Genomic DNA, 112,973 nt, shown 5'->3' on the forward strand with positions numbered 1-112,973 from the left:
GTTCCCTCCGCCGGCGGGCCGCACATCGCGCCCGACGGCACTTCAAGGCCCCGATCCGATGGACCGGGGCCTTTTTTATGCGCAAGGGTGGGACGGCCAGCCGTCAGCCAGCGATGCAGGCCGAGCGGCGCGCGGCCATCATCTGCTTGATGTCGAAATATTCCTCGGCCGCGAATTCGCGCGACAGCCGGAACTTCTGGATCTTGGTGGTGGACATCGGCCATTCGGTCACGAAGCGCACATAGCGCGGCACCTTGTAGCTGGCGATGCGGCCCAGGCAGTAATCCACCACCTCCGCCGCCGTCAGCCGCGCGCCGGGCCGCAGCTCGACATAGGCCGCCGCGACCTCGAACAGATGGCCGTCGGGCACGGCGATGACCTGGGCCAGCTCGATGTCCGGATGGGTGCAGAGATAGCTTTCGATCTCCAGCGCGGCGACGTTCTCGCCGCCGATCTTCAGCATGTCCTTGAGCCGGCCGTCATAGGTGACGATCCCCCCGGCATCGACATAGCCAAGATCGCCGGTGCAAAGCCAGCCGTCCGCGCGCAGCACCTGCGCCGTCGCCGCCTCGTCCTTGAGATAGCCGCTGAACCGGCAAAAGCCGCGCAGCCGCAATTCGCCGCGGGTGTCGGGCGGCAGGCGCCGGTCGGTCTCGGGGTCGAAGGCGGCGATCTCGAGCCCGTCGAAGGCCTTGCCGGAATGGGTGAAGGGATCGTCCGCCGGATCCCAGGGATCGGACCAGACCGGAACGCCGCTGCCCTCGGTCAGCCCGTAGGCATTGACGAAGCGCACCCCCGGCAGGCTGTCGGCATAGCGCCGCAACAGGTCCGCCGGCCCCACGCAATGCAACAGCCGGACCGAGGACAGGTCGGCCTCGGCAAAGCCCGGATCGTTCAGGATGCCGCCGACGATGGTGGGGAAGGACACATAGGCGAATGTCGCCCGCTCGTCCTGCATCTGGCGCAGCGCCTCGTGCGGCTTGAAATGGCCGGTGCAGATCTGCATCGCGCCCGCGGCCCGGCAGGCGGCCATCGGCAGCATCGAGGACATGTGGAAGAACGGCATCGGGTTGTAGACCACGTCCTCGGGGCCCAGCCGGAAGCGCCGGGCAAAGGACATGCCGATCTGCGACAGGTTGCGGTGGCTCAGGATGCAGGCCTTGGGATGCGCCGTCGTGCCCGAGGAATAGATGATCAGCGCATCGCTTTGCGACGGGATCTCGTCGCGCAGCCGCCGGGCCTGGTCCAGATGCGCGGGCGTCGCGGCAGCCAGGAAGGCGGCCTCGTCTGGCCAGGCCGTCTCGTCGGGGTCGCCGAAGTTGAACAGGCGGCGCAGATGCGGCGCGGCCGCAAGCGACAGCGGCGCCTTGCCGTCCCAGCCCTGCAATTCGGGATAGATCCGCACCAGCATGGCGCGGAAGTCCATGAAGGACTTGGCCTGGCCGCCGATGAACAGGAAACCGGCCTCGGCATGGTCCAGCGCATAGACCAGGTCCGCCTCCTTGAAGCGGGCGTTCAGCGTGATGGCGCAGGCCCCGATCATGCCCGCCGCGTAAAGCAGCTTGACGTATTCCACCGAGTTCGGCCCCAGGATGCCGATACGCGTGCCCGGCCCCGCCCCCTGCGCCAGAAGCGCCGCGGCATAGCGTTCGGCCTCGGCCAGCATCTGCGCATAGCTCAGCCGCTCGCCGTCCAGCAGCAGCAGCGGCCGGTCGGGCCAGCGGCTTGCGGATTGCGCCAGCACCCGCGCATTGGTGTGCTGCCCCGCGGCTTCGACTTCGGCCGGGGGCGTCAGGGTGTTTTCGCTTTGCGACATGGTCTTTCCTTAAACTTGGGCCGGCGCGCCCGCCGCCCATTCGCGCGCGGCAGGGCTCAGCAGCCAGTCGAGGGCGTTTCTCAGCAGCTTGCGGAAGGCTGGATTCGCGAAGGTCGCGCCGTCGTTGCCGCATTGCAACGTGACCGTGGGCGACCGGCCGGAAACCTTGGCCCAGCCGATCAGGTCGGTGCCCCGCGGCGGCGTCCAGCCGTCCGAGGTCCACATCCGCGCCGCAAGCGCATTCCTGGCGGAATGGAACCGCGCGGGGTCGAAATCGGCCTTGGCGCGCAAAAGCGGCACCACCTCTTCCAGCAGCTCGAAAAGGTAAAGCTCGTCGGTCAGCTCGAAACCGTCCTCGAGCCCCTGCGTCACGGGATGCGCGCCCACCGGCTCGGCCCGGTAGGTGACGGGGAACAGATAGCCGGAATCGGGATGCGCCCGGCCCTTGTAGCGGCCCGGCTGATAGAAGAACCGCGCGCCGATCGCCTCGGCATATTCGTCCCACAGCGGCCAGCCCGCGATGGCATGGTGCAGAAACAGCAACGGCTTGCCGCTGGCCAGCAGCGCGCGGAACCCGGCCTTGAAGCCCTCGTCCGGCTCGATCAGGTCGGGCGGGTTCGGGGTGCGGAACTGGATGCCCGGCACGTCGTAGAACAGGATCAAGTCATGGTCCTGCCCGCCGCCGCAGGCGATCAGCTGCGCGGCGGCGGGCTGTTCCACATGCGTCCAGCTGATGCCCTTGAGCGAATCGAAAAGCGCGCAAAAGGCCGTCCGATCATAGGGATGCCCCTTGGTCACGACCAAAAGCCTCACCTTGGCATCGTAGCGGATCAGCATGGGCGCGGCCGTCAGAACTGGACGCGCTTGGTGAAGCCGCCGTCCACGACCAGGTTGACGCCGTTGATCCAGCTTGCCGCGTCCGAGGCCAGGAAGGCGATGGCGCGGGCCACCTCTTCCGCCTCGCCCATGCGGCCGTCGGGCTGCTGGGCCAGGATCGAACGGAAGAACGCCTCGTCCTGCTGGCGCACCTGGTCCCACGAGCCGCCCTCGATCATGATCGGGCCGGGCGAGACCGTGTTCACCCGCAGCCCGCGCTTGGCATGGGCCTGGGACAGCTGCTTGCCATAGGTGATCAGCGCGGCCTTGAGCGCGTTATAGGCCATCGGGCCGATGAAGGTCTCGACCGCGGCCGTGGTCGAGATGAAGACGACATTGCCCGAGCCCTGCGCCTTGAAGGTCGGGAACAGCGCATCAAAGCCGCGCACGCAGCCCATCAGGTCGATCTCGAAGGCCTTGTACCAGCTTTTCTCGCCATCCATGCCGCCGCCGGCCGAAACGCCGGGCACGAAGATGTCGACGCCGCCCAGCTCCTCGGCGGCCTGTTGCAGCCATGCCTTGTAGCCCTCGGCATCCTTGACGTTGGCGGTCCCGCCGATGATCCGCGTGCCATAGGGCTTCAGCGCCTCGACGGTGGCATCGACCTCGTCCTGCTTGCGGGCGCAAAAGGCGACATCGGCGCCTTCCTGCGCCAGGATTTCGACCAGACTGCGGCAGATGCCGCGCGTCGCCCCCGTGACGATGGCTCGTTTGCCCTTCAGTCCCAGATCCATGCATTCCTCCTTGGTTTCGCGCGCGCCGCGGGCATACGCGCCAATGGGGCAGGCCGGCGCGATTCCGGCCGGCCGCCGCAGATCGAGCCAAAACTGCACCGGATCGGAAGGAATTGCAATATACAATTACTGCGTTCTTTGTATAACTAACCGCAGAATCGCCTGAAACAGAGGAAGCCATGCAGGATTATGATGTCATCGTCGTTGGCGCCGGACCGGGCGGCTATGTCGCGGCGATCCGCGCAGCGCAGCTGGGCCTGAAAACCGCCATCGTGGAGCGCGAGCATCTGGGCGGCATCTGCTCGAACTGGGGCTGCATCCCGACCAAGGCGCTGCTGAAATCGGCCGAGGCGCTGGAAACCGCCCGCCGCGCGGCGGATTACGGCGTCCGGGTCGAGGGGCGGATCACCGCCGATCTGGCGGCGATGGTCGAACGCTCGCGCGGGGTCGCGGGCCGCATGGCCGGGGGCGTCGCCATGCTGATGCGCAAGAACCGCATCGCCGTGATCTGGGGCAAGGCCCGGCTGGACGGGCCGGGCGCCGTGACGGTCGAGCCCGCCCAGCCGCATCCCCGCAACGCGGCGGCCAAGCCGCCCAAGGGTGCGCTGGGGGCCGGCCGCTATACCGCGCGGCATGTCATCCTGGCCACGGGCGCGCGCCCGCGCGTGCTGCCGGGGCTGGAGCCCGACGGCCGGCGCGTCTGGACCTATTTCGAGGCGCTGGCCGCGCCCGAACTGCCCGGCCACCTGCTTGTGGTCGGCTCGGGCGCCATCGGCATCGAGTTCGCATCCTTCTTTGCCGCGCTTGGCGCGCAGGTGACGGTGGTCGAGGCGGCGGGGCGCATCCTGCCGGCCGAGGATGCCGAGATCGCGGATTTCGCCCGCCAGCAATTCGCCCGGCGCGGCATCGCCTTTCATACCGGCTGCACGGTGACGCAGCTTGACCGGGGCGCAGAAGGCGTGACCGCCACGCTCCGGGACGGCAAGGGCGAGACGCACAGCATCGAGGCCAGCCATGTCCTGGTCGCCGCGGGGGTCGAGCCCAACAGCGAGGACCTGGGCCTGGTCGAGGCCGGCGTGGCGCTGGAGCACGGCTTCGTGCGCACCGACGCCCTGGGCCGCAGCAATGTTGCGGGCATCCATGCCATCGGCGACCTGGCCGGCGGGCCGATGCTGGCGCACAAGGCCGAGCACGAGGCGGTGATCTGCGTCGAGGCCATCGCCGGCCAGAACCCCCATGCGCTGAACCGCGGCCGCATTCCCGGCTGCACCTATTGCGACCCGCAGATCGCCTCGGTCGGGCTGACCGAGGAACGGGCGCGGGCCGAGGGCCGGGGCATCGCGGTCGGCAAGTTCCCCTTTCTCGCCAATGGCAAGGCCATCGCGCTTGGCGCCGAGCAGGGGCTGGTCAAGGTCATCCACGACCGCAGGACCGGCGAGCTTCTGGGCGCGCATATGGTCGGGGCCGAAGTGACCGAGATGATCCAGGGCTTCGTCCTGGCCATGGAGCTTGAGACGACGGATCGCGAACTGGCCGAGGCGGTCTTTCCGCACCCGACCCTTTCCGAGACGATGAAAGAGGCGGTTCTCGCCGCCATGGGCAGGGCGATCAACATCTGACCGGCCGCCGCCGGCCGGGGCGCGGATCGTCCCGGCCCCGGCGGCTTCGTCAGGCGCCGCCGGGCACCTCGAGCCCCGCCTGCCGGGCGATGTCGCGCGCGGCGATCCAGCCGAAGGTCACGGCCGGGCCGATGGTCGCACCCGCACCGGGATAAGAGCCGCCGAACACGTTGGACTGGTCGTTGCCCGCCGCGTAAAGCCCGGCGATGGGTCGGCCGCCCTGCCCGATTACCCGCGAATGTTCGTCGGTCTTCAGGCCCTTGTAGGTGCCGATCTCGCCGGGATAGATGCGCACCGCGTAATAGGGGCCCTTGTCCAGCGGCCCCAGCGCCGGGTTGGGGCGATGGTTCTCGTCGCCCTGATAGCGGTCATAGGCGGATTCGCCCCGGTGGAACTCGGGGTCGCGCCCCTCGGCGGCATGGCGCGAGAAATCGCGGATGGTCCGGGCCAGCGCCTCGGGGTCGATGCCCAGCTTGCGCGCCAGCGCCTCGGGCGTGGCGGCGCGCGTCAGGTAGCCGTTGCGCAAGTAACGCCCCTTGGGGATCGGGAAGGGACGGACGAAGCCCATGCCCCAGCGCCGGATCGCCCGGTCGTCGCCGATCAGGAAGGCGCGGTCGGCGCCGCGGCTTTCGAAGGCGTCCAGCATGGCGGGCACCAGGTCGTGATAGGGCGCGCTTTCATTGGCAAAGCGCCGGCCGTCCGGCAGCACCATGATGAAGCCCGGCTTGTTGCGGTCGGTCAGGTGCGGCCAGACGCCGTTCTGGTCCACCGCCCCCGGCAGGCGCGAGGTCGGCAGCCAGGCGGCGGGCTGCAGCAGCTCGGCATTGAACTGCGCGCCGACCTCCTCGGCCATGCGGATGCCGTCGCCGACATTGGTGACGGGCGCGGGCGTCACCGGCTCCATCGTCCGGGCATGGCCGGGATATTGCCGGGCGCGGCGGTTCTTGTCGCGCGGAAAGCCCCCCGCCCCCAGCACGACGGCATGGCGCGCCAGCACCCGCACCGGCTTGCCGTCGCGCAGGATCTCGGCCCCGACGACGCGGTCGCCCTCGCGGATCAGCCGCTCTGCCGGGGCGTTCAGCCAGAACGGCACGCCCAGGTCATGCGCCGTCCGCGCCAGCCGCGCGATCAGCGCCCGGCCGCGCACGATGCGCTGCGACGATCCTTTCACCGCCAGGTCCATGAAATGCCGCGCCATGCGGCGGATCACATAGGCCATGGCCCTGGGCGAGCGTCCCGCCGCCAGGAACTGCTTCATCTCCAGCGTCGAGCCGATGGCCAGCCCCAGGAACAGCGTCTGCGGCAGCTCGCCCTTGAGCGTCTTCATCAGCTCGCCCATCTTGGCCGCGTCGTAATCCATCGTCCCGACCGAGCGGATGCGCGAGCCGCCCTGGGCCTCGGGATGATAGTCGGGAAACTCCATCGGATAGAATTTCACCTCGGTATGGTCTTCCAGATACTCGACCATGCGCGGGGCATGTTCCAGATAGGCCTCGATCCGGGCCTCGTCATAGCAATTGCCGGTTTCGTGCCGCAGATAGGTCCGCACCAGGTCGCCGTCGTCCTCGACCCCCAGCCGGGCGCCCAGCGCCTTGGCATGGCGGCTGCCCGGCACCCACAGCACGCCGCCCGAGGTCGCGGTGGTGCCGCCGAACTGCCCGGCCTTTTCGGTGACAAGCACCTTGAGCCCGGCCTTGGCGCAGGTCACTGCCGAGGTCAGCGCCCCCGCCCCCGAGCCGATGACCAGGACGTCGCAGGTTTCTGTCTGGGTCATCCTTGCCTCCTTCATGGATTGTCCGCCCGCTGCACGCGCCTCGCGCAGCGGCCAAGGGAAAGAAAACCGGCAGGTTCATATCTGCGCGAAGGCGTCGCGGCAGACGATCACGCGGCCCTCGGAATCGAGATAGCCCATGTCTCCGGTCTTGAAGAAACCGCTGCGGTCCAGCACCTTGCGGCTGGCGCGCAGGTCGTCGTGATAGCGCAGCATCAGCGGCGCGCCGCGAATCCAGATCTCGCCGATCTCGTAAAGCAGCATGTCCATCGAGGTGCGGGGATCGACGATCATCACCTCGACCCCGCGCAGGGGCCGGCCGGCGGTGGCATGCGCGGTATGGGGCGGGTCGCGCGGGTCCGAGCAGATGGCGATCCCCGCCAGCTCGGCGCGCTGGTAGCTGTTGAAGATGCGGCTGTGCGGCAAGGCGCGCCGCCAGCCGCGGACCAGCCTTGCATCGCCGCCGAGCAGGACCATGCCCGGCTGCATCTGCACCGCGGGCGGGGCTTGCGGCGGCACCGGCGCCGCGTCCGCCAGGATCAGGTGGCTTGCGGGCGCAGAAAAGGCCGGCAGGTCGCAAAGCGCCGCGCCCGCCAGCAGCGCGGCCAGCTCGGCGGTCAGCCGGACGGCGTGGTTCAGGGGCAAGGGCACCGCCAGCCGCGACCCCGGCCCCATGCCATAGCGCGCGGCCAGGCCCCGCGCGGCGCAAAGCAGCGCCCGGTGGCTCAGCACCACGCCGCGCGCCGTGTCCTGCTGGCCCTCGCCGTAAAGGACGACGGCGGGATGGTCGGGCAGGACGCGCCCGGCGCGTTCGGCCAGTTGCCCAAGGTCAGGCGCATCGCCCTGGGCCAGCAGCTCGTCGCAGGCGAGATGGCGCACTGCCGCAAGGCTCGTGCCGCGGCCCGCGCCTTGCGAATGATGCACCAGCAACCGCAGGCCCGAGCCCTGGAGCGCCATGGTCAGCCGGGCTTGCGGCAGGCTGGGCTCCAGCGGCACCACCACGCCGCCCAGCCACCAGATCGCCGCGCAAAGCGCCGTGCGGTCGGCCGAGGGCGGCATCGAGACGCCGACCCGCTGGCCGCGGCGAAGCTCGGCCGACAGCAGCCCGGCGGCCAGGCGCAGGATGCGGTCGCCCATCGCCGCATGGCTGGTCGCGCCCTGTTGCGCGACATGCGCGGGCAGGTCGCCCCAGGATGCACCCGCCAGGGCGGCGCCGATCACCGGGTCGCCCAACCGAAAGCCCGTGCCTATCGCCCTGTCCTCGCCCATGCCCCGCCTGCCGTCATACCACGTTGAAATGCTCGGGCACGCCGGCGGGCCAGACCGTGCCCCACATCTGCATGCCGCCGTCGATGGTCAGCACCTCGCCGGTGATGAAATTGCCCGCATCCGAGGACAGGTAGGCCACGCCTTCCGCGATGTCCCAGCCGTTGCCCATGCGCCGCTGCGGGTTGACGTTGCGAAAGCGCGCGGTGGCCTCTGCGGGATATTTCGACAGCCCTTCCGAGGCGATGGCGCCCGGCGCGATGCAGTTCACCCGGATGTTCAGCGGCGCCCATTCCGTCGCCACCGTCCGGCTGAGATAGATCACCCCCGCCCGCGCCGCGCAGGTATGCGCAGCCTGCGGCATGCCGCGCCCGACATGGGCCACGATCGAGATGACGTTGCCGGCCTCGTCCCGGTCGCGCCAGCGTTGGGCGGCGCCCTGCATCATCCACCACGTCCCGTTCAGGTTCAGGTCGATGACCGAGTTCCAGCCCTTGCGCGAAAAGCCGATGGCGTCCTGCGGGAACTGGCCGCCGGCATTGTTCACCAGCGTGTCGAGCCCGCCCCAGTCGCCGAAGACCCGGTCCAGCAGCGCATCGACCTGGTCGGGGTCGCGGATCGACATCGGCATGTAGTCAACATGCTGGCCGGTCAGGCGCCCGACCGCCTCTTGCGCATCGGCCAGCACCTCCTCGCGCCGGCCAGCGATCATGACCTTCGCGCCCAGCCGGGCCAGCAGGAAGGTCATCGCCCGGCCCATGCCGGTCCCGCCGCCGGTGATCAGGAAGCGCTTGCCCGCGAAAAGATCGGGGGCGTAGATCGTCGGCCGGCTTGCCAGTTCCTCATCGGTCAGGAACCATTGAAACCCGTGCGGGCCTGCCGCCGAGGGCTGTGCCATTTCGTTCATATCCGTGTCCCATTGGCGAAATTTGCGTCCCGGCCCTGGTTGAAGGCCGCGATCCCCTCGCGGCTGTCGGCCGAGTTCATCAGCGCGGGGCCGTGCCGGTGGCCCCAGTCGATCGCGGCTTGCAGCGTCTCGTCCCGCGCCACCTCGTAAAGCTGCTTGGCAAGGCGCAGGCAGTGCCAGGAATTGGCCAGCACCTCCTCGGCCAGGGCGACGGCCTCGTCCAGCACCCGGTCGCCCGGCACGACGCGATTGACCAGCCCCAGCGCGGCGAAAGCCTGCGCCGGGTAATGGGCGCCCGAAAAGATCACCTCGAAGGCCTTCTGCCGCGGCAGGATCTGCGCCAGCCGCTGCACGCCGCCGGCAAAGGCGACCATGCCGCGGCGGATCTCGGGCAGGCCGAAGACCGCGTGGTCCGCCGCGACGACCAGGTCGCAGGCCAGCGCCGCCTCGCAGCCGCCGGCGACGGCCGCGCCGTTGACGGCCGCGATCAGCGGCTTGGGGCAGCGCCGCTCGGTCACGCCCAGAAAGCCCGCGCCCGGCACCAGCCCGGTGCCCGAGCCCATGCGGCCGGCCTCCTTCAGGTCCATGCCGGCGCAGAAGGCGCGCTCGCCGGTGCCGGTCAGGACGATGGCGCCGACGCTCTCGTCGGCCTCGGCATGGCACAGCGCCTCGTGGACGCCGTAGGAGGTGGCGCGGTCGGCCGCGTTGCGCAGTTCGGGCCGGTCGATGCGGATGATCGCCACCGCGCCGCGCCGTTCATAGCGAACGGTCGGAGGAAGGACGGGCAGGTCCGGCATGGCTCAGGCCCGCTCGGTTTCCGAGGGTGCCTCGGCCGGTTTCCAGTTGCTGTCCCAATAAGGCTGCAACAACGGCTTGATGCGCAGCGCCGGGGGCACGCGGTCGGCACCGATGCGGCGGTCGAGTTCCTCGTGCCAGTGATAGATCCGCCGTTCCTGGTAGTTCAGCGGAAAGTCCCGCAGCCCGCTGGACATGGCGGCGATCTGGATCTTGTCGGCGAATTGCAGGTCTTCTTCCAGGATCGCGGCGAAATTGCGGATGCGCATGTCCCAGACTTCGGGGCGCGGCCCCTCGCCCCAATGCGGCGCGAACCAGTAGACGTCGATCGACATGGTGTCGATGGTTTCGGGCCAGAAGGCCAGGACCGGGATCCCCCAGGGCGAAACCGGCGTGACCAGGTTCGGATAGGCCATCAGCGACAGGTTGGTGTCGCCGAACCAGGGATCGACGCCGTCGATCTCGGGCAGGCCGCGCACGCCGGGGTCTTTCCAGCCCTCGCGCTTGAAGGGCGTGACCATGCGGGAATGCCCGTGTTCGTATAGCGTGATGGCCGAGCCGCGGTGGTCCAGGAAACGGTCCACGGTGTTCTGGTGGATCGACTTGAGGTGATAGACCTCGAGGAAGGCGTCGATCAGGATCTTGACGTTGCATTTCACCTGGATCGTGGACTTGTCGATCAGCGCCAGCGTGTCGGGCTTCATCTCGTCCAGCGCCTGCGCCACCGGGCCCAGATAGTCGCGCAGGGCCATGGCGTCGGAATCGAGGTTCACGAAATACAGGTTGCCGATATTCTCGCAGCGCACCTCGACCAGCGAACGGCAGCTGAGATCCAGCCCGACGAAATCGCGCCGGTCGCGCAGGTTGATCAGCTCGCCGCGCGTGTTGTAGGTCCAGCCGTGATACTTGCAGGACACGCCGCGGGACTTGCCGGACGGCTCGGTCACGACGGGCGCACCGCGATGGCGGCAGGTGTTGTAAAAGCAGCGGACCTTCCGGTCCTCGCCGCGGATGAAGAACAGCGGCTCGCCCAGGCGCGACCACTGGATGTAGGAGCCGACCTCGGGCAATTCGTCGGCATGGACGGCATAGAGCCAGGTCTTGCGCCAAAGATGCTCCATCTCCAGCGCGAAGAAGGCGGGATCGGTATAGCGCAGGCCCGGCAGGTCGGGGAATTGCGGGAACCCCTCGGGCGGACCCCCGCGCGCGCTTTCGTAAGCCTGCTGATCCAAGATACGCTGCTTTTCTTGCGGATTCATCGCCATTCCTCCCCAGAAGACGCTGATGCGATCAGGCCATGGGGCGGAAAGCATCCGACCCGGCCGATTAGTATGTATTTTTATAGATCATTACTGCATACGCAAGAACAAAATTTGTGGATTGAAATCGGAGGGGAGATCAGCTGGCCCGGACGCGCTCCTCGTTCATGGCGATGTAATCGGCCAGGATGTCGCCCTGGACCTTGGTATGCTTGCGGAATTGTTCGGCCGCACGCTCGACGTCCTGGGCCAGGATCGCCTCCAGAATCGCGCGGTGATCCTCCAGGTTCGACTGCGACTGGCCCGGATAGCCCAGCTGGAAGCGGCGATAGGGCACCAGCTTGCTGCCGAGCTTGTTGGTCATGTCGATCAGTTCCTTGTTATGCGTGCCGTCGATCACCAGCAGGTGGAACTTGCGGCTCAGCGCATAATAGTTGTCCTGGTCGCCGGCGGCGAAGGCGCGCTCGGACTGTTCATGCACCTCCTTCAGCGTCGCGCGCTCTTCCGGGGTCATCCGCCGGGCCGAGTATTTGGCGCAGATGGATTCCAGTTCGGACATCACCTCGAACTGCCGGATCAGGTCGGTGACATCGGTCATGGTGACGACTGCGCCCTGCCGGGGCCGCTTTTCCACGATGCCGGACTCGATCAGTTGCAGGATGGCCTCGCGCACGGGGGTGCGGGAAACCTCGAAGCGGCGGGCAAGCTCCTCTTCGTCCAGCGAGCTTCCCGGCGCGATGGCGCCCGAGAAGATGTCCTGTTCGAGCGCAAGCCGAACCTTCTCCGAATGCGTCATTCCGGCAGATCGTGCCATTTTTCTTCTCCTTCTCTGCCCATGAGCTTGACCCGGTCGAAACAGGCTTCCCATATACGCCAGGTGGCAGCAGATTGTATGCTTACACTTCACGCCCAGCGTATTCCAAGCCCGAGTCGCTCTGCAATACTGTTGCCGATGGCAAGGCGGCCACACCGGCTGGAAGCAGCCCGTTTTTCGCGTCCGGGCGGGCCTTCGGGATGAAAATCTCGCATTGGCAAGAATTGTATATTGAAATGCGGTAAAAAATACACAATGATGCCACCACGGAGGGGAGGATCAATGCCGGACAGCTTCGATCCCGTGGGAACCAAGGCCAGGTCGCGCCAGGGCGCCATCGTCCAGATGGGCTATGTCGTGCCCGACCTGGAGTGCGCGCTGGCACATTGGACGCAGACGCTGGGCGTGGGCCCGTTCCTCGTCACCCCGCGAATCGACTATGCCGAGCTGCATTATCGCGGCCGGCCGATCCAGGTCGAGAACGCGGTGGCATTGGCTTCCTGGGGCGGCATGCAGATCGAGATCATCCAGCAGACCGGCGGCGACGATTCGATGTTCACCGATTTCATCGCGCGGCGCGGCGGCGGCCTGCATCACGTCTGCCTGCTGTCCAGGGATCTGGACGCCGACCTTGCCGCCTGGCAGGCCGAGGGCATCGGGGTGCTGATGGGCGGGCGCACCGCGGCCGGCATTCCCTTTGCCTATCTGGACAGCGACCCGCTGGACCAGGGCCGGGTGGTCGAGATCGTGCAGCCCTCTGCCGGGCTCGTGAAATTCTTTGCCCGGCTGGAGTCGCTGGCGGCCGATTGGGACGGCTCGCAGCCCATCCGCCATCTCTAGCCCCAGATCGACAGACAAGGACGCCAGATGCCACGAATCACAGCCACGGACCGCGACGGAAGCGTGAAGGAGTTCGACGCAGCACCCGGAACCAGCCTGATGGAGGCCCTGCGCGACGTGGCCGGCCTTGACGTCGCCGCGATCTGCGGCGGTTCCTGCTCTTGCGCGACCTGCCACATCTATGTCGCGCCCGGTTGGCTCGACCGCCTGCCGGAACAACAGCCCGACGAACGGGAACTGCTTGAATTCATGGAAACCTATCGCGACACATCGCGGCTGAGCTGCCAGATCCCCGTGACCGACGACCTTGCCGGGCTCGAGGTGACGCTGGCACCCGAGGAATAGCCGCAATCGTCGCAGCAATGAGGGGCCCGGCGCGAACGGGCCGGGGGGAAAGATGTCAGCTACGCTCAACTACACGGCCACCACCACGGTCGGCGATCTTCTGGTCCGGGCAACGGCACGGACGCCGGACAAGGACGCGATCCGGTTTCCCGACCAGAACCGCAGCTTTCGCCAGCTGCACCAGGCCGCCATGCTGCGGGCCCGCGAACTTTACGGCCTGGGCGTGCGGCCCGGCGACCATGTCGGGATCTTCCTGCCCAGCTGCATCGAATACCTGGAATACTACTTCGGGCTGGCCTATCTGGGCGCGGTCTCGGTGCCGATGAATGCCCGCTATCGCGAACACGAGCTGCGCTACCAGACCGTCAACGCCGACCTGGTGCATATCATCTCGACAACGCAGGTGGCCGAGGGGCTGGACTTCCGGGCGCGGCTGCACCAGGCCTTTCCGGCCCTGCGCGACGCGCCCCCGGACCAGCCGATCCGCCTGCCCGAGGCCCCGCGCCTGCGCGGCATCACCCTGCTGACCGACGAACCCTCGGCCGGATGCCTGCGCCAGTCCGTGTCCCAGCGCTTCGCCGCCGATGTCGAGGACGCGCTGATCGACCGGCTGCGCCGTGCGGTCACGCTGCGGCAGACGGCGCTGATACTGTATACTTCGGGGACGACCTCGAATCCGAAAGGCTGCATGATCAGCCACGAGGCGCTGGTCCGCACCGGCATGGGCCTGGCCGAGCGCTACGGGATGACCGATCGGGACGCGTTCTGGTCGCCCCTGCCCATGTTCCATGTCGGCGCGCTTTTCCCGCTATGCGCGGCCTATCATGCCGGCGCCACCTATATCGGCATGCAGCATTTCGACGCCGCCGCTGCGCTGCGGCTGGTGCGCGAGGCGCGGCCGACCATCGGCTATCCCAGCTTTGCCCTGTTCCTGTCGGACATGGTCTATCACCCGGATTTCCGCGCCGAGGACATGGCATCGCTGCGGCTCATCAACTGCTCGATGGCGCTGAGCCCGGAGCCGTTCCGCGAGTTGATGCGCAAGAGCTTTCCCAACGCGGTCTTCGTCGGCACCTATGGCATGACCGAAACCGCCGGCACCGTCACCACCAGCGACCCCGCCGACAGCGAGGCCGAGCGCTTCAACCGCCTTGGCCGTCCCTTCGACGGGCTGTCCGTGCGCATCGCGCGCGAGGACGGCACCGGGGCCGCGCCGGGCGAGATCGGCGAGATCTGCGTCAAGGGCTTCTCGATCTTCACCGAATATTACGGCGATCCCGAAAAGACCGCCGAGGCCAAGCGCGACGGCTGGTTCCATACCGGCGACCTCGGCTCGCTCGACGCTGCCGGCACGCTGATGTTCCACGGCCGGGCCAAGGACATGCTGAAGGTCGGCGGCGAAAACGTCGCCGCGCTGGAGATCGAGATGGTCGTGGCCCAGCATCCCGCGGTCAAGACCTGCCAGGTCGTCGGCAAGCCCGATCCGCGGCTGCAAGAGGTGCCGGTGGCCTTCGTGGAACTGGTGCCGGGCCAAAGCGTGGACCCAGCCGCGCTGATCGCCTATTGCAAGACGCGCATCGCCAGCTTCAAGGTGCCGCGCGACGTCCATTTCATCGCCGAATGGCCGATGTCCGCCAGCAAGATCCAGAAATTCAAGCTGCGCGACATGGTGCAAGAGATGGCGGCGGATAGCTGCGCCGCCCAATAATCCATCACAAGTATTTTTACTTCGTTCTACAATATTTTTATATCCATCTGTGATATACATAGTATTGTGGAGGAAGCCGAGAATCCGTCACGGATCGCGAAGGATCGCGATCCGATACCGGGCGACCGCCAGGTCAACCCGCCGTTCACATTCCTGGGGAGGAAACCGTCGTGAAACTGTCCAATCTGTTCGCCACCTGCACCGCAATGGCGTTGCTGCCCGCCATGGCCGCCCAATCCGACGAGTATCACGTCGTCGTCCTGCAAGCCCTGACCGGCCCCGCAGCCTTCATCGGCACCGCCGTCGCCGACGGCATGCGCCTGGCCGAGCAGCAGATCAACGAACAGGGCCTTCTGGGCGAGGGCAACACGCTCAAGGTCACCTATGCCGACGACGCCACGGATCGCACGCAGACCATGTCGCTGATCGCGCGCTATGCCAACGATCCCTCGATCCTGGGGATCCTGGGTCCGACCAGCGGCGCGGTCGCCATCGCCGGCGCGTCCTCGGGCAACCAATACAAGGTGCCGGTCGTCACCACGACGAACACGCCCGAGGTGCTGGATCAGGGGCCCTGGTCGTTCATCCTGACCCAGCCGCCGGAAATCACCATCCCCTATCTGGTGGATTACGCGGCCGATGTGAAAGGCGTGAAGGAATGCGCCGTCATCGGCATCCGCGACATCGAGGCCTATGTCGCGCTGCAAAAGCAGTTCGAGAAGCTGATGACCGACAAGGGCGTCAGGATCACCACCGTCGAACAGGTCGGCGGCACCGATTCCGACTTCTCGTCGGTGGCGACCAAGATCGCCACCTCGCAGCAGGATTGCGTCTTCGTCTCGGCCTCGGCCTCGCAGGGGGCGAACATCATCGTCCAGCTGCGCCAGGCCGGACTGGACCCGGCGACGCCGGTCTTCGGCCACAATGCCTTCGCCTCGCCCGAATTCCTGAACCGCGGCGGCGCCGGCGTCGAGGGCGTCACCTTCATCGCCGACTGGGTGCCGGGCGGCTATGACGATTTCACCAAGGCCTTCGCCACCGAGTTCAGCGAGACGTTCGGCCACGAGGCCGACAACTGGAACGCCGTCGGCTACGGCGGGATGCTGGTGATGGCCAATGCGCTGAAGTCCATGCCCGAACCCACGCGCGAGGCGCTGCGCGACCAGCTGGGCAAGACCAGCGAGGTCCGCGTGGCCGCCGGCCAGGGCAGCTATTCGGTGGACGAGAAACGCTATCCGCATGTGGGCATGAACGTGCTGACGGTGCAGGACGGCGCCTTCGTCCAGGCTCCGCGCTGATCGCCCGCGCGCCATGGGCCGGGGCGCCGGGCGCCCTGGCCGCAACCCTTTTGGACGGACCACCGGGATGCTACTGCAACAGATACTCAATGGAACGGTGTCCGGCGCGATCTATGCCCTGTTCGCGCTTGGCTTCACGCTGATCTTCGGCGTGCAGAAACTGCTGAACCTCGCCCATGGCGCGATCTTCATGGCCGGTGCCTTCATCGCCTATTACGCGACGGCGCAGGGGCTGCCCTTCTGGTTCGCGCTGCTGCTGGCGACCATCGCGACCGGGGCGATCTCGGTCGTGGTGGATTTCGTGGCCTTCCGGCAATTGCGCAAGTCGGGCCATGCCGAATTCGCCGCCATCGTCACCTCGATCGGGGTGGACCTGATCCTGATGAACATCGCCCAGCAGGTCTCGAACACCAAGGTGCTGAGCTTTCCCTTCGGCACCTTCCCGGTCAAGTTCTTCAGCTTCTGGGGGATGCGCATCTCGCTGTTGCAGCTGACCATCCTGGGGCTGGTGCTGGTCCTGGTGCTGGCCCTGGCCTATTACATCAACCGCACCAGCTTCGGCCGCCAGGTCCGGGCGGTGTCCAGCAACGAACATGCCTCGGCCCTGCTGGGCATCTCGGCCGCGGCGGTCTATCGCCAGACCTTCTTCATCGCCGGCGCGCTGGCGGGGCTGGCGGGGGTGCTGATCGGCCTGTCCTTCAACTCGATCCACTTCATGATGGGCGAGCCCTTCCTGCTGCAAGCCTTCGTCGTGGTGGTGATCGGCGGGCTGGGCTCGCTTCAGGGCGCGGTGGTCGCGGCGATCCTGATCGGGATCGTGCAGTCGCTGACCATCGCCTATCTGTCCAGCGAACTGTCCACCGCGATCATCTTCGCGCTGCTGTTCGTCACGCTGCTGTTCTTTCCGAACGGCCTGTTCGGACGCGCCGGCAACTATGCAGGAGGAAGCCGCAGATGATGTCCTTTTACTATTCCTATCAGCCGCTCATCGACTTCTTCCTGATCGCGGTCGGGCTGGGCTACAGCCAGCAGCTGGCGCTGCGCGCGGGCGTGTTCTCGATCGCGACGGCGGGCTTCTCGGCGCTTGGCGCCTATGCCACGGCGATCCTGGTGACGCGATACGGCGTCCCGGTGCCGGCGGCCATCCTGGTCTCGGCCGTGGTGGGGATGGCGGTCAGCTATGTGCTGTCGGTGCCGCTGGCGCGGCTGCGCGGCGCCTTCCAGGCCATCGCCACGCTGGCCTTCGTGCAGGTGGTGATCGCGCTGCTCTTGTATTTCGAAAGCTTTACCGGCGGCGCCATCGGCATCTCGGGCATCCCGCGGGTGATGAATACCGGCTGGCTGCTGCTGGCGGTGCTGGTCACGATCTACGTGATCTGGTCGATCAACCGCACCTCGGTCGGCCGGGTGTTCAACGCGCTGCGCCAGGACGATTCCGTCGCCGCCTCGCTCGGCGTGCCGATCAAGTCCTATTACGCGTTGGCCTTCGTGCTGTCGGGGCTGATCGGCGCGGTCTTCGGGGCGCTGCGTTCGCTTTACGTCTTCAACATCGAGCCGGTGGATTTCGGCTTTCACGCCATGGTCGCCAGCCTGACCGTGGTGGTGCTGGGCGGGCGCAACACGCTCCTGGGCCCCATCGCCGGGGCGCTGATCATGGCGATCCTGCCCGAACTGGCGCGCCCGCTGGCCGAGAACCGCGGCATCCTGAACGGGGTGATCCTGATCCTGGTCATCACCTTCCTGCCGAACGGCGTGGGCGATGAGCTGGTCTACTGGCTGCGCCGCCGCCTGCGCCGCGCGCCCAAAACCATGTCCAAGCGGAAGGAGGGGGCCGATGTCGTCGCTGCGGATTGAGGACGCCTGCAAGTATTTCGGCGGGCTGAAGGCCGTCGACGGCATCAACATGACCGTCCCCGCCGGCCGGATCACCGGGCTGATCGGCCCGAACGGCGCCGGCAAAAGCACCGTCGTCAACATGATCTCGGGCGTCTACAGCCTGACCAGGGGCGAGGTCTACCTGGACGAGCAGCAGCTTACCCGGCTGCATGTGGACGAGGTCGCCCGCTGCGGCATCGCCCGCACCTTCCAGAACATCCGCCTGCTGCCCGAGGAAAGCGTCCTCGACAATGTCGTCATCGGCTATTTCCGCAAGCAGCGCAGCGGGGTCATGTCCAGCCTGATGGGCCTGCCCGCCGCCCTGGCCGAGACCCGCCGCCTGCGCGAGCAGGCCTGGGAGCTGCTGGGCCGCTTCGGCATCCAGAAATATGCCGATTACGAGGCGGGCAGCCTGCCCTATGGCCACCAGCGCCGGGTCGAGATGGCCCGTTCGATCGCCGCGGCGCCGCGCATCGTCATGCTGGACGAGCCCGTGGCCGGCATGAACGAGGTCGAATCCGCCGAAATGGCCGAGATCTTCGAGGATCTGGCGCGTTCGGGCATGGGGCTTTTGCTGATCGAGCATAACGTGGCCTTCGTCTCGCGCCTGTGCAGCCAGGTCTATGTGCTGGATTCCGGCCGCATGATCGCCGAGGGGCCGCCCGAGGCCGTCACCCGCGATCCAAAGGTCATCGAAGCCTATATCGGAGGCAAGGCCGATGCTGCTTGAAGTCAGGAATCTGAGCGTCTCCTACAAGGGCATCCAAGCGCTGCGCGATGTCAGCCTGCATGTGAACCGCGGCGAGATGGTGGCGCTGGTCGGCTCGAACGGGGCGGGGAAATCGACGCTTCTGAACGCGCTGAGCCGGACCGTGGTGCCGCAAAGGGGGCAGGTCGTCTTCGACGGCAAGGATCTGGGCCGCATGGCCGCCTTCCAGGTCTCGCGCCAGGGCCTGCTGCATGTCCCCGAGGGGCGGCAGGTGCTGGCCGACATGTCGGTCTGGGAAAACCTGCAGCTGGGCATGCTGGCCCTGGGCCAGCGGCCGGCGCGATACAGCCTGGAACAGGTCTACGGCATCTTCCCGATCCTGGAGGAGCGCGCCGACCAGATCGCCGGCACGCTCTCGGGCGGCCAGCAGCAGATGCTGGCCATCGGCCGGGCGCTGATGGGCGCGCCCGAGATCCTGCTGCTGGACGAGCCGTCGCTGGGCCTGTCGCCGCTGATGGGCGACCAGGTCTTCGACGCGCTGACCCGGCTCAACCGCGAGGGGCTGACCATCCTGCTGGTCGAGCAGAACGCCTATCGCGCGCTGGAATGCACGCAGCGGGCCTATGTTCTGGATCGCGGCCGGATCGTGATGGAGGGCGCCTCGGACGTGCTGATGCGCGACCAGCGGGTGATCGAAAGCTATCTGGGCGCCTGAGCGGACATGGCCGAGCGCATCCTGACCCTGCACCAGCTCAGCCTGCGCGACACCGATCCGGTGGCGCTGGTCCGGGCCGCCGCCGCGGCGGGCTTTCCCTTCGTCACGGTCTTTCTGCACCCGCCGGCGCCGCAGCTCGACATCTTTCCGCGGCTGCTGCCCGGCGCGCCCACGCGGGCCTTCGTGCAGGCGCTGGGGGCAGAGGGCGTGCAGGTCCACAATGTCGAGGCCCTGCCCTTTTCCGGCCGCACCGATCCCGCCGACTACCTGCCGGTGCTGGACCATGCCGCCGAGATCGGGGCGCGGCGCGCCACCGTGCTGGTCTACGACCGCGACCTGCCCCGCGCCTCGGACCGGCTGTCGCAGACCTGCGACGCGGCAGCCGCGCGCGGCATCGCCCTTTCCATCGAGTTCATGGCGTTTTCCTCGCTGCGCACGGTGGGCGAGGCGGCGGATTTCGTGCGCCAGAGCGGCCACGCGAACCTGAGCCTGCTGGTCGATCCGCTGCACCTGGCGCGCACCGGCGGCAGCCCGGCCCAGCTTGGCGCCCTGGCCGACACCATCGGCGCGCTGCAATTCTGCGACGCGATGCTGGCCCCGCCCGAGGACGCCTTTCGCGAGGCGGTCGAGGATCGCGAGATACCGGGCGAGGGCGAACTGCCGCTGCAAGCCCTGCTGGACGCCACCGATCCCGGCCTGCCGCTGGATGTCGAGGTGCCGATGCTGCGGCTTGAGAAACAGGGGCTGGACCCCATCGCCCGCGCGCAACTGCTGAAACGGGCGCTGCTGCGCTATCGGCTGTGAAGGGCCGGGCCTTCAGCTGCGCCGCACCAGCACGCGGCGGCCGGAAATCCTGACCTCGACCCTGGGCAGGTCGCTGCAAAGCGAGGACATGGCCTTGCCGGTCGAGCAGTCGAAGCGGGCGCCGTGCTTGGGACAGATGACCACGTTGCCTTCCACCTCGCCCTCGGACAGGCGGGCGAAGTTATGCGTGCAATTGCCCGAAAAGGCGACGATCTCGCCGTCGCGGCGGCACAGGATCACCTCGCGCCCGCCCGCGGTGACGAACCAGGGCCCCATGCTCGGCACCTGCATGACCGCGCCGACATCGACGAATTCCTCGGCATCGGCGCCCAATCCTCTGGGGATCATTCTCTGCCCTTCCCTTCTTGCGGCAGGTTTCAAGGGAAACGCCGGGCCGGTCAACCGGCCCGGCGCATGGCTCAGGCGCGGCGCTGGTCGAAGCGGCGGCCGATCATGGCGGCGGTGATGTTCACCTTCTGGATGTCCACCGCGCCGCCGGCGATGCCCCAGCCCCAGGAATCCCGCAGCCGGCGTTCCATCGGATATTCCTTGGAATAGCCGTAGCCGCCCATCAGCTGCACGGCATTGCCGGTCACTTCGCGCGAGATCTCGTTGGCAAAGCATTTCGCCAGCGAACTGTCCAGGATCGAGGGCATCCCGTCCTGGGCGTTCTGCGCCGCGCGATGGATCAGAAGCCGCGCCGCATCGACGCGCAGCCGCATCTCGGCCAGCTTGATCTGCACCGCCTGGAAATCGACCAGCGGCCGGCCGAACTGGTGGCGTTCCTGGACATAGCCCAGCACATCCTCGAGCGCGCCGGAAGCCTGGCCCAGCGACATGGTGGCATTGCCGCAGCGCTCCAGGTCGAAGGCTTCCATCAGCCGCTTGAAGCCGCCGCCGGGCACGACGACATTCTCCAGCGGCAGCTCGACATTGTCGAAGAACAGGTCGCTCGACGGCACGCCGCGGAACCCCATCAGCCGCTCTTGCGGGCCGAAGCTGAAGCCGGGCGTGCCCTTTTCCACATAGACCGCACCGATCGAGCCCGCGCCCGGCCTGTCGTCGAAGCGGGCATAGACCAGGTAGCCCTGGGCATGGCCGCCGCCAGAGCACCAGCGCTTCGCGCCGTTCAGCACCACCTTATCCGATTCGACGCGGGCGCGGGTCTTCAGGTCGGTCAGGGCCGAGCCGGCATCGGGTTCGGACATGCCGATGGCGACGACCTTCTCGCCGCGGCAGACGGCGGGGATCACCCGCGCCTTCAGGCTTTCGGGCGCGAAACGCTCGATGGCGCGCACCGGGCCGACGCAGGATTCGAAGACCGGAAACGCCACGGCCGAGCTGATCTTGGCGAACTCCTCGACGACGAGCAGCGCCTCCAGGTTGCCAAGCCCCATGCCGCCGTATTCCTCGGCCACGTTGATGCCAAGAAAGCCCAGCTCGGCATAGCGCCTGACCCATTCAGGCGGGACGGGCTCTGCCTTCTCTTCAAGGTCGCGGGCAAGATCCACCAGCTCGGTGCGGGCGAACTTGCGCGCCGCCTCTTGCAGGTCACGCTGGATCTCGGTCAGCCGGAAATCCATCCTCTCCTCCAAAAATACAGTTTATGCTTTCTTAGTATACGTAAAGGCCATCGTTTGAACATATATAAATTGACACGCCCGCAAGAATCGACCAGTTTCCGGGTGCAAGACGAGCGGGAGAGGGCCATGCAACAAAGCCGCACCGACATCCTGAAGGCCTATCGGCAGATGCGGATGATCCGGGAATTCGAGGAAAGACTGCATATCGAGAATCGCAGCGGCGAGATCGCCGGCTTCACGCATCTGTATGCGGGGCAAGAGGCGATCGCCGTCGGCATCTGCGAGCATCTGACCGACCGCGACTATATCAGTTCGACCCATCGCGGGCATGGCCATTGCATCGCCAAGGGCTGCGACCCGCGGCTGATGATGCACGAGATCTATGGCCGCGCCGACGGGCTGTGCAAGGGCCGCGGCGGCTCGATGCACATCGCCGACATCGACAAGGGGATGCTGGGCGCGAACGGCATCGTCGGCGGCGGCCCGCCCATCGCGGTGGGGGCGGCGCTGGCCTGCCAGGCGCGCGGCGACGGCAGCGTGGCGGTGTCCTTCGGCGGCGGCGGCTCGTCGAACCAGGGCACGGTCTTCGAGGCGATGAACATGGCCGTCGTGCTGAAGCTGCCCAAGATCTTCGTCTTCGAACTGAACGGCTATTCCGAACATACCGGCGAAGGTTATGGCATCGGCTCGGACCTGGCCGGGCGGACGCGAGGCTTCGGCCTGCCGGTCTTCGAGGCGGATGGCTTCGACTATTTCTCGGTCCACCAGGCGATGGCGGATGCGCTGGAGCATGTGCGCGCAGGCAAGGGCCCCTGCGCCCTGATCGCCGAGGCGACGCGCTATTTCGGTCATTTCGAGGGCGACCCGCAGAACTACCGCGCCAAGGACGAGGTCAAGACCCTGCGCGAGACCCAGGACGCCCTGCTGCGTTTCCGCCGGAAAGTCACCGAGGCCAAGCTGATCGAGGCGGCCGAGCTGGATGCCATCGACGCCGAGATCGCGGCCTTCATCGAGGATTGCGTGGCCTCGGCCCGCAAGGCGCCGGCGCCGGGGGTCGAGATCATGCTCTCTGACGTCTATGCCGATTACTAGGACCGCATCATGACCGTGAAGACTATGCGAGAGGCGCTGAACGAGGCGCTGTTTCAGGAGATGCGCCGCGATCCCGGCGTCATCGTCATCGGCGAGGACGTGTCGGGCGGCGCCGGCGGGTCGTCGGGCAGCCGCGATGCGGCCGGCGGCATCTTCGGCGTGACCAAGGGTCTGATGGGCGAGTTCGGCGACAAGCGCGTCATCGACACGCCGATTTCGGAAAGCGCCATCATCGGCCTGGCCAATGGCGCGGCGCTGGCCGGCATGCGCCCGGTGGCCGAGCTGATGTTCGCCGATTTCGTCGGCGTCGCCATGGACCAGATCTATAACCAGATGGCCAAGTTCCGCTATATGTTCGGCGGCAAGGCCAAGGCGCCCATCGTCGTGCGCATGTCCATGGGCGCCGGCATGAACGCCGCCGCCCAGCACAGCCAGACCATCTATTCCATGCTTTCGGCCGTGCCGGGGCTGAAGGTGGTGGTGCCGTCGAACCCGGCCGATGCCAAGGGCATGCTGGCCGCGGCGATCCGCGACGACGACCCGGTGATCTTCCTGGAACACAAGGCGCTTTATTCCAGCAAGGGCGAGGTGCCGGACGACGAATACGTGGCGCCGCTGCATGGCGCGAGCCTGGTGCAATCGGGCAAGGATGCGACCGTGGTCACGCTGGGCCGCATGGTCTCCTTTGCCGCAAAGGCGGCGGCGAAGCTGGCCGGGGACGGGATCACCGTCGATCTGATCGACCTGCGTTCCACCTCGCCCATCGACGAAGAGATGATCCTGGAAAGCCTGTCGCTGACCGGGCGGCTGGTGGTCGTGGACGAATCCAACCCGGTCTGCTCGATCGCCTCGGAAATCGCCGCCATCGCGGCCGAAAAGGGCTTTGCCTCGCTGCGTACGCCGGTGGTGCGGGTCACGGCGCCGCATACGCCGGTGCCATTCGCCCGCGAATTGGAGCGCATGTATGTTCCCGGTCCCGACCGGATCGAAGCGGCCATCCGCAAAGCCGTGAAAGGAGAGTGAGCATGGCCCGGATCCATCCCGTCACCCTGCCGAAATGGGGCCTTGAAATGTCCGAGGGCCAGATCTCGCGCTGGATCGTCGCCGAGGGCGACAGCGTCGAGCCGGGCACCGAGCTGGTCGACATCGAGACCGACAAGATCGTCAATACGCTGGACACCGACAGGGGCGGCACCCTGCGCCGCATCCTGGTGCCCGAGGGCGAGACCGCCCCGGTCGGCGCGCTGATCGCCGTGCTGGCCGAAACGGACGCCACCGAGGCCGAACTGGCCGAATTCATCGCCTCCTATGTGCCCGTCGATGCCTCGTTCGAACCCAAGGACGAGGGACGGGCGGAATCCGCAGGGCCCGAACCCTCCCCCGCCGCCGATGCTCCTGCGGATGCCGGCGCCGCACCGAAGGCCTCCCCCTTGGCGCGCCGCATCGCCGAGCAGGACGGCATCGACCTGGCCGGGGTCGAGGGTTCGGGCTGGGGTGGCAAGATCAGGAAGGCCGACCTGCCGCCGCGCCCCGCCGCGCTTGCCCCCGACGAGGCGGCAAGGCGGAATACGGGCGCCCATGCCAGCCCGGTCGCGGTGAATTTCGCCAATGCGCTTGGCTTCGACCTGACCGGGCTGAAGCCCAGCGGCTACCGCGGGCGCATCTCGCTGGCCGATGTGCAGGCGGCGGTCCAGGCGGCCGGCCTGTGGTCGCCGCCAGCGGCCGCGATTCCCGCCGCGCCTGGGGCAGCGCCGGCAACGGCTGCGGCGCAGGGGGTCGAGCAGCCCTTTACCGGGATGCGCAAATCCATCGCCAACGCGCTGCGCCATTCCAAGCAGACCGTGCCGCATTTCTACACCGCCATGGATGTCGAGATGGACGCGCTGATGGCGCTGCGCAGCCAGTTCAACAGCGGGCGCGAGGGCGCGAGAATTTCGGTCAACGACTTCCTGCTGCGCGCCGCCGCCCTGGCCCTGGCGGCCCATCCCGAGGTGAACATCCAGGTCTCGGACAGCGGCATCACCCGCTTCGACCAGGTCGATCTGTGCGTCGCGGTCGCCATCGACGCCGGGCTGGTCACGCCGGTGATCCGCAATGCCGCCCAGCGGCCCCTGACCGAGATCTCGGCCGAAGCGGGCCGGCTGATCGCCGCCGCCCGCGACCGCAGCCTGACCGCCGAGGATCTGCGCGGCGGCACCTTCACCCTGTCCAACCTGGGCATGTATGGCGTGCGCAGTTTCGATGCGATCATCAACCCGCCCCAGGGCGCGATCCTGGCGGTGGGCGGCCCCCGGCGCGAGGCGCGCGAGACCGCCGATGGCGGCCTGCGTTTCGCCAGCGTCGCGACGCTGACGCTGTCGGCCGATCACCGCGGCATCGACGGCGCGGTCGCCGCGCAGTTCCTGTCCACCCTGAAGGCCCGGATCGAAGCGCCGATGTCGCTGGTGATGTGACGCCGCATCCCGGCGCGGCAAAGGCCCCCTTTCGGGGGCCTTTCCCTATTCGGGGACCGGCCAATGCACCGCGAAGGGATGCGAGGCGTCGTAAAGCTCCAGCAGTTCCACGACATTGCCGTCCGGGTCATGGCCATAGACCGCGTTGAAGGTCGGCCGCGGCAGGGGCGAGGAATGGAACACCACGCCCTTCTGCCGCAGCCGTTCGTATTCGGCGTCCAGATCCTGCACCGCCAGGCAAAGATGCGTCAGCCCGGCCCCGAACAGGCGCTGATGCGGGCTGCGCCGTTCCGGGGCCGGCGCCTCGAACTGGAACAGTTCCAGATAGCAGTTCCGGTGCCACAGCATCGCCAGCTGGGCGGCCGAACCGCTGGCGCCCAGCAGCGCGTTCTGGACCTCGGCATCGGCGGTCCAGGACTGGCGGTGGACCAGCTCGAACCCCAGCACCTCGGTATAGAAGCCGATCAGCCTTTCGATGTCATGGGTCGAGATCGCCGCGTGATGAACCCCCAGGATCACGCCCGCTGTTCCTCGGGCTGGTAATGCCGCAGCCAGCCGGTCCAGCTGGGCAGCGATTCGGGATAGTCGCCGGGCATCGGCGCCTCGTATCCGCGCTGGCGCAGCGGCGAGGCCAGCGCCTCGGCATAGCTTTGCACCGGGACGTAATACAGGAACTTCAGCAGCCGCGAGGCGAAATACCATTTCCCGTCGCGGCGGTATTCGTCCTCGTAGCGCAGCGAGCCGACCAGCACCTGCTGGTTGCGCACCGCCTCGGCATGGCAGAACACCTCGCCGGTGGCGCGGTCCGGGTCGGCGGGATCGAAGGTGACGACCGTGTCATGGGTCCAGTGGACCGACAGGCCCAGCACCTCGAACCGCTTGCGATACATCTGCATGATGCCCCCGAGCCCCTCGCCCTTCATGCGTCCGTCGGCGGAGCGCACCCAGGAATCCTCGCGAAACAGCGACCGCAACAGGGGCACGTCGCGGTCGTCGCAGGCTTTGCAGTAATGCGAAATCAGCGCCAGGATCTCGGCGCGCGATTCCAGGCGGTCCAGCCGGGTTTCCAGATCGGTCAACTTGTCTCTCCCTTACAGCAGTAAAACTGTTATTGCACACATTGACTCGGTTTTCATTATATAGTTTTATCATTTGTGTATAAATATGCCGCGCAGCCAGTTCGGGATCCGCTGATGACCCTTGACGCGTTCCACCCTTTCAAGGCCTCGGAAAGCACCCTGCCCGCACCGGAGGGCTGGATCGAGCTGCCCTCGCCCGGCGGGTTCTGCGACACCTTCGGCCCCGTGCATGCGACGCGCGACGGGGCGGGGCAATTCGCGGTAGGCTTTCGCTGCGCGGAACGCCACCTGAACCCATCGCGCTATTGCCACGGCGCGGCTCTGGCGGCCTTTACCGACATGCAGGCTTACGGCGTGCAGCATCTGGTCGGCTATGCGGCGGCGGTGGTGCCCACGATCTCGATGAACATCGACTTCCTGTCCATCGTCCACCTCGGCGACTGGGTGCGCGGCGACATCGAGGTGACGCGCAAGACCCGCAACCTGGTCTTTGCCCAGATGCGATGCAGCGTCGGCGACCGGCCGGTGATGAACGCCCGCGCGCTCTTCAAGGTCATGGCGATGGACGCGCTGGCCGACACCACCTATTTCGACCGCATCGGCCCCGAGATCGAGCGCCGCTTCGCGCGCATCGGCCGCTGATGGCAAGCCAGCCCCCCATCCCCGGCAGGCGATACGACCTGACCGCCGCGCTGGACGACCGGGTGCGCGCGCTTTGCGCCGCCCCGCCGCGGCAGGGCGACCTGGCGCATCCGATCCACGCCTATCTGGGCGCGCTGGCGGCAATGCCGGCGCCCATCGGCGATTTCAGCCGCAACCTGGGGCTGGCCTTCGATGCCGGTCCGGTGCTGGGCGAATGCCGGCTGTCCTTTCCCGGCCGGCTGCGGGTCGGCCAAGCCTATGACGCCACGGTCGAGGTTCTGGACCTGACGCGCAAGCCCAGCCGCCGCTTTGGCCAGGCCGACCATCTGGCGCTGGCCATCACGCTGTCGGACCAGGCCGGCCCGGCCAGCGTGCTGCAATTCAGGATGATTACCCCGGTGGTGGCCGATGACTGACAGGCAGGACGAAACCGGCTGGAGCTTCGGCCCGGTCAGCGGCCCCGACATGGCGGAATGGTGCGCGCTTCTGCGCGACGACAACGCCATCCACCTGCGGCGCGAGGCCGCCGAGGCGGCGGGCTTCGGCCCCCGGCGCGTCAATCCCGGCCCGGCCAACCTGGCCTATGTCATCAGCGCCGCCATGGCCGCCCATCCGCAGGCCGAGTTCGCCGAGATCGCCGCCTTCTTCGCCGACAACGTCTTCGAGGGCGACCGGCTTGCCGCCCGGCTGACCCCCGAGCCCGGCGGCACACTTTACGCCGAGGGGCGCGGGGCGCCGGTCCTGCGGGTCCAATTCAGCTTCAAGGAGCATGACTGATGTCCGATATCCCGACGGCAAGCGGCACGACGGTCTGGCGCCTGATCGCCGGGCGCGCCCATGACCGGCCCGAGGCGCCGGCGCTGATCGAGGGCGACCGGGTGCTGAGCTATGCCGGGATGATCGCCGCCGCCGACCGCATCGCCGCCGACCTGGCGGCACGGGGCGTGACGCGGGGCGACCGCGTGGCCGTCCTGTCCGAGAACTGCATCGAATACGGCCTGACGCAGCTGGCCTGCGCCAAGCTGGGGGCGATGGTCGCCTGCCTGAACTGGCGGCTGGTGGCGCCGGAACTGGCCTGGTGCATCGACCTGGTCCAGCCGCGGCTTATGCTTTGCTCGGCCCGCCACCGCGACCTGGCCCGCGCCGCCTGCCCCGACCGCGAGGCCCTGGACCTGCGCAGCCTGGGATGCGAGGGCGAGGCCCCCGACCAGGCCCGGCCCGAGGACGGGTTCATCATCATCTATACCTCGGGCACCACCGGCCGTCCCAAGGCCGCCGTCATCAGCCAGCGGGCGCAGATCGCGCGCATGTGCGCCTTTCGGCTGGACCTGGGGCTCGCGCGCGAGGACGGCTATATCTCATGGGCGCCGATGTTCCACATGGGGGGCACCGAGCATCTGTTCTCGACCCTGCTGATCGGCGGCGCCGTCACCGTGATGGACGGGTTCGACGCCGACCGGATCATCGACACGCTGGAGCAGCAGCGCATCGGCTGGCTGATGACCGTGCCCGCCACCACCGAGCTTCTGCTGGCCCGCCTGCGGACGCGCCGGCCCCGGATCAAGGGCGTGCGGGTGGTCGGAGCCATGGCGGACATGACGCCGGCCGCGGTCATCGACGAGGTGACGCGGCGTCTCGACGCGCCCTATCTCAATTCCTTCGGCGCGACCGAGACCGGGATGCCGCCGCTCTCCGGCGACCTGATCCGGCCCGGAGAGATGCCGCGCAGCCTTGCCAAGAAGCTCAGCGTGCTGACCGAGCTGCGCCTTGTCGGCCCCGACGGCCGCGACGTGGCCCAGGGCGAGACCGGCGAAGCCTGGGTCAGGGGGCCGACGCTTTTCAGCGGCTACTGGAACGCCGACGAGGTCAACCGCGACAGTTTCAGCGGCGGCTGGTTCCACATGGGCGACCTGTTCCGCCGCACGCCCGCGGGCTATGAATTCGCCGGGCGCTCGAAATATCTCATCAAGTCCGGGGGCGAGAACATCTATCCGGCCGAGATCGAGCGGGTGATCCTGGCCGATCCGCGCGTCGCCGACGCCATCGTCGTGCGCCGCCCCGATCCGCATTGGGGCGAGGTGCCGGTGGCGGTGGTGGCGCGCTGCGACGACAGCCTGGACGAGGCCGGGGTGATCGCGCTGTGCCGCGCCAGCCTGGCCGGCTACAAGCGCCCCAAGGACGTGGTCTTCGTCCCGGTCGAGCGCTTTCCGCGCAGCACCAGCGGCAAGATCATCCGCGAAGAGGTCGAAACCATGGTGCTGGACGCCACGGCCTGAACGGCCGCGGCGCCCTGCTTCATTCGACGAAACGGCCCGGCGCCTGGTGATAGGCGGGCGGGACCACGGCGACGTCGAGCCCGCTGTCGATCACCAGAACCTGCCCGGTGATGCCGCGGGCCGAGGGACCGGCCAGATAGGCGAAGGCATCGGCGATGTCCGCGGCCGTGCAGACATAGGGGATGGGATTGCGCGCCAAGGCCCGGTCATAGGCCGCCTGCTCGCCACCGCTGAGGCTGCTGGTCATGCCCGTCACCACATTGCCCGGCGCCAGCGCATTCACCCGGATCGCGCGCGGCGCCAGCTCCACCGCGCTCGAGCGCGTCAGCCCCACCACCGCGTGCTTGGCGGTGGTATAGGAATGGTTGGCCCAGGCCCCGACCCCCGCCAGGCTGGCGGTGTTCAGGATCACGCCGCCCTGGTCGCCCATGGCGTTCGCGGCGTGCTTGGTGCCATGGAAAACACCGCTGACCATGACCTCCAGCACGCGGTTGAAATCCCGTGCCGCGGTCGTTCCGATCGGGCCGATGGCGCCCAGGATGCCGGCATTGTTGATCATGCAATCCAGCCGGCCGTGACGGTCCAGCGCCGCCTGCACCAGCGCCTCGACCTGGCGCTCGTCGGCCACGTCGCAGGCCAGGGCGGTCGCGCCAAGCTCCTGCGCCAGGGCCTGCACGCCCTCGGGCCGCAGGTCGCCCAGGACCAGCCTCCAGCCGTCGCGGTGAAAGCGGCGGGCGGTCGCCGCGCCCAGGCCCGAGCCCGCGCCGGTGACGACGGCGACCTTGTCCAGCGTGTCATTCATCTTGCAGCAGCGCCTCCAGCTCGCCGATCTGTGCCTCGCTCAACCGCAATTCGGCGGCCTTCGCATTCGCAATCACCTGTTCGGGCTTGGTCGCCCCGGCCATGACCGAGGCCACAACGGGCCTGGACAGCAGCCAGGCAAAGGCGACCTCGGTCATGGCAAGCCCGTTCTGGTCGCACCAATCGGCGATGCGGTCCACGCGGGCCAGGTTCTCGGGCGTCAGATAGCGGTCGGCCAGCCGCGCGATCTTGCCGAAACGCCCCTCGCCCGTGTCGCCGCCGCGGTATTTGCCGGTCAAGAGCCCCGAGGCCAGCGGGAAATAGGGCAGCAGCCCCAGCCCCAGCGCGTTCAGGCAGGGGATCGTCGTCGCCTCGGCCCCGCGCCGGATCAGCGAATATTCCGCCTGGAGCGAGATGAAATGCTGCACGCCCAGTTCCCGCGCCAGGTGATGGGCATGGGCGATTTCCCAATCCGCCATGTTCGAGGTGCCGATATAGCGGACCTTGCCCTGGGCGATCAGCCGGTCCAGCGCATCCAGCGTCTCCTCGATCGGGGTGGTCGGGTCCGATTCGTGCAGCTGGTAAAGGTCGATCCAGTCGGTGCCCAGCCGGCGCAGGCTGTCCTCGACGCAGCGGATGATATAGGAGCGGTCGGCGCCGCGGCTGCCGTCGGCCATCTGCATGCCGAACTTGGTCGCCACCACGGCCCTGCCGCGCCGCGGGCCCAGCGCGCGGCCCAGGAACTCTTCCGAACCGCCGGAACGGCCATAGATGTTGGCGGTGTCGAAAAAGGTGATCCCGGCATCCAGCGCCGCATCGACCACGCGGCACGATTGCGCCTCGTCCGTGGTCCAGTTGAAATTGTTGCAGCCCAGCCCGACCGCCGAGACGGTCAGGCCCGAGCGGCCCAGCTTGCGATAGTCCATGCTTGCACCTTTCTAGAGTTCGCGGATCACGTCGCGCCCGTCCCATCCCACCGAAGGCAGGCGCATGCGGTCGAACATCTGCCGCCGCTCGGGCTTCAGATCGACCAGTTCGATCATCGGCGCATCGGGATCGGCGGGGTCGCAAAGATAGCACATGCGCGACAGGGCCTGGCGGCCCTCGATGGCGCGGACCATGCCGCGCGCCTCGGCCGCCGCCAGCTGCGCGTCGAAATCGTCGCAGAGAAAGCCGAAATGCTGAAGCCCGGCGCCGCGCCTTTCCAGGAAATCGCGATAGGGCGAGGCTGCGTCGGCCGGCTCGATCAGTTCGATCTGCACCGGGCCGGTATAGCCCATCAGCACCCGCCTGTGGATCTGGACCGAGACCGGCTCGTCCCAAATCTTCAGCACCTGGAACGGGATCGGCACCGGATAGACGAAGAAGGGCCCGACCCCCATGCGCCCGGCCCAGTCATGGGCGGCGGCATCGGCATCGGGGACCACATATCCGTGCTGGAACAGGGTTCCGTAATGGCGGCTCATGCTTTTCCTCCTTGGTGGCGGGTGGTTGCCGCGATCCGCGCCGCGGCGGCGCTATGGCCGGCCATCCCGGCCCGGCCCCAGCGTGGCGAAGGAAAAGGGGTGGCTGTCATCCGTCACCTCCAGCAGTTCCAGCACATTGCCGTCGGGATCGTGGCCGTAGACCGAGGCATGGCTGGCCCGGCGCTGCGGGGCCGAGCGAAAGCGGATGCCCGCCGCCTCGAGCCGGGCGACCTCGGCCGCCAGCTCGCGGACATGCAGGCAAAGATGGGTGATGCCATGATCCTGGATGCCGCGCTCCGGCCGGCTGGGGGCGGGGCTCGAGAACTCGAAAAGCTCCAGAAAGCAGTTGCCGGCGCGCAGCTTGGCCTGCCGCGCCGCCGATCCCCTGAGGCCCATGATCGTGTCGGGCAGCGCCGCGCCCTGCGCCCAGTCCATGCGCGAGGCGACGGTGAAGCCCAGCACGTTGCAATAGAAATCCAGCGCCCGGTCCAGGTCCGGGGTCGAGATGGCGGCGTGGTGGATGCCCAGGATCACGGCCGCGCCTCGGCCGCCGCATTGCTGCCCGCCACCCGGCCGAAGACGATGGCATTGCCGATCGAGGCGCCGCCGCCGGCATAGCAGGGGCCGAACATGCCGCCCGTCGTCTCGCCCGCGGCATAGAGGCCCGCAATCGGCCGGTCGGCCTGGTCCAGCACCCGCGCCTCGGTGTCGATCCTCAGCCCGGTGCCGGTCCAGCACACGATGGCCGGCCGGATGCGCGCGCCGTAGAAGGGCGGGGTCGAAATCGGCTTCAGATGCTCGGCCGGCTTGAAGAAATGCGCATCCCGCCCGGTTTCGGCGGCGCGGTTGGCGGCGGCGACGGTGGTGGCCAGCGTCGCCGCGTCGATGCCGAGCTGCGCCGCCAGCCCCTCCAGCGTATCGGCCTGCGCGACCTGCCCGCGGGCGGCGAAATGCGCCAGCCGGTCCGCCGACCAGTTCGGCGCGGTGGCCGAGCGTGCCTCGCGCCGCGCCGCCTCGTCGAAGATCGCGAAGCATTCGCGCGCGGTCTGTTCGTTCAGCAGTTCGGACAGGATGGAATACTCGCAGGATTCGTCGACGAAGCGGCGCCCCTCATGCGTGACATGGATCAGCCAGGGCGGCAGATAGGTCTCCAGCTCCTTTTCCCAGCCCGGCGTCATCAGCAGAAGGCCGCGATCCGGCCGGGTGATGCCGGCGCCAAGGCGACGGCCGATGCGAATGCCGTCCCCCTGGGAATGGGGCGAGCCGATATACCAGGACAGCTCGCCCTGCGCCGCGGCCGTGGGGTAAAGCTCGGCCAGCAATTGCCGGTTGGCGCCGAAGCCGCCGGTGGCCAGCACCACCGCCCCCGCCGTCACCCGGTCGCCCTCGACCAGGATGCCGGCGACGCGGCCATCCTCGACCAGCAGCTCCTGCACCCGGCTGCGCAGCGCCATGTCCACGGCAAGGCCGCTCAGCGAGCCCTCCAGCACCTCGGCGATCTCGGCGCCATGGCCGCGGGCGCGATGGCCGCGCCGGATCTTGTCCACGCCCGAGCAATAAAGGTTCTCCTCGGGGAAATCGACGCCCAGCCCGACCAGCCAGTCGAAGGCCGGCGTCGCGTCGTGGCACAGCCGCCTGACCAGCGCCGGGTCGAGCTTGTATTGGTTGATATGCAGGTAATAGCGGTAAAGCGCCTCGGGCGTGTCCTCGATCCCCGCCCGGCGCTGGAGCGAGGTGCCCGCCGCATAGAACACGCCCCCCGACAGGGCGGTCGAGCCGCCGGCCTTGTCGCCCGCCTCGACCATCAGCACGCGGGCGCCGGCCTGGGCGGCCATATGCGCCGCCGCAAGCCCGGCCCCGCCGGCGCCCACCACGATGACGTCGTAATCCCTGTCCATCACGCTGCTCCCTTCATCCCCGGTGCGGCGCCCTGGGCCATGTCCTCCAGGACCATGGCGGCGCATCTCTCGCCGATCATGATCGACGGCGCGTTGGTGTTCCCGGCCGGCAGCCGCGGCATGATCGAGGCATCCGCCACGTAAAGCCCGCCGATGCCATGCACGCGCAGCCGGTGATCGACCACGCCGCCCGCGGCCAAGGGCAGCATGGCGCAGGAGCCCACGGGATGCAGGTTCGCGATGCCGTTGCCACGCAGCCAGTCGACGATCTCGGCCTGGGTCCGCACCGCGGGGCCGGGGCGGATCTCTTCGGCCATATAGCGGGCCAGCGCCGGCTGGCCGGCGATATGGCGCGTGATGCGGACGGCATCGGCCATGGCCATCCGGTCCACCTCGTCGCGAAAGAAATTGTGCCGGATCACCGGATCGGCAAAGGGGTCGGGCGCGCGCAGCCGCACCTCGCCGGTCGCCACCGGGTCCAGATGCACCGGGCTCATGGTGAAGCCGGGAAAGTCGTGGACCCGCATCCCCCGCCTGTCGCGCGAGGCGACCGACCAGATGTTGGTGTTGATCTGCAGGTTGGGCCGGTCCCTCGTCTCGTCCGTGCGGGTGAAGATGCCGACAAAGATGCCGTTCGCGGCCAGCGGCCCGCGCCGGGCCAGCACATATTGCGCCCCGGCGATGGCCTTGCGCAGCGGGCTGCGCGCCAGTTCGTTGATCGTCACCGGCTCGCGGCAGCGAAAGATCAGCGAGCAATAGAAATGGTCGCGCAGGTTGGCGCCGACGCCGGGCAAGTCGTGCAGCACCTCGATGCCGTGGGCGCGCAGATGATCGGCCGGGCCGATCCCCGAAAGCTGCAAGAGCTGGGGCGAGCCGAAGGCCCCGCCGCAGACCACGACCCCGTGCCGCGCCCGCGCCCGCAGGATGCGCCCGCCTTGGCGGTATTCGATGCCGACGGCCTTGCGGCCCTCGAACAGCAGCCGCGTGGCATGGGCGCCGGTGTCGATGCGCAGGTTGCGGCCCGCCGCCGACAGGTAGGCGCGGGCCGAGTTGCAGCGCCGCCGGTTGCGGGTGGTGGTCTGGAACAGGCCCGCCCCCTCTTGCCGGGCACCGTTGAAATCGGGGTTTGCGGGGATGCCGGCCTGTTTCCCGGCCTCGATGATCGCCAGCGCCACCGGCGACGGGTCGGGCTGGTCCGAGACGGCCAGCGGCCCGCCGGTGCCGTGATAATCGTCGGGGCCGCGCGCCTGGTCCTCGGCCTTCTTGAACCAGGGCAGCACGTCCTGCCAGCTCCAGCCGGGATTTCCCAGCTGCGCCCAGTTGTCGTAATCGGTCGGATGGCCGCGGATGTACAGCATGCCGTTGATCGAGCTGGTGCCGCCCAGAACCTTGCCGCGCGGGTTGTACATCGGCCGCCCGTTCAGTTCCGGCTCTGGCTCGGATTCGAACATCCAGTTCACCTTGGGATTGGTGAACAGCATGGGATAGCCCATCGGCACCTTGATCCAGAAGGCGCTGTCGCGCGGGCCCGCCTCGAGCAGCAGGACACGGTATTTCCCCGATTCCGCCAGCCGTCCGGCCACCGCGCAGCCCGCGGAACCGGCGCCCGAGACGATGAAGTCGAACTCGCTGTCGAAACGCATTGCGTCCTCCTTGCGCAACGGGCGCGCCCCTGCCGGCGCGCGCGCATGCGATGCCTTACAGATCCTCGGGGCGCGCGAAGCTGCCGTCCTTGACGGTCAGGATGCCCATGCCGAAGGTCGCGGCGCGTTCCGGGGTGAAGTTGTAGACGCCCTCGCCCACGATCACCGGCACGTCCTTGATGCCGGCCAGGGCGTCGCGCATCTCCTCGCGCGTGGCATCCGGCCCGGCACGGCGCAGCGCGTCGGCAAAGACCATCATCGTCGAATAGCCCTGCGGCGCCCAATTGTCGGCCTCGACCCCGTGCCTGGCCTTGTAGGCTTCGGCAAAGGCGCGCGAGGGCTCGTCGAAGCCGCCGGGCGTCCATTCGCCGATCACGGTCACGCCCTCGACCGCGCTGCCGCCGGTGTTGAGGAACTCGGGCGAGGCCAGCGATTGCAGCCCGAAGATCTGCACCTCCGGGTCAAGGCCCGCCTGCTTGAACTGCATGATGACATTGGCGCCAAGCGCGGCCGGCGTGGCGATGAACAGGCAGTCGGCATCGCTTTGCGCCACCTTCACCGCCAGGGCCGAGAAGTCGATGTCGGACAGCTTGACGCCGTCGAGCTGCGCCTTCACTCCGTGTTCCTTCACCCGCTCCATGAACACATTCGCCATGGCGACATAGGCTTCGTTGTCCAGGACGGTGATGACCGCGCAGTCCTGCACGCCGCGCTTTTCGGCGGCATAATCGGCGATCGGCGGCGTCGCGATCGAGGCCGGCTGCGAAAACGGGAAGGACCAGGGCCCGGCCTGCGGCACGGCGTCGTTGTTTGACTGCATATAGGCCAGGATGCCCAGATCGTTGGCCGCGGCCGCAGCCGCCGGGGCGATGGCGCCGGTGGTCGGGCCGATGATGGCGATGTTTTCCGAATCCGCGGCGCGCCGGCCGATCAGGCCCAGCGCCTGGCCGCGGTCGCCCGCATCGTCGTCCAGCGTATACTGGATGGTGACGCCCTCGCCCGCCAGGCCCTTGGCATTGATGTCCTCGATGGCCATGACCGCGCCGTCGGCGATGCCGCGGCCGATGAAGGCCGGGCTGCCGGTCAGCGACTGGATGATCGCCACCTTGACCTCCTTGGCCATGGCCATCGGCGCAAAGGCGGCAGAGGCGGCAAGCGCGGTGCCCATCAGGATTCTCAGTGACATTCGTTCCTCCCGTCCTTGGGCGCGCTGCCGCCGCGCCCTGGCGCGGCAATCCGGCTGCCCCTGTTGAAACCTGCGCCCGACACGGCCGCGCCGGAAAAGCGGCGGGCGGTCGTCGATTCGTGCATGTCGGTAAATGAACACAAATTCACAGTTGTTGTATACAAAAATATGTGCCTATGAATTATTGAACGGAAGAATCCGAAGAACCCCGGCCGGGAAGGGAGAGGCTCGTGTTCCTGCAACAAATCGTCAACGGATTGGTGATCGGCGGGGTCTATGCGCTGTTCGCGCTTGGCTTCACGCTGATCTTCGGCATCCACAAGATCATGAACCTCGCCCATGGCGGGATCTTCATGACCGGGGCCTTCATCGGCCTTTACTCGGTCCAGGCGGGATTGCCGCTTTGGCTGGCCTTCATCCTGGCGATGATCGGCGCCGGCCTCGTCTCGGTCATCATCGAGGTCACGGCCTTTCGCCGCCTGCGCCAAAGCGGCGAGGTCGAGTTCAGCGCCCTGATCTCCTCCATCGGGGCGAACCTGGTGCTGGTGTCCATCGCGCAGATGCTGTCCAAGACCCAGGTGCTGCGCTTTCCCTTCGACACCTTCCCGGTGGTGATCTTCAAGGTCTGGGGGCTGCGGGTCTCGGCGTTGCAGCTGGCGATGGCGGTGCTGGCGATCCTGCTGGTGGCGGGGCTTTCCTGGTATCTCTACCGGACCGGCTTTGGCCGCCAGGTCCGCGCCGTGGCGCAGAACGAGCGCGCGGCGCTGCTGGCGGGCATCCGGCCCAGCGTCATCTATTTCCAGACCTTCATGCTGTCGGGCATGCTGGCAGGGGCGGCGGGGGTGCTGGTCGGGCTGGCCTTCAACTCGATCCACTTCATGATGGGCGACCCCTTCCTGCTGCGCGGCTTCGTCGTGGTGATCCTGGGCGGGCTGGGCTCGGTCGCGGGGGCGCTGGTCGCCTCGCTGGGCTTCGGCGTGCTGCAGACGCTGAGCGTCGCCTACCTGTCCTCGCGGCTGTCCGACATCATCATCTTCGGCCTGCTCTTTGCTGTGCTGCTGCTGCGCCCCAACGGCCTTTTCGGGCAGGACGAGGCCGGCGTGCTGAGGGGGCGCCGCTGATGGACACGCTGCTGAGCTTTCGCCCGCTTTTCGACCTGTTCCTGATCCACCTGGGCTTTGCCTATTCGCAATATATCGTGCTGCGCGCCGGCGCCTTTTCCATCGGCAATGTCGGCCTGTCGGCCATCGGCGCCTATACCGCGGCCATCCTGACGGTGAACTACGGCCTGCCGCTGCCGGTGACGCTGCTGGCCGGGGCCTTTGCCGGGCTGGCCTTCGGCGCGCTGCTGGCGATCCCGCTGGCGCGGCTGCGCGGGGTCTACCAGGCCATCGCCTCGCTGGCCTTCGTGCAGATCGTGCTGTCGGCCAATCTTTATGCCGAGAACGTCACCGGCGGCGCCATGGGCTTTTCCGGCATCCCCAAGCTGGTCGGCACCGGGACGCTGCTGGTCTTTGCCCTGGCGACGATCCATGTGATGCTGGCGATCTCGCGCTCGCGGCTGGGCCGGGCCTTCGACGCCGTGCGCGAGGACGAGGGCATGGCCGTGTCGCTGGGCATCAACGCCGCGCGCACGCAGGCCATCGCCTATATGATCTCGGGCCTGCTGGCCGGGCTTTTCGGCAGTCTCGAGGCGCTGCATTCCTATGCGGTCGAGCCGAACCAGTTCGGCTTTCACCTGATCATCGTGATCCTGTCCTATGTCGTGCTGGGCGGGCGGCGCAGCGTCTGGGGGCCGCTGGTGGGCGTCGCCCTGCTGATCGCGCTGCCCGAGATCTCGCGTCCGCTCGCCGATGCGCGGATCATGATCTATGGCCTGATCCTGATGGCGGTGATGAACTTCATGCCGCGCGGCATCGTCGACACGCTGGTCGCCCGCCGCACCCGCGCCGCCAACCCCGAGGTCCGCCAGGCAGAGGTGAAGGGATGACCGATCTTGTCCTTGAGCATGTCCACAAGAATTTCGGCGGCGTCATCGCCTCGAACGATGTCAGCATGCGGGTGCCGGCGGGCCGGATCACCGGCCTGATCGGGCCGAACGGTGCCGGAAAGACCACGCTGATCAACCTGATCACCGGCATGCTGTCGCTCAGTTCGGGCAGGGTGCTGTTCGGGGGGCGCGACATCTCGGCCGAGCCGGCCGACAAGGTGGCGCGCGCCGGCATGGGCCGCACCTTCCAGAACATCCGCCTGCAGAAGGAGGCGAGCGTGCTGGCCAATGTCATGGTCGGCTTTCACCGGCACGAGACCTGTTCGCTGGTCGCGGCGATCCTGGGCCTGCCCTCGTCGCGGCGCGAGGATGCGCTGCTGCGGCAAAAGGCGATGGCGCTGCTCGGGCGGTTCGGGATGGCCGGGCATGCCGACAACCCGGCGGGCAGCCTGGCCTATGGCCACCAGCGCAAGGTCGAGATGATGCGGGCGCTCGCCACCGATCCCGACCTGATCCTGCTGGACGAGCCGGTCGCCGGCATGAACGACGTCGAGGCGCTGCAACTGGGCCGGATCTTTCGCGAGCTTGCCGACGAGGGCAAGGCGATCCTGCTGATCGAACACAACATGCGCTTCGTGCAGGAGCTTTGCGACCACGTCTATGTGCTGGACGGCGGCCGGCTGATCGCCGAGGGCAAGCCCCGCGACGTGGTCGCCGATCCCGCCGTCATCACCGCCTATCTGGGAGAGGAATGATGCTGCTGACGGTGACGGACCTCCATGCCTCCTACAGCGGCATCCGCGCGCTGGCCGGGGTTTCGCTGAACGTCGCGCAGGGCGAGATGGTGGCGCTGATCGGGCCGAACGGCGCCGGGAAATCGACGCTGCTGAACTGCATCAGCGGCATCGTCCGGCCCGGTGCCGGCCAGATCCGGGTCGAGGGGGCCGAGCTGGTGCGAAAGCCCGCCTGGGCCATCGCGCGCATGGGCATCCTGCAATCGCCCGAGGGACGGCAGGTGCTGCCCGACATGTCGGTGATCGAGAACCTGCGGGTCGGCGCCAACGCCCTGCACGGCCGCCGGCCCACCCATGACATCCAGGCGGTGTTCCGCCTGTTCCCGATCCTGCGGGAGCGGCAGGAACAGCTGGCCGGCTCGCTTTCCGGGGGCCAGCAGCAGATGCTGGCCATCGGTCGCGCGCTGATGGGCGGGCCGCGCCTGCTGCTTCTGGACGAGCCCAGCCTGGGGCTTGCCCCGGTCATCGTGCAGCAGGTCTTCGACGCGCTGGCGCAGCTGCGCCGCGACGGCATGACGATCCTGCTGGTGGAACAGAACGCGCGCAAGGCCTTGCAGGTCTCGGACCGCGCCTATGTCATCGAACACGGCCATGTCGTGGCCGAGGGGCCCAGCCGCAGGCTGGCGCAGGACGACGGCGTGATCGCGCATTACCTGGGCACCGGCGGGCATTAGCCCGCCCTGCCCTTGTCCCCGCGCCGCTATGCGGCCGCGGCTTCGGTTTCCAGCGCCCGGCGCGCGCGCATATGTTCGGCCGGCAGGTTCACCGTCTCGACGCAGACCAGCCTTTCGCCGCGATAGCTGCGCACCAGAAGCCGCGCCGGGTCGGGCGAGGGCTCGATCTCGGTCCGGTCGGCGCCATCGCGCAATCCGGCGATTTGCAGCTTGTGCGGGCCCTGGTCGCTCCAGAACCAGGGCGTCCTGGCAAAGGGCACGGGCTGGCCCGCCAGCCGCTCGGCCAGGCATTTCGCCTGATCCACGGCGGCCTGCACGGATTCCAGCCGCAGATGCGGCCCGCCCGGCCCCTGCGCCACGGCGGCGCAATCGCCGATCGCCGAAATGGCCGAGTCCGAGGTCGCCAGGAAGCAATCGGCAAGGATGCCGTTGTCCACCGCAAGCCCGGCCTCGCGCGCCAGTTCCGCATTGGGCACCACCCCGGTCGCCATCAGCACCGCATCCGCGGCAATCGTCCGGCCATCCGCCAGCTCCACCGCGCCGGCGGCACCGTCCGGCCGCGCCAGGATACGCCGGACCGTAACGCCCAGGTGGATCTCGGCCCCTGCGTCGCGATGCGCGCGCAGGAAATGGTCCGACACCGCCGGCGAAACCGCCCGCGCCATCAGCCGCCCGGCCGCCTCGAGCAGCGTGACCCGCAGGCCGGCGGCACGGAACACCGCCGCCGCCTCGAGCCCGATGAAGCCGCCGCCGACGATCACCACATGTCGCGCGGCCGCGGCCAGGCTGCGCATCCGGTCGGCGTCGTCCAGGCCGCGCAGCGCCATCACCCCCGGCAGGTCCGCGCCCTCGACGGGGGGAAGCCGGTTGCGGGCGCCGGTGGCCAGGACCAACTGCCCATAACCCAGCCGCCGGCCGTCCGACAGCACGACGGCGCGGCCTGCACGCTCGATCCTTTCCACGCGGCTGGAGGTCAGCACGGTGATGCCGTTCATTTCATAGAACTCGGCCTTGCGCAGCAGCAGGCGCTGGGGCTCGCCCTCGTTGAAATAGGTCTTGGACAACGGCGGGCGGCTGTAGGGCAGGAACGGCTCGTCCCCCACCAGGACGATGGGGCCGGGATAGTCCTTCTGCCGCAGGCTGATCGCCAGCTGGCAGGCGGCCTGCCCCGCCCCGACGATGACGACTGCATGATGATGGCTTCGCTGCATGGGGCCTCCGCTGGAAAAGGCGATCCCGGCGGGCCGCGCCGGGAAAGCATCTTCGCCGACAAGAACCGATCCGCACAGGCATCTCAAGATAAAAATACTAAATAGCAGGTTTATGTATGCAATACTGCACCAAGATTCCAGGCTGATGCCTGACAAACACGGGAAATCTAACCGCACGGTGTAGCCCGCGCGGGGAAAAGCCCCGTATGCCCTCAGGTGTGCCTAAATTAAAAATATATTTGACTGGTGAAATAAATATCATGAATGTGCCAAAAAATACAAGGGAGGAATCGATGAAACGAATGATCGCCGCCACCGGCGCGGCCCTGATTGCGCTTGCGACGCCGGCAATTGCCGAGCAGCCGACCGTGGTCATCATGCAGTCCCTGACCGGCCCGGCCGCCTTCATGGGCGCCGGCGTGTCCGAGGGCATGGCCATGGCCTTTGCCGAGGCGAACGAAAAGGCCGAGTTCGGCGCCGGCAAGTCCGTCCGCGTCCTGGTCGAGGACGATGCCTCGGACCGCACCCAGGCGCTGACCCTGATCACCCGCCACGCCAACGCCCCGGAGGTCAGGATGATCCTGGGCCCGACCAGCGGCGCCGTCGCCATCGCCGGGGCCGAGCTGGGCAACCGGCTGGAACTGCCCATCGTCACCCTGACCAACAACCTGGACATCCCCGCCGCCGGACCCTGGGGCTTCATCAGTACGCAGCCACCGCGGCAGATGATGTCCTACCTGGCCGATTTCGCCGCCGACACCCGCAAGGTTGAAAGATGCTCGACCGTCTCGATCAAGGAGATCGAGGTCTATGTCGCCCTGCGCGCGGCCTTCGAGGATCTGGTCCGCGAAAAGGGCGTCGCCGTCGTGTCCAGCGAATCGGTGTCCTCCTCGGACATCGACTTCTCGACCCTGGCGACCAAGATCGCCGGGCAGGACATCGACTGCCTGTTCATCTCGGCCATGGCGGCGCAGGGCGGCAATATCGTGCGCCAGCTTCGCGAAGCCGGTCTGGACGAGAAGGTCGAGATCTTTGGCATGAACACCTTTTCCTCGCCCGAGTTCACCCAGACCGGCGGCGGCGCGACCGAGGGCGTCTACATGCTGTCCGACTGGGTGCCGGGCGGGTTCAACGACTTCTCGGTCGCCTTCGCGCAGAACTTCCAGGCCCATGCCGGCCGGGCGCCGGACAATTGGGCGGCGCTTGGCTATACCATCGGCCGCGTGGCCATCGAGGCGATGAAGGCCGCCGGACCCGAAAGCGGACGCGACGCCATCCGCGATGCGCTGAGCGCGACCAGGGACGTGGCCTCGGTGATCGGCAGCGGCTCCTACAGCTATGTCGACGACCGCTCGCCGGTCAGCGGCAGCAACGTGGTGCAGATCAGGAACGGCACCGCCGTGCTTTATACCGAATGACCCCCCGGCAGGGCGCGGCAAGACAGCCGCGCCCCACCCAGATGGAGTGATCGCGATGGTGGCCGAGCCCCAGCATTTCCCGCATATCTTCCGCCCCCTTCGCATCGGGGACATGCAGCTTTCCAACCGGATCATGGCGCCGCCGCATGGCCGCATCATCGCCGATCCGCTGGCCTCGCCGAAAGAGGCCGAGCGCTTTTCCGGCTATTGGCTCGAACGGGTCCGCAACGGCCTTTGCTGGGTCGACGGCGTCAATACCTTCATCGACAACCGCATGGTGCCGCGCGGCTATGCGCCCTCGGGGCTGGGCGCGATCCTGCGCGGCAGCGTCCACAACCCGCAGTATCGCGATCGCATGGCGCGCCTGGCCCAGGACATCCACGCCCATGGCGCCGTGGTGACGGCGCAGGTCATCAACCAGGGCGCCATGCCGCATTCCGCCTCGGGCGTGCTGGCCAATTACACCAACAATGCCGGCACCCACACCCTGACCGGCCCCGAGATCGCCCGCATGATCGAGGATTACGTCCTGGTCGCCCGCACCGTGCGCGATTGCGGGCTGGACGGGATCGAACTGCACGCCAATCACGAGGACGTGCTGCAACTGTTCCTGTCGCCCGCGACCAACCACCGGCAGGACGAATACGGCGGCAGCGCCGAAGGCCGGCTGAAGCTGCTGACCGACGTGCTTTCCGCCATCCGCGCCGAGGTGGGGCGGGATCTGACCCTCGGCATCCGCTTCAACATGCACGAGCTTTTCGAAGGCGGCTACGATCTGGACGAGGGCATCGCCATCGCCCGCGCCGTCGAGGCCACCGGGCATATCGACTTCTTCCATGGCGTCATCGGCAACAACTGGGGCGCGCCCAGCTATATCCAGCCGCATCTCTACGGCGTCGCGCAATGGTCCGAGATGGCCGGCCGCTATCGCGCCGCCCTGTCCGTGCCCGTGGTCTATAGCGGCCGCGTCGATTCCCCCGAGGCGGCCGAGGCCGTGCTGGCCCGCGGCCATGCCGACGTGGTGGGCGTCGCGCGCGGCTTTTTCGCCGACCCCGCCTTCGTCGCCAAGGCGCGCCAGGGCCGCAGCGCGCAGATCGTGCCCTGCATCGGCTGCAACGACTGCCTGCACGCGGTCTCGGTCGAGAAGCTGCCCTTCGGCTGCGCGGTCAATCCCCGCGCGGGTCGCGAGGCCGACCCGCCCCCCGCCCGCGCCGCCCAGCCGCGCCGGATCATCGTCGTCGGCGCCGGCCCGGCCGGGATGGAGGCCGCCGCGGTTGCCGCCGAACGCGGTCACGCGGTGGTGCTGCTGGAGCGGGAGGAAGCGCCTGGCGGGCAGATGCGGCTGGCCGCTGCCGTGCCCGAGAACCGGCAATTCCTGGCCTATATCGACCGCCAGCACGACCGGCTGCGCGCCGCCGGCGTGGACATCCGCCTGGGAACCGAGGCCGACCCGCAGGCGATCACGGCGCTTTCGCCCGACGTGCTGCTGCTGGCCACCGGCTCGCGCCCGCGCCGCCATGCCATTCCGGGCGCCGAACTGCCTTTCGTGATCGAGGGTCGCGACCTGCTGGCGGGGCGGGCGCAGGTCGGCCGCCGCGCGCTGGTCGTCGCCCGCGAGGATCACATGCAGCCCCTGACCGTGGCCTCGGCGCTGGTCGAGCGCGGCGTGCATGTCCGGCTGCTGTATCAGACGCCGGCGGTCGCGCCGCTGGTGGGGAAATATTCCATCGGCGCGATCATGGCCCGGCTGACCGCCGCCGGCGCCGAGTTGCGCGTCATGGAGCGCGTCACCGCCATCGCGCCCGGCCGGGTGGCGACGCGCAACGTCTATTCCGGCGCCGAGGCGCTGCATGAAGGTTTCGACAGCGTGGTGCTTGCCTGCGGGGCCGAGCCCGAGACCGCGCTGGCCGAGGCCTTGCAGGCGCGGGGGATCATCGCGCCCCTGCTTCTGGGCGACGCCTATGTGCCGGGTCGCATCCTTGCGGCGACGCGGGAAGCCTATGAGATCGCCGCGCGGCTGTAAGGAACGCGGCGGCCGCGAGGGGTTCGCGGCCGCCCGGCATGTCTGCCGGACCTAGGGCTGGTAGCCGAAGGTTTCGAAATCGCGGGCGTAATGGTCGCGCACGCGGATGCGGTCGGCGAGGCTCCATTCGATCTCCAGCGGGTCCGAGCGCAATTCATGCGGGTTCTGCTGGGGCGGGGTCACGCCCAGCCGCTCGGCCACGGCCGCCAGGGGGCCGGAGAGCCCGTCCTCGAGCTTGAAGACCTCGACATCCTTGCCGAGGAATTCCCATTGCGGGCGCAGGTGGTTGTCGAGGTGGAACTTGGCGCGGCGCTGCTGGTCCAGGTTTTCCTCGATCCAGGGCGAAAAGGCGGGCAGGCCCTTCCAGAAACTGTCCTTGGCCAGCTGCGCCCGCATCCGGTATTCGCTTTCGATCCGGTGATAGGGGTTGCGCACGATGGTAAAGGCGTAGTCGAAGAAGCCCTCGCCCAGCAGCGCCTCGATATCCTGCGCGCGATAATGCTGCGGCGTGCAGCGGCTGGCATGGGGAATGCCCATGGAAAACAGCCGCAGGGGAGCGATGCCCTTCATCCAGCTCTCGACCGAGGTGCCCCCCGCCTTCGGGATATGGATGAAGAGGATACGCTTGCCGTTATGCTGGATGAAGGGCATATGGAATATGCTAAAAAAGCCAATAGTGAATGGAATTCACTTTTGATAACTGCATGCAGTCAACCTTTCTTTTGAAGATGAGTCAGTTTTTCATTTATGATATTGTGCGCAGTCTGAGAGCAAAAATCCTCCCCCAAAAATTCTGCAACCTTTCGGAGAGCATCGTCCCCCTGCACAATATCTTCATATCTGACGAGCATGCTCGCATCACTCGTTTTTAGATAGCTAAGAAATGCATTGTCAGAATTCTTCACGAATCGCCGCACGTCTTCTGCCGGTCTCTCTTTCCACCATCCAGATTTTGATACAGATTCAGCGTCTCTGGTTTGAAAGATAAATTTGGTATTAGGGAAATACTGGGCCACCATATCCAGATGATTATTTAGCATCCCGAGATAGTTAGCCCATCTGATTTCCTTAAACCCGGCAACGCGTGTCCCAGGAGGAGGGGCCAATATTTCCTTAACGAAATTATCGAATACAGTCTTTGCAAATCGGCTCGGGTTAACCAACTCCGCTCCATACCATGGATCCTTTGGCGTCTCCATAATACGTTGCATCTCCACCCGGCGCTTGCTAAAGGGTTTGGCCTTGTCCTCTCGACGGAAGGTAAAATTTACGTTCTCCAGGCTTCGCACAGCCGAACATAGATGATGCAATACGTTATTATTTTCTCCCCTAATACAATAGCCAGGAAAACTATTCAAGTAATTCGACATGAGCGTAGAGCCAGATCGACCGTATGTTACCAAAAATACGTATCCGTCCTTAGGCCCGTAAAGATGCTGGAAATCGCTTCCGTTTACCATCATCCCCTCGGCCAAATCGTTCATCTTGCTCATCATATACTCGCTGCCCCGTCCAAAATCCGCCCGAGACGTTCAATGAATGGCTTGACCGCCGCGGCCCAATCTCGCCCCTTCATATCGTTGCAAGCCTGCACCGATAACCTCTGAACCAAATCGGGATCTTTGGCCAATGGCGTCAGCGCCGAAATCGCTTCGGCAATGGTTTCGGTCTGCGACAAGATAACACCGTTTTCCCATTGGCGCACGACCTCCGACACTGCCCCCGTATCCGTCGCAATTGGAACCACCCCCGAACGCATTGCTTCAAGAATGGTGAGCGGCAGCCCTTCGTAATAGGACGGCAGGATGAAGACATCTGCCCATTCGAAGGCTTCCGCAAGCCCCTCCGGCGTAGTCAGCGGCGGCTCCAGCATATTGGCGATGTCTAGCGGGATCTCGACGGACATGTCTGCCATGACGGACTTACCGATCAACCGCCATTCTATCGGCAGTCGCATGACTTTCGCCATCTCCACAATGGAAACCAGACGCTCCACCCCTTTTTGATGATCAAGCCGACCAAGGTATATGGCACGGAGCGGTGCATGGGCTGCCCTATTCACGCGCCGAGCCACAATCCGCTCTTCTGCGCCTTCCGGAAGGTCAAAGCTCGGGGCATTTGGAAGCGGTATGATCTTGTCCGCTGGCATCCCCATGGCATGACACCAGTCGGCAAGTTGGTGGGAGCATGGAAGAATCAGATCATAAGCGTGCTCAAAGGCCAATCCCAGATAGGTACTTCCATTATGGCGCCGGAACGGGCTAAGATCGCTCAGATGAAGTGAAACGGCTGTTTTCACACCCAAACGCTTCAACGGGCCCATTACGCCGGAGATTGCGCCCCCGTGGAAGTTGATCAGCAGGTCCAGCCAAGCGAACATTGCCGTTGCGTCGCCTTGGTTTCCGAAACGAGACCAGTCTGGCACACCAGTTCCGATATAGGACGACGAGGCGGGTTCCCAGATCTTGAAATCGGGATCCGCCAAGAAGGTCACGCTTTCAAAAGTTTCACGCCATTCTTGGCTGAAATTGCAGCTACTGGAATCAAGGACGAACAGGTGGGGAATCCATCCTTCCGCCTTCATCGCCTTGGCGACATTCAACGCTACGCGTTCAACGCCGCCGAACTCAACCAACGGCAAGGCAAAGCCTACATGACGACCATCAGTCGCCACACGCGGATAAGCCGCTGTTGATCTGGTCGGTGCGCGGGGGATCTCATGAGTCCTGGAGCGCCACGAAATTCCCGGAACGCGCCAGTCCCATTGCTGCGACAGCGCATCCCGGAAGGGCGAAGCCTGGTAACGTGCGGCCAGCGCCACCAGATCATGTGCGGCTGCGGTGTAAAAATCATCCCGCTCGTCAAGCAAGGCGTCCGGCAGTTGTAAGCGCAGCACCGTACTTGGAACATTGCATGGACGCGCAGCCAAGCCAGCGACCCAAGCAATCGAGCTGTCACGAACGACTTCGTTGAACAGGCCGGGGCGGACCATCACCATTGCAGCATGAAGTTCCGTCGACCCCTGCGCTTCTTGTTCGCTCCAGCCAATGCGGTCGGCTTCACGCGGCTCGATCTCCAGCGCGGCGAAGCAATGCTGGGTCAGGCGGCGCTCCATCGTCCACAACACGCCATGCAGCAGGCGGCCGCGGCGCAGCTGCTCCAGCACCGACGAATGCGTCATCACCAGGATCGGCGGCATGTGATGCTGGCTGTTGTCGGTCTGCGTGCGCCACCATTGCTGCTCGAACTCGGCCACGGTCAGGACGCGGCCGTCGGGGGCGTCGGGATCGACCGTCAGCAGCACCTCGTGGCGGTCTGCCAGGAAGATGGCATAGCGCGGCGCCTCTTTCTGCTCCAGTTCCAGCAGCCCGCGCGGGCTGAACAGGCGCTTGTGCTTCTTGCGCATCTCGCTGCGGATCGCTTCGGCATCGCGTTCGGAATCGGCCAGCATGCTCTCGGCGCGCTTGCGATAGAGGAAGCCGAAATTGTCGATGTTGCGGCCACGGAAGCCCGCCTCAGCCGCGGTCAGGAAGAAATCCCAATCCTCGAAGCCGGATTTGAACGAGGTGTCGAAATAGACCCCGGCGTCGAAGACCTCGCGCCGAATCAGGCTGCCGGCCTCGCAGATGTTTATCATCGTGTGGATCAGCAGCGAATAGTCCCCTCCGTAGTCACTGTTCCACGACAGGCCGAACATGTCGATATTGGGATAGATCCAGCCGGCGTCGGGATGCTGCGCCAGCGCCGCCATGGCATTGGCCATGGCGTCGGGACGCAGCCGGTTGTCGGCGTCCAGCATGTAGATCGCCTCGACCGAAGCCCATGTCGCCAGCGCATGACGAATGCCATGGTTGCGCGCATCGCTGAGCCCGCCATTGGGCTTGCGCAGATAGGTGATCCGGTCGGGATAGCTCAGCGCATATTCCCGGCAGACCAGGTCGGTCTCGCGATGCGGGCAGCCGTCGTTGACCAGGACCAGCTGGATCGGGAAGTCCGCCCGCTGGGCCAGGACGCTTTCGATCGCCTCGGCCAGCAGCACCGAATGGCGAAAGATCGGCACGACCACCGCCAGCCGCGGCATCTGAACCGGCACCGTGTCCGCGTCCTGGGGGCGCAGGAGAATCTGTTGCATCCTCTTCCCCCTCAGAACTGCAGGCAGATGTTCGAGAAGGTAGACCAGCCGTAGTGGTTGCTGGAATGCCCGCGCGGCAGGCGCGTCATCAGATAGAGGTCATGCGGCCTGTCCAGCGATTCGGGCAGCAGGACATGCGCCTGGCCCTCTTCCTCGGGCTGCAGCCTGATCCAGCCGGAACTCAGGGCCGGGTCGAAGACCGGCAGGCGGCCGGGCTGGTGCGGGCGCTGGTCCTGCGGCAGCAGCGCCAGTTGGTATTCGACCGGCGGCGCCTCGGCATGGCGGGTCAGGAGCGAGGCGAACACCTGCCGCACGCCCGGCAGGGCCAGCCCCGCCAGGATACCGCATGCGGTCTGGTCGGGCAGCACATGGACCAGCAGCGCCTCGCCGGACTGGAACAGCGGCACGGTATCGTGCAGCGTTTCCAGGTTGATCGCGGTCGCCAGCGTGTCCCGCTCGACCCGGCGCAGGCGGTTCTTGCCGCCGACCTGGATAAAGGCGTTCGCCGGAACCGGCGCCCTTGCCCCGGCGATCCAGCGCCAGATCTGCAAGGCCGGCAGGGTCTCGACCGGCTGGCCGTCGACCTCGGGATGGAAACGCGGCTCGGGATGCTGCACCGCGCTGGCCAGCCGGATGGTATCCCTGCCTTGATAGGCGACGTTCAGCATCAGGCTGATCGTGTCCGGCCCCAGCGCGCGGTCCAGCGAAAAGCGCAGCCAGCCCTGGGTCAGCCGCGCGGCCGGCACTTCCCAGATCGCCAGGGTTTCGTTGGTGTCGGGGCTCAGCAGGCTGACGTTCAGCACCCCTTCCGACGGGGGCGTCTCGTTGCTGATCTGGACCGCGATGTCGCTCAGCCCGACGCTGGAACCCGGCAGCCGCTGCACCAGCCGCGAGCCGTTGCGCAGGGTGATCGGCAATTGCCCCGAGACCGGCGACAGTGTGGTCTCCAGCTTGCGATGCTGCGGTCCGTGCCGATAGACGAACTGCTCGAGGTTCTGGAAGCTGGCCTGGATCTCCTCGTGCTGCTGGCGCAGCAGGCCCAGTTCGCGCATGAACCGGGTCGAGCGCTGCGCGCCTTGCTGCTGGGCCTTGGTCATCTGCACGACCAGCCATTCCAGCACCTTGGCGCGCGCATCCGCGGTATCGGCCATCTCCAGCGGGATTTCCGCCGGAGCATCGACATCCAGCTTGCTGCGCCACAGGCTGGCCAGCTTTGCCAGATGGCCCTTGCCGCTGTCCGACAGGGGCAGGCGGCCGATGACCCGCAGGGCCACCTGGTCGAGCGGCAGGACTTGCCCGCCGTCGTCGTTGAATTCGACATTGTCCGGCGTCCCGGAGGCGACGATCAGGGAGACCGGAAGCGAGAGCGCGCTGACTTCGGCATAGTCTTCGGGCGCCACGAGAATGGAGGCAAATTGTTTGGACATGGGAATGGCGATCACAGTGGGATGAGGAGGGGGGAGGCGGCAAAAGGCCAACTTAGTAAACTAAACTCATCGGTTTTTGCGACATTTGAGCCCGGATGGCAACCGGGCACGAACTATCGCTAGGGCGGTATGCTTTCCGGTTGTATTAAGGCCGCTTTGTGACGGGCTTGCAAAGCGTTTTGCCATCTTGCTGCGCCGCCGGGGCAGGCAAAGCGCAAAGAACCGCTCATTCGGGCGGCGGGCTGCCGCCGGATTGGCCTGCACCCGGCCCGCCCATCGCGCTTCCCCCGGCGAATCACCGCCGGCAGGCATGTTTGCGCCGGCTTTTGCCCTCGCCCCGACACATGCTATAGACCTCGGGCGGCGTTGCTGACATGAGCCGTGGCGCGTGGCGATCTGCCGCGCAACCCAGAAACGGGCCGGTCCCTCCGCAACCGCGGCGGGGCAACGGGGATGAGGGAAGATGAAGATACTGCTTGTGGGCGCAGGACTGTCGGGCGCGGTGATCGGGCGCCAGCTGGCCGAAGCCGGCCATGACTGCCGCATCATCGACAGCCGCCCGCATATCGGCGGCAATTGCCATACCGAGCGCGACCCCGAGACCGGCGTCCTGCTGCACCTTTACGGCCCACATATCTTCCATACCGACGACGAGGGGGTCTGGGACTATGTCAACCGCTTCGCCGAATTCGTGCCGTTCCAGAACCGGGTCAAGACCACCTCGCAGGGCGCGGTCTATTCGCTGCCGGTGAACCTGCACACGATCAACCAGTTCTTCGGCAAGACCCTGCGGCCGGACGAGGCGCGCGCCTTCATCGAAAGCCGCGCCGACCGCTCGATCGCCGAGCCGCAAAGCTTCGAGGAACAGGCGCTGCGCTTCGTCGGCCCCGAGCTCTACGAGGCGTTCTTCAAGGGCTATACCGAAAAGCAATGGGGCTGCTCGCCGCGCGAATTGCCGGCCTCGATCCTCAAGCGCCTGCCGCTGCGCTTCAACTATGACGACAATTACTTCTTCCACCGGTTCCAGGGCATGCCGCGCGCCGGCTATACGGCGATGGTGGCGGCGATCCTGGACCATCCGCGCATCTCGGTCGAGCTGGAGACCCCCTATCGCCCCGAGATGGCGGCCCAGGCCGATCACCTGTTCTGGTCGGGGCCGCTGGACGGTTTCTTCGACTACAGCCTGGGCCGGCTGGGCTATCGCACCCTGGATTTCGAGCGTTTCACCTATCAGGGCGATTACCAGGGCTGCGCGGTGATGAACTATGGCGACCGCGATGTGCCCTGGACGCGCATCACCGAGCACAAGCATTTCTCGCCTTGGGAAAGCCACGAGGGCAGCACCTGCTATCGCGAATATTCGCGCGCCGCCGGTCCGGGCGACATCCCCTATTACCCGATCCGCCTGGTCGAGGAGAAATCGCTTCTGGCGCAATATGTCGAACTGGCGCAGGCGCAAAAGGCCGTCACCTTCGTCGGCCGCCTGGGAACCTATCGCTATCTCGACATGGACGTAACCATCCGCGAGGCACTGGATACGGCAGGGGTGTTTCTGGGGGCGGAAAAGGCCGGAGAGGCAATACCGGCCTTTGTGAAAAGTCCACTTTGATACAGCCCTGCGCTACCAGCCGCGGCTAGGAAGCTTCTCAGGCCGAGGTCAGCACCCTTATATCGTGTTTCGCCATTTCTGCCTTAAAGTTCGCAAACCGCTTGGCGTAGGTTTCCTTGACGCGGGCGATAGCATCAGGCGTCAATCGGGTTTTTATCGCTTTCGCAACCCCTTCGGAAATTAGCTCGTCCGTGGTCATTCGGGGCAAGTCGAAGAAATCTGTCAACTCAGCGACTCTGTTGTCATGGCTAAGAAAGATGCCGGGCCTGCCCACCTGCAAGGCCGCCACACCACCATGGAAGCGATCTCCGATGTAAACGTCATGCGTCAGCGCGACCTGACGCCAGGCCGATGTTTCAGAGAAATAGTAATAATTTGAGAAGTTAACCGGAATCTTCGTATGCTTGGTCAAAAAGGCATTCAAGCGCTCACGGTCACCGGTACAAGTCGCGTCATTGAAAGAGCCGCGCGCATCGATCAGATCGCCATATGCAAAAAATTCATCCTGAAAGACATAGGAGCTGCGAATGTTCTGCAGTGCCTTGGCCAACTTTACGCCGCGCTCGTAATTGCGCCCTCCTTTGAAAGTCAGATAGCCGGCCGCCATCACATTGGCCCGCTCGCCCGCTTCTATGGCCGCCTCCGCGCTTATCGACAGGATTGAGGACGGAAATACGAACATGCTGGGACACCCCAGAGCACGCGCGTTGGTAAAGCCATTCTTGTGCAACCAAGCTTCCGTCTGATGTCCCCGAACACCAAAAACTCGCGCCCGGCGGTTATAGATGTCCAGGATCTCCTGGACGGATGGGTGCATTTTCGACAGTTCAGGCTCACCCTGCATGCCGGCGCCCAACACCATCATCGGAACCGCGTCGCCGATCACATTCAAAGCATCGCGCAGCCGGACCAATTCCTTCTTTTCGGAAATGAAATTTGCGGCCGAAAGGACAAGCAGATCAAAACGATTCGACAGCACCTCCCCAAGGCGAGGGCCAAAAAGACGATGCAAGGTGCCGAGATTGGCGAAAGCGGACCTCCGTCGCCTGCATGCGAAAATACGCGAAGGAGCTTCACCGTGAATGAGATTGCCTCGATTGCTCGTCAGGGAATGCGTATCGCGCAGCCCGGCCAGCTTCTCTGTCGCGGGATGGGACAAGCCGGACGTATTCGGAAGATGGATCTCCGGCAGATAGGATGACGTTCCTGGGCCGTGGAAAAGTATTCTCATGATCGCTCTACTCGCTCCGTTTCCGTTTGGCGTGCTTTCAAGGCCGAAATCGGCCACTCCGCTTCATATCGCGCACGATAACTAGTTCTGCATCCGCAGAGGTGCCGCATGCGACCAGGAAGGTCTAGTTTTTCCAGTTGTTCAGCCAACTCAAGACATCTTCCGGCAGATCACGCTGGCCTGCGTCACGGAGAAGCTTCGGCAGCGCTTCATTCACCGCATCCATTTCCGGGATGGGGCGGCAGCGACCGAAATCATCCAGGTCCGCATAAAATCGCCCTCCGGTCATCTCATCCAGCCGTTCTGCAATCGGTCGGAAGCGGTTCAGCAGAATTTCGCGGTTTCTTGAACCGAACACCTCGATCTGATTATCGGCAGGATGGGCCACTCGCCCACCAACAGATGACAGCCAGCCGACCACCCTGTTCGCTGCATCGCGTGGAAGTTCGTGCAGGGCCCGGCGCCCGACTTCCGCAAAGGCGCTCGGCACCGAGGGGTTCTGATCTTCCGGCAGTTCCAGGTCGCTCGGAAAGGCAATTTCCGCGTTCTTGATGAAGTCTTTTACAGAACCTCCAGCCGCTCTTACAGCGTCAAAGTTTCTGATGACCAGCTTTGCATTGGGAAAATGATCCTCGACCCAGCCCTCGACAAGTCGGGCCTGCTGAAAATGAGCACTGTCCAGATATTCGTCCAGCGCATCCTCGGAAAGCTTGCCGAGCCTAGCGCCGAACTTCAGCCTTTGCCGGTGCCAGGATGACAGATACTCATCCGGCCTCCGCAAGTTGCAATATATCGTAACGTCGTAATGCGCGTATCGCTTTGCCAGCCGCTCGATACTTTTTCGCTCGCGGGTCAAGCCGAAAAGCGCAAAAACCTCAGAACAAAGGATAACGGAATGAGGATCGAGAGCCGCGATCTGGTTATCAATCATTTCGAACATCTGAAACCCGCTTGGCAGGTTTGGATAATAGGGCGGAACTCCGTGACGGTCCTCTTCGGTCTTCAGCTTAAGCGCCAGCGCGTTATGCGGCTCTATAATGTTCAGGCTTTCCCCCAACGTGGGGATATCCCGCCCGGACAACGTGACCAACAGATTGCGCGCCACACCCAGAGATTCCACCGACGGATAAAGGATACCGGCTCGCAGCATACGCAGGAAATTGCTGGACAGGAAGCTTTGTATGGACGTCGAGCCAGTTTTGAAATGGCCGATAAAGATGACAACCTTCAAAGCAATCTCCTTACGTATTCATTCATTGGTATGGCTATCTTAGGTGATTCAGACTGGCACTATCTTCGGCCGGAAGGTCATTCCCCGTGCAATCGCCCGGAAAATCTCCTGCCGCAGCTTCCAGGGCACATTACCGCCCTTCATCTGCAAATGCACGCCATAGGCATAGGCCAGGACGCCCATCAGGCCCGCCTCGCGCCGGCGCCAGGAGGCCTCGTTGCGGGCGCCGTATTTGAACTTCCACAGGCTCTTTTCGTCCACGAGGGCGAAATTCACCCCGCGGTTGTCGGGCGTGTCGTGGATCACCCGGCTTTCGGGACAGAAGATGCCCGGATAGGAACGCGACAGCCGCCGGGTATATTCCGCATCGTCGAACCAGATGAAGTAATCCGCGATCGGCAGCCCATGCTTTTCCACCGCCCAGCGCGGGATCAGGATCGACACGAAAGAGGCGGAATCGACCAGCGCCCAGGCCGCCTCGGGATGCAGGAAACGCGGCCAGTCCCAGACCGGGCGCGGCGTGTTCATCTCGCACAGGGTGCCGTCGATCCATTCCACCCGCGAACAGGCAAAGCTGGGACGCCATTCATGCCGCGCCTCGAAGGCGGTGATGGCATCGACCAGCCGCTCGATCGCGTCCGGCAGCGGATAGGCATCGTCGTCCGAAACCCAGAAATAATGCGCCCCCAGCCCATAGGCGGCCTTGAGCCCCTCGTGAAAGCCGCCGGCGCCGCCGATGTTTTGCGGCAGGCGCAGATAGCGGATGCTCAGGTCGTCCCGCGCGCGCGCCTCGACCAGGGCCTGGGTGTCGTCGGTCGAGGCATTGTCCACCACCAGGATGACATCGGGCCGCCGCGTCTGGCCGTCCAGCGCATCCAGCACCTTCATCAGCTTGGCCGAACGGTTGAACGTCACGATCACCGCGGCGGTCTTGCTCAATGCGCTCATCTGGTAGGCTACTCCTGAAGGCCCGCCGCGGCCTGTTGGTAAAGGGGCATCAGGATTTCCTCGGCGGTGGGATCGCGCGTCAGGTCGGTCCAGGACCGGACCAGCGCCTCGCGCTGCCGGGACAGGAAGGCGGCGTCGCGCCACAGCCGGTCCACCGCCGCGACGATGCCCTTCACGCAGGCCTGCGGCTCCAGCGGCACCAGCAGATCCGGGGGCACGATCTCGGCCTGCGAGCCGACGTCGGTCGAGATGGGGATGCAGCCCTGCTCCACCGCCTCATAGCAGACCAGCGCCAGCCCCTCGTTGTTCGAGGGCAACAGCAGGATGTCCGATTGCCGCAGGATCTCGGGCACCGGCGCATTGGCGGGCAGCAGCGCGACGCGATCCGCAAGCCCGTATCGGCGCAGCAATCCGCGGACCGTGTCCAGGAACGGCCCCTCGCCGACGATCTTGCCGGTCAGCTCGACATCGTTGCGCCCGGCCCAGGCGGACAGCGCGCGGAACGCCTCGGCCACCACGATCGGGCGCTTCTGGTAATAGAGCCGGCCCACGAAGGCCACCTGCAGGCGCTTCTTGCCCGGCTGCATGTTCAGCTCGGGCAGGCCCTTCGGATGCTCGGCCCGATCCAGCATCCGGCCCAGCCGGACCTTGCCGATGACATGGAAATGCTCGCGATAGTAATCCACCAGCTCCTTGCTGATCACATGGTGGATGTCGATGAAGTTCGACCAGACGCCCGAGCTGCGCGGAAAGCCGCCATCGGCATATTCCACGATATGCGTGCTGTCGATCACCTGGACCCAGGGCAGGTTGGCGCGGATCTGCGGCAGCGATTCGTAGAGCGGCCGGCAGTGATGGATATGGATCAGCCGGATGTTCTCGGCCAGGGCCAGCTGTTCGACGTAGCGCGGCCACAGGTCGGGGGGCAGGTAGCGGTCGAGGCGCAGGAAGGTGACGTCCGCGCTGTCGGGCAGCTTCCCGGCCAGGCGCTGGATCGAGGGCACGCCGGCCGCGACAAAGACCCGCAGCCCCGCCTGCTGCGCCCAGCGGATGGTGTCGAAGCCCAGCTTCTCGGCGCCGCCGACCTCGAGCCAATGCATGCCGATCAGGATCGCCGGGCGCTTGTCGCTTTCCGGCGGCCGCGGCGGGGCAAGCAGGGACGACCCGTCCCCCCGCAAGAGCGAGACGCGCGGATGGCGCTTGACCGAGCGGCGCTTGCGCAGCATTTCCGCCTGGTAGCGGATCTTTTCATAGACGAGCGGCGCGAGCCGATGCACCGCCCGCAGCCGCCTGATCGGCGCCCATGGCGCGTCCATCTGCTTGATCTCGCCGGGCAGCGGCTTGCGGGGGATGGACAGCCGGATCGTCACGCCGGGCGCGCCTGGATGGGCGCCGGGACGCTCGAACTGGCCCAGGAACTGCGCATTCATGTGCTGCGGCTGGAAGGTAAAGGGGCCTTCGGTGACGCTGGGCTCGCCCCAGACCGGATCCTTGCCCTCGTAGAGGATGAAATTCAGCCTCTGCGTGGGATAAAGACGGGAATAGATGGAAACGATCTCGGATATCTCGCGCTGGATATGCTCGGCTATATCCTCGCCGACAGGGGCGAGTGCGGTCGTGCTGGTCATGCTGCTGCGCGTCTCATCTGCCTGTGCTCCTTGAGCTTGCGGTGTAATCGAGAACGGCAACAAGGGAAAGCCACTAGCGGGCCCGGCGGCCGTTCTGCGCGCAGTGCGCAGATTGTCGCCACAGCCGCCCGGCAAAAGGCCCGTTCACCCCGTGGTTGCGTGTGACCCGACGACGCAAGGCGTTTTCATCAAGGAAACCGAAGGCCATGGCGGCTATGGTGGCCTCGCGCGGTGATTCGCGCCGCGGGCCTTGGCCCGGCGTCTTCTGATCGCGGAGGTCATGCATGGCGGGCAAGGCAAGATCCTGGTGGGGCGGCGCGGCAGGCGTCGCGGTTCTGGTCATCGTGGGCTGGCTGGCCTGGCAGAACAGGGCCCAGGACGGGCAGCTTGCCGGCATCGCCTCGGGCAATGGCCGGATCGAGGCGACCGAGATCGACATCTCGGCCCTGTCCGCCGGGCGCATCGCCCGCATCCAGGCGGCCGAGGGCCAGTTCGTGCGCAAGGGCGAGGTGCTGGTGCAGATGGACACCCTGCAGCTCGATGCCCAGAAACGCCAGGCCGAGGCGCAGCTGCGCCGCGCCCGCATCGGGGTCGAGACCGCGCAAAGCCTGGTGACGCAGGCCGAGGCGCAGCACAAGGCCGCCGGCGCCGCGGTCGAGCAGGCGCAGGCCGCGGCCGATGCGGCGGCGGCGCGGCTGGCGCGCACCGAAAGCCTGGCGCGCAGCAACGTCGCCTCGCAGCAGGCGCTGGACGACGTGCGCGCCTCGGGGCGCGAGACGCAGGCGGCGCTGGCCTCGGCCGAGGCGAACCTGGCCGCGGCCGAGGCGGGGATCGGCGCTGCCCGCGCCCAGGTGGTCGATGCCGAGGCGGCGGTGGACGCGGCCCAGGCCGCGATCGAAGCCATCGAGGTGCAGATCGGCGACGCCACGCTGGCATCGCCGCGCGACGGCCGGGTGCAATACCGCATCGCGCAAGAGGGCGAGATCGTCGCGGCGGGCGGGCGCATCCTGAACCTGGTCGATCTGGAGGATGTCTACATGACCTTCTTCCTGCCCACCTCGCAGGCCGGCCGGGTCGAGGTCGGGGCCGAGGCGCGGCTGGTCATGGACGCCGTCCCGCAATACGTCATCCCGGCGCGGATTTCCTATGTCGCGGACGTGGCGCAGTTCACGCCCAAGACCGTCGAGACCGCCGAGGAACGCGAAAAGCTGATGTTCCGCGTCCGCGCCCAGGTCGATCCCGAATTGCTGCGCAAATACAGCAACTACGTCAAGACCGGCCTGCCCGGCATGGCCCATGTCCGCATCGACTCCCAGGCCGGCTGGCCCGACACCCTGTCCAACCTGGTCGAATGACCGCGCAGCCCGACATCCCGCCCGTGGCCGAGGTCGCCGGCGTCTCGCTGCGCTATCGCAGCGCGGTGGCGCTCGAGGAGGTGTCGCTGGCGATCCCCGCCGGGCGCATGGTCGGGCTGATCGGGCCCGACGGCGTCGGCAAGTCCAGCCTGCTGTCGCTGATCGCCGGGGCGCGGGTGATCCAGCAAGGCAAGGTCCGCGTGCTTGGCGGCGACATGGGCAACGCGCACCAGCGCGCCCGCCTGTGCCCGCGCATCGCCTATATGCCGCAGGGGCTGGGCCGGAACCTTTATCCCACGCTGTCGGTGGCCGAGAACCTGGATTTCTTCGGCCGGCTTTTCGGCCATGGCACGGCCGAGCGCGCGCGCCGCATCGACACGCTGCTGGCCGCGACCGGCATGTCGCCGTTCCGCGACCGCCCCGCCGCCAAGCTTTCGGGCGGGATGAAGCAGAAGCTGGGCCTGTGCTGCGCGCTGATCCACGACCCGGACCTGCTGATCCTGGACGAGCCGACCACCGGCGTCGATCCGCTGTCCCGCCGCCAGTTCTGGGAACTGATCGGCCGCATCCGCCGCGACCGCCCCGGCATGAGCGTCATCACCGCCACCGCCTATATGGAGGAAGCCGCGGGCTTCGACTGGCTGGTGGCGATGGACGCGGGCCGGGTGCTGGCCACCGGCAGCCCGGCCGAACTGCTCGACCGCACCGGGGCCGAGGACCTGGACCGCGCCTTCATCGCGCTGTTGCCCGACAGCGAAAGGCGCGGGCACGAGCCGGTCGCGATCCCGCCGCGCAAGGCCCATGACGGCGAGCCCGCCATCGAGGCCCGGCACCTGACCATGCGGTTCGGCGATTTCACCGCCGTCGACAACGTCAGCTTCCGCATCGACAAGGGCGAGATCTTCGGCTTCCTCGGCTCGAACGGCTGCGGCAAGACCACGACGATGAAGATGCTGACCGGCCTCTTGCAGCCCAGCGAGGGCACGGCGCAGCTGTTCGGCGCCGAACTCGACCCCTCGGACATGGCGGTGCGCCGCCGGGTCGGCTTCATGAGCCAGTCCTTCTCGCTCTATTCCGAGCTGACGGTGCGGCAGAACCTGGACCTGCACGCGCGGCTGTTCGGCCTGGAGGCGGGCAAGGTCGCGGATCGCGTCCGACAGATGATCGAGCGCTTCGGGCTGGCGGGCGTCGCGGACGATTTGCCCGACGCCCTGCCCCTGGGCATCCGCCAGCGCCTGTCTTTGGCCGTGGCGATGATCCACGGCCCCGAGATCCTGATCCTGGACGAGCCGACCTCGGGCGTCGATCCGGTGGCGCGGGACGCCTTCTGGCGGATGCTGGGCGAGCTTTCGCGCCATGACGGTGTGACGATCTTCGTCTCGACCCATTTCATGAACGAGGCCGAGTGGTGCGACCGCATCTCGCTGATGCATGCCGGCCGGGTGCTGGTCAGCGACACGGCCGAGGCGATCAAGCGATCCAAGGGCGCCGCGACCCTGGACGACGCCTTCGTCGCCTATCTGCAAGAGGCGATCGGCGACGAGCCCGCCCCCGAGCCGCTTGCCGATGCGCCCCAGGCCCCGGCGCCGGCCGGCGGCTGGTTCAGCCTGCGGCGGATGCTCAGCTATTCCCGGCTGGAATCGCTGCAACTCCGGCGCGATCCGATCCGGCTGACCCTGGCGCTGCTGGGCAGCCTGATCCTGATGTTCGTCATCGGCTACGGCATCAACATGGATGTCGAGGATCTCAGCTTTGCCGTGCTGGACCGCGACCAGACCGCAACCTCGCGCGATTACGTGCTGGACATCGCCGGCTCGCGCTATTTCACCGAAACCGAGCCGCTTGCGGGCTACGAGGACATGGACGCCCGCATGCGCACCGGCAACCTTGCCCTGGCCATCGAGATCCCGCCCGGCTTTGCCCGCGACGTGGCACGCGGCGGCGCGGTGCAGGTCGGCGCCTGGATCGACGGCGCCAACCCGACGCGGGCCGAAACCGTGCAGGGCTATGTCCAGGGCATGCATGCCGACTGGATCATGCGCAAAACGCGCGAGGCCCAGGGCGATCAGGCGGTGCAGGGCGCCTTCGATCTGGTGACGCGCTTTCGCTACAATCCCGACGTGAAAAGCATCGTCGCCATGGTGCCGGCGGTGATCCCGCTGCTTCTGCTGCTGATCCCGGCGGTGCTGACCACGCTCAGCGTGGTGCGCGAAAAGGAACTGGGCTCGATCATCAATTTCTACGTCACCCCCGTCACCCGGCTGGAGTTCCTGATCGGCAAGCAATTGCCCTATGTGGCGCTGGCGATGCTGAACTTCGCGCTGATGACAGCTTTCGCGGTCTTCGCCTTCCGCGTGCCCTTCACCGGCAGCCTGGCGGCCTTTTCGCTGGCCGCGCTGCTTTACGTCGCCGCCACCACGGCCATGGGGCTCTTGATCTCGTCCTTCATGCGCAGCCAGGTGGCGGCGCTGTTCGCCACCGTGCTGCTGACCATGATCCCCGGCGCGCAATATTCCGGGCTCCTGGACCCGGTTTCCTCGCTGCAGGGCGTGGGCCGCGCCATCGGCGAGGTCTATCCGACCACGCATTTCATCATCGCCTCGCGCGGGGCGTTCTCGAAGGGGCTGGGCTTCGACGATCTAGGCATGGCCTTCGCCGCGCTGGCGGCGGCGGGGCCGCTGATCCTGGGGCTCAGTGCCCTGCTGCTGAGGAAACAGGCGAAATGAAGCTGCGCAACGTCTGGCACCTGGGCATCAAGGAGTTGCGCGGGCTGTGGCGCGACCCGGCCATGCTGCTCCTGATCGTCTATGCCTTCTCGCTGTCGATCTATACCGAATCCAAGGCGATGCCGGAAAGCCTGTCCAACGCCGCCATCGCCGTGGTGGACGAGGACCGCTCGGCGCTGTCCGAGCGCATCGTCGGCGCCTTCACCCCGCCCTATTTCGGCACGCCGCGGCTGATCACCACCACCGAGATGGACCGCCGCATGGACGAGGGGCTGGACACTTTCGCGCTGGACATCCCGCCCGATTTCCAGCGCGACCTGCTGGCCGGCCGCCACCCGGCGATCCAGCTGAACGTGGACGCCACCCGGATGAGCCAGGCGTTCACCGGCAGCGGCTATGTCCAGCAGATCGTCGGCGCCGAGGTGTCGGAATTCCTTGCCGGCCACCGCGAGGACACCGCCCTGCCGGTCGAGCTGGCGCTGCGGGCGCGCTACAACCCGGCGCTGGACGCCGGCTGGTTCGGGGCGATCAACAGCGTGATCGACGCCGTGACCATGCTGTCCATCATCCTGACCGGCGCCGCGCTGATCCGCGAAAAGGAACATGGCACGGTCGAGCACCTGCTGGTCATGCCGGTGACGGCGGCCGAGATCATGCTGTCCAAGATCTGGACCATGGGGCTGGTCGTGCTGCTGGCCTCGGGCTTTGCGATCACCGTGGTGGTGCAGATGGCCCTGCAGGTGCCGGTGGCGGGATCGGTGCCGCTGTTCATCGCGGCGGCGGCCTTGATGCTGTTCGCGACCACCTCGATGGGCATCTTCCTGGCCACCGTGGCGGGGTCGATGCCGCAATTCGGCTTGCTCCTGATGCTGGTGCTGTTCCCGCTGCAGGTGCTTTCGGGCGGCATGACCCCGCGCGAAAGCATGCCCGACGTCATCCAGGCGCTGATGTCGCTGGCGCCGAACACGCATTTCGTGATCCTGTCGCAGGGGGTGCTGTTCCGGGGCGCGGGGCTGGGTGTGGTCTGGCCGCAGCTCCTGGCGCTGGCGCTGATCGGCGCGGTGCTGTTCTGGCTGGCGCTGCGCCAGTTCCGCCGCTTCCTGGCCTGACCCCGGACCGAGAGAAGCCGGACCCGAAGGCCCGGCAGTCGATACCACGTCAAACCACCACAACTTGACTGATTAATCAATTAACATACGGGCCGATTCGTTTAAATGCTTTTCTGGCGGATTCCCGCCCTGGCGCCCTGCCCTGCCGCCGAAAATCCTTGGCCGAGGCCCGTGCAGGGCGGCAAGCAGGGCCATTGCTCCACCCTGCCGCGCTGGCCTATTGCTTTCGCGGCAAAGACCGGCACAAGCGGGGCCATCGGGCTTGCACCCGCCTGCACCCCCGCCGGGAAAGGCGGCCAGAAAAAGGAGACTGCGCTTGCACGGCTGCGAGACGGCCCCATTCACCATCCGGCTCGACGACCTGGGCTATGAGGTCGCGGGGCGCCCGGTGCTGGCCGGCATCACGCTGCAATCCTCGGCCCGGCGCATCGGCGTGGTGGGCCGGAACGGCTCGGGCAAAAGCACCCTGGCGCGGCTGCTGGCCGGGCTGATCGCGCCGACCAGCGGCCAGGTCCGCATCGGCGGCCACGACGTGTTCCGCGACCGCCGCGCGGCGCTGGAAACCGTGGGCATCCTGTTCCAGAACCCCGAGCACCAGATCATCTTCCCCCGCGTCGCCGAGGAAATCGCTTTCGGCCTGCGCCAGCAGGGGCTGGACAAGGCGCAGGCCGCCGCGCGGGTCGAGGCGGTGCTGCGCTCCTTCGACAAGCCGCATTGGAAGGACGCGCCGATCTCGGCCCTGTCGCAGGGCCAGAAGCACCTGGTCTGCATGATGGCGGTCCTGGCCATGCGGCCGCAGCTGCTGATCCTGGACGAACCCTATGCCGGGCTCGACATCCCCACCCGGCGGCAGTTGGCCCGCTATCTGCACCGGGCAGGGACGCGGCTGCTGCACATCTCGCACGAGCCCTCCGACCTCGAAACCTGCGACGAGCTGTTCTGGCTGGACCGCGGCCGCATCGTGGCGCAAGGCGCGCCGGCCCTGCTGCTGCCCGATTTCACCGCCGAGATGATCCGGCTGGGAGAGCTTGATGATATCGCTGACCTCGCCGGTTGAGACCCGCGCCCATCGCTGGCCGGCGGGGCTGAAGCTGGGCGGGCTGTGCCTGGTCTCAACCGCGCTGTTCCTGGTCGGCGACATCGCCATCCATGCGGCGGCGCTGGGTGCGGTGCTGGCGCTTTACGCCGCGCCGGGGCCGGTCTTCCTGCGCGCGGGGCTGCGCAGCCTGCGGGTGGTGCTGCCCTTCGTCGCCGTCCTGCTGGGCTGGCACGCGATCGCCGGCGACATGCGCATGGGCCTGCTCGTCACCCTGCGCATGGTCACGCTGGTGGCGCTGGCCAACCTGGTGACGATGACCACGGGGCTCGAGGATCTGGTCGACCTGATCCGCCGCCTGACCGCGCCGCTGCGCCGGCTGGGCCTGCCCACGCAGCTGCTGGAGATCGCCATCCCGCTGGTCATCCGCTTCACCCCGGTCCTGGTCGCCCGCGCCGAGACCCTGGCCGAGGCATGGCGCGCCCGGTCCCGCCGCCCCGGCTGGCGGCTGATCCTGCCGCTGACCCTGCAGGCACTGGACGACGCCGATCATGTCGGCGAAGCTTTGCGCGCGCGAGGCGGCCCCCTTGGACCGCATGGACAGGAGTAGACCATGGAACGCAATATCGCCCAGATCGCCCTTTTCGCCGCGATGATCGCGGCGCTGGGGCTGGTGCCGCAGATCACCCTTGGCTTCGGCGTGCCGATCACGGCGCAGACGCTGGGCGTCATGCTGGCCGGCGCGGTGCTTGGCGCGCGGCGGGGCGCCGCGGCGGCGGGGCTGTTCCTGCTGCTGGTGGCGCTTGGCCTGCCGCTGCTGGCGGGCGGCCGCGGCGGGCTTGGCGCCTTCGTCGCGCCGACGGCGGGCTTCGCGCTCGGCTTTCCGGTCGCGGCCTTCGCCACCGGGCTTTTCGTCGAGCATGTGCGGCTGCGCTCGGCCGGGCTGGCGGCCGGGCTGGGTGCGGTCTTCGGCGGGATCGTGGTCCTTTACGTCTTCGGCGCGACGGGGCTTGCCATCGTGGCAAGGAAAAGCCTGCTCGAGGCCTTCACCCTGGTCGCGGTCTTCATCCCCGGCGATTTGCTGAAGGCGGCGATCACCGGCATGCTGGTGCAGGCGCTGGCACGTCTGCGGCCGCAGACGCTGGCCTGGCACCGCCAGGCGGCCGGCACCGGCGACCTGCGCTTGTAGCCCGCCCCTGCCCGGTCAGGGCGCGGGAAAGGGACACGGCCCTGCTGCGAAAGGATGAAAATCCCGCGCCGATTGCTGTTCTCGCAACTCGGGCGCCATCTCGAACGAGGTCGCGCCTTTCGGCGGGGTGCAGGCCTCGGGGCTGGGGCGCGAAGGCGCGAAATACGGGCTCGAGGAATATCTGGATCAAATCCCTCAACCTCGGCCCTCTAGCAGGCTGCTGAAAAAGGATTTTGAGAGGGCGACGCAGCGGAAATCGTTCTCGATCCAGCTGATATCGGCCCGAAAATGGGGTGTTTTCGGCAAATTTTAGGCGGATTTCCCGGTTCCCCGCCCGCGCTGTCCTGTCGCAAGGACTTTAGCCTGCTAGGCTTGCCCGCCGCGGCCCGCGGATCGGTTCCAGCGGGTCGAGACTCGGAACACATCCACCGGGCAGGCGTCGATGCAGCCGCCGCAGTTCTGGCAATCGCCCGACAGGATGACCGGGCTCTCATTGCCCTTCAGCGCGGGGACGATGACATGCGGCTCGGGGCAGATGGTGAAGCAGGCGCCGCAATCGGTGCAGGCATCGCGGTTCGCGGCGGACACCCGGACCACCGCGCCCTTGCCGACCAGGCCATAGAAGGCGCCGACCGGGCACAGGTGGCTGCACCAGGCGCGGCGCGACACGAACAGGTCCAGCAGGAACACCGCCAGGATGATGGCCCAGCCGAAACCGATGCCGCTGATGAAGGCGCGTTGCAGCAGGCTGACCGGGTTCACGAACTCCCAGGCGATGGTGCCGGTCAGGACGGATGCGACCAGCGTCGAGCCCAGGATCGCCAGCCGCGTGCGCCGGTCCAGCTTGCGGTCGCGGGTCAGGCCGGTCTTTTCGCGCAGCCAATGCGCGGCATCGGTCACGACGTTCACCGGGCACACCCAGCCGCAATAGACCCGGCCGCCGACGACCAGGTAGAACAGCAGCACGATCAGCGCGCCGCCCGCCACCGGCAGCGCCGGAACGCTGCCGCCGACCAGCGATTGCACCACGATATAGGGATCGCCCAGCGTGACGACCCCGCCGATCTCGCTGGCGGCGAAATTGCCGCGCGCGATCCAGATCCCCGCCATCGGCCCCAGCACGAACAGCCCCAGCACCGACAGCTGGCTGATCCGCCGCAAGAACCACCATTTATGCGCCCGCAGCAGGCCATGGGCCTGCACCCCCGGCCTGCGGCTGTCCGAGATCCACCAGCCGATCATGTCGCCCGCCCCGCCCGGTTGCGCCCCTGCCCGCCCAGGCCCAGGTCGCGCGGCAGCACCCGGATCGAGGCATGGCCGGTCACGCAATGCTTCTCGCAGGTGCCGCAGCCGGTGCAATGGTCGGAATGGACGGTGGGGATCATGATGGCGCGGCCGTTCGCCTCGCCCGGCTCGAGCGTGATCGCGTCGCCGCGGATCGGGCAGACGCGGACGCAGATGCTGCAATTCATGCCCTTGTAGTTCAGGCAGTCCTCGTGCCCGACCAGCACGGCCACGCCCATCTCGGCGTCGCGGATGGCGATGGTGCTGTCCAGCGCCCCGGTCGGGCAGGCCCGCGCGCAGGGCACGTCGCGGCACATGTAGCAGGGCACCTCGCGCGGGGTGAAGAAGGGCGTGCCGACGGGCGGCTCCTGCCCCCATTCCGCCAGCGACAGCGTGCCGTAGGGACAGGCCTGGACGCACAGCCCGCAGCGCACGCAGGCGGACAGGAAATCGGCCTCGGGCTGGGCGCCGGGCGGGCGCATGGCGCGCGCATCGGCCTTGGCCGTGGACTGGATCAGCGCCGCCAGGGAAAACCCGCCCAGGCAGACCGCTCCGGTCATGCGGGCCGCCTCGGCCAGGGCGGTGCGACGATTCATCTTGCGTTTGCTGGATGCCATCTGCGTCCCCCCTCCTTCGGGAGCGTGGTCGTCACCGGGCTGCGACGGCCTCCTGTGCTGCGCGTTTGCGTTCGGCCAGAAGCGGCTCGTATCGGCGGTCGGTCAGGGTCTCGAGGAAAGCCACCAGCGCATCGACGCGCTCGTCGTCCAGCATCAGCCCCGATTGCAATTCGGCCAGCGACAGGTTCTCGGCCACCTCGGGATCGCCCCAGTCCTGGCCGGTCTCGGGGTTGATCCGCGACGCCGGGCGCCGGCTGGTGTATTTATTGTAGAACAGGATGGCGGTGCGCAGGTCCTCGAACACGCCATTATGCATGTAGGGCCCGGTCACGGCCACGTTGCGCAGGGTCGGCACCTTGATGCGGCCCGCCTGCGCCGGATCGTCGATGCCCGGCCGCTGCAGCAGCCCCAGGTCCACATGGTCGGGCCCCAGCCCGTTGATCGCCCGGACGGCATGGTTCACCGGCACGCCGATATTGTGGTATTCGAAGCTGGTGAAGGTCTCGCGCTCGGTGATGCCCTGCTGGCGCAGCTGGTGGCACAGCCGGCAGTTCCAGGTGATGAAGACGGTATGGCCGAACTGCTCCTGCGCGGTCAGCTCGGCCTCGCCGCGCAGGTAGCGGTCATAGCGCGAATCGAAGGGCGCGAACTCCTCGGTCGACTGATAGGCGGCCAGGGCCTCGGCGGCATGGTCGAAGGCGCGTTCGACATCGTCGAGCGCGCCCTTCCCGAACAGCGTCGCAAAGCCCTGCGCATAATCGGCATTCCCGCGCAGCCGCTCGACCACGGTGGCGCGGTCGGGCATCGCCATCTCGACCGGGTTCAGCATCGGCTGGCCGGCCTGGTCGCGCAGGTTGTCGGCCCGCCCGTCCCAGAACTGCCCGCCCTTGTAATTGCCCTTGGCGTCGCGGTGGAAATCCGGGCTGAGAGAGGCATAGGACAGCGTCGGCGTGTTCCGGTCGCCATGCGAGGCGCCGTCGTCGCCGATCGACACCGCCCGGCCCGCCAGGCTTTCGCGCGGATCGGTAAAAGCGTGGTCGGGATCGTGGCAGGTCGCGCAGGATTGCGTGCCGTCGCGCGACAGGGCGGGGTCGTGAAACAGCGCCCGCCCCAGATCGGCCAGCCGCCGGTCATGACGCTGCGCATCACCGCCTTGCTCGGCCGCGGTGCCCAGCATCCCCCCCGTCACCACCATGAAGGCCGAGGACAGCAGCAGCAGGATCCGCGACGGTCCCCGCATCGCCCTAGGCCCCCGCCGCCATTGCCGGGGCCGGCGCATCCCGGTGTCGCGCGGCAAGCTCGGCCTGGATCAGGCGATGCGCGACCAGGTCGGCCAGGTTCGCCAGCAGCGACAGCCGCTTCTGCCCGGCCAGGTCGTCCAGCACCGGCAGCAGCACCCCGTCGCGGCCGACCAGCCGGTCATGCTCGGGACGCAAGAGCGCGATCAGATCGGCCAGCGCAATGCCCATCAGCGGGTCCGGCAGCACGATGGCGCCCGAATGGATCAGCATGTCCTGGGTGATGCTCAGCGTGGCGGCGCCCGATCCGGCCATGGCCGGATGGCCGACCGCCGCCGACAGCACGGCAAAGGCGGCCAGCAGCCGGCTGGCGGGGTCGGGGGCGTTCCTGGCGCGCTGGAACAGCTCGACCACCGGCGCCAGGTCGCGGTCCACCGGCGCCAGGGCGAAATCCAGGCTCATCGCGCTTGGCCGAAAGGGCGTGCTGCGCCAGCGGGCGCGATGCGTCATGTCGGCCACCCGCCAGCCGGCGATGGCCATGCCGCGCCCGACCCTGGCCAGCCAGGCCAGCAGGCGCGGCTGCAGGTCGGCATGGGCAAGCTCCAGCGCCTCGGTGGCCGAACGCGCGGGCAGGCGATAGATCACCTCGGCCAGCTTGCCGGCCTCGTTCGGGCAGATGCTGAAACTCGCCCCCGCCGGCGCCGCAGGCAGTTCCGGCAGGCCGTCCTCGGCCGCCAGGTCCAGTTCCCAGGCCTGCGTGACCGGGTTGCGCAGGAAGAACCCCACCAGGAACTGGCGCGGCTGCCCGTCGGCCCGCGACAGGCGCAGCGTTTCCCGGTCGGTTTCGCCCTTCAGCGAGGCGCGCAGGTCATAGGGAATCCACATGGCGGCACCTATTCGACGATGACCTTGCCCCGCATGAAGGGATGGGGCGTGCAGAAATAGTCGTAGCTTCCCGCCTCGTTGAAGGTGATCGCATAGGCCTGGTCCTTGGTCATCATCTCGCCGCGGAACGCGTCCTCGCCCACGATGCCCTTCTTGAAGGCGACGTTGTGGGGCATCACCTCGCCGTTGACCCAATAGACGGTCTCGCCCGCCTTGATGGTCACTTCCGGGGTCAGGTATTTCATCTTCTCGATGCCGACGACGACGGCATCGGCGGGCACATCGGCGGCCGCGACCGGCTTTTCGCTGGTGACGGTGATCTTGTCCTGTGCCCATGCTCCGGTCGCGCCGATGGCGAAAAGGGCGATGGCCGCGATGGCCGGCCGAAGCGTCTTTGCAGAAATCATGGAAACCTCCTGAAGGGATGGGACCGGGCGGGCCGACCGCCCGGCCGGGATCGTCAGCTTGCCTTGCCGACGATGGGAGAGATCGTGCAGTGATAGGTCATCGCGTCATCCTCGGCGCCGAAGCACCAGATGATGTCGTTGGCGAATTCCGGGCGATAGACCGGCAGCTCGCCTTCCGTGTTCAGGCAGGGGCAGCGGCCCGAGACGTTGTAGCCGCAGCAGTCGCGATAGGCGATCAGGTAGCTTTGCCCGTCGGTCGGGTTGTAGCAGCTTGCCACCCAGGACGCCGTCGCCAGCTTGGTCCCCGGCGGGCAGTTGGTCAGCGACCCGCCCGAGCAGTCGCAGATGTTGCCGTCGATGGAACAGTGCCGCCAGTAGTCGCAGGCCTGGATGTCGTTGTCCTGCGGCTGCCACTTGGCGCGCGGATCGACGCCTTCCGCGGGGCCGGCGGCATTGGCGCGGCTGACGCGGCCGCGCCGGTCCACCGGCAGCAGCGGCACCAGCGCCGCCCCCGCCAGCACCGTGCCCAGGCGGCCGATGGCGCCGCGGCGGCTGGTGCGGCCCGCCACCCGGCGGGACAGTTTCTCGACCATGTCGTCAAATCTGAAATTCCCCAGCATCGTTTATCCTCCCTCTGCTTGGGACCAAGGTGGAAACGGCCGGGTCAGGCCGCGTTCTTCTTGCGGCTGGCCATGAACTGCTGGAGCGAGGCGAAGCCGGTCTTGTCCGCCTCCAGCAGGCTTTCCAGGTGTTCGCGGGTGTTGGTCAGGCCCTTGGCGCGGATCACGCCCTCGCCGTCCACCAGCACGCCATAGGGGATCTTGCCGACCTGGAAGGCCATGCCGATCTCGGCCGAGACGACATAGCGGATCTGGCCCAGCTCGTGGTTCTTGAGGAAGCGGGCGTGTTCCTCGGGCGCGCCGTCGCTGATCATCACCACGCCGATCTTCTCGGCCCTGGCGATGGACTTGATGATCGGGAACAGCTTGTCGCAGACCGGGCAGGTGGGCGCGGTGAACATCAGCAGCGTCGGCCGCTCGGACGCGCCGCCGATATGGACCGACCGGCCGAAATAGTCGGGCAGGTCGAACTCGGGCGCCTTGTCGCCGATGTCGGGGCCGTGGTCGGTGATCATCGCGCCCATGGGCGAGGAGCGCTCGTGCAGCAGGCCCACCTGCCGCATCAGGCCCAGCATGACCACCGTCACGCCCAGGAAGGCGATCCACAGAAGGATGTTGGAAGCAATCAGGAACGTCATGTCAGCGACCTTTCACGGAAGCGGTTGAGGGGTGCCGGGCGGGCAATCCGCCCAGCATCGAGGCGCTGAAATACAGAAGGAACAGGACCGACCCGGCCAGCATTCCCGTCGCCAGGTCGGCCGTCCCGCCCGGCCGCGCGGCGGGCAGCAGGGCGGCCGCGCCCAGCGCCATCGCCGTCAGCACGGCGTTGCGCGCGACCATGGCCCAGCTGATCCGCTGCTTCATGCCGTTGCGAAAGCAGCCGCAGTCGATCTGCGTGCGCCCGCGCAGCACGTTGACCGCGATGGCCAGGCCAAAGACGCCCAGCAGCGCGGCGGCGGCCAGCGCGGCGGGCGCGGCCAGCGCCGGGATCATGAGCCCGGCGGCGACGGCCAGCTCCGCCACCGGCAGCACCATCGCCACCGCCCGGCTGGCCATGTCGGGCAGCAGGCGGAAGTTGCGGACCACACCGTGGAACTCTTCCATCCCGGTCAGCTTGGACAGGGCGGCGGTGGCGAACAGCGCCGCCAGGAAGCTCCGCAACGCCCAATGGATCAGCGGTTCCTGCAAGACCTGCTGCATGTCACGAATCCATGTCATGGGTGGTGATGATCTGCGGGCCGCGGCCAAGCTGGTCGACGCTGCGCAGTTCCTCGCCGGTCGCCGCGTCGTAGATGTGCAGCGTCTGAGTGCCCGCCGACAGCGCGTAAAGCAGGGGCTCCGCATCCTGGCTGACGTTGATCGAGTCGATCTCGTGGCCCAGCTCGATCTTGTTGATCCGCTCGCCGGTCTCGGCGTTCAGCACCACGACGAAGCGGCTGGCAGCCTTGTGCTTCCACTCGTCGCGCTGGTCCACCAGCAGGTAGATGCGGTCCGACTGGCGGTGATAGGCGGTCTGCTGCCAGCCGCCGGGCCGCCAGTCGTCGGCGCGCTCCGCCTCGGTCAGGGCCTCGATCGGCGCGCGGAAGGTGGCGCCCTCGGCGGTCAGGTCGGCCTGGAAGATCTTGCCGGTATAGGTCGGCCAGACCAGCCTGCCCGAGCGCAGCGAGAAGGCGGGATGGTTGATCAGCAACTCGTCCTCGGTATGGAAAACCTCGGTGTTCGTCACCTTGGTCTCGCCATCGGCGAAATCCACGCGGGCCAGGCTGCCGTCCCGGCAGTTCATGTAGAAGACCGTCGGCGATGCCGGGAAGATGTGATAGCAGTCCGGCACGTCCAGCATGCGGTCGAACGTCTTGCCCTCCAGGTCGACCACGCCGACCGCCGGCGCGGGCGAGAACTGGTAGAACAGCAGGTTCTTGTTGTCCGGCGTCAGCGCGTTCATCCATTGGTAGGTGCCCACCAGGAAGCGCGGCGCGTCGGGCAGCTCGATGTCGGCGATGGGCAGGAAGGTGACAGGATCGAACACCTCGACGTAATCGGTGCGCTTGCCGCGCGCGATGCGCTCGAAGACGGTGCTGGCCTGGGCGAAGAACGAGCCGTCCTCGGCCGCGACCGGATGCGGCAGGAAGCCGCCGTCGGTCATGCCCAGGATCCGCCCGGTCGAGCCGTCGATGACGAATTGCTGGGTGATGGCGGCGAAATGCGCCGGATCCTGGATATAGACCCGCCTCGCATCCGGCGCCGGGGCCTCCAGGATCACCGGCTCGTCCGCCTCGCCCGCGGCAAGGGCGGCCGCGGCTTCGGCGGCACCGCGCTGACCCTCGGTCTGGCCGGCGGCATCGGCAGCGGCGGTTTCGGCCGGCGCCTCCGGCTCGGCCGGTTCGGTCTGGGCCTGGGCCGCGCCCAGGGCCAGCGCCGAACAGGCCAGCGTCGCGCCGATCAGCGTCAGGTATCTGGGGGTCGATTCTCGTGCAGAAGCCATCGTTTCCTCCCTTGGATGGCGCCCGGACCGTGGCGACGGCGCGCGGGCAAAAGCGTGCAGGAATGGGGATTGGGATCAGGCCAGCGCCAGCATGGCGAAGGCCGCGCCGACCGCCGTCAGGATCGCGCCATCGGCGATGGCGGCGCGTTCCTGGTTCCGGCCCAGCCAGGACTGGATCTGGTAATCCGTGACCGGCAGCAGGTTCACCGCGACCGGCAGGTAGCGGCCCAGGTTGAAGATCGCGATCAGCGCCACGGCCTCGGCGACATTGCCCGACAGGACGGCGGCGGCCGTCACCAGATACAGCAGCGGCGTCTGGACATAGGTCAGGTAGTCCAGCCCCAGCGACAGGCCGTAAAGCCCGCCCACGACCCATTTCGGAAAGCGCTGCCGCGCGTCATGGGGCACTTGCGCCCGGCGCTGCGGATAGGGCACGCGCAGGAAATCCAGCTGGTGCGCGCCATAGGCCAGGCCGATCACGGCCAGCAGCCCCAGCCCGAAGCTGGTGGCGAAGCCGGAAAGGCCCGCGATCGCCCCGATGGCGCCCAGCAGGGTGCCCAGGATCAGCGCCCCCAGGGCATAGCCCAGCCCATGGGTCGCAAAGGTCGGCAGCCAGTCCAGCACCGCCCGCGCCCCCTTGCCCGTCGGGCGCAGCAACGAGATCGACGAATAGCCGCAGGGCGACCAGGTCGACAGCAGCCCGCCCGCAAAGGCGGCCAGCCCCAGCACCGGCGCGACATGCGCCGCGTCCATGGCCAGGGCGGCGGCGCCCCCGCCGGCGGCGCTGGCCGCCAGGATCAGCGCGCGGGTCCAGGTCGAAAACCGGCCGGGAAAGGCGACGCAATCCGCGACGCCATCGGTCCGGCCAGCCGCCATATCAAAATTGTCCAAGCTCGCCACCTTGCGCCTCCTCTCGCATGGTTCCGGTGCCCGAGATGTGGCTGAAGCGTTCACGGCTTCCGGGCGACTCTCGGCAAGCCGGACTGTGCGGCGATTAGTCTCAGGGCTGAAATATCTATTCTTGCAGCCCCCGGTTGCATTTCTGCACGGCTTGGTGCCGCGGCATTCATCGCATTGAAAACAAACGGTTTAACCCCCTCGCCGCCACCCCGGCGAGGGCTTGAAAAAGCCATTCCTTCGTATGAGGCGGGTTCAGGGGCTGCGCGCGGCGAACAGGCTGACGCACCAGTCCGACAGCTGTTTTGCGTGGTGATCGTCGCGCAGATGCGGCTGCGACAGCAGCCAGACATCGCGCGAAACCTGCAGCGGCGTCCTGACCACCGGGGCCTCGGCCGGGATCTCGTCGGCCAGGAAATCCGGCAGCACGCCGACCGCCAGCCCGTCCTCCAGAAGCCGGCGCATCACCTTCAGGTCGCTGGTCTCCAGCAGCACTGGCCCCAGGCCCTCCTGCGCCAGCAGCGCCTGCATCTCCGGCGTCCCGGCCAAAGCCTCGGGATAGACCGCGATCCTGCTTGCGCCGCTGCCCGCAGGCCGGATCAGCCAGAAGTTCAGCGTGCCGATCTTGCGCATCAGGAAGGCGCCCTGCCGCGGCCGCCCCAGCCGGATCGCCAGATCGGCTTCCCAGCGGGACATGTCCACGTTGCTGTCCGAGGTCTCCAGCGCCAGCGACAGGTCCGGCAGGACGGCGAACAGATCGCCCAGCCGGGGCGCCAGCAGGTATTCCGCGATGGCGGAAATCGTCGTCAGCCGCAGCTTGCGGCTGGCATGGTCGCGCGTCCCCAGCATCCGCGCGATGTCCGCGGCCGCATTGGCCATCATGTCGAGATTGCCGACCACGGCCCGGCAGGCGGCGGTCGGGCGGCGCTCGCCGTTCACGGCGTCGAACAGGCTGGTGCCCAGCTCGTCCTCCAGCCGCAGCACCCGTCTGCTGATGGTGGTTTCGTTCAGCTGCAGGCTGCGCGCGGCGCGCGAGAACGAGCCGGTCCTGCACACCGCCTGGACGATCCGAAGATCGTCCCAATTCAGACCCGATACCGCCATCCGTCCGTCCCATCCCTGCCCCACCGGGCCGGCGCGGATCCTATCCCCGGCAGACGCGGGGGCAAACAGGCAAAATCAGCCCCCGGCCAGCCGGTCGGCCTCGGCCCGGCTCAGCGGGCGGACGGCGCGGCCGTGCAGCATCAGGTGCAGCTTGGCCGTCTCTTCCAGCTCTTCCATCGCATATTGCGCATCCAGCAGCGAGCGGCCGGCGACGACCGGCCCGTGATTGGCCAGCAGCACGGCATGGACGCGGCGGGCCTCCTGCTTCACGGCAAGGGCCAGGGCTTCGTCCCCCGGCGCGTAATAGGGCACCAGCGGCAGCCGCCCGACGCGCATGGCGTAATAGGCGGTCAGCGGCGGCAGCGCGTCCTCGGGATCGGTATCCGCCAGGATGCTGACCGCGACGGCATGGGTCGAATGCAGATGCACGACCGCATTGGCCCCCAACCGCTCGCAATACATGCAGCGGTGCAGGAACGCCTCCTTGGTGGGCCTGTCGCCTGCGACATGGGTGCCGTCGGCGTCGAACAGCGACAGCCGCCCCGGATCAAGCGTGCCAAGCGAGGCGTTGGTGGGCGTCATCAGCAGCCGCCCGTCCCCCAGCCGCGCGCTGATATTGCCGGTCGAACCCGCGGTCAGCCCGCGGTCGAACAGCGACTTGCCCACGGCGCAGATCGAATCCCGCATCCGGGTTTCTTCGGAAATCACCGCCGTCACCGGATTTGCCCCCAAGCCTTGGTAAAGAAATCGTCGCTGCCGAAATTGCCCGACTTGAGCGCCAGGCACAGGGCGTCCGGCCCTTGGGTCAGCACCCAGGGCACGCCGGGATCGATCTCGGGCCCGATGGCGACGGTGGTGGCCCCCAGCGCCTGCACCACCGCGCCCGAGGTCTCGCCCCCCGCCACGATGAAGCGGCGATAGCCCCTTTGCCGCAGCGCCTGCGCGATCGCGGCCAGGAAGCGCTCGACGATCTCGCCGGCCTCGCCCTGCCCCAGCCGCTCCTGCGCGGCCCTGACCTCGTCGGGATCGGCCGAGGAATACAGAAGCGGCGGATAGGCGTCGCCGGCATGCGCCGCGATGAAGTCCAGCGCCTGCGCGGCGGTCTGGCGGCCCTCGACGATGGCCAGCGGATCGACCTTCAGCGCGGCCACGCCGCGCGCCTCGGCATCCGCGACCTGCCGCCGCGTCGCGGCCGAGCAGGAGCCGGCAAGGAAGATCCCGGCGCCCTCGGGTGCGGCAAAGGCCGCCTCCGCCTGCACCGCCGGCAGGAGGCCGCTGGCGTGGAAGTTCTGCGGCAAGCCCCGCGCCAGGGCCGAGCCGCCCGTCACCAGCCGCATGTCGGCAAGCGCGGCGCCGATCACCCGCAGATCCTCGTCGGTGATCGCGTCCACGACGGCGATCCCCCCCTGCGCGGCCAGGGCTTCGCGCAGCGGCCCCACGCCCTGGTGGACGGCTTCCAGCGGCACCAGGCCGACGGGCCGCGCGGTCTGGCGGCCCAGCACCCGCACCAGGTTGCTGTCGCGCATCGGCGTCAGCGGGTGGTCCTTCATCGGGCTTTCCGACAGCGGCACGTCGCCGACGAACAGATGGCCCTTGTAAAGGGTGCGGGCGTTTTCCGGGAAGGCCGGGCAGGCGACGCTGCGGCTTTCCCCCAGCAGGTCCAGCAGCGCGTCGATCACCGGGCCGATATTGCCCCGGTCGGTGGAATCGAAGGTCGAGCAATATTTGAAGTAAAGCTGCGCCGCCCCCCGCTCGACCAGGATCCGCGCGGCGGCAAGCGATTGCGCGACCGCCTCGGCGGCGGGAATGGTCCGCGACTTCAGCGCCACGACCACCGCATCGGCATTGCCGAAATCGGCGTCCGGGGCCGGCACGCCCACCACCTGCAAGGTCTTCATCCCGTTGCGCGACAGGGTCAGGGCAAGGTCGGTGGCCCCGGTCAGGTCATCGGCGATAGCGCCCAGAAGCATCTTTCTCTCCTTGCCGGATCAATAGAACCACGCGAGCGGCTCGGTAATCAGCTGCGGGAACAGGATCAGCAGGACCAGCAGCACGGTTTCCGCGATCAGGAACGGCATCACCCCCCGCACCGCATCGACATATTTGATGCGCGCCACGGCGCAGACGACGTTCAGCACGGTGCCGACCGGCGGCGTGATCAGGCCGATGGCCGAGTTCATGATCAGCATCACCCCGAAATAGACCGGGTCGATGCCGGCCGCCTTGATGATCGGCAGCAGCACGGGCGTCAGGATCAGGATGGTCGGGATGAAGTCCAGCGCCGTGCCGACGATCACCACGATCAGCATGATCAGCGCCATCAGCAGCAGCGGGTTGTCCTGCAATCCGCCCAGCCAGCCGCCCAGCAGCATCGGGATATTGGCGATGGCGATCAGATAGGCGGTGATGGCGGCCGCGGCGCACAGCAGCATGACGGCGGCCGTGGTATGGATCGCGCCCACCATGCAGCCGTAAAGCTGGCGCAGGCTCAGCTCGCGATAGACGAACAGCCCGACGAGGATCGAATAGACGCAGGCGACGACGCCCGCCTCCGTCGGCGTGAACACGCCGGCCTTCAGCCCGACGACGATGATGACCGGCAGCACGAAGGCCAGCGCGGCATCGCCCGCGGCCTTGGCGACCTCGCCCAGCGAGGCGCGCGGCATGGTGGCGACGGCGTCCCGGCGGCTGACGAACCACCAGGTCACGGCCAGCACCAGCGCCATCATCACCCCCGGCGCGATCCCGGCGATGAACAGCTTGGTGATCGAGACGCTGCCGGCGACGCCGAAGACGATATAGCCGATCGAGGGCGGCAGCACCGGCGCGATGATCCCGCCCGAGGCGATCAGCCCCGAGGATGCGTTGATGTCGTAGCCCGCCTTGCGCATGATCGGGATCAGCATGCCCGCCAGAACCGCCGTATCGGCGATGGCCGAGCCCGACAGGCTGGCCAGAAGCAGCGCCGTGACGATGGTCACGTAGCCCAGGCCGCCCCGCACATGCCCGACCAGCGTCAGCCCGAAGGCGACCAGCCGGCGCGAGATGCCGCCCGCGTTCATGGCCTCGCCCGCCATGAGGAAGAAGGGGATCGCCAGCAGCGGAAAGCTGTCGGCGCCATTGGTCATCTGCAACGCGATGAGCTGCCAGTCCAGCGCGTCCAGGTACCACATCATCGCCACGCCGCTGATGACGAGGCCGAAGGCGATGGGCACGCCGATGGCCAGCACGGCCAGCAAAGAAACGACAAAGACGATCAGGATCATGCGGTGTGCCCCTCTTCGTGGTCGGGCTCGGGCGCGCCAAGCAGCGCGGCGATCAGGTCCACGCAGGCGACCAGCCCGATGCCGACGCCGCCCACGAAGGGCGCAAGATAGTTCAGCGCCGTGGGCAGGCCGGAAACCGGCGCGATATTGCCAAGATTGGCGACGGTCTGCTGCCATGCCCCCACCGACAGCACGATGCAGCACAGCACGATGACGACATCGGTCAGCACCCTGCAGACCCGGCGCGCGCGCGGCGAAAGGCTTGCGGTCAGCAGGTCCACCCCCAGGTGCCCGTTGCGGCGGGCGACGCAGACCGCCCCGACGAAGGCGATCCAGATGAAGATCATCCGCGACAGCTCGTCGGTGGCCGAGACGCCGCTGTCGAACAGGTAGCGCAGCACCACATTGGCAAAGACCAGCACGATCAGCACGGCGAAGATGGCGACCAGCAGCGCATCGACGGCGCGAAAGCCCAGGTCGGCCAGGCGCGACAGGCGCGCCGCGAAAACCTTGCCCGATGCCATCAGAGCAGCCCCTCGATCGCATAGGCGCGCGCGGGGGCGCCGTCGGCATTCTCGATCTTCAGCGGCGCGGCGCTCAGCAGCACCCGGCTTGCGCTCAGCGCGGCGGTGTTCGCGATGTATTCGATCAGCGTCACCCCCTGGCGCAGCAGCACGTCATGGGTCACATGCTCCTCGTCCGGCACCGCGATGCCGTCCAGCAGCAGCCGGATCGGATAGTCCTGCGGGAAATCCACCGCCAGGGCGCGGGGTCGCAGCGCCGCGATCCATTCGGCGGCGGCGCGGTTCAGCCAGGGCGCCTCGGTCCAGAAGGCGCGGGTGCCCGCGTCCCGCTTCAGATCCCATTGCGTCGCCAGCAGCAGGATGTCGCCCTCGGCGCCGCCGGGATCGGCCGCCGCCAGCCGGGCGGGCGTGATCTCTTCGTCGGGGCCGACGTCGGATAGGTCGAAGACGCGGGCCGGGCCCACCACCTGCTCAAGGGGCGTGGCCTCGATGGTGGGGGCTCCCGCGATGAAATGGGCCTGCGCATCGACATGCGTGAACCCGTGGCAGGTGGTCGAAAGCCGAGTCACCCTGAACTGGTCCCCAGCCGACTTGTCGCCCTTGACGCTGATCTGGGGTTGCCAGCGGAAATGCTCCCTGACCGGCATGCTGAGATCTACGATGCGCATGGCTTTCCCCCGGATGCTCAGGCGGCCAGGGCCGCGATGCGGCCGGGCAGTTCGGCGCCGAACTTCTCGACGAACTCGGCCAGGACGGTATCCGCGACGATGGCGCGGAACGCCTCGCGGTCGATGTCCTCGACCGCCTCCATGCCGTGATCCTTCAGCGCGGCCAGCGAGGTCGCCTCGCGGTCGGCGTTCATCTGGCGCTGCTTCCTCGCCCCTTCGCGGGCGGTTTCCAGCAGGACCGTCTGATGCTCGGGCGCAAGCTTGTCGAAGGTCGCCTTGGTCATCACCAGCGGCGACGAGGTGAAGGCGTGCTGGGTCAGCGAGATATGCTGCTGCACCTCGTAGAAGTTCGAGTTCAGGATCAGCGTCGTCGGGTTTTCCTGCCCGTCGATGGAACGCATCTCCAGCGCGGTGAACAGCTCGGTAAAGGCCATCGGCGTCGGCACGGCGCCCAGCAGCTCGAAGGCGCGGATATGGGCCTGGTTCGGCGTGGTCCGCAGCTTCAGCCCCTTCAGGTCTTCGGGCAGGTGGACGGGGCGGCGGCTGTTGGTCACGTTCCGCCAGCCGGTTTCCCAGGTCGCCAGCGCCTTCAGGTCCGAGGCTTCCAGCCCCGCGCGCAGCTCGTCCCCCAGCTCCCCGTCCAGGACCGCGGCCACGTGATCGCGGTCCTTGAACAGATAGGGCAGGTCCAGCACGTTCAGCTGCGGCGCAAGGCCGGTGAAAAAGGGATTGCCGGTGATCATCATGTCGATCGAGCCGCCGCGCACGGCGTTGATCATCGTCTGGTCGCTGCCCAGGATGCCGTTCGCAAACACCTCGATGGTGATCGCGCCGCCGGTCTTATCCTTGACGGTCTCGGCCATCCACAGGGCGACCTCCTGCCAGCTGTCGCTGTCGGGATGGGGGTGGCCGAAGCGCAGCTTCACCGACGAGGCCGCGCGCGCGGTCCAGGGCATGGGAAACGACAGGGCGGCGCCGGCGGCGACGACGCCCGCGCCTTTCAGCAGGCTGCGGCGGGTGGTGATGGTCATGGCTTTCTCTCCTCCTTGAACTTTTTCAGACGCGCTCAGCGTCGATGGAAATGGCCGTCCTGGATGGCGCGCAGCGCCATCAGCTCGGAATTCGTCCGATGGTCCAGATCGCCCATGCGGATATAGCTGCCCGCGGCAACCGGCCGGCGCAGCCGCTGGTTCGAAGCCAGATAGAAGGGCGCGGGGCTTTCGTCGCTCAGCGCGGATGCGGGTATCAGATGCGCATCCACCCCGTCGATGGAATGATGGTGGCCGCCCATGGCCAGCACCTCGCCCGCCGCCAGGTCGCGGTTGGCGAAAGCCACCAGGTCGACGTGATGCGCGGGCTCGACCCCGCCGGTGCCGCGGCCGATCAGCCCCGCCTCCAGGATGCTAGTGGCGGCTTCCAGGCCCAGCAGGTGGCGCGGGTTGAAGATCATCGCCACGTCGCCGGTGCGCGCCACGACATGGCCCTTTTCCTTCAGCATGTCCCAGGTTTCGGCGTCGTTGCAGCGCAGGATGACGAAGACGCCGCCTGCAAAGCTGACCTCGCCGGGCGCGCGCAGGCAATGGAACACGTCCAGCTTTCCGGTCGCGCCCATCACCCCGCCCTTCGCCCGCTCGCACAGGATGCTGGGCACCTCGGTGATCCGGGCGATGGGGGCGTGGAGTGCCGGCGCATCGACGCCGTAGCCGGTGGCGTTGGCCACGACCGACAGCTCGCACAGGTCGGGCACCGCGCGCTGCGGCAGCATCGCGGCGGCGGCGGCGCGGCCGGCCACCACCTCGGCCACGTCGCGCAGGCCGAGCTCGCTCCAGCGGCCGAACTCCGGCGCCTCGACGGTGCGGCCGTTGCTGGCCAGCGTCCCGGCGGCGGCATCGTAGACGAAATCGTATTCGCTCGACTTGCCGGCCGCGACGATCTCGAAGCCCAACGTCTCGGCCCATGTGATCAGGTCGATCAGCAGGCTGGGCTGGTCGCCGTCCACCGGCGTGACCACGCAGCCCTTGCGCTCGGCCAGCGCCGCCAGGCCGGGGCCGACGACGCTGTCGACCTCTTTCGACACCAGGGCGACATGGCGGCCCGCCTCGATGGCCAGCCGGGCATGGCGCGCGCCCGCCTCGGGGTGGCCGGTCGCCTCGACAAAGACCTCCAGCGGCAGGTCCAGCAGATGCGCCACGTCCTCGGCGGCGATATAGTCGCCGGCCTGCCAGGCGGCGCCCGCCTCCTCGGCCGAGGCGCAGATGCGGATCTTCCCGGCCGGGATACCCACGGCCCGCATCGCCTCGGCCACGCGCTGCGCGCTGGTATCGACGCCGACGCGCACGTTCATCATCGGGACGCGCAGGCCCTGGGCCAGAAAGCTGCGGCCGAAACCGCCGGTGCCGATCACGCAGGTCTCGACCGGCTGCCGGTCCGTCCGAAAGTGAAGATGATAGTTCATGCCGCGCCTGGTCCTGTTTGCCTTGCGGAGGCCGGACGGCAAGCAGGGACCGCCCCCGGAATTGCATTCCGGGCGCACGGGGCACGAGATCCGCCACAGCATTGCATGCAATACCGCAGCATGCCGGGCCTCGCACCCGCTTCAATCCCTTGGATTTGCCGTATCCTCCGCCAATCTTGGCTGATTTGCGTGCAATCCATGTGCGGAGTCAACAGAAATCTTCACAACGGCGGGATTTCCCCCTATATTGCATGCAACATGGGGAGGATCTCTTGGACAGCCAGACCGAATGGCCACGGGGGCAACGCTCGGCATTCGTCGCCAGCCACATTCGCGACCTGATCGTTTCGGGGGCGCTTCCCCACGGCCAGCGCATCAACGAACGCGTGCTGACCGAACAGCTCGGCGTGTCCCGCACCCCGCTGCGCGAGGCGTTCAAGATCCTCGAAAGCGAGGGGCTGGTCATGATCGAGCCGAACCGCGGCGCCACGGTCATCAAGATCTCGCATGAGGACGTCGAGCTGGCGATCGAGGTGCTGATCGGCCTGGAAAGCGTCGGCGCCGAACGCGCCTGCGAACGCGCCACCCCGGCCCAGATCGCCGAGATCGAACGGCTGCACCTGGACATGGTCGCCAATTACCGCGCGGGCGAGCTGATGCAGTATTTCCACATCAACCAGACGATCCACCAGAAGATCGTCGATTGCGCCGGCAATCCCAACCTGACCCGCATCTATCATGGCGAAAGCAGCCGGATCCGCCGGTTCCGCTATGCCGGCAACCGGGTTCCCGAACGCTGGGCCCGCGCCGTCTATGAACACGAGCAGATCCTGGACGCGCTCAAGCAGCGCCAGGGGCCGCTGCTGCGCGAGGTGCTGCGCGCGCATCACCTGAACGGCTGGCGCATCACCCGCTCGGTGCTGGAAAGCGAAAACCCGCAATCCGGTGAAGACGACTCGCGGACCTGAACGGCCGCGCGAAACGACCGGGCCGCCGCAATGGCCGGCGGCCCGGTCCCAGCCCCGACGGGGCCCGAATGCGAAACGCGCCTAGGGATCCACGACCCCGCTACAGCGTGTCGCCATATTGCGCGCTCATGATTTCGCCATTCTCCACGACGAATGAAACGCCGTGATCCCGGAACCGGCCGAAGGGAATGAAATGGCGGCCGTTCAGATTGGCCCGCGCCCATTGCCCCATGCTGGCCATGAGCTGCTCCATTTCCGAATCATCGGCGTCGGTCAGACGCTTGATTTCCTGCATGTCCAGATTGGCTTGATGACTCCATGGCATTGCCACATCCTCCACGATAAGAATAGTCGTGCAAACGCACGGATGGCACGCCGGCGGAAACCGGGCCGCCCGGCGCCGTTTTCCGCCGGCGCATGATCATTGCACGCCGATCAGGCCAAGCTGGTTGTCAAGCGTCGTCCCGGTAATGGAATACCTGGCCGTCTTGTTCGTCCCCTTGCGATAGATGAAAGCCTGCTCGGCCACGTTGTCATTGCCCCAGACGACGAAAGCCTTGAGCTTCACCCGCGAGCCCTCGGGGATCTTGAGCGATCCCAGGTCCACGGTCTTTTCCTGGCCCAGGGGAATATCGCTGTTCTCCTCATAGGTCTGGCTGCTGCCGCCGTCGGGCGGCGCCGCAACCACATGAAGCTTGGCGACGAAACCGCCGCCATTCCGCAGGCTGAATTTTTCTATATCCATGATCTTGCTCCCTTCCTAATCAACCACGTCGATATGAATGAACGGGATGGCGGCCGGTCACGAGCCGATGGTAAGATCGTCGCCCTGTTCCTCGGCCGGCTCTTCTTTCCTGGTTTCCGCCGGTTTTTCCTGGGGATGCCCGGCTGCGGCAGGGTCCGCGATCCTCAGCTCTTCCGAATCGGGATCCATCGTCGCGATATGGTGAAGCAGCTGCGTGCGGTATTTCTGCCAGTTTATCGGCGAGCGCAGCTTTCCCTCGATCTTGCCTTCCAGGAAAATGCCGATGATCGGCTTTTTCAGCGCCTCGGGCAGCAGGAAAAGCAGCGGCACCACATCGGCGAAAGAAATGACGCTCCACCATCCCGCATGGCTCAGCGTCGTCGCCCATCCATAGGGATCAAGCGCCAGGGCCGGATTGCCACCGGCGCTGGTGACTTCGATATTCTGAAAGGCTTCCTCCGAAACCGATTTCGACGAGGTTTCCGATTTGAAACCGCCATGGGCGCTGGCCGTCACCGCCTTGTAGGAACCCTGCACCTCGGTGGAAAAGGCGCGCACCAGGGTCTGCACGTCCTCGCCCGCTTTCGCCTCGCGGTCCTGGCGATAGATAAGCTTGCCGCCGATGATCGTGCGCAGCGGAAAATGCGTCCCATAGCTGTCCAGGATGGCGGCAAGCGCCCCTGCCCTTTCCTCGGGCGTTTCCGGCATGGCATTGGCCAATGCGTTCACCTCGTCATAAAGCGGCTTGCACAGGATCGCATTGCGCGGATCGATCACGATCTCGGCTCTGGCCACCAGATATTCGATCCGCATATGCAGCGCCGCGCTGGCTTCCTTGTGATCGCTCGTCTTGGTTTCGGAATAATCGCTCTTGATCGAAAGGCTCGCGGCCTTGCCCTCGACGCCGAAATCGCTACCGGCATTCCAGGACAGCGAAGAGGCAATGGCGTCCAGCGTCCGGCTTTGCGTCGCCGAAGCCGAAAACCGGGTCGAGCGGATCGGCCGCGCGACAGTCAGGAAAACCGCCGCCTCCTCGTCGTCCAGGGCCGGGCGCGGCGGCCGGTCCAGGTCGAAACTGCCATCCGGCATCGGCACGAAACGCAGGCCGTGAAGATGGCGCAGGGCATTCAGGATGATTTGCCGCTCGCCGCCATCCATATTGTCGAAAACGTCCTGCGGCGCGCCGGTCGGGGCAGTGGGCCGGCCCAGGACTTGTTGCAGCATGTCCTCGGTCTGGATCAGCCCTGGCTGGGCGCCGCCGCCGGTTTCGCTTTTCGGCTTTGGCGGGGTCGACCCCGAGGAGCCGCCTGCAGGCGTGGCGGCGCCGCGCTTGCGCGGGCTTTCGAATCGAAACCGCAGCAGCCCCAGCTTTTCGTCGGGCTTTCCCAGCCGCCCGACGATCTCGTAGGGCTCCATATCCTCGGCGATCGGCTTGCCGGAGGAATCAAGGAACGGGCGGCCCGCGGGAATGCCGTCGCAGCCTTTCAGGAAATCGCGCAATTGGCCAAGCGTCTTGTTCTCGCCGCCATCGGGCCAGTCGACCTGGCGCGGCTTTTCGCCGTCCTCCAGGTAAAGAAGCTTGAACTTCTTGGGAACCGCCGGCTCGGCCTCGCGCTTGACGGAAAGCTCGTCAACGCGCCGCAGATAGGCCGTGGCCTCGGCCGCCTTGTCCACATCCGTCCCGGAGATTCGGAAAACATCGTCCTTATCGACCAGCGCGGCATTCTGCGTCCTGAATTGCGCCAGGGTTTCATCGGCGCGGACATAGACCTTGTGTTCCTTGCCCCTGCGGTCCTTGAACTTGATCTGCCGGCGAATGGGAACGATCTCGACCACCATATTGTCGGCGATGGGCGTCGCGGCCTCGCGGTCCTGCGGCACCAGCGCCAGGGCATCGGCGCTTTGGCCGGTGCGAAATTGGTCGAACTCGTCCATTTCGTCGGTCGAGACGAAAAGCTTGCGCAAATCCGCAAGGCTTGCCTTGTCGGCAGCGGCATCCGTTCGCGACGTTCCGTCGCGTGACCTGAGGATGAAGCTAATCATGAAACACCTCGGCTAATGGTTCGTAATCACCCTAACCCGATGCGAATTTCCTGCGCGCCTCTGCCAGGGCTTCCGCCGATCCCAATGTCACGATCTTCAGATCGAGCTTTTCAGCAAAGGCGTTCAAATCCTTCAAAGGCTTGATCGGTATGGGCATGGCGGTTCCCGGCAGGGCCGGACCATGGGCAAGATAGCCAAAACCGGGATCAAGCCCGGTTCCGGCCGGGGCGGGGGTGATGGCAAGCGCAGGCTCCGGCGGCGGCGGGCCGGACCCGTTTCCCGCAGGCGGCGCCGCCTGCGGCCGTCCCGGTTGCGAGAAATCGGACGAAACCCCGAACAGATCCGAGGTTTCATCCACCTCCCGCTGTGAGATCTGCTCGACCGCCCGGCCGGAACTGGTGAACGTGGCCGGCACCGAGCCGATGTCGTCGGTGCTTTTCAGCTCGCGAAGCGCCGCCAAGATGTCGGGCAGTTTCTCGGGCGCAAAATCCTCCAGGATCTTTCCCGGCGCATAGGTCGCCATCAGCGCGGCAAGCTCGCCAAAGCGCTGCGCGTCGCAGCGGGGCCGGTCGGAACTCCACCGGATACCCCCGGCCTCGAAATCCGTCAGCGGCGCTATTTTCAAGGTCAGGATCTTGCGCAAATCGGGACTGACGCGATCATTGAAACGGACCTTGTCCCTGGAAACCGGGACCAGCGCCCGATCGCTGTCGTTCCAGCGATCCAAAAGGACATTCCCGGCGACATCCAGCCTGGAAGGATCGAAATTATGCGCGATATTGACGATCCTGCTGGTGATTTCGGTGCCCTGGCCTTCATTGTCGGCCATTTCCAGCCAAGCCATGAAACCACGCGGCCCCGAGGAATTGATCTGCAATTTGAACGGCTGGTCCCTGACCAGGAACAAAACAGCCTTTACCGTTCCAAGATTATGATCCAGAAGAAAGAAGCCTTGCGAGCCGTCTTGACCGCCGCCAAGGCTGATCGTCGCATTCTCGCTGGATACGGAATCAACAGAACGTCCCTGGATGTTGGTTGATGCCATCATCCCACTCCGCACGTAATGTTTAACCAATATCTTGCATGCATAACACGTTTTGGATTTCCCCCAAAGTCATAATCGTCCGGGCGGGTATATTATTAGGCCAGCCCGGATGACCTTTCCGATAATGCAAACCCCTTCCTGCTGCATTCGTGGTTTTTGCAAATAACCCGGCGCGGGGCCGAATTATCGGCGAAGCCCGGCGCCCGTTTGCAATCACAAGGCGAGTCGCCGCCAAAGGACGCGCGGCGGGCGATTTGATGCTATCATCGGACCCGGCGCGACGAACAGGACGCGGCGCCACGGCATCAATCCAGCGAATGCGAAACCACAGGGAGGAAACGCAATGCCAGATCTGCCATTCTCATCCGAACGCTATGGCCCGGCCGAAAGGCGCATGGCCCAGGCGCTCGTGGCCCTCGAGAACCGCATCCTGCATCCCCGGCCAGCCGAGGATTGCGCTTGCCGGCAGGGGATGTTTCCCGGCCTCAGCCGGCGCGGGATGCTGCTGGGCGGCGCGCTTCTGGGCGGCGCGCTGGTCGCCCGTCCCGCCCGCGCCGAAGCCCCGCCCGGCGCCATCGAATATCCGGTGCAGCCCGACCCGACCAGGGAACAGGGCCGGGTGATCCTGGACGACGGCGGCTACGGCTCGCGGTCGCAATTCGAGAACGAGATCCGCTGGCGCTATCCGACCGCCAGCCTGGATTCCAGCTGGTCGATGACCCCGCTGGCCTCGGGCCAGGGGATCATCACCCCCTCGGGCCTGCATTTCGAACGCCACCACGGCGGCATCCCCAATATCGACCCCCAGCGCCACGCCCTGATCCTGCACGGCATGGTGGACAAGCCGCTGCGCCTGACCATGGACGACCTGAAGCGGATGCCCTCGGCCAGCCGGATCATGTTCATCGAATGTTCCGGAAACGGGCTGACGGAATGGGAAAAGCCCACGCTCAGGACCGTGCAGGGCACGCATGGGCTGACCTCGACCTCGGAATGGACCGGGGTGCGGCTTTCGACCGTGCTGGCCGAGGCGGGCGTGCAGGACGGCGCCGCCTGGATCCTGGCCGAGGGCGCGGATGCGGCGGTCATGACCCGCTCGATCCCCATCGACAAGGCGATGGACGACGCCATCCTGGCCTATGCGCAGAACGGCGAGGCGCTGCGCCCCGAGCAGGGCTATCCGCTGCGCCTGCTGCTGCCCGGCTACGAGGGCAACACCCAGATCAAGTGGCTGCGCCGGCTCGAGGTCGGCGACAAGCCCTTCATGACGCGCGAGGAGACGCTGAAATACACCGACCTGCTGCCCGACGGCACCGCCCGGCAGTTCACCCTGACCATGGATGCGAAATCGGTCATCACCTTTCCCTCGGGCGCGATGCAGCTGCCGCGTCCGGGCTTTTACGAGATCACCGGCCTGGCCTGGTCGGGCCGCGGCCGGATCGCCGAGGTCGAGGTCTCGGCCGACGGCGGCAAGACCTGGGCCAAGGCCGCCCTGCAAGAGCCGGTGCTGGACAAGTGCCACACCCGCTTCCGCCTGCCCTGGGTCTGGGACGGGACCGAGACGGCGCTGCAAAGCCGCTGCACCGACGAGACCGGCTATCGCCAGCCGACCCTGGCCGAGCTGGTCCAGGCGCGGGGCACCAGGTCGGTCTATCACCTGAATGCGATCCAAAGCTGGCGCATTGCGCAGAATGGCGAGGTGTCCAATGTTCACGCCTAGGCAATCTCCGCTCGGCAGCGCCCTTGCGCTGGCCATGGCGCTGTTCCCGCTGGCCGGCCTGGCGCAGGACGCCGCCGCGCCCCGCAGCGTCGCGCCGCTTCCGGCCGAACTGCCCGACAGCGGCGAGCCCACGCCGCCCTCGCCCGTGGTCGCGGACGAGGCAGCCGGGACACCGGGGCTCGATGCGGATTTCGGCATCGGCCGGCCCGCGACGGCGGAAGAGATCGCCGCGATCGACATCGATGCGACGCCCGACGGCCAGGGCCTTCCCGACGGCCGGGGCAGCTATGCCGAGGGCAAGGCGCTTTACGACGAGCGTTGCGTGGCCTGCCACGGCGAGAACCTGGAGGGCATCCCCGAGACCGGCGGGCCGGCGCTGATCGGCGGCCGCGACACGCTGGCCGGCGACAAGCCCCTCAAGACGGTCGAGAGCTACCTGGCCCATGCCAGCACGCTCTACGACTACATCCACCGGGCGATGCCGATGGATGCGCCGGGCTCGCTGACACCGGACCAGGTCTATGCGATCAGCGCCTATATCCTGGGCCGCGCCGGGATCCTGGACGAAACGGCGGTGCTGGACCGCGAAACCCTGCCGCAGGTGCGCATGCCCAATGCCGAGGGCTTCACGGCCGACCCGCGGCCCGAGCGGCTCTGACGCGGCCATGGGCGCATCGCGATGCGCCCATCGCACCAGCCGGGCCGCCATGGGCCGCGTCGCGCAACCTCGCGGCCTCGGCTTGTCCACGGCCTCGGCCGTCCCGGCGGTCCAATGTCCGGGCGGAAGTACAGCCTTCCGATCATTCTGCCCGCAGCCATCCCCCGCACCCCATGCGACAGGCACGGCGACAGGGCCAGGATTGCCGGACGTGCCGGCGATCCAATATCCGGGAAGGAAGCGCTGCCTTTCGGGTCACGCTGCCCGCAGCCATTCGCCGAACTCCACGCGGCAGGCACAGCGCCAAGGCCGGGGATTGCCGACCGTCCCGACGGTCCAATGTTCGGGCAGAAAGTGCAGCCTTCCGGTTACTCAACCCGCAGCCATTCATCGAACTCCACGCCGCGGCTAGGGCGATAGGCCGGGGATCGCCGGCTCGCCGGTTCCGCCCGACCAGCTTCCGCAGGCCCATCCCGCATCGGCGCCATCAAGACTTCTCCGCCCCCGATCTGCCGCCCCCCGCCCCCTGCCCTTTCCGCGGCCCAAAGGCACCCGCCATTGCGCGTTTCCGGCCGTCTGGAGGCACTCAGGCAATCAGCGCGCGCCCATCTCGGCCACAATGAAATCAGCCAGTTATCAGAATGATCCGCATATGATCGAGATTTTGCGGATAACAGCAGAGGGGGCCATCCCACCCATTTCCCGCCAAGCGATGCCCCCTGCCCTGCTCCAGGGCACCTGCCGCGCCAAGCCGGATACCGCCTTGGACAGCCTGGAACTCGCCGGCCCATCCGCCCGCGACCGGGCCGCTTGGAGTCGAGCCACAGCCAGGACCGGCCTTCCCTTATTGCTACCTCTATCGGCAGGGTTTGGCAATAAGGTCGGGCCGTCATCGCGCCCTGACGGTCCCGACATTTGGGCTCATCCTCGGGGTTTCGCTGCGAAACCGCTACCCGTCCAGCAGCGCCTGGATCTCGCGGACCAGGCGCTCCATCAGGTCGTCGTCCAGCTGGTCGCCCTCCAGCCTCAGGATATGCGCCTTGCCGTCCCTGCCCCAGCGGATTTCGACGCCGCCCTGGGTCCGCCGGGTCATGGCGTCGCTCCAGCCTTGCCGCGGGGCGTTGGAACGCGGGCGGCCGGCCCGGCCCAGCTCGCTGCGATTGCTCTCCAGCGATTGCAGCACCGGCTCGATCAGGGCCCATTCCTCGTCGGCGTCGCCCGGAATGCGCACGGACAGGGACTGCCGCAGCCGGGCTTCGGCACCGTTGCGCAAGGCAGTCGCCAGGCGCAGGCCGCGCCTTTCGGTCAGCGCCTCGGGAAAGCGCAGCATGTCGCCCAGTTCCTCGAAGATCAGCGCGAACGAGCGCACCTTGGAGCGCTTGGCCTTGGACCCGGTGGCGAAGAGCTTGTTCACCGCATCCTCGGTATTGGCGAAGGCGCCCTGGTTCGCGGCGATCACGGCGATGCGGCCGCGTTCGAAATGGCTCAGTTCCTCGCGGACCTCGTTCTCCTCGACCATGGCGACGAAGGCCTCGTCGGTCTCGGTGCGGGGGCGGATCAGGGCGCGGATCGTGGCGTGCTTCTCGGCCTGGGTCAGCTCGTGAAGCGCCCGCACCGCATGCAGCCGGCGATAGCCGGACAGCAGCCCGTAGCGCGGCCCCTGCCCTTCGGGCCTGTCGATCTCGAAGACCTCGATCGGCAGACGCAGCCCATGCGCGGCGATGGACAGGCGCAGTTCCTGCATGTCCTCTTCGCTCATCACCATGCGGTCGCGGATCATCGCGCCCTCGTCGATCTGCTCGATCGGCAGCTCGACGATCAGCAGCCCCCGCTCTTGCGCGTCATGCAGCCGCGCGGCATCGGCATCGGCCCTGGCGCGGGCGGCGCGGCCCTCCACGCTTTCGGCGCTGGACAGGGCGGCGCTGTCGGCGGCGACCTGGGCGATGGGGGGGGCGATGCCGCGGCCCAGGGCGGGACGCTCGAAGGTTTCGCTGCGAAACTGCGCCTCGATCCGGTCCAGATCGGCGCTGCTGGGGGTTTCCAGCCTTCTGCGCTTAGCCATGCGCCTGCTCCTTCGCCTGTGCGGCCTCTTCGGCCTTCTGCATCTGAAGATCGCGCCACCAGGTGCCCAGGATCAACTCCTTCACCTCGGCCCAGGTGCGGTCGAATGTCTCGCGGCCGCGGACATAGGTCTCGCGGTTGAACTCGCGGTAATCGGCCTCGTAGATGCCGTTCACCTGTTCGCCGGCCTGGCCGACCATGGCGGTCAGCTCCTGGCGATAGGTGGTCATGAAATCGCCGAAATAGGCCTGGATGACGTTCGCGAGGTCAGTCTGCTGCGCCGCGTCGAAGCGGGTGATGATGGCCCGCACCGCGTCCCATTCAAAGCGCATCTCGGGCAGGCCGTCGCGACGGCGGGCGGCGTTCTCGCCTTCCTCGACGCTGGCGAAGGTCGAATAGAGCATGTCGAAGAAGCGCCCGGTCGAATCGAATTCCAGGAACGAGGCGCCCAGCGGCACCAGCAGGATGTCGGCCGCCGCCAGCGCGTTGATGGTCAGGTAGCCAAGCGCCGGCGGGGTATCGAGGATGATGATGTCATAGCTGTCCAGGATGCCGTCGTTGGCCAGCGCATTGCCAAGCGCATCCCACAGCGGCCAGCCGCGCAGGCCCATGCGCCAGACCGGCACCTGGAACTCGGCCCAGTAGAGGTTCAGCTGCGCGCCGAGCAGGTCGATGTTGGGCCAATGCGTCTTCTGGATCAGGTCCGGGGCCGAGAGGGTCAGCGCCTCGGTCAGGGTCTCGTCGAAGGGCAGGGGGCTTTGGCCCGCCGCCTCGCGCACCCGGTTCTCGTCCTGGAGCGCCAGGGCGTAGTCCTTGGCCAGCAGGGGGAAGGCGGTGGACCATTCGTCGGCCACCTTGCCGCCCATGATCGAGGTCATGCTGCCCTGGCTGTCCAGGTCGATCACCAGCACCTTGTAGCCGTCGAGCGCCGCCGACATGGCCAGATGCGCGGCGGTCGAGGTCTTGCCGACGCCGCCCTTGAAATTGGCCACGGCGATGGTCTTGGCCGGCAGGCCCTCGGGGCGCCAAGGGCGGTATTCCCGGCCGGCCGCGCCCTCGGTCGCGAAATGGTCGCGCAGGCGCAGCACGTCGTCGAGGCTGAACCATTTCGAATTGCCCTCGCCCTGGCCCTGCGGCAGGTCGGGGTTCTTGAGCAGCACGCGGCGGAAATGCGCCGGGGCCACCGGGATCAGGTAGCGGCAGACCTCCCAGGTGGAAAAGCGGCGCAGGCGCTTGCGACCGTCGGGGGCATAGCCGCGCTCGGCCAGATCTTGGCGGCCCTTGGCGGCGAAGGCGGCGGCTTTCGCGAATCGGGCGGTGTCGATAGGCTCCGACAGACGCTCGGCCGCCCTGGCCGGGCTGATGTTGAAATAGGGGGGAAGGGGGTCTTTGCCTGAAGACATGCCGCTACCTCTGCGATGTGCTGCTTCGTTGGATGTTTTGGCGAAACTATTACACATCCTTCTGCGCAAGTGAATCGTTCTGCGAGGTTTCGCAACGAAATTCCCCCAAAATCAGGAAAAGCAGCAGCGTAAAGTTTGGATTCCTTTCAGGTCTTTAGAATCTTTAGGGGAAAGAAACCGGCGCAATTTCATGAAGATAGACCCGTTCCGGCACCCGTTTACAGGTTCATAGGCACCTGTTTGCGGGACGAAGGGTGCCCGATTCCGGGGGGTGGGGCACCGATTCGCGGGAATGGGGGTTTCCGCCTGCGGTATCGGCCCGAAGGTGCGGTTTTCGGCCCTTTTTCGCCCCGGAGCGTGACTCCTGCGCCCCGTAAACGGGTGCCTTTCCGGGCCGGGCGCGGCAAAGGCACCCATCTGCGGGATGGGATTTCCCGGATCATGGGAACCCGGATGGCGGTTGTCGCGAGGTACCTGATCGGGCATAATCGGCGCAACGACAAGAAGGGCAGGGCGATGGGGGATATTCCTCGCGACCAGCTTTCGGGCGCGCTGCGCCGGGGGGCGGTCAAGAAGCACGTGGCGGCGATCCATGTCTCGGGCAAGCTGACGCTGCTGCAGCGCAAGCTGTCGAACGTGCTGCTGCTCAACGCCTATGACACGCTGATCAGCCGCGCGCGCCACCAGATCGACGCGCGCACGCTGTGCCTGATGATCGGCTACAACAGCAACGACATGGACACGCTGAAGCAGTCGCTGCGCGGCCTGGCCGAGACGGTCGCCGAATGGGACATGCTGGACGAAAAGGGCCAGCAGGAATGGGGGGTCAGCAGCCTGCTCAGCTATGCCAAGCTGAAGGGCGGGATCTGCGAATACGCCTATTCCCCGGCCCTGGCGGAAAAGCTGCACGATCCCAAGGTCTTTGCGCTGATCAACCTGAACATCCAGCGCCGCTTCACCAGCGGGCACGCGCTGGCGCTTTACGAGAACTGCTATCGCTTCGTCAGGACCGGCTCGACCGGCTGGTGGCCCTTGGACCTGTTCCGGCGGCTGATGGGGGTCGAGGGCTCGGCCTATTACGAGACCTTCAAGCACCTGAACGCCAAGGTCATCAAGCCCGCCGTGGACGAGGTGAACCGCACCAGCAACATCCTGGTCACGCCCGAGACGCGCAAGCAGGGCAGGGTGGTGACGGAGATCCGCTTTCGCATCAAGGAAAATCCGCAGCTGGCGATCCTGGACATGGACGACGGCGAGGGGATGCGGCACGGCGCGGTCTATGCCCGGCTGCGCGGCCTGGGGGTCAGCGACCGGCTGGCGCGGCAATGGCTTTCGGCGCATGGCGAAGAGCAGGTGCTGGAAAAGCTGGATTATGTCGAGACGCGCAAGAACGTCAAAAGCAAGCTCGGCTACCTGACCGCGGCGCTGGAGGGGAATTTCGGCGCGGCGGCCGAGCGGGCAGGGGAGGCGGCCCCCAACCCGCGGGCCGAGCGGCTGCGCCGCATCCTGGACGCGGTCAAGGCCCGCACGCCCACCCAGCGCGATGCCGACAAGCGGCTGTTCCTGGCGCAGCTGTCCGATGCGCGCATGCGCGAGGATTTCGAAAAGCACGGCTGGATGTCGCCGCTGAACGCCATCCGCATCGCCGCCTTCTGGGAAGAGATGTCCCCCGGCCTGCTGGACGGGCTGGAAGAGGTCTGAGGGTGCGCGCCTAGTTCGGCAGGGCCTTGTCGCGGTCCTGCGGCTGCCCGTCTTCCGCCGCCCGTTTCAGCCCGGCCAGCATGGCGGCGGCATGGGCGGCATAGGGGCCGATCCAGCGGTCCTGCAGCGCCTGGATCGGCAGCGCGTCGAGGTGGTTCCACCTTTCGCGGCCGCGGCGCTCGACCACCACCAGCCCGGCCGCCTCCAGCACCCGCAGGTGCAGCATGACCGTGCAGCGGTCCAGTTGCGGCAGCGCCTCGCACAGCCCGCCGGTGGTTTGGGGGCCCGCCTTGAGCCGGTCGAGCAATTGCCGCCGCACCCGGTGCCCCAGCGCCTTGAACAGCGCGTCGTCCTGATCTTCGGTTGACATGTTACGTTTCTATAACATTATGGGATGCAGGGCAAGGAGGGCAGAACAAGGAGGATCGTCGCATGGAACTGAAATTCACCGTCAGCGGCCGGATCGCCAGGCCGGTCGGCGAGGTGTTCGAGGCCGTGGTTAACCCCGACAGCCTGTCGAAATTCTTCACCACCGGCGGCGCCAAAGGGCGGCTGGAGGCCGGGGCCGAGGTAAGCTGGGACTTCCACGATTTCCCCGGCGCCTTTCCGGTGCTGGTGCAGGAGGTGGTGCCCGACGAGCGCATCGTCCTGCAATGGGAGGCCGAGGGCGAGCCGCGCGTCTGGACCACCGTGACCATGACCTTTCACCCGCTGGAGGACGGGCGCACGCTGGTGCGGATCAGCGAATACGGCTGGCCCGAGACCGAGGCCGGGCTGAAGGGCTGCCTGGGCAATTGCGAGGGCTGGACCGGGATGCTTTGCGCGATGAAGGCCTGGCTGGAACACGGCATCACCCTGCGCGAAGGCTTCTACAAATAGGCCGGGTGGCGGGTCTTTCCGCCGCCACCGCCGTCGCCGCCTAGCCTTGCCGGCGGTCCATCAGGCCGGCGCGGTGCAGCCTGCGGTAGAAGGTCGAGCGATCGACCCCGGCCAGCCGCGCCGCCGCCGACAGGTTGCCGCGGCATTGCCTGAGGCATTCCAGCAGCTCATGTTCCGATTGCCGGTCCGGCTGCCCCGCGGCGGCGGCGATATGGGCGGGCAGGTCGTCCGGCTGGACCGGGCGGCCTTCGCACAGGGCTGCGCAGAGTTCGCAGACGTTGATGATTTCCCGCACGTTGCCCGGCCAGTCATGGGCCAGCAGCCGCTGCCTGGCGGGGGGTGTGAAGCCGATCCTTTCCTCGGTCGCGGCGGCGATGCGGTCGATCAGCCATTCCAGGTCGGCGCGGGCGCGCACCGGGGGCACGTCCAGCACCAGCCCGTTCAGGCGATAGAAGAGATCCTGGCGGAAGCTGCCCTCGGCCACCTGCGCCGCCAGGTCGCGATGCGAGGCCGAGATGACGCGGATGTCCACCGGCTCGACGCGGGTTCCGCCGACGGGCAGCACCTCGTGCTCGGCCAGCACGCGCAGCAGCCGGCCCTGCAGGGGCAGGGACATGTCGCCGATCTCGTCCAGGAAAAGCGTGCCGCCGTTCGCCTGGTGGATCAGGCCCTTCTTGCCGCGCGCATGGGCGCCGGTGAAGGCGTTCGGGACATAGCCGAACAATTCGGATTCGATCAGCGCCTCGGGCAGGGCGGCGCAGTTGATGGCCACGAAGGGGCCGCGCCGGCGCGAGGACTGGTGCATCGCGCGGGCGATGAATTCCTTGCCGGTCCCGGTCTCGCCACGCAGGATCACGCTGATCTTGCGGTCCACCACCTTGGCGGCGCGCTCGGCCAGGCGCTGCATGGCGGGGTCGCCGCCGTGAATGGCAAGCAGCGGCGCGGGCAGGGCGGCCGCGCCGGCGGGGCTGCGCGGCTGCGCGGTGGGCGGCACGGCGCGGGCGAAGAGGATGCCGCCCGACTGCATCTCCAGCACGCCCTCGACCGGGGCCAGGGCCGCGGACAGCACCGGCAGATCCTCGAATTCATGGGCGAAGACCTCGCTGAAGGGGCGGCCGATCAGATCCCGGTTCACCAGCTCATGCGCGTTATGGGTCATGCCGGTGATGCGGCCGTCCGCGCCGACCGCCACCGCCGCCATCGGGTCCACGTCCAGGAATTCGGGCGAGGGATGCAGCCGCAGGATCCAGTCCGAGCGGTGGTTGCAGACCAGGTTCGCCATCTCGATGCGGCGGGCGCAGGATTTCATCACCTCCAGCGTCAGCGCCTGGCTGATCTTGTCCTGGGGCGCGTGCAGGTGCGACAGGTCCAGCACGCCCATCAGGTTGCCCTGGGTGTCGTGGATCGGGACCGCCGTGCAGGACAGCGGCGTCAGCGTCACGTCGAAATGATCGCTGCGATGCACGGTGATCGCCCGGCCCGAGGCCAGGCAGGCGCCGACGCCGTTGGTGCCGACGTCGCGCTCGTGCCATTCCGAGCCGGTGATCAGCCCGGCATGGCGCAATTCGCGGTCCAGCTGCGCGTCGCCGATGGCGTCCACGGTCACGCCGCGCGCATTGGCCAGCAGCAGCACATAGCCCATCGAGTTGACCCGGCGATACAGATCCTCCATCCCGTGCCGGGCCGTGCGCAGCAGTTCCTCGGATTCCTGGCGGTGCTGGCGCAACTCGCCCTGGGTGACGATGCGCGGTCCCAGGTGCCGGGTCGGGTCAAGCCGGTGTTCGTTCACGCAGCGCCGCCAGGACGCCAGAACATCCGCGTCGCGGCGCGAGGATTGCCCTTCGGCCGCGCGAAAGATTTCAAGGACATGCGTCCCCGTGTCCTGCATACCTCCCATCGGCTCCTCCCAAAGCCCGGCGCGACGATAGCACGGCTTGGCCGCGCCGGGTGGAAAACTTTGTCGAGGCGGCAGGACTCAGTGCGACAGGTCGATCAGGATCTTCAGCTGGGTGCCGGCGGGGTCCAGGAGCGCCTCGAACCCCTGGGCCACGGCCTGGTCCAGCGCGATGCGCCGGGTCACAACCCGCTTGGCCGGGATGGCGCCCGAGGCGATCAGCTCGATGGTGCGCGGCCAGCCATGGGTCGGATAGCACCACGAGCCGCGGATCTCGGCATCCTTGAAGGTCAGCTGGAAGAAATCCACGCTGCCCTTGCCGGGATGCAGCCCGGTCTGCACGATCACCCCCTGCTTGCGCACCGCGTCGAGGCAGGATTGCAGCGCGCGGTCGTTGCCGACGCATTCCAGCGCCACGTCGCAGCCGATGCCGTCCTGCGTGCCGGCGCGCACCCGCTCGCCCACATCCTCGCGCGCCGGGTTGATGGCGACGACGCCGGGCACCACCTCGGCGGCGAGCGCCAGCCGCGTGTCGTTCACATCCGACACGAACAGCCGCGTCGCGCCGAAGGCCCGCGCGGTCAGCAGCGCCAGGATGCCGATGGGGCCGGCGCCCGTGACCAGCACCGAGTTCCCCGCCGTGATCCGGCCGCGGTCGCAGGCATAGACGCAGACGGCGGTCGGCTCGACCAGCGCGGCCTCTTCGTCGGTCATGCCGTCGGGGATCTTCTCGACATTGTAGTCGTTGAGCAGCGCCATCTCGGCCATGCCGCCCGAGACCCAGGACAGCCCGACCAGCGCCAGGCTGCCCGAAAGGTTGTGCCAGCCGCGGTCGGCAAAATATTCGCCGCCGCGCGGCATGATCAGCGGCTGCACCGCCACCCGGTCGCCGGGCGCGACCTTGGTCACGCCCTCGCCCACCGCCACGACCTCGCCGCCGAACTCGTGGCCCAGCACCTGCGGGCCATGGGCGCCGGAATAGGGATGCGGCTCGGTCGGGATGAAGATCGGGCCCGAGGCATATTCATGCAGGTCGGTGCCGCAGATGCCGACATAGCGGTTTCGGATCAGCACCTGGCCGGGACCGGGCCGGGGCGGTTCGGGAATATCCTCGATCCGCAGATCCTTGGCGGCGTGGAAACGCAATGCTTTCATGGGGATGCCTCACAATTCGTCATAGGCGGCCAGCGCCTTGGCGGCATAGACCGTGCCCGGCCCGCCGGACATCTCGATGGCGATGGCCAGAACCTCGACGAACTCGTCGCGGCTGGCGCCATGGGACTTGGCCTCGGCGGTGTGGAAGATGATGCAATCCTCGCAGCCGCGCCCGATGGCGACGGCAAGGGCGATCATCTCCTTCATCGCCGGGCCAAGCTTGCCCTCGCGGTTCGCGGCGGCCATCAGGCCGCGGAATGCGGACATGGTCTTGCCGTCGGCCTTGTAGAGCGCGGCGGCGCGGGCGTTCATCTCGGCCAGTTTCTGTTTCGCGCTCATAGCAGCACCATGCCGCCGTCGACGACCAGGCTTTGCCCGGTCATGTAGTCCGACCCGGCCGAGGCGAGGAAGATCGAGACGCCCGCCAGATCCTCGGGGCGCGAGGGGCGGCCCAGCAGGATGTCGGCGGAAAAGCCCTCGAATGCCTCGTTGTCGCGGCTGGTCAGCCCCTCGTCCTTGAAGCCCTTGTCGATCAGCTTCCACATGTCGGTGGCGACCACGCCGGGGCAGATGGCGTTGACGCAGATGCCGTGCTTGCCGAAGGCGCGGGCGGCGGCCTGGGTCAGCGCCACCACGGCGAACTTGCTGGCCGAGTAATGCGCCAGCGGCTCGTAGCCCTGCTTGCCGGCGATAGAGGCGGTGTTGACGATCTTGCCGCCGCCGCCCTGGGCGATGAACTGCCGTGCCGCCTCCTGGATGCCGATCAGCACGCCCATGGCGTTCACGTCCATGACGCGGTGCCAGTCCGCTTCGGTGATGTCGTTGAACGGCTTGACCTGCGCGATGCCGGCATTGTTGAACATGGCGTCCAGCCGGCCATGTTCGGCGACGGTGCGGGCGATCAGCTCGCGCGTGCTGGCGCGGTCGGTCACATCGACGGCAAGGCCGATGGCCTGTCCGCCCGCGGCGCGGATCTCGGCGGCGGTGGCCTGGGCGGTATCGGCGGCGATGTCGGCGATCACCACGCGGGCGCCGGCCTGCGCCAGCCCCTCGGCGATCGAGCGGCCGATGCCGCGCCCCGAGCCGGTAACGATGATGCTGCGGCCCTCGACGGAATTGCTCATGTCTTTCCTCCCATTGCAAAGGGCCGCCCCGGATGCGGGGCGGCCGCCGGTTCAGGCGATGAAGTCGCGGATCAGGCGGTTCACCTCGGCCGATTGCTCCATCTGGACCATGTGGCCCGCATCGGGGATCACGTTGACCTGGGCGCCGGGCAGCGCGGCGGCATGGGCGGCGGGGATGACGGCATCGGCCTCGCCCCAGATCACCTGCGCGGCCACGCCCGAGGCGGCCAGCGCCCCGGCGACCTGCTCGGCCTGGCGGCCCTGGCGGAACAGGTTCCCCGACAGCTCGGCCAGGAAGTCCGGCACGCCGTCCAGGCGCTTGTATTTCAGCAGGTCCTCGACCATGGCGCGGCTGACCAGGGACTGGTCGTTGAACAGATGCGCCAGCACCGGCTTGAGATCGCGCCGCCCGGTCGCCTGGACGAAGCCGTCGATGTAACCGGCGTTGATCTCGGCGCCCAGGCCGGCCGGACAGATCAGCGTGACCGAGGCCGCGCGGTCGGGATGCCGCGCCGCCAGCGTGCCGGCGACCAGCCCGCCCATGGAATGGCCGGCCAGATGCGCCCGGCCGATGCCCAGGTGGTCCATGAAGGCGATGACGGTCGACACCATCAGGTCGAGCCCCGCCGGTCGCGCCGATTTCACCGACTGGCCGTGGCCGGGCAGGTCCAGGGCATAGACGGGCGCGGTTTCCGCCAGCGCGTCGATGTTGAAGAGCCAGTTGTCCAGGTCGCCGCCGAAGCCGTGGATCAGGATCAGGGGCACGCCCTCGCCCGGCCGCTCGGCATAGCGGATGCGGCCCATGGGCAGGTCGGCGAACTGGTAGCCGGGGCCTTCCTCGCCCTCGTCGCCGCCGGCCGAGGGGGTCTGGTAGGCGGCGACATAGGCGTCGATCTGATCCTCGGGGACCGAGGGCGGCGCCATCACCGCCAGCAGCGCGCGCACCGGATAGGTCTCGCCCTCGACGCCGACGCGGCGGCGCAGGAGACCGCCGTCGGCGGCCTCGACCACATTGGCGATCTTGTCGGTCTCGACATCCATGATCTCGTCGCCGGGGCTGATCTCGGCGCCCTCGGCCACATGCCAGGCGGCCAGCTTGCCCTCTTTCATCGACAGGCCCCATTTCGGCATCAGGATCGGGGTGATATCCGCCATGTCAGTTCTCCATCGTCTTGCGGACGGCCGCGGCGATGCGCTCGGCCGAGGGCACGTAGCTGTCCTCGAGCGAGGGCGAGAAGGGCACCGGCGCATGCGGCGGCGTCACCATCTGCACGGCGGCCTTGAGCGCGTCGAAGGCGTCCTGCGCCACGGTGGCGGCGATGTCGGCGGCGATGGAACAGCGCGGGTTCGCCTCGTCCACGCAGACCAGCCGGCCGGTCGCCTCGACGCTTTCCAGCACCGTGTCCATGTCGATGGGCGACAGCGTGCGCAGGTCGATCACCTCGACCTCCACGCCGTCCTTCTTCAGCAGCTCGGCGGCCTCCAGCGAGCGGCCGACCATCTGGCCATAGGTGACGATGGTGGCGTCGCCGCCCTCGCGGACGATGTTCGCCTCGCCGAAGGGGATGGCATAGGGTTCCTCGGGCACATCCGCCGTGCTGGCGTAGAGGTTCTTGTGTTCGAGGAAGATCACCGGGTCGTTGTCCCGGATCGCCTGGATCAGCAGCCCCTTGCAGTCATAGGCGTTCGAGGGGCAGACGACCTTGAGGCCGGGGATATGCGTGAACAGCGGCGTCAGCATCTGGCTGTGCTGGGCGGCGGCGCGGAAACCGGCGCCGCACATGGCCCGGATCACCACCGGCGTTTCCGCCTTGCCGCCGAACATGTAGCGGAACTTCGCCGCCTGGTTGAAGACCTGGTCCAGGCAGACGCCGATGAAATCGATGAACATCAGTTCCGCCACCGGCCGCAGCCCCGCCGTCGCCGCGCCGATGGCGGCGCCGACATAGGCGCTTTCCGACAGCGGCGTGTCGATCATCTGGTTCGGGTGCTTGGCGTAAAGCCCCTTGGAGACGCCCAGGACGCCGCCCCAGGCGTCGTCCTCGCCCTGCGCGCCGGCGCCGCCGACGATGTCCTCGCCCATCATGATCACGGTGGGGTCGCGGGTCATCTCCTGATCCAGCGCCTCGTTCACCGCGTCCTTCATGCTGATGATGCGTGCCATGTTCCGTCCCTCCCTCAATAGCTCACATAGACGTCGGCGGTCAGTTTCGCGGCCTCGGGCAGCGGCGCGGCGATGGCCTCGGCCACGGCCTCGTCGATCAGCGCCGCCACCTCGGCGTCGATGGCGTCCAGCTCGGCGTCCGAGATCACCCCGGCTTCCGTCACCTTCTGGCGAAACAGCGTCAGGCAATCGTTGTGGGCGCGGTTGTATTCGTTCTCGCCCGGTGCCTTGTAGGTCTGGGCGTCGCCTTCGAAATGGCCGAAGAAGCGCACGTTCTTGCATTCCAGCAGCGTCGGGCCGGCGCCTTCGCGGGCGCGGCGGATGATCTCGCCCGCCGCCTCGTGGACGGCGAAGAAGTCGAGGCCGTCGACGGTGATCCCCGGCATGCCGAAGCCCGTCGCCCGGTCGACGTAGCTGTCCGAGGCGGTGGCGTAATCGACCGAGGTCGATTCGGCATAGCCGTTGTTTTCCACCACGAAGATCACCGGCAGGTTCCAGATCGCGGCCAGGTTCATGCTTTCCAGCACCGTGCCCTGGTTCGAGGCGCCGTCGCCGAAGAAGGTGATGCCGACGCCGTCATGGCCCAGCTTCTGCGCCGCCAGCGCCGCGCCGCAGACCAGGGGCGCGCCGGCGCCCAGGATGCCGTTCGCGCCCATCATCCCCAGCGACAGGTCGGCGATATGCATCGAGCCGCCCTTGCCGGCGCAGCAGCCGGTGGCCTTGCCATAGATCTCGGCCATCATCGCCTTGACGTCGACGCCCTTGGCGATGCAATGGCCGTGGCCGCGATGGGTCGAGGCGATGCGGTCGCGGTCGTGCAGATGCATCATGATGCCCACCGCCGTCGCCTCTTCGCCGGCATAGAGGTGGACGAAACCGGGGATCTCGCCGCGGGCGAAATCGACATGCAGCCGCTCTTCGAAATCGCGGATGGTGCGCATCTTGCGATAGGCGTCGAGCAGCCGTTCCTTGGGCAGCGGAAACGGATTGGACATGAACTCCTCCCTTATGGTTCAGTCTGGGTTGCGGATGAACAGCCCGGCCGCGGCCGCATGGGCCATGCAGGCGGGCACGTCGATGGTGCGGAAGGCGTCGGGCACCAGCCGCACCGAGACCTGGTCGCTTTCGGTGAAGGTCAGCTCGCGTTCGCCGTCGAAGGCCAGCGAACCGGCGGGGATCGAGGGCACATGTGCCTGGCCCGGCGCCATGCGCGCGACCCCCGCGATGCCCAGCCGGTCGATCAGGCCGGGCGCGATGGGGGCAAGCAGCTGGCGCGGCGCGTCGGGCGACAGGCGGATATGGCGGCCCTCGGGTGCGGCGCGGTCCACCGGGTCGCAGAGCCCGGCGATGGCGGACATGCCGATGGCCTGCGGCAGGCCGAAGGTCACGAAGAGGTCGCGAAAGCCCGCGGTCTTCCAGATGGCGCGGGCGCCGACGAAACGGTCCTCGACCACGGCGACGTCCACCAGCGCGATCTCGCGCCGGTCGTTCAGCGTGACCTCCAGCCATTTGTTCGGGCGCAGCGCCACGTCCGGGGGCACCTGTCCGGTCGCGGCCAGCCCGACGGCCAAGCCGGTGATCGTCGGCTCGCGCAGTTCCGGGAAGGCGTTGTTGGTCCCGGTCGAGACGCCGGCCACCGGCACCTTGCCGCAGGCGCCCACGACGACGCGGTTGGTGCCGTCGCCGCCCAGCACCACGATGGCCGCGACGCCTTCGGCCGCCATCATCCGGGCGGCGCGGGCGCTGTCCTCGGGCGTGGCGGTGACGGGCATGTCCAGGTAGCGCAGCTGCGGGAAATTGGCGTGGCCCAGCCGCGCCTCGCGCCGGATGCTGCGTTCCAGGTGAAAGCGGATGCCGCCGTTTTCCGGCATGACCACCACCTCCTGCACCCCGGCTGCCGCCAGCCCCGCCATCATGCGCAGCACGATATTGGCGCGGTCGTTGATGGGCAGGTTGCCCGCGTGCGAAATCACCCTGCGAATGTCGCGGGCCGAAATCGGATTGGCGATGATGCCGACCTTGACCATGTCCCTTCCTCCCGACCATCATGCAAGCAACGGCGGTGCCAGGTTCGGGAACGGGAATTGCCGGGGTTTTTGGGGCGCAGGTGTCGCAGGGGCTGCAACACCTGTCGCAGGACGCAAGCAAGGGGGTGGGGGCCGTGCAACGGCAGGAGCAGCGCCAGATCAGGGGCCTGTCGCTGAGCCAGCAGATGCGGCTGTCGCTGGAGGTGCTGCGCATGGACGGCGCCAGGCTGCGCCGGCGCCTGCGCCATGAGGCGGCGGCCAACCCCTTCCTTGCCCTTTCGGCGGCGGCCGAGCCTGCGGCGGTCGTCTCGGTGCGGCAGGCGCTGCTGGATCAGGTCGGGCTGATGCGCCTGCGCCCGGACGAGGCGCGCATCGCCCGCGCCCTGGTGCATTGCCTGGACGAGCGCGGCTGGATCGCCGACCCCCTGCCCGAGGTCGCGGGCTGGCTGTCCTGCAGCGCCGAGGCGATCGAGGCGCTGTTGCCGCGGCTGCAGGGGCTCGACCCGCCCGGCGTCTTTGCCCGCTCGCTTGCCGAGCATCTGCGGCTGGGGCTTGAGGCCCGCGGCCGCTTCGACCCGATGATCGCGACGCTGCTGGACCGGCTGGACCTGGCGGCGGCTGCGGATCTTGCCGCCATCGCCGCGCATTGCGGCTGCGACCTGGAGGACGCGGCGGGGATGCTGGAGGATCTGCGCCGGCTGGCCCCCTGTCCGCTGTCCGACGACCCGGCGCCGGCGCCGCCCGAGCTGGAGCTGACGCCCGAGGGCGAGCTGCGCTGGATCGCGCCGACCGGGCTGGCGCTGCGCGATGGGGCGGGTGACGGGGCGGGAGACGGAGCGGATCGCGGCGCCGCGCAGGCGCTGGTCGCGGCGGTCGGGGGCCGGGCGGGCACGCTGTGGCGCATCGGCCTGGTCCTGGCCGAGGCGCAGGGGCCATGGCTGCTGGGCCGGGGGCGGCTGCGGCCGCTGACGATGACCGCGCTTGCCGAAAGGCTGGGGCTGGACAAAAGCACCGTCAGCCGCGCGGTCGCCGGGGTGGCGATCCGGGCGCCGCGCGGGACCGTGCCCTTGCGCGATCTGCTGCCCGCGCCGGTCAGCCCGCGCCTGCCGGGCGTGGACCGCGAAAGCGTCCTGCGCCTCCTGGCGGCGCTGATCGAGAACTGGCCCAGGGCCGAGCCGCTTTCGGATGCAAGGCTGGCCGCGGCGCTGGCGCGGCGCGGCATGCCGCTGGCGCGCCGCACCGTCGGCAAATACCGCGCCATCCTGGGCAAGCCGCGTCCCTAGCGGGCCGCCGCGTTTCCCGGCGGCGGCATCGTGCCGATGCCGCAAGGCCCTGTCCGGGCGAGGGAAATCCGCCGGATCGGGGCAGGCCCGCCCGTGCCGCAGCGTTGGCCCGGCAAGGCGCCTTGCAATTCAGACTTTTTCAATCAACAATTCACCGCGCCGGACCCGTGGCCGCGCCCGCAATTTCCAGCAACGCACCCAGGCAGGAGAAGATGTCGCCCCACAGAGAGTTTCGCCCCCGGATGGAGACCCGCATCCACGGGCTGCGAACCCTGGCGCCGCTGTCCTTCCGCCGCTTTTGCGGCGCGATCGCGGATGTCTGGTCGGTCCGGGGCGAGGCGGGCGGCGGCGGGTTCTACATCGCGCCGGACCCGCGCATCGTGATCTTCCTGGGCGAGGCGCCGCCGCCGCTGGCGCTGCGCACCGGCGTGGACCAGGCCGAGCATCGCGGCATCCAGGCGCTGTATGTCCCGGCCGGCGTCCCGCTGTGGAGCCGCATCGAGGCCGGGCATGAAAAAATGCATCTGGACTTCCACCTGGAAGGCGGCGCCTTGCAGCAGCGGCTGGCGGCCTCGAACATCCGGCCGGACCTGTCGATGCCGCGGCTGATCGGGCAGGGCGACAGCCTGACCCATCTGGGCCAGCTGGCCGCCGACGAGGTCCGCGCCCCGCGCCGGGGCGACATGCTGATCGACGCGCTGCTTTCGGCCACGCTGGGCGAGATCTTCGCCACCGATGCCGAGGCCCGGCCATCCGCCCCGGCCAGCGGCGGGCTTTCCGCGCGCCGGCTGGCCGCCCTGGAACGCCACCTGCACCAGAACCTGAACCGGCATGTCACCGTGGCCGAGATGGCCAGGATCGCCGGGCTTTCGGAAAGCCGGTTCTTCCACGCCTTCAAGCAATCGCGCAACGAGACGCCGCAACGCTGGCAGGCCGGCCTGCGGCTGAAGGCGGCCTGCGACATGATGCGCGACCCGGCCCTGTCGCTGGCCGACATCGCCTATGCGACCGGGTTCGCCGACCAGGCGCATCTGTCGCGCGCCTTCCGCGCCGTCCACGGCATGCCGCCTTCGGTCTGGCGCCGGGCCGGATTGCAGGATTCCTGAACAAATCGCAGCGGTCTCGTTCAAGACAGCCGGGAAATACCCGAGTTAATAGCTCGGAAACTTTCGCGGACAGAACAGGTCAAGATGAACAAAGCCCAACCGCTCCTTCTCGGCGTCAGCGTCCTTGCCGTCGCGGCGACCAGCGCCTTTGCCCAGGACCAGCAGGATCCCCGCCAGACCTTCATGGGGGCGATCGTGCTGGATACCGTCACGATCGAGGGGTTCGAAAACCCCAGCGCGCCCCTGGAGGGCACGGTCGCGCATTCATCGGCCACGACCAAGACCGGCCGGCCGATCCTCGAGACGCAATCCTCGGTCTCGGTCGTGCCCCGCGCCCAGATCGAAGAGCAGGGCGCGACGAACCTGGCCGAGGCGCTGAGCTATTCCGCCGGCGTCGTGACCGAGAACTACGGCGGCGATCCGCGTTTCGACAGCCTGTTCCTGCGCGGCTTCAACCTGGAGAACGACAAGTTCCTGGACGGGTTGCGGCTGATGCGCTCGACCCAGTTCCCGACCAGCGCCCCGGCGTTCGAGCTTTACGGGCTGGAGCGGGTCGAGGTGCTGCGCGGCCCGGCCTCGGTGCTTTATGGGGCCGGCACGCCGGCGGGCCTGGTCAACATGGTGCAAAAGCGCGCCCAGGCCGATGGCGATTTCACCGAGCTGGGGTTCAGCCTGGACAGCAAGGGCTCGGCCTCGGCTTTCGGCGATGCGAACCGGGTGGTCGACGACCGCTTCGCCTATCGCATCACCGCCAAGGGCGGCAATGACAAGACCGATGTCGAGGAAATCGACAACAAGCGCGCCTATCTGGGCCTGTCGGCCAGCTTTGCGCTGAGCGAGGCGACCGAGCTGGAACTGATGGCCAGCTATCACGACGACGCGCCGATCTCGCCCACGGGCGTGCCGAACGAACTGGTCGGCCTGGTCGATGCCAAGGATCTGCGCGAGTTCTATTTCGGCGACGATTCGGTCAATTTCAGCGACCGCAAGATGGCCACGCTCGGCTTTGGCCTGACGCATGATTTCGGCAATGGCTGGCGGCTGAACAACACCTTCCGCTATACTGATTTCGACTGGGATTACGACGGCATCTACCTGAACCCGCTGGTCGGCGGCACCCTGGTCGGCCGCGGCGTCATCAACCAGCGGGAAAGCTTCCGCACCATCGCCACCGACCTGCGGCTGGCGGGCCGCGTCACCTCGGGCGCGATGACGCATGACCTGACCTTCGGCGTCGATGCGCAGAAGCTGAAGGAGCGCGCCTATACCGGCTTTTCCACCGTTTCCCCCATCGACTATGCCGCGCCGTCCTATGGCAGCGTCACCGTGGAGGCGCCCTGGTATACGGCGAACAAATCCGTCGATGCACGGCAGATCGGCATCTATGCGCTGGACGAGATCGAATATGGCAACTGGCGCGCGACCGCCGGGCTGCGCCATGAATGGACCCGGCAAAGCGGCCAGAGCGCGACGAATTACGGCACCACCGACTATGCCCGCGACGACCAGCAGCTGACCGGCCATCTGGGACTGGGCTATCTTTGGGACAACGGCGTTTCGGTCTATGCCGCCTATTCGACCTCGTATCTGCCGCAGCCCGGCTTCGACATCGACAACAACCCGCTGAAGCCGACCCATGGCAAGCAGTTCGAACTTGGCGCCAAATACGAACCCACCGCCTTCGACGGGCTGTTCACCGCGGCGCTTTACGACCTGCGCGAGACCGACCGCAACACCACCGTCACCGAGGAGATCGGCGGGGGGCCGATCACCGGCACCCGCCAGATCGGCGAGGCGCGCATCCGCGGGCTGGAACTGGAGGGCGTGGCCGAACTGGCCGAGGGCTGGTCGCTGAAGGGCGCCTACACCTATGCCTCGACCGAGGTTTCGGGCGACAACGACGGCAACGAGCTGGCGAACACCCCGCGCCATGCCGCCAGCCTGTGGCTGTCGCACGAATTCCAATCCGGCGCGATGCAGGGGTTGCAACTGGGCGGCGGTATCCGCCATATCGGCTCTCGCTGGTCCTCGGACGCGAATACGCAGCGGCTCGAGGCGGTGACGCTGGTGGACCTGGGTGCAAGCTACGAATGGGAAAACGGCATCGTCGGCCGGCTGAACATCAACAACGTGACGGACGAGACCTATATTTCGGCCGTCGGGCTGAACTCCAGCTATTATGGCGACGGACGAACCGTGCAGGCAAGCTTGACGCGTAAATGGTGACACTGTCCGGCAAGGGATTGACGCGACGCGCCCTTCTGGCTGCCGCCTGTGCGGCGGCCGGCGGGGCGCTGCCGGCTTTCGCGGCGCAGGGGATGTGGCTGGCGGCGGTGGACTGGGCCATGGCCGAGACGGCGATGGCGCTGGGCCATGCGCCCGTCGCCCTGGCGGAGCTGATCGCCTTTCGCGACGCCGCGGTGGCGCAGCCGCCGCGCGCGACCGTCGACCTGGGCCTGCGCGGGGCGCCCAATCTCGAGGCGCTGAGCCTTGTCGCGCCCGACCTGATCCTGTCCTCGAGCTATTACAGCGCCATCGAGCCGCGGCTGGCGCGCATCGCGCCGGTCTTTACCCGCGCGCTTTACGTCCCCGGCGAGCCGGCCTTTCCCAAGGTGATGGCGCTGCTGGGGGACCTGGCCGGGCGGCTGGGCGACGCCGCTGCCGGGACGCGGGTCCAGGCCGCCGCCGCGGCCGAGTTCGCCATGCTGGCCGGCCGCGCGGCGCCCCATGCCGGGCGCGCCTGCCTGCTGTTCGAGCTGGGCGATTCCCGCCATATCCGCATCTTCGGCACCGACAGCCTGTTCGGCGGCGCGCTGGAGGCGATGGGGATGCGCAATGCCTGGGCCGGGGGCACCCGCTTTGCCTTTGCCGCGCCCATCCCGCTGGAGCGGCTGGCCGAATATCCCGAGGCCCGGCTGGTGGTGGCCGGTGCGATACCGGTCCAGGTCGAACGCGCGCTGCGCTCGGCGGCGCTGTGGAACAGCCTGCCGCCGGTCAGGGCGGGGCGGGTGCATCGCCTGCCGGAACTGCGGCCCTTTGCCGGCATCCCCTCGGCCCTGCGCTTCGGCCACGAGCTTGTCGCCGCGCTGGAGGGCCGGGGATGAACCGCATGATCCTTGTCGGGGGCGCGGTGGCGGCGCTGGCGCTTTGGACGATTGCCGCGCTGTCGGCCCTGCCGCTGGCCGACTGGCCGGCCTTGCCCTGGCGGATCGACGGGATGTCGGTCGGGCAGATCCTGCTGGCCTATGGGCTGATGCCGCGCGGGGTGCTGGCGCTGCTGGCCGGCGCGGCGCTGGGGCTGGCGGGGGCGCTGATGCAGGCGGTGCTGCGCAACCCGCTGGCCGATCCGACGACGCTGGGCACCGCCTCGGGCGCGCAGCTGGCCATCGTCGCGGCCACGATCCATGCGCCCGGCTGGCTGGCCGGGGGCAACCTGCCGGTGGCGCTGGCGGGGGCGGGGGCCGCGACCTTCCTGGTCATGGCGCTGGGCGCGCGGCGGGGGTTCGCCCCGGTGACGGTGACGATCGCGGGGATGCTGGTGGGGCTGATGGCCTCGGCCCTGGCGACGGCGATGACGCTGGCGCAGGGGCATTACCTGCTGTCGCTGGTGATGTGGAACGGCGGGGCGCTGGCGCAGGTGGACTGGTCGGGCAGCCGGAACATGGCGCTGGCGCTGGTGCCGGCGCTGGCCGCCGCCGCGGCGCTGGCCCGGCCGCTGATGGTGATGTCGCTGGGCCCCGAGGGCGCGCATGGGCTGGGCCTGCGGCTGGCGCCGCTGCGCTTTGCCACCCTGCTGCTGGCGGTCGCGCTGTCGGCCATGGTCTCGGCCCAGGTCGGGCTGGTGGGCTTCGTCGGCCTGGCCGCCCCCGCCATCGTGCGCAGCCTGGGCGCGCGGACGCTGCTGCAGCGGCTGATGCTGGCGCCGCTGGCGGGGGCGCTGGTGCTGTCGCTGGCCGACGGGCTGTTGCTGGCGCTGGCGGCGGCGGGCGGCCCCAGCCTGCCCACCGGGGCGCTGACCGGGCTGATCGGCGGGCCGCTGCTGATCTGGCTGCTGCCGCGGATGAAGGCGCAGGTGCCCCAGCAGACCGAGGCGGGCGACCGCCGCGGCCGCCGCGCCCCGCGGCCCGCACGGCTGCTGGCGGGGCTGGCCGCGGCCTGCCTGGCGCTGGGCCTGCTGACCCTGTTCGGCGGGCGCGGGCCGGAGGGCTGGGGCTTCATCGCCCCGGAACTGCGCGAGACCTTCCTGCCGCTGCGCGCCACCGCGATCCTTGCCGCGGCCTCGGCCGGGGCGCTGCTGGCCGGGGCGGGGGCGATCCTGCAGCGGCTGACCGCGAACCCGATGGCCGCGCCCGAGGTGCTGGGCGTGACCGGCGGCGCCTCGCTGGGCTATGCGGTCACGGTCATGGCCGTGGACGGCGCGGGGCCGCTGATGCTGGCGCTGGGAACCTCGGCCGGGGGCGCGCTGGCGCTGGCCGGGCTGGCGGGGTTCGCCATGCGCGCCGACCTGGCGCCGGCGCGGCTGCTGCTGGCGGGGCTGGCCATCGGGGCGCTGGCCTCGGCCGTGCTGGGGGCGATCATGGCCTCGGACGACCGGCGGGCCTGGGTGATCCTGGGCTGGCTGGCGGGCAGCGCCTCGCAGGTCTCGGCCCTGGGCGCCGCCGCGCTGGCCGGGCTGGCGCTGGCGTTGCTGGCCGTGCTGGTGGCCTCGGCCCGTGTGCTGGAAATCCTGCCGCTGGGCACCGAGGTCGGCCGCGCGCTGGGCCTGCCGCTGGCGCGGGTGCGGCTGGGGCTGATCCTGCTGGCGGGGCTGGCCACCGGGGCGGCGACCATGCTGGTCGGCCCGGTCAGCTTCGTCGGGCTGATGGCGCCGCACCTGGCCCGCGCCATGGGCCTGGCCCGCGCCGTGCCCTTCTGCACCGGCAGCTGGCTTTTGGGCGCGGTGCTGATGCTGCTGGCGGCCTTCGGCGCGCGCACGGCAAGCTATCCCTACGACCTGCCGCTGGGCCTGTTCGCCACGCTGATCGGCACGCCCTGGCTGTTCATCCTGCTGATGAAAAGGACATCCGCATGACGCTGTTCACCCTGTCGGGCGTCACCTATGACGTGCCGGGCCGCCGGCTGATCGAAAGGCTGGACCTGACGATCCGCCCCGGCATGGTCACGGCGCTGATCGGGCGCAACGGCTCGGGCAAGTCGACGCTGCTGAAGCTGATCTCGGGGCAGAACCGGCCCTCGGCCGGGCGCATCGCCTATGCCGGGCGCGACCTGGCGGATTGGGCGCCGCGCGAGCTGGCCCGCGACCTGGCCTATCTGCCGCAGGTCACGCCCCCGGCCGAGGGGATGCTGGTCGAGGAGCTGGTGGCGCTTGGCCGTTTTCCCTGGCGCGGCGCGCTGGGCCGCTTTCGCGCCGAGGACCACGCCGCCGTCGATGCCGCGATCCGGCGCTGCAGCGTCGGCCACCTGCGCCACCGCCTGGTCGATACCCTGTCGGGGGGCGAGCGCCAGCGCAGCTGGATCGCGATGATGCTGGCGCAGGGCGCGCGCACCTTGCTGCTGGACGAGCCGATCTCGGCCCTGGACGTGGCCCATCAGGTCGAGGTGCTGGACCTGGTCCATGGCATGTGCCGCGACGAGGGGTTTTCGGCCATCGTCGTGCTGCACGACCTGAACATGGCCGCGCGCTATTGCGACCATGTGGTCGCGCTGGGGGCGGGCCGGCTGCTGCTGGACGGTCCCATCGGCGCCCTGATGACACCCGAGGCGCTGCTGAGTATCTATGGCCTGCCGATGCATGTCGCCGCGCATGAAGGCCATGCCTTTGCGCTGCCGCGCTGAGACCCGGAAAGGAAGACGGAATGCTGCGCAAGTTTCTGGCCTATTACAAACCGCACCGCCGGCTGTTCTGGCTGGATTTCGGCTCGGCCGTGGTCTCGGGGCTTCTGGAGCTGTCCTTCCCGCTGGCGATCACGCTGTTCATCGACCACCTGCTGCCGATGGGCGACTGGTCGCTGACCATCGCCGCCGCCATCGGCCTGCTGGCCGTCTATGCCTTCAACACCATGCTGATGGGCATCGTGATCTATTGGGGCCACATGCTGGGGATCGAGATCGAGACCGAGATGCGCGCCCGCGCATTCAGCCACCTGACGCGCCTGTCCTGGCGCTGGTACGACCGCGCCCGCACCGGCAAGCTGGTCGCCCGCGTCACCCGCGACCTGGAAGAGATCGGCGAGGTCGCCCATCACGGCCCCGAAGACCTGTTCATCGCGGTGATGACCTTTGTCGGCGCCCTGGTGCTGATGGTCATGCTGCATCCCACGCTGGCGCTGGTGACGGCGGGGATCGTGCCGCTGACCGTCTGGCTGGTCGTGGTCTATGGCACGCGGATGACCAACACCTGGCGCCAGATCTATGCCCGCGTCGGCAATTTCAACGTCCGGCTGGAAGAGGCGATCGGCGGCATCCGCGTCGTGCAGGCCTTTGCCAACGAGGCGCATGAGGAGCGGCTGTTCGAAAAGGACAACCGCGCCTATCGCGCGACCAAGCTGGACGCCTATCGGATCATGGCGCTGTCCAGCGCCATCCACTACATGGGGCTGCGCTTCGTGCAGGTGGTGGTCATGGTCGCGGGCGCGGGCTTCGTGCTGCAGGGCAGCCTGACGACCGGCGGTTTCGTGGGCTTCCTGCTGCTGGTCGGTGTCTTCTTCCGCCCGCTGGAAAAGATCGCCGCGGTGATCGAGACCTATCCGCGCGGCATCGCCGGCTTTCGCCGCTACCTGGAGCTGCTGGAGACCGAGGCCGAGATCGCCGACGCGCCGGATGCGATCCCCGCGCCCGTGCTGAAGGGCAACGTCGTCTTCGAAGACGTCTCCTTCGGCTATGACAGCACCCGCCCGGTGCTACGTGGCATCTCGCTGGAGGTGAAGGCGGGCGAGACGGTGGCCTTCGTCGGCCCCTCGGGCGCGGGCAAGACGACGCTGCTGGCGCTGGTGCCGCGTTTCTATGAACCCGACGGGGGGCGGATCAGCATCGACGGGCTGCCCCTGGACGCGATGACGCTGGACAGCCTGCGCGGCCAGATCGGCATCGTCAGCCAGGACGTGTTCCTGTTCGGCACCACCCTGCGCGAGAACATCGCCTATGGCCGGCTGGGCGCCAGCGACGACGAGATCATGGCCGCCGCCGCCAAGGCCCAGCTGGGCCCGCTGATCGCCGGCCTGCCCGAGGGGCTGGACACGCTGGTCGGCGAACGCGGCGTCATGCTGTCGGGCGGGCAGAAGCAGCGCGTCGCCATCGCCCGCGCCTTCCTGAAGAACCCGCCGATCCTGATCCTGGACGAGGCGACCTCGGCCCTGGACCGCGAGACCGAGCGCGAGATCCAGGCGGCGCTGGAGGCGCTGTCGGCCGGGCGCACCACGCTGGTCATCGCGCATCGGCTGGGCACCATCCGCAACGCCGACCGCATCGTGGTGATGGAGGACGGCCAGCTGCGCGAGGCCGGCGATCACCACGGGCTGATCTCGCAGGGCGGGCTTTACGCCCGGCTGGCCAGCTGAGAAGAAGGAGGAGGAGGCCATGACCCGCAATGTCGTCGCCCTGGGCCGCCTGTCTTGCGTCCGTTGGGACGCGATCGAGGATTTCGCCCGCACCCTGTCCGAGTTCTGCAAGGTCCATGTCACCCCCGACCATGTGCTGACGGCAGACCTGGGGGCCGGCGGGATCGAGCTTCGCTGGGCCGGCAACGAGGCCGCGGTCCGGCTGGAGGCGGCGCTGGAACCGGGCCTGCAGAACCTGCGCGATACGCTGGCGCATATGCTGGACACGGTGCGCGAGGGCCTGTCGGCGAACCTGCGCTGGGAGGCGGGGGGCGACCTGGCGGGCCGCCTGCCGCCGAATTTCCGCCTGGGGCGCGTGCGCAGCGCCCGGCGGATCGCGCCGCGCTTCATCCGCCTGCGCATCGAGGCCGAGGATCTGGCCTATCTCAACCAGACCGGGCTGCATCTGCGGCTGTTGCAGCCCAGGGATCCCGAGAACCCGGTCTGGCCCCGCCTGCTGGCGAACGGGCGCACCGGCTGGCCCGGCGGCGCGCATCTGCACATGCCGGTCTATACCATCCGCGCCATCGACCCCGGCGCGGGCTGGCTGGACGTCGACGTCTTCCTGCACGGCAACGGCCCGACCTGCGCCTGGGCGCAGGAGGTCCGGCCCGGCGCGCCGGTGGGGCTGACCGGGCCGGGCGGCGGCTGGCTGCCGCAGGGCCGGCATCTTTGCCTGGGCGGCGACGAGACCGCCCTGCCGGTCATCGCCCGCATCCTGGAACAGGCCGCGCCCGACAGCCGCGGGCTTGCCCTGATCGAGATCGAGGACGCGCAGGACATCCAGCCCATCGCCGCGCCCGCGGGGGTGGAGCTGGTCTGGCTGGTCCGCAACCGCCGCGATCCCGGCCTGCGCGACACGCTGACCCGCTCGGCCGCGCGGGCCTATGCCGCCGACCCGCAAGCCGAGATCCTGTTCGGCGGCGAAAAGGCCGATGCGCTGGCCATCCGGGC

106 protein-coding genes and 1 pseudogene (2 of these 107 cut by a window edge) are annotated in these 112,973 nt (G+C 67.6%); 45 read left to right on the plus strand and 62 right to left on the minus strand.

All coding sequences use genetic code 11. From position 1 onward, the window contains the following. On the plus strand, nt 1 holds a 1-nt sliver of the coding sequence (locus KF941_RS24895; RefSeq protein ID WP_214274897.1) for an SDR family oxidoreductase. The gene continues 803 nt to the left of window position 1, outside the view; a 1-nt sliver of its 804-nt coding sequence is all that appears in the window; its start codon lies off the left edge, out of view; the stop codon is cut by the window's left edge — 1 of its three bases falls inside, at nt 1. A gap of 102 nt (nt 2–103) precedes the next feature. Here KF941_RS24895 and KF941_RS24900 read toward each other — a convergent pair whose 3' ends face one another. From KF941_RS24900 to KF941_RS24910, 3 genes are read right to left on the minus strand one after another with little or no spacing between them, the layout of a single operon-like run. Continuing rightward, nucleotides 104–1,816, minus strand: coding sequence for a class I adenylate-forming enzyme family protein (locus KF941_RS24900; RefSeq protein WP_214274898.1), 1,713 nt, complete (start codon nt 1,814–1,816; stop codon nt 104–106). Between the two features lie 9 nt (nt 1,817–1,825). Beyond that, nucleotides 1,826–2,653 (minus strand): ThuA domain-containing protein, encoded by an 828-nt coding sequence (locus KF941_RS24905; protein WP_214274899.1) that lies wholly within the window; start codon nt 2,651–2,653, stop codon nt 1,826–1,828. A gap of 11 nt (nt 2,654–2,664) precedes the next feature. Beyond that, nucleotides 2,665–3,426, minus strand: coding sequence for an SDR family oxidoreductase (locus tag KF941_RS24910; protein WP_028710211.1), 762 nt, complete (start codon nt 3,424–3,426; stop codon nt 2,665–2,667). A gap of 179 nt (nt 3,427–3,605) precedes the next feature. On the opposite strand from KF941_RS24910, the gene lpdA reads away from it, so the two are divergent. Continuing rightward, nucleotides 3,606–5,045 carry a dihydrolipoyl dehydrogenase gene (gene lpdA, locus KF941_RS24915; RefSeq protein WP_214274900.1) on the plus strand — a complete coding sequence of 480 codons (1,440 nt, stop codon included), beginning with the start codon at nt 3,606–3,608 and terminating at the stop codon, nt 5,043–5,045. Between the two features lie 49 nt (nt 5,046–5,094). On the opposite strand, the gene KF941_RS24920 is transcribed toward lpdA, so the two are convergent. From KF941_RS24920 to KF941_RS24945, 6 genes are all read right to left on the minus strand, one after another. Continuing rightward, nucleotides 5,095–6,819, minus strand: coding sequence for an FAD-dependent oxidoreductase (locus KF941_RS24920; RefSeq protein WP_214274901.1), 1,725 nt, complete (start codon nt 6,817–6,819; stop codon nt 5,095–5,097). Between the two features lie 75 nt (nt 6,820–6,894). Continuing rightward, nucleotides 6,895–8,085: a class I adenylate-forming enzyme family protein gene (locus KF941_RS24925; RefSeq protein ID WP_214274902.1), complete on the minus strand. Its 1,191-nt coding sequence runs from the start codon at nt 8,083–8,085 to the stop codon at nt 6,895–6,897. 13 nt (nt 8,086–8,098) lie between these two features. Further along, entirely contained in the window at nt 8,099–8,989 is an 891-nt protein-coding gene (locus KF941_RS24930; protein WP_140847196.1) for an SDR family oxidoreductase, read from the minus strand. Next, a complete protein-coding gene (locus KF941_RS24935) occupies nt 8,986–9,786 on the minus strand; it encodes an enoyl-CoA hydratase-related protein (RefSeq protein WP_028710206.1) in 801 nt (266 codons plus the stop codon). Before KF941_RS24935 ends, KF941_RS24930 begins: the two co-directional genes overlap by 4 nt. A gap of 3 nt (nt 9,787–9,789) precedes the next feature. Then, nucleotides 9,790–11,016, minus strand: coding sequence for an aromatic ring-hydroxylating dioxygenase subunit alpha (locus KF941_RS24940; RefSeq protein WP_240540617.1), 1,227 nt, complete (start codon nt 11,014–11,016; stop codon nt 9,790–9,792). A gap of 166 nt (nt 11,017–11,182) precedes the next feature. Beyond that, nucleotides 11,183–11,857, minus strand: a complete 675-nt coding sequence (locus KF941_RS24945) for a GntR family transcriptional regulator (protein WP_028710204.1) — start codon at nt 11,855–11,857, stop codon at nt 11,183–11,185. Nucleotides 11,858–12,139: 282 nt separating this feature from the next. Between KF941_RS24945 and KF941_RS24950 the strand changes: the two genes are divergently transcribed. The 9 genes from KF941_RS24950 (at nt 12,140) to KF941_RS24990 (ending at nt 20,151) form a co-directional block, all read left to right on the plus strand. Next, nucleotides 12,140–12,697 carry a VOC family protein gene (locus KF941_RS24950; protein ID WP_214274903.1) on the plus strand — a complete coding sequence of 186 codons (558 nt, stop codon included), beginning with the start codon at nt 12,140–12,142 and terminating at the stop codon, nt 12,695–12,697. A gap of 27 nt (nt 12,698–12,724) precedes the next feature. Then, nucleotides 12,725–13,042, plus strand: a complete 318-nt coding sequence (locus KF941_RS24955) for a 2Fe-2S iron-sulfur cluster-binding protein (RefSeq protein WP_036757215.1) — start codon at nt 12,725–12,727, stop codon at nt 13,040–13,042. A 52-nt stretch (nt 13,043–13,094) separates the two neighbouring features. Further along, nucleotides 13,095–14,750, plus strand: a complete 1,656-nt coding sequence (locus tag KF941_RS24960) for a class I adenylate-forming enzyme family protein (protein ID WP_214274904.1) — start codon at nt 13,095–13,097, stop codon at nt 14,748–14,750. Between the two features lie 170 nt (nt 14,751–14,920). Beyond that, nucleotides 14,921–16,048 carry an ABC transporter substrate-binding protein gene (locus KF941_RS24965; RefSeq protein ID WP_036757221.1) on the plus strand — a complete coding sequence of 376 codons (1,128 nt, stop codon included), beginning with the start codon at nt 14,921–14,923 and terminating at the stop codon, nt 16,046–16,048. A gap of 67 nt (nt 16,049–16,115) precedes the next feature. Beyond that, a complete protein-coding gene (locus tag KF941_RS24970; RefSeq protein WP_036757225.1) occupies nt 16,116–17,006 on the plus strand; it encodes a branched-chain amino acid ABC transporter permease in 891 nt (296 codons plus the stop codon). Beyond that, entirely contained in the window at nt 17,003–17,902 is a 900-nt protein-coding gene (locus KF941_RS24975; RefSeq protein WP_024844832.1) for a branched-chain amino acid ABC transporter permease, read from the plus strand. Before KF941_RS24970 ends, KF941_RS24975 begins: the two co-directional genes overlap by 4 nt. Further along, nucleotides 17,883–18,653 carry an ABC transporter ATP-binding protein gene (locus tag KF941_RS24980; RefSeq protein WP_036757227.1) on the plus strand — a complete coding sequence of 257 codons (771 nt, stop codon included), beginning with the start codon at nt 17,883–17,885 and terminating at the stop codon, nt 18,651–18,653. The genes KF941_RS24975 and KF941_RS24980 overlap by 20 nt, the downstream gene beginning before the upstream one ends. Further along, entirely contained in the window at nt 18,643–19,347 is a 705-nt protein-coding gene (locus KF941_RS24985) for an ABC transporter ATP-binding protein (protein WP_036757230.1), read from the plus strand. Before KF941_RS24980 ends, KF941_RS24985 begins: the two co-directional genes overlap by 11 nt. 6 nt (nt 19,348–19,353) lie before the next feature. Beyond that, nucleotides 19,354–20,151 carry a TIM barrel protein gene (locus KF941_RS24990; protein WP_214274905.1) on the plus strand — a complete coding sequence of 266 codons (798 nt, stop codon included), beginning with the start codon at nt 19,354–19,356 and terminating at the stop codon, nt 20,149–20,151. 12 nt (nt 20,152–20,163) lie between these two features. On the opposite strand, the gene KF941_RS24995 is transcribed toward KF941_RS24990, so the two are convergent. Both KF941_RS24995 and KF941_RS25000 read right to left on the minus strand, forming a co-directional pair. Beyond that, nucleotides 20,164–20,499 (minus strand): Rieske 2Fe-2S domain-containing protein, encoded by a 336-nt coding sequence (locus KF941_RS24995; protein ID WP_036757234.1) that lies wholly within the window; start codon nt 20,497–20,499, stop codon nt 20,164–20,166. A gap of 71 nt (nt 20,500–20,570) precedes the next feature. Further along, nucleotides 20,571–21,734, minus strand: coding sequence for an acyl-CoA dehydrogenase family protein (locus KF941_RS25000; RefSeq protein WP_214274906.1), 1,164 nt, complete (start codon nt 21,732–21,734; stop codon nt 20,571–20,573). Nucleotides 21,735–21,860: 126 nt separating this feature from the next. Here KF941_RS25000 and KF941_RS25005 point away from each other — a divergent pair, with 126 nt between their 5' ends. Genes KF941_RS25005 through KF941_RS25015 form a run of 3 tightly spaced genes read left to right on the plus strand, consistent with a single transcriptional unit; the run spans nt 21,861 to nt 25,279 of the window. Beyond that, nucleotides 21,861–22,826, plus strand: coding sequence for a thiamine pyrophosphate-dependent dehydrogenase E1 component subunit alpha (locus KF941_RS25005; RefSeq protein ID WP_072463249.1), 966 nt, complete (start codon nt 21,861–21,863; stop codon nt 22,824–22,826). 9 nt (nt 22,827–22,835) lie between these two features. Next, on the plus strand, nt 22,836–23,849 hold the full coding sequence (locus KF941_RS25010; protein ID WP_114669072.1) for an alpha-ketoacid dehydrogenase subunit beta: 1,014 nt from the start codon (nt 22,836–22,838) through the stop codon (nt 23,847–23,849). A 2-nt stretch (nt 23,850–23,851) separates the two neighbouring features. Continuing rightward, nucleotides 23,852–25,279, plus strand: a complete 1,428-nt coding sequence (locus KF941_RS25015; RefSeq protein WP_214274907.1) for a 2-oxo acid dehydrogenase subunit E2 — start codon at nt 23,852–23,854, stop codon at nt 25,277–25,279. 45 nt (nt 25,280–25,324) lie between these two features. Here KF941_RS25015 and KF941_RS25020 read toward each other — a convergent pair whose 3' ends face one another. Both KF941_RS25020 and KF941_RS25025 read right to left on the minus strand, forming a co-directional pair. Beyond that, a complete protein-coding gene (locus KF941_RS25020) occupies nt 25,325–25,798 on the minus strand; it encodes a VOC family protein (RefSeq protein WP_214274908.1) in 474 nt (157 codons plus the stop codon). Beyond that, nucleotides 25,795–26,358 (minus strand): nuclear transport factor 2 family protein, encoded by a 564-nt coding sequence (locus KF941_RS25025; RefSeq protein ID WP_214274909.1) that lies wholly within the window; start codon nt 26,356–26,358, stop codon nt 25,795–25,797. The genes KF941_RS25020 and KF941_RS25025 overlap by 4 nt, the downstream gene beginning before the upstream one ends. 114 nt (nt 26,359–26,472) lie before the next feature. On the opposite strand from KF941_RS25025, the gene KF941_RS25030 reads away from it, so the two are divergent. From KF941_RS25030 to KF941_RS25045, 4 genes are read left to right on the plus strand one after another with little or no spacing between them, the layout of a single operon-like run. Beyond that, on the plus strand, nt 26,473–27,000 hold the full coding sequence (locus tag KF941_RS25030; RefSeq protein ID WP_214274910.1) for a PaaI family thioesterase: 528 nt from the start codon (nt 26,473–26,475) through the stop codon (nt 26,998–27,000). Next, the gene (locus KF941_RS25035; RefSeq protein WP_036757244.1) at nt 27,000–27,416 is read left to right on the plus strand and encodes a hypothetical protein; all 417 of its coding nucleotides are present in this window, start codon (nt 27,000–27,002) and stop codon (nt 27,414–27,416) included. Before KF941_RS25030 ends, KF941_RS25035 begins: the two co-directional genes overlap by 1 nt. After that, nucleotides 27,409–27,777 carry a MaoC/PaaZ C-terminal domain-containing protein gene (locus KF941_RS25040; protein WP_072463244.1) on the plus strand — a complete coding sequence of 123 codons (369 nt, stop codon included), beginning with the start codon at nt 27,409–27,411 and terminating at the stop codon, nt 27,775–27,777. The genes KF941_RS25035 and KF941_RS25040 overlap by 8 nt, the downstream gene beginning before the upstream one ends. Next, nucleotides 27,777–29,276: an AMP-binding protein gene (locus tag KF941_RS25045; protein WP_114537348.1), complete on the plus strand. Its 1,500-nt coding sequence runs from the start codon at nt 27,777–27,779 to the stop codon at nt 29,274–29,276. The genes KF941_RS25040 and KF941_RS25045 overlap by 1 nt, the downstream gene beginning before the upstream one ends. A 19-nt stretch (nt 29,277–29,295) precedes the next feature. On the opposite strand, the gene KF941_RS25050 is transcribed toward KF941_RS25045, so the two are convergent. The 7 genes from KF941_RS25050 to KF941_RS25080 are packed head-to-tail and all read right to left on the minus strand — an operon-like array spanning nt 29,296 to nt 36,270. Beyond that, nucleotides 29,296–30,078, minus strand: coding sequence for an SDR family oxidoreductase (locus tag KF941_RS25050; protein ID WP_214274911.1), 783 nt, complete (start codon nt 30,076–30,078; stop codon nt 29,296–29,298). Beyond that, the gene (locus KF941_RS25055; RefSeq protein WP_214274912.1) at nt 30,071–31,003 is read right to left on the minus strand and encodes an aldo/keto reductase; all 933 of its coding nucleotides are present in this window, start codon (nt 31,001–31,003) and stop codon (nt 30,071–30,073) included. The genes KF941_RS25050 and KF941_RS25055 overlap by 8 nt, the downstream gene beginning before the upstream one ends. Nucleotides 31,004–31,015: 12 nt before the next feature. Beyond that, nucleotides 31,016–31,543: a VOC family protein gene (locus tag KF941_RS25060; protein WP_036757250.1), complete on the minus strand. Its 528-nt coding sequence runs from the start codon at nt 31,541–31,543 to the stop codon at nt 31,016–31,018. A gap of 51 nt (nt 31,544–31,594) precedes the next feature. Beyond that, nucleotides 31,595–32,077 (minus strand): VOC family protein, encoded by a 483-nt coding sequence (locus KF941_RS25065; RefSeq protein ID WP_214274913.1) that lies wholly within the window; start codon nt 32,075–32,077, stop codon nt 31,595–31,597. After that, nucleotides 32,074–33,441, minus strand: a complete 1,368-nt coding sequence (locus KF941_RS25070) for an FAD-dependent oxidoreductase (RefSeq protein WP_036757252.1) — start codon at nt 33,439–33,441, stop codon at nt 32,074–32,076. The genes KF941_RS25065 and KF941_RS25070 overlap by 4 nt, the downstream gene beginning before the upstream one ends. Further along, nucleotides 33,441–35,084 (minus strand): GMC family oxidoreductase N-terminal domain-containing protein, encoded by a 1,644-nt coding sequence (locus KF941_RS25075; protein ID WP_214274914.1) that lies wholly within the window; start codon nt 35,082–35,084, stop codon nt 33,441–33,443. Before KF941_RS25075 ends, KF941_RS25070 begins: the two co-directional genes overlap by 1 nt. 55 nt (nt 35,085–35,139) lie before the next feature. Continuing rightward, complete coding sequence (locus KF941_RS25080; protein WP_083539207.1) at nt 35,140–36,270, minus strand: ABC transporter substrate-binding protein; 1,131 nt, start codon at nt 36,268–36,270, stop codon at nt 35,140–35,142. A gap of 230 nt (nt 36,271–36,500) precedes the next feature. Here KF941_RS25080 and KF941_RS25085 point away from each other — a divergent pair, with 230 nt between their 5' ends. From KF941_RS25085 to KF941_RS25100, 4 genes are read left to right on the plus strand one after another with little or no spacing between them, the layout of a single operon-like run. Then, nucleotides 36,501–37,391, plus strand: a complete 891-nt coding sequence (locus KF941_RS25085) for a branched-chain amino acid ABC transporter permease (protein ID WP_036757308.1) — start codon at nt 36,501–36,503, stop codon at nt 37,389–37,391. Further along, a complete protein-coding gene (locus KF941_RS25090; protein WP_036757257.1) occupies nt 37,391–38,260 on the plus strand; it encodes a branched-chain amino acid ABC transporter permease in 870 nt (289 codons plus the stop codon). The genes KF941_RS25085 and KF941_RS25090 overlap by 1 nt, the downstream gene beginning before the upstream one ends. Beyond that, nucleotides 38,257–39,015: an ABC transporter ATP-binding protein gene (locus KF941_RS25095; RefSeq protein WP_214274915.1), complete on the plus strand. Its 759-nt coding sequence runs from the start codon at nt 38,257–38,259 to the stop codon at nt 39,013–39,015. The genes KF941_RS25090 and KF941_RS25095 overlap by 4 nt, the downstream gene beginning before the upstream one ends. Nucleotides 39,016–39,017: 2 nt before the next feature. Next, nucleotides 39,018–39,728, plus strand: coding sequence for an ABC transporter ATP-binding protein (locus tag KF941_RS25100; protein ID WP_214275237.1), 711 nt, complete (start codon nt 39,018–39,020; stop codon nt 39,726–39,728). A 26-nt stretch (nt 39,729–39,754) separates the two neighbouring features. Here the strand turns inward: KF941_RS25100 and KF941_RS25105 are convergent, their stop codons facing one another. Beyond that, nucleotides 39,755–40,939 carry an FAD-dependent oxidoreductase gene (locus KF941_RS25105; protein ID WP_214274916.1) on the minus strand — a complete coding sequence of 395 codons (1,185 nt, stop codon included), beginning with the start codon at nt 40,937–40,939 and terminating at the stop codon, nt 39,755–39,757. A gap of 293 nt (nt 40,940–41,232) precedes the next feature. On the opposite strand from KF941_RS25105, the gene KF941_RS25110 reads away from it, so the two are divergent. Beyond that, nucleotides 41,233–42,357, plus strand: a complete 1,125-nt coding sequence (locus tag KF941_RS25110) for an ABC transporter substrate-binding protein (RefSeq protein WP_147279044.1) — start codon at nt 41,233–41,235, stop codon at nt 42,355–42,357. Nucleotides 42,358–42,412: 55 nt separating this feature from the next. Continuing rightward, nucleotides 42,413–44,380 (plus strand): FAD-dependent oxidoreductase, encoded by a 1,968-nt coding sequence (locus tag KF941_RS25115; RefSeq protein WP_214274917.1) that lies wholly within the window; start codon nt 42,413–42,415, stop codon nt 44,378–44,380. Between the two features lie 51 nt (nt 44,381–44,431). Here KF941_RS25115 and KF941_RS25120 read toward each other — a convergent pair whose 3' ends face one another. Genes KF941_RS25120 through KF941_RS25135 form a run of 4 tightly spaced genes read right to left on the minus strand, consistent with a single transcriptional unit; the run spans nt 44,432 to nt 49,939 of the window. Beyond that, on the minus strand, nt 44,432–45,031 hold the full coding sequence (locus tag KF941_RS25120; RefSeq protein ID WP_214274918.1) for a sulfotransferase family 2 domain-containing protein: 600 nt from the start codon (nt 45,029–45,031) through the stop codon (nt 44,432–44,434). A gap of 59 nt (nt 45,032–45,090) precedes the next feature. Further along, a complete protein-coding gene (locus tag KF941_RS25125) occupies nt 45,091–45,864 on the minus strand; it encodes a sulfotransferase (RefSeq protein WP_214274919.1) in 774 nt (257 codons plus the stop codon). A gap of 8 nt (nt 45,865–45,872) precedes the next feature. Next, on the minus strand, nt 45,873–48,512 hold the full coding sequence (locus KF941_RS25130) for a glycosyltransferase (RefSeq protein ID WP_214274920.1): 2,640 nt from the start codon (nt 48,510–48,512) through the stop codon (nt 45,873–45,875). An 11-nt stretch (nt 48,513–48,523) separates the two neighbouring features. Then, on the minus strand, nt 48,524–49,939 hold the full coding sequence (locus KF941_RS25135) for a DUF6212 domain-containing protein (RefSeq protein ID WP_072461789.1): 1,416 nt from the start codon (nt 49,937–49,939) through the stop codon (nt 48,524–48,526). Between the two features lie 463 nt (nt 49,940–50,402). On the opposite strand from KF941_RS25135, the gene glf reads away from it, so the two are divergent. Then, nucleotides 50,403–51,548 carry a UDP-galactopyranose mutase gene (gene glf, locus KF941_RS25140; RefSeq protein WP_214274921.1) on the plus strand — a complete coding sequence of 382 codons (1,146 nt, stop codon included), beginning with the start codon at nt 50,403–50,405 and terminating at the stop codon, nt 51,546–51,548. A 37-nt stretch (nt 51,549–51,585) separates the two neighbouring features. Here the strand turns inward: glf and KF941_RS28200 are convergent, their stop codons facing one another. The 4 genes from KF941_RS28200 to KF941_RS25160 all read right to left on the minus strand — a co-directional run bounded on the left by KF941_RS28200 (nt 51,586) and on the right by KF941_RS25160 (nt 56,586). After that, nucleotides 51,586–52,836, minus strand: a complete 1,251-nt coding sequence (locus KF941_RS28200; RefSeq protein WP_214274922.1) for a polysaccharide pyruvyl transferase family protein — start codon at nt 52,834–52,836, stop codon at nt 51,586–51,588. Between the two features lie 67 nt (nt 52,837–52,903). Continuing rightward, nucleotides 52,904–54,010 carry a hypothetical protein gene (locus KF941_RS25150; RefSeq protein ID WP_214274923.1) on the minus strand — a complete coding sequence of 369 codons (1,107 nt, stop codon included), beginning with the start codon at nt 54,008–54,010 and terminating at the stop codon, nt 52,904–52,906. Between the two features lie 48 nt (nt 54,011–54,058). After that, complete coding sequence (locus tag KF941_RS25155) at nt 54,059–54,958, minus strand: glycosyltransferase family 2 protein (protein WP_214274924.1); 900 nt, start codon at nt 54,956–54,958, stop codon at nt 54,059–54,061. A gap of 8 nt (nt 54,959–54,966) precedes the next feature. Next, entirely contained in the window at nt 54,967–56,586 is a 1,620-nt protein-coding gene (locus KF941_RS25160) for a glycosyltransferase (RefSeq protein WP_214274925.1), read from the minus strand. A 284-nt stretch (nt 56,587–56,870) separates the two neighbouring features. Here KF941_RS25160 and KF941_RS25165 point away from each other — a divergent pair, with 284 nt between their 5' ends. From KF941_RS25165 to KF941_RS28205, 7 genes and pseudogenes are all read left to right on the plus strand, one after another. Continuing rightward, entirely contained in the window at nt 56,871–57,941 is a 1,071-nt protein-coding gene (locus KF941_RS25165) for an HlyD family efflux transporter periplasmic adaptor subunit (RefSeq protein WP_036760444.1), read from the plus strand. Then, the gene (gene rbbA / locus KF941_RS25170) at nt 57,938–60,667 is read left to right on the plus strand and encodes a ribosome-associated ATPase/putative transporter RbbA (RefSeq protein WP_214274926.1); all 2,730 of its coding nucleotides are present in this window, start codon (nt 57,938–57,940) and stop codon (nt 60,665–60,667) included. Before KF941_RS25165 ends, rbbA begins: the two co-directional genes overlap by 4 nt. Beyond that, a complete protein-coding gene (locus KF941_RS25175; protein WP_072461795.1) occupies nt 60,664–61,776 on the plus strand; it encodes an ABC transporter permease in 1,113 nt (370 codons plus the stop codon). The genes rbbA and KF941_RS25175 overlap by 4 nt, the downstream gene beginning before the upstream one ends. A gap of 316 nt (nt 61,777–62,092) precedes the next feature. Then, nucleotides 62,093–62,833: an ABC transporter ATP-binding protein gene (locus KF941_RS25180; protein ID WP_240540618.1), complete on the plus strand. Its 741-nt coding sequence runs from the start codon at nt 62,093–62,095 to the stop codon at nt 62,831–62,833. Beyond that, nucleotides 62,808–63,422 carry an energy-coupling factor transporter transmembrane component T gene (locus KF941_RS25185; RefSeq protein ID WP_214274927.1) on the plus strand — a complete coding sequence of 205 codons (615 nt, stop codon included), beginning with the start codon at nt 62,808–62,810 and terminating at the stop codon, nt 63,420–63,422. Before KF941_RS25180 ends, KF941_RS25185 begins: the two co-directional genes overlap by 26 nt. Nucleotides 63,423–63,425: 3 nt before the next feature. Further along, nucleotides 63,426–64,001, plus strand: coding sequence for a biotin transporter BioY (locus KF941_RS25190; RefSeq protein WP_214274928.1), 576 nt, complete (start codon nt 63,426–63,428; stop codon nt 63,999–64,001). Between the two features lie 85 nt (nt 64,002–64,086). Then, nucleotides 64,087–64,225: pseudogene (locus KF941_RS28205) on the plus strand (aldehyde dehydrogenase family protein); the annotation flags it as partial. A gap of 142 nt (nt 64,226–64,367) precedes the next feature. Here KF941_RS28205 and napH read toward each other — a convergent pair. The 18 genes from napH to KF941_RS25285 form a co-directional block, all read right to left on the minus strand. Next, on the minus strand, nt 64,368–65,243 hold the full coding sequence (gene napH / locus KF941_RS25200; protein ID WP_214274929.1) for a quinol dehydrogenase ferredoxin subunit NapH: 876 nt from the start codon (nt 65,241–65,243) through the stop codon (nt 64,368–64,370). Then, a complete protein-coding gene (gene napG / locus KF941_RS25205) occupies nt 65,240–65,902 on the minus strand; it encodes a ferredoxin-type protein NapG (protein WP_036760456.1) in 663 nt (220 codons plus the stop codon). The genes napH and napG overlap by 4 nt, the downstream gene beginning before the upstream one ends. Nucleotides 65,903–65,933: 31 nt before the next feature. Next, nucleotides 65,934–67,142 carry a cytochrome c peroxidase gene (locus KF941_RS25210; protein WP_240540619.1) on the minus strand — a complete coding sequence of 403 codons (1,209 nt, stop codon included), beginning with the start codon at nt 67,140–67,142 and terminating at the stop codon, nt 65,934–65,936. A gap of 4 nt (nt 67,143–67,146) precedes the next feature. Continuing rightward, nucleotides 67,147–68,025, minus strand: coding sequence for a methylamine utilization protein MauJ (mauJ, locus tag KF941_RS25215; RefSeq protein ID WP_214274930.1), 879 nt, complete (start codon nt 68,023–68,025; stop codon nt 67,147–67,149). Between the two features lie 8 nt (nt 68,026–68,033). After that, nucleotides 68,034–68,432: an amicyanin gene (locus KF941_RS25220; protein WP_036750422.1), complete on the minus strand. Its 399-nt coding sequence runs from the start codon at nt 68,430–68,432 to the stop codon at nt 68,034–68,036. 53 nt (nt 68,433–68,485) lie between these two features. Continuing rightward, complete coding sequence (gene mauA, locus KF941_RS25225) at nt 68,486–69,052, minus strand: methylamine dehydrogenase (amicyanin) small subunit (RefSeq protein WP_036750427.1); 567 nt, start codon at nt 69,050–69,052, stop codon at nt 68,486–68,488. 44 nt (nt 69,053–69,096) lie between these two features. Beyond that, the gene (gene mauD / locus KF941_RS25230; protein ID WP_072461801.1) at nt 69,097–69,690 is read right to left on the minus strand and encodes a methylamine dehydrogenase accessory protein MauD; all 594 of its coding nucleotides are present in this window, start codon (nt 69,688–69,690) and stop codon (nt 69,097–69,099) included. Nucleotide 69,691: 1 nt separating this feature from the next. Further along, nucleotides 69,692–70,252 carry a methylamine utilization protein MauE gene (locus KF941_RS25235; RefSeq protein ID WP_036750432.1) on the minus strand — a complete coding sequence of 187 codons (561 nt, stop codon included), beginning with the start codon at nt 70,250–70,252 and terminating at the stop codon, nt 69,692–69,694. Nucleotide 70,253: 1 nt separating this feature from the next. After that, nucleotides 70,254–71,534, minus strand: coding sequence for a methylamine dehydrogenase (amicyanin) large subunit (gene mauB, locus KF941_RS25240; RefSeq protein WP_036750437.1), 1,281 nt, complete (start codon nt 71,532–71,534; stop codon nt 70,254–70,256). Between the two features lie 75 nt (nt 71,535–71,609). After that, nucleotides 71,610–72,434, minus strand: coding sequence for a methylamine utilization protein MauF (mauF, locus tag KF941_RS25245; RefSeq protein WP_214274931.1), 825 nt, complete (start codon nt 72,432–72,434; stop codon nt 71,610–71,612). 252 nt (nt 72,435–72,686) lie between these two features. Next, a complete protein-coding gene (locus tag KF941_RS25250; protein ID WP_214274932.1) occupies nt 72,687–73,535 on the minus strand; it encodes a LysR family transcriptional regulator in 849 nt (282 codons plus the stop codon). Between the two features lie 75 nt (nt 73,536–73,610). Beyond that, nucleotides 73,611–74,222, minus strand: coding sequence for a 3-oxo-tetronate 4-phosphate decarboxylase (gene otnC, locus KF941_RS25255; protein ID WP_072461877.1), 612 nt, complete (start codon nt 74,220–74,222; stop codon nt 73,611–73,613). Between the two features lie 26 nt (nt 74,223–74,248). Beyond that, nucleotides 74,249–75,505 carry a 3-oxo-tetronate kinase gene (gene otnK, locus KF941_RS25260; RefSeq protein WP_214274933.1) on the minus strand — a complete coding sequence of 419 codons (1,257 nt, stop codon included), beginning with the start codon at nt 75,503–75,505 and terminating at the stop codon, nt 74,249–74,251. Nucleotides 75,506–75,523: 18 nt separating this feature from the next. Beyond that, nucleotides 75,524–76,801 carry a TRAP transporter large permease subunit gene (locus KF941_RS25265; RefSeq protein ID WP_214274934.1) on the minus strand — a complete coding sequence of 426 codons (1,278 nt, stop codon included), beginning with the start codon at nt 76,799–76,801 and terminating at the stop codon, nt 75,524–75,526. After that, nucleotides 76,798–77,325, minus strand: coding sequence for a TRAP transporter small permease (locus KF941_RS25270; protein WP_114537379.1), 528 nt, complete (start codon nt 77,323–77,325; stop codon nt 76,798–76,800). The genes KF941_RS25265 and KF941_RS25270 overlap by 4 nt, the downstream gene beginning before the upstream one ends. Beyond that, nucleotides 77,325–77,993, minus strand: a complete 669-nt coding sequence (locus tag KF941_RS25275; protein ID WP_036750452.1) for a cyclase family protein — start codon at nt 77,991–77,993, stop codon at nt 77,325–77,327. The genes KF941_RS25270 and KF941_RS25275 overlap by 1 nt, the downstream gene beginning before the upstream one ends. Before the next feature lie 17 nt (nt 77,994–78,010). Next, complete coding sequence (locus tag KF941_RS25280) at nt 78,011–79,024, minus strand: TRAP transporter substrate-binding protein (RefSeq protein ID WP_214274935.1); 1,014 nt, start codon at nt 79,022–79,024, stop codon at nt 78,011–78,013. Nucleotides 79,025–79,059: 35 nt separating this feature from the next. Then, nucleotides 79,060–80,448 carry an SAF domain-containing protein gene (locus KF941_RS25285; RefSeq protein WP_214274936.1) on the minus strand — a complete coding sequence of 463 codons (1,389 nt, stop codon included), beginning with the start codon at nt 80,446–80,448 and terminating at the stop codon, nt 79,060–79,062. Between the two features lie 272 nt (nt 80,449–80,720). Here KF941_RS25285 and KF941_RS25290 point away from each other — a divergent pair, with 272 nt between their 5' ends. After that, the gene (locus tag KF941_RS25290) at nt 80,721–81,416 is read left to right on the plus strand and encodes a GntR family transcriptional regulator (RefSeq protein WP_240540620.1); all 696 of its coding nucleotides are present in this window, start codon (nt 80,721–80,723) and stop codon (nt 81,414–81,416) included. Nucleotides 81,417–81,516: 100 nt separating this feature from the next. Here the strand turns inward: KF941_RS25290 and KF941_RS25295 are convergent, their stop codons facing one another. The 4 genes from KF941_RS25295 to KF941_RS25310 form a co-directional block, all read right to left on the minus strand. After that, nucleotides 81,517–81,711 carry a hypothetical protein gene (locus KF941_RS25295; RefSeq protein ID WP_036750459.1) on the minus strand — a complete coding sequence of 65 codons (195 nt, stop codon included), beginning with the start codon at nt 81,709–81,711 and terminating at the stop codon, nt 81,517–81,519. A gap of 126 nt (nt 81,712–81,837) precedes the next feature. Further along, on the minus strand, nt 81,838–82,161 hold the full coding sequence (locus tag KF941_RS25300; RefSeq protein WP_036750461.1) for a hypothetical protein: 324 nt from the start codon (nt 82,159–82,161) through the stop codon (nt 81,838–81,840). 57 nt (nt 82,162–82,218) lie between these two features. Continuing rightward, nucleotides 82,219–84,204, minus strand: coding sequence for an MAC/perforin domain-containing protein (locus tag KF941_RS25305; RefSeq protein WP_214274938.1), 1,986 nt, complete (start codon nt 84,202–84,204; stop codon nt 82,219–82,221). 31 nt (nt 84,205–84,235) lie between these two features. After that, the gene (locus KF941_RS25310; protein ID WP_140848127.1) at nt 84,236–85,252 is read right to left on the minus strand and encodes a hypothetical protein; all 1,017 of its coding nucleotides are present in this window, start codon (nt 85,250–85,252) and stop codon (nt 84,236–84,238) included. 340 nt (nt 85,253–85,592) lie between these two features. Here KF941_RS25310 and soxC point away from each other — a divergent pair, with 340 nt between their 5' ends. Continuing rightward, on the plus strand, nt 85,593–86,969 hold the full coding sequence (soxC, locus tag KF941_RS25315; protein ID WP_240540621.1) for a sulfite dehydrogenase: 1,377 nt from the start codon (nt 85,593–85,595) through the stop codon (nt 86,967–86,969). Continuing rightward, nucleotides 86,956–87,627, plus strand: coding sequence for a cytochrome c (locus KF941_RS25320; RefSeq protein ID WP_181180879.1), 672 nt, complete (start codon nt 86,956–86,958; stop codon nt 87,625–87,627). The genes soxC and KF941_RS25320 overlap by 14 nt, the downstream gene beginning before the upstream one ends. 949 nt (nt 87,628–88,576) lie before the next feature. On the opposite strand, the gene KF941_RS25325 is transcribed toward KF941_RS25320, so the two are convergent. Both KF941_RS25325 and KF941_RS25330 read right to left on the minus strand, forming a co-directional pair. Continuing rightward, on the minus strand, nt 88,577–89,689 hold the full coding sequence (locus tag KF941_RS25325; RefSeq protein ID WP_032491263.1) for a ParB N-terminal domain-containing protein: 1,113 nt from the start codon (nt 89,687–89,689) through the stop codon (nt 88,577–88,579). Further along, on the minus strand, nt 89,682–91,091 hold the full coding sequence (locus KF941_RS25330) for an AAA family ATPase (protein ID WP_036750470.1): 1,410 nt from the start codon (nt 91,089–91,091) through the stop codon (nt 89,682–89,684). The genes KF941_RS25325 and KF941_RS25330 overlap by 8 nt, the downstream gene beginning before the upstream one ends. A gap of 516 nt (nt 91,092–91,607) precedes the next feature. Here KF941_RS25330 and KF941_RS25335 point away from each other — a divergent pair. After that, the gene (locus KF941_RS25335; protein WP_083539075.1) at nt 91,608–92,792 is read left to right on the plus strand and encodes a replication initiation protein; all 1,185 of its coding nucleotides are present in this window, start codon (nt 91,608–91,610) and stop codon (nt 92,790–92,792) included. A gap of 10 nt (nt 92,793–92,802) precedes the next feature. Here KF941_RS25335 and KF941_RS25340 read toward each other — a convergent pair whose 3' ends face one another. Further along, nucleotides 92,803–93,162, minus strand: a complete 360-nt coding sequence (locus KF941_RS25340) for a helix-turn-helix domain-containing protein (protein WP_214274939.1) — start codon at nt 93,160–93,162, stop codon at nt 92,803–92,805. 62 nt (nt 93,163–93,224) lie between these two features. On the opposite strand from KF941_RS25340, the gene KF941_RS25345 reads away from it, so the two are divergent. Beyond that, entirely contained in the window at nt 93,225–93,671 is a 447-nt protein-coding gene (locus KF941_RS25345; protein WP_214274940.1) for an SRPBCC family protein, read from the plus strand. Between the two features lie 40 nt (nt 93,672–93,711). Here KF941_RS25345 and KF941_RS25350 read toward each other — a convergent pair whose 3' ends face one another. The 8 genes from KF941_RS25350 to KF941_RS25385 form a co-directional block, all read right to left on the minus strand. Further along, the gene (locus KF941_RS25350) at nt 93,712–95,568 is read right to left on the minus strand and encodes a sigma-54-dependent Fis family transcriptional regulator (protein WP_214274941.1); all 1,857 of its coding nucleotides are present in this window, start codon (nt 95,566–95,568) and stop codon (nt 93,712–93,714) included. Between the two features lie 78 nt (nt 95,569–95,646). Further along, complete coding sequence (locus tag KF941_RS25355) at nt 95,647–96,720, minus strand: 2,3-butanediol dehydrogenase (protein WP_214274942.1); 1,074 nt, start codon at nt 96,718–96,720, stop codon at nt 95,647–95,649. 9 nt (nt 96,721–96,729) lie between these two features. Next, complete coding sequence (locus KF941_RS25360) at nt 96,730–97,059, minus strand: carboxymuconolactone decarboxylase family protein (protein WP_214274943.1); 330 nt, start codon at nt 97,057–97,059, stop codon at nt 96,730–96,732. After that, nucleotides 97,056–97,844, minus strand: coding sequence for a glucose 1-dehydrogenase (locus KF941_RS25365; protein WP_072461817.1), 789 nt, complete (start codon nt 97,842–97,844; stop codon nt 97,056–97,058). The genes KF941_RS25360 and KF941_RS25365 overlap by 4 nt, the downstream gene beginning before the upstream one ends. A gap of 51 nt (nt 97,845–97,895) precedes the next feature. Beyond that, nucleotides 97,896–98,999 carry an acetoin dehydrogenase dihydrolipoyllysine-residue acetyltransferase subunit gene (locus tag KF941_RS25370; protein WP_214274944.1) on the minus strand — a complete coding sequence of 368 codons (1,104 nt, stop codon included), beginning with the start codon at nt 98,997–98,999 and terminating at the stop codon, nt 97,896–97,898. A gap of 1 nt (nt 99,000) precedes the next feature. Beyond that, a complete protein-coding gene (locus KF941_RS25375) occupies nt 99,001–100,008 on the minus strand; it encodes an alpha-ketoacid dehydrogenase subunit beta (protein WP_214274945.1) in 1,008 nt (335 codons plus the stop codon). Nucleotides 100,009–100,022: 14 nt separating this feature from the next. Next, on the minus strand, nt 100,023–101,003 hold the full coding sequence (locus tag KF941_RS25380) for a thiamine pyrophosphate-dependent dehydrogenase E1 component subunit alpha (protein WP_214274946.1): 981 nt from the start codon (nt 101,001–101,003) through the stop codon (nt 100,023–100,025). An 18-nt stretch (nt 101,004–101,021) separates the two neighbouring features. Then, nucleotides 101,022–102,035, minus strand: coding sequence for an NAD(+)/NADH kinase (locus KF941_RS25385; RefSeq protein ID WP_214274947.1), 1,014 nt, complete (start codon nt 102,033–102,035; stop codon nt 101,022–101,024). A gap of 134 nt (nt 102,036–102,169) precedes the next feature. Here KF941_RS25385 and KF941_RS25390 point away from each other — a divergent pair, with 134 nt between their 5' ends. The 8 genes from KF941_RS25390 to KF941_RS25425 all read left to right on the plus strand — a co-directional run. Next, the gene (locus KF941_RS25390) at nt 102,170–103,318 is read left to right on the plus strand and encodes an RNA polymerase subunit sigma-54 (protein WP_346429028.1); all 1,149 of its coding nucleotides are present in this window, start codon (nt 102,170–102,172) and stop codon (nt 103,316–103,318) included. Between the two features lie 212 nt (nt 103,319–103,530). Then, nucleotides 103,531–104,424 (plus strand): AraC family transcriptional regulator, encoded by an 894-nt coding sequence (locus KF941_RS25395; RefSeq protein WP_214274949.1) that lies wholly within the window; start codon nt 103,531–103,533, stop codon nt 104,422–104,424. Nucleotides 104,425–104,508: 84 nt separating this feature from the next. Next, the gene (locus KF941_RS25400; RefSeq protein ID WP_214274950.1) at nt 104,509–106,650 is read left to right on the plus strand and encodes a TonB-dependent siderophore receptor; all 2,142 of its coding nucleotides are present in this window, start codon (nt 104,509–104,511) and stop codon (nt 106,648–106,650) included. Then, nucleotides 106,644–107,528 (plus strand): ABC transporter substrate-binding protein, encoded by an 885-nt coding sequence (locus KF941_RS25405; protein WP_214274951.1) that lies wholly within the window; start codon nt 106,644–106,646, stop codon nt 107,526–107,528. The genes KF941_RS25400 and KF941_RS25405 overlap by 7 nt, the downstream gene beginning before the upstream one ends. After that, nucleotides 107,525–109,495 (plus strand): Fe(3+)-hydroxamate ABC transporter permease FhuB, encoded by a 1,971-nt coding sequence (gene fhuB, locus KF941_RS25410; protein ID WP_214274952.1) that lies wholly within the window; start codon nt 107,525–107,527, stop codon nt 109,493–109,495. Before KF941_RS25405 ends, fhuB begins: the two co-directional genes overlap by 4 nt. Further along, entirely contained in the window at nt 109,492–110,259 is a 768-nt protein-coding gene (locus tag KF941_RS25415) for an ATP-binding cassette domain-containing protein (protein WP_036750516.1), read from the plus strand. Before fhuB ends, KF941_RS25415 begins: the two co-directional genes overlap by 4 nt. A 20-nt stretch (nt 110,260–110,279) precedes the next feature. Further along, nucleotides 110,280–111,980 (plus strand): ABC transporter ATP-binding protein, encoded by a 1,701-nt coding sequence (locus tag KF941_RS25420; protein ID WP_036750518.1) that lies wholly within the window; start codon nt 110,280–110,282, stop codon nt 111,978–111,980. Between the two features lie 19 nt (nt 111,981–111,999). Next, a protein-coding gene (locus KF941_RS25425) for a siderophore-interacting protein (RefSeq protein ID WP_072461824.1) crosses the window boundary here: on the plus strand, nt 112,000–112,973 show its 5' portion. 73 nt of this gene lie beyond the right edge of the window; only the first 974 of its 1,047 coding nucleotides appear in the window; its start codon is at nt 112,000–112,002; its stop codon lies off the right edge, out of view.

The sequence above is a fragment of the Paracoccus sp. pheM1 genome (genome assembly GCF_018499825.1).
Classification (GTDB): domain Bacteria; phylum Pseudomonadota; class Alphaproteobacteria; order Rhodobacterales; family Rhodobacteraceae; genus Paracoccus; species Paracoccus versutus.

Bases quoted from the DNA above. Each gene is read 5' to 3' on its own strand.
- KF941_RS24910 (WP_028710211.1), bottom strand. From the start codon at position 3,426: ATGGATCTGGGACTGAAGGGCAAACGAGCCATCGTCACGGGGGCGACG.
- KF941_RS25320 (WP_181180879.1), top strand. From the start codon at position 86,956: ATGTTCACGCCTAGGCAATCTCCGCTCGGCAGCGCCCTTGCGCTGGCC.
- KF941_RS24925 (WP_214274902.1), bottom strand. From the start codon at position 8,085: ATGGGCGAGGACAGGGCGATAGGCACGGGCTTTCGGTTGGGCGACCCG.
- otnK (WP_214274933.1), bottom strand. From the start codon at position 75,505: ATGCTTCTGGGCGCTATCGCCGATGACCTGACCGGGGCCACCGACCTT.
- napG (WP_036760456.1), bottom strand. From the start codon at position 65,902: ATGGCATCCAGCAAACGCAAGATGAATCGTCGCACCGCCCTGGCCGAG.
- otnC (WP_072461877.1), bottom strand. From the start codon at position 74,222: ATGCGGGATTCGATCTGCGCCGTGGGCAAGTCGCTGTTCGACCGCGGG.
- KF941_RS25420 (WP_036750518.1), top strand. From the start codon at position 110,280: ATGCTGCGCAAGTTTCTGGCCTATTACAAACCGCACCGCCGGCTGTTC.
- KF941_RS25080 (WP_083539207.1), bottom strand. From the start codon at position 36,270: ATGTCACTGAGAATCCTGATGGGCACCGCGCTTGCCGCCTCTGCCGCC.
- soxC (WP_240540621.1), top strand. From the start codon at position 85,593: ATGCCAGATCTGCCATTCTCATCCGAACGCTATGGCCCGGCCGAAAGG.
- KF941_RS24945 (WP_028710204.1), bottom strand. From the start codon at position 11,857: ATGGCACGATCTGCCGGAATGACGCATTCGGAGAAGGTTCGGCTTGCG.
- KF941_RS25175 (WP_072461795.1), top strand. From the start codon at position 60,664: ATGAAGCTGCGCAACGTCTGGCACCTGGGCATCAAGGAGTTGCGCGGG.
- KF941_RS25015 (WP_214274907.1), top strand. From the start codon at position 23,852: ATGGCCCGGATCCATCCCGTCACCCTGCCGAAATGGGGCCTTGAAATG.
- KF941_RS25050 (WP_214274911.1), bottom strand. From the start codon at position 30,078: ATGAATGACACGCTGGACAAGGTCGCCGTCGTCACCGGCGCGGGCTCG.
- KF941_RS25370 (WP_214274944.1), bottom strand. From the start codon at position 98,999: ATGGCGGATATCACCCCGATCCTGATGCCGAAATGGGGCCTGTCGATG.
- KF941_RS25310 (WP_140848127.1), bottom strand. From the start codon at position 85,252: ATGATGGCATCAACCAACATCCAGGGACGTTCTGTTGATTCCGTATCC.
- KF941_RS24985 (WP_036757230.1), top strand. From the start codon at position 18,643: ATGCTGCTTGAAGTCAGGAATCTGAGCGTCTCCTACAAGGGCATCCAA.
- KF941_RS25385 (WP_214274947.1), bottom strand. From the start codon at position 102,035: ATGGTCAAGGTCGGCATCATCGCCAATCCGATTTCGGCCCGCGACATT.
- glf (WP_214274921.1), top strand. From the start codon at position 50,403: ATGAAGATACTGCTTGTGGGCGCAGGACTGTCGGGCGCGGTGATCGGG.
- KF941_RS25125 (WP_214274919.1), bottom strand. From the start codon at position 45,864: ATGAACGATTTGGCCGAGGGGATGATGGTAAACGGAAGCGATTTCCAG.
- KF941_RS25060 (WP_036757250.1), bottom strand. From the start codon at position 31,543: ATGAGCCGCCATTACGGAACCCTGTTCCAGCACGGATATGTGGTCCCC.
- KF941_RS25405 (WP_214274951.1), top strand. From the start codon at position 106,644: ATGGTGACACTGTCCGGCAAGGGATTGACGCGACGCGCCCTTCTGGCT.
- KF941_RS24975 (WP_024844832.1), top strand. From the start codon at position 17,003: ATGATGTCCTTTTACTATTCCTATCAGCCGCTCATCGACTTCTTCCTG.
- KF941_RS25095 (WP_214274915.1), top strand. From the start codon at position 38,257: ATGACCGATCTTGTCCTTGAGCATGTCCACAAGAATTTCGGCGGCGTC.
- KF941_RS25330 (WP_036750470.1), bottom strand. From the start codon at position 91,091: ATGTCTTCAGGCAAAGACCCCCTTCCCCCCTATTTCAACATCAGCCCG.
- KF941_RS25275 (WP_036750452.1), bottom strand. From the start codon at position 77,993: ATGCGCATCGTAGATCTCAGCATGCCGGTCAGGGAGCATTTCCGCTGG.
- KF941_RS24960 (WP_214274904.1), top strand. From the start codon at position 13,095: ATGTCAGCTACGCTCAACTACACGGCCACCACCACGGTCGGCGATCTT.
- KF941_RS25115 (WP_214274917.1), top strand. From the start codon at position 42,413: ATGGTGGCCGAGCCCCAGCATTTCCCGCATATCTTCCGCCCCCTTCGC.
- KF941_RS25165 (WP_036760444.1), top strand. From the start codon at position 56,871: ATGGCGGGCAAGGCAAGATCCTGGTGGGGCGGCGCGGCAGGCGTCGCG.
- KF941_RS25220 (WP_036750422.1), bottom strand. From the start codon at position 68,432: ATGATTTCTGCAAAGACGCTTCGGCCGGCCATCGCGGCCATCGCCCTT.
- KF941_RS25070 (WP_036757252.1), bottom strand. From the start codon at position 33,441: ATGGACAGGGATTACGACGTCATCGTGGTGGGCGCCGGCGGGGCCGGG.
- fhuB (WP_214274952.1), top strand. From the start codon at position 107,525: ATGAACCGCATGATCCTTGTCGGGGGCGCGGTGGCGGCGCTGGCGCTT.
- KF941_RS25235 (WP_036750432.1), bottom strand. From the start codon at position 70,252: ATGCAGCAGGTCTTGCAGGAACCGCTGATCCATTGGGCGTTGCGGAGC.
- KF941_RS25280 (WP_214274935.1), bottom strand. From the start codon at position 79,024: ATGACCATCACCACCCGCCGCAGCCTGCTGAAAGGCGCGGGCGTCGTC.
- KF941_RS25090 (WP_036757257.1), top strand. From the start codon at position 37,391: ATGGACACGCTGCTGAGCTTTCGCCCGCTTTTCGACCTGTTCCTGATC.
- KF941_RS25295 (WP_036750459.1), bottom strand. From the start codon at position 81,711: ATGCAGGAAATCAAGCGTCTGACCGACGCCGATGATTCGGAAATGGAG.
- KF941_RS25305 (WP_214274938.1), bottom strand. From the start codon at position 84,204: ATGATTAGCTTCATCCTCAGGTCACGCGACGGAACGTCGCGAACGGAT.
- KF941_RS24995 (WP_036757234.1), bottom strand. From the start codon at position 20,499: ATGATCCCCAGAGGATTGGGCGCCGATGCCGAGGAATTCGTCGATGTC.
- KF941_RS25345 (WP_214274940.1), top strand. From the start codon at position 93,225: ATGGAACTGAAATTCACCGTCAGCGGCCGGATCGCCAGGCCGGTCGGC.
- KF941_RS24935 (WP_028710206.1), bottom strand. From the start codon at position 9,786: ATGCCGGACCTGCCCGTCCTTCCTCCGACCGTTCGCTATGAACGGCGC.
- KF941_RS25285 (WP_214274936.1), bottom strand. From the start codon at position 80,448: ATGAACTATCATCTTCACTTTCGGACGGACCGGCAGCCGGTCGAGACC.
- KF941_RS25265 (WP_214274934.1), bottom strand. From the start codon at position 76,801: ATGATCCTGATCGTCTTTGTCGTTTCTTTGCTGGCCGTGCTGGCCATC.
- KF941_RS25210 (WP_240540619.1), bottom strand. From the start codon at position 67,142: ATGCGGGGACCGTCGCGGATCCTGCTGCTGCTGTCCTCGGCCTTCATG.
- KF941_RS25355 (WP_214274942.1), bottom strand. From the start codon at position 96,720: ATGAAAGCATTGCGTTTCCACGCCGCCAAGGATCTGCGGATCGAGGAT.
- KF941_RS25335 (WP_083539075.1), top strand. From the start codon at position 91,608: ATGGGGGATATTCCTCGCGACCAGCTTTCGGGCGCGCTGCGCCGGGGG.
- KF941_RS25340 (WP_214274939.1), bottom strand. From the start codon at position 93,162: ATGTCAACCGAAGATCAGGACGACGCGCTGTTCAAGGCGCTGGGGCAC.
- rbbA (WP_214274926.1), top strand. From the start codon at position 57,938: ATGACCGCGCAGCCCGACATCCCGCCCGTGGCCGAGGTCGCCGGCGTC.
- KF941_RS25075 (WP_214274914.1), bottom strand. From the start codon at position 35,084: ATGCGTTTCGACAGCGAGTTCGACTTCATCGTCTCGGGCGCCGGTTCC.
- mauA (WP_036750427.1), bottom strand. From the start codon at position 69,052: ATGCTGGGGAATTTCAGATTTGACGACATGGTCGAGAAACTGTCCCGC.
- KF941_RS24955 (WP_036757215.1), top strand. From the start codon at position 12,725: ATGCCACGAATCACAGCCACGGACCGCGACGGAAGCGTGAAGGAGTTC.
- mauJ (WP_214274930.1), bottom strand. From the start codon at position 68,025: ATGTGGATTCCCTATGACCTGCGCGCCTCGCTGAAGGGCGAAACCGAC.
- KF941_RS25130 (WP_214274920.1), bottom strand. From the start codon at position 48,512: ATGCAACAGATTCTCCTGCGCCCCCAGGACGCGGACACGGTGCCGGTT.
- KF941_RS25105 (WP_214274916.1), bottom strand. From the start codon at position 40,939: ATGCAGCGAAGCCATCATCATGCAGTCGTCATCGTCGGGGCGGGGCAG.
- mauD (WP_072461801.1), bottom strand. From the start codon at position 69,690: ATGACGTTCCTGATTGCTTCCAACATCCTTCTGTGGATCGCCTTCCTG.
- KF941_RS25155 (WP_214274924.1), bottom strand. From the start codon at position 54,958: ATGAGCGCATTGAGCAAGACCGCCGCGGTGATCGTGACGTTCAACCGT.
- KF941_RS25350 (WP_214274941.1), bottom strand. From the start codon at position 95,568: ATGGGAGGTATGCAGGACACGGGGACGCATGTCCTTGAAATCTTTCGC.
- KF941_RS24970 (WP_036757225.1), top strand. From the start codon at position 16,116: ATGCTACTGCAACAGATACTCAATGGAACGGTGTCCGGCGCGATCTAT.
- KF941_RS25045 (WP_114537348.1), top strand. From the start codon at position 27,777: ATGTCCGATATCCCGACGGCAAGCGGCACGACGGTCTGGCGCCTGATC.
- KF941_RS25400 (WP_214274950.1), top strand. From the start codon at position 104,509: ATGAACAAAGCCCAACCGCTCCTTCTCGGCGTCAGCGTCCTTGCCGTC.
- KF941_RS25270 (WP_114537379.1), bottom strand. From the start codon at position 77,325: ATGGCATCGGGCAAGGTTTTCGCGGCGCGCCTGTCGCGCCTGGCCGAC.
- KF941_RS25040 (WP_072463244.1), top strand. From the start codon at position 27,409: ATGACTGACAGGCAGGACGAAACCGGCTGGAGCTTCGGCCCGGTCAGC.
- KF941_RS24900 (WP_214274898.1), bottom strand. From the start codon at position 1,816: ATGTCGCAAAGCGAAAACACCCTGACGCCCCCGGCCGAAGTCGAAGCC.
- KF941_RS25190 (WP_214274928.1), top strand. From the start codon at position 63,426: ATGGAACGCAATATCGCCCAGATCGCCCTTTTCGCCGCGATGATCGCG.
- KF941_RS24950 (WP_214274903.1), top strand. From the start codon at position 12,140: ATGCCGGACAGCTTCGATCCCGTGGGAACCAAGGCCAGGTCGCGCCAG.
- KF941_RS25375 (WP_214274945.1), bottom strand. From the start codon at position 100,008: ATGGCACGCATCATCAGCATGAAGGACGCGGTGAACGAGGCGCTGGAT.
- KF941_RS25110 (WP_147279044.1), top strand. From the start codon at position 41,233: ATGAAACGAATGATCGCCGCCACCGGCGCGGCCCTGATTGCGCTTGCG.
- napH (WP_214274929.1), bottom strand. From the start codon at position 65,243: ATGATCGGCTGGTGGATCTCGGACAGCCGCAGGCCGGGGGTGCAGGCC.
- KF941_RS25185 (WP_214274927.1), top strand. From the start codon at position 62,808: ATGATATCGCTGACCTCGCCGGTTGAGACCCGCGCCCATCGCTGGCCG.
- KF941_RS25415 (WP_036750516.1), top strand. From the start codon at position 109,492: ATGACGCTGTTCACCCTGTCGGGCGTCACCTATGACGTGCCGGGCCGC.
- KF941_RS24990 (WP_214274905.1), top strand. From the start codon at position 19,354: ATGGCCGAGCGCATCCTGACCCTGCACCAGCTCAGCCTGCGCGACACC.
- KF941_RS25030 (WP_214274910.1), top strand. From the start codon at position 26,473: ATGACCCTTGACGCGTTCCACCCTTTCAAGGCCTCGGAAAGCACCCTG.
- KF941_RS25120 (WP_214274918.1), bottom strand. From the start codon at position 45,031: ATGCCCTTCATCCAGCATAACGGCAAGCGTATCCTCTTCATCCATATC.
- KF941_RS25250 (WP_214274932.1), bottom strand. From the start codon at position 73,535: ATGGCGGTATCGGGTCTGAATTGGGACGATCTTCGGATCGTCCAGGCG.
- KF941_RS25000 (WP_214274906.1), bottom strand. From the start codon at position 21,734: ATGGATTTCCGGCTGACCGAGATCCAGCGTGACCTGCAAGAGGCGGCG.
- KF941_RS25380 (WP_214274946.1), bottom strand. From the start codon at position 101,003: ATGTCCAATCCGTTTCCGCTGCCCAAGGAACGGCTGCTCGACGCCTAT.
- KF941_RS24930 (WP_140847196.1), bottom strand. From the start codon at position 8,989: ATGAACGAAATGGCACAGCCCTCGGCGGCAGGCCCGCACGGGTTTCAA.
- KF941_RS25005 (WP_072463249.1), top strand. From the start codon at position 21,861: ATGCAACAAAGCCGCACCGACATCCTGAAGGCCTATCGGCAGATGCGG.
- KF941_RS25325 (WP_032491263.1), bottom strand. From the start codon at position 89,689: ATGGCTAAGCGCAGAAGGCTGGAAACCCCCAGCAGCGCCGATCTGGAC.
- KF941_RS25360 (WP_214274943.1), bottom strand. From the start codon at position 97,059: ATGAGCGCGAAACAGAAACTGGCCGAGATGAACGCCCGCGCCGCCGCG.
- mauB (WP_036750437.1), bottom strand. From the start codon at position 71,534: ATGGCTTCTGCACGAGAATCGACCCCCAGATACCTGACGCTGATCGGC.
- KF941_RS25365 (WP_072461817.1), bottom strand. From the start codon at position 97,844: ATGAGCAATTCCGTCGAGGGCCGCAGCATCATCGTTACCGGCTCGGGG.
- lpdA (WP_214274900.1), top strand. From the start codon at position 3,606: ATGCAGGATTATGATGTCATCGTCGTTGGCGCCGGACCGGGCGGCTAT.
- KF941_RS25300 (WP_036750461.1), bottom strand. From the start codon at position 82,161: ATGGATATAGAAAAATTCAGCCTGCGGAATGGCGGCGGTTTCGTCGCC.
- KF941_RS25395 (WP_214274949.1), top strand. From the start codon at position 103,531: ATGTCGCCCCACAGAGAGTTTCGCCCCCGGATGGAGACCCGCATCCAC.
- KF941_RS25160 (WP_214274925.1), bottom strand. From the start codon at position 56,586: ATGACCAGCACGACCGCACTCGCCCCTGTCGGCGAGGATATAGCCGAG.
- KF941_RS25010 (WP_114669072.1), top strand. From the start codon at position 22,836: ATGACCGTGAAGACTATGCGAGAGGCGCTGAACGAGGCGCTGTTTCAG.
- KF941_RS24980 (WP_036757227.1), top strand. From the start codon at position 17,883: ATGTCGTCGCTGCGGATTGAGGACGCCTGCAAGTATTTCGGCGGGCTG.
- KF941_RS24905 (WP_214274899.1), bottom strand. From the start codon at position 2,653: ATGCTGATCCGCTACGATGCCAAGGTGAGGCTTTTGGTCGTGACCAAG.
- KF941_RS25055 (WP_214274912.1), bottom strand. From the start codon at position 31,003: ATGGACTATCGCAAGCTGGGCCGCTCGGGCCTGACCGTCTCGGCGGTC.
- KF941_RS25035 (WP_036757244.1), top strand. From the start codon at position 27,000: ATGGCAAGCCAGCCCCCCATCCCCGGCAGGCGATACGACCTGACCGCC.
- KF941_RS24920 (WP_214274901.1), bottom strand. From the start codon at position 6,819: ATGACCCAGACAGAAACCTGCGACGTCCTGGTCATCGGCTCGGGGGCG.
- KF941_RS25135 (WP_072461789.1), bottom strand. From the start codon at position 49,939: ATGTCCAAACAATTTGCCTCCATTCTCGTGGCGCCCGAAGACTATGCC.